The sequence below is a fragment of the Gorillibacterium sp. sgz306347 genome, assembly GCF_059735245.1.
In genome coordinates this window covers 1-98,627 of record NZ_JCAPET010000017.1, presented here as the reverse complement: position 1 = coordinate 98,627, position 98,627 = coordinate 1, and the positions used below count along the sequence as shown (strand labels likewise).

General features: G+C 57.0%; 71 protein-coding genes, 1 pseudogene and 1 riboswitch. Of the genes and pseudogenes, 12 read left to right on the top strand and 60 right to left on the bottom strand.

All coding sequences use genetic code 11. The features are described from left to right. Positions 1-263 precede the first annotated feature (263 nt). The 5 genes from AC6I6H_RS11230 to AC6I6H_RS11210 all read right to left on the bottom strand — a co-directional run bounded on the left by AC6I6H_RS11230 (position 264) and on the right by AC6I6H_RS11210 (position 8,745). Positions 264-2,645, bottom strand: coding sequence for a polyprenyl synthetase family protein (locus AC6I6H_RS11230; protein ID WP_497953858.1), 2,382 nt, complete (start codon positions 2,643-2,645; stop codon positions 264-266). 260 nt (positions 2,646-2,905) lie between these two features. Continuing rightward, positions 2,906-3,277 (bottom strand): PH domain-containing protein, encoded by a 372-nt coding sequence (locus tag AC6I6H_RS11225; RefSeq protein ID WP_497953857.1) that lies wholly within the window; start codon positions 3,275-3,277, stop codon positions 2,906-2,908. A 127-nt stretch (positions 3,278-3,404) separates the two neighbouring features. After that, entirely contained in the window at positions 3,405-3,941 is a 537-nt protein-coding gene (locus tag AC6I6H_RS11220; RefSeq protein WP_497953856.1) for a CDP-alcohol phosphatidyltransferase family protein, read from the bottom strand. Between the two features lie 85 nt (positions 3,942-4,026). Beyond that, positions 4,027-6,444 carry a WD40/YVTN/BNR-like repeat-containing protein gene (locus AC6I6H_RS11215; RefSeq protein ID WP_497953855.1) on the bottom strand — a complete coding sequence of 806 codons (2,418 nt, stop codon included), beginning with the start codon at positions 6,442-6,444 and terminating at the stop codon, positions 4,027-4,029. Positions 6,445-6,672: 228 nt separating this feature from the next. Beyond that, positions 6,673-8,745, bottom strand: coding sequence for a glycoside hydrolase family 31 protein (locus AC6I6H_RS11210; RefSeq protein ID WP_497953854.1), 2,073 nt, complete (start codon positions 8,743-8,745; stop codon positions 6,673-6,675). Between the two features lie 176 nt (positions 8,746-8,921). On the opposite strand from AC6I6H_RS11210, the gene AC6I6H_RS11205 reads away from it, so the two are divergent. Then, a complete protein-coding gene (locus tag AC6I6H_RS11205; protein ID WP_497953853.1) occupies positions 8,922-9,800 on the top strand; it encodes an AraC family transcriptional regulator in 879 nt (292 codons plus the stop codon). Here the strand turns inward: AC6I6H_RS11205 and AC6I6H_RS11200 are convergent. Then, on the bottom strand, positions 9,734-10,060 hold the full coding sequence (locus AC6I6H_RS11200) for a hypothetical protein (RefSeq protein WP_497953852.1): 327 nt from the start codon (positions 10,058-10,060) through the stop codon (positions 9,734-9,736). The genes AC6I6H_RS11205 and AC6I6H_RS11200 overlap by 67 nt on opposite strands. A gap of 202 nt (positions 10,061-10,262) precedes the next feature. On the opposite strand from AC6I6H_RS11200, the gene AC6I6H_RS11195 reads away from it, so the two are divergent. Next, positions 10,263-12,032: an ABC transporter ATP-binding protein gene (locus tag AC6I6H_RS11195; RefSeq protein ID WP_497953851.1), complete on the top strand. Its 1,770-nt coding sequence runs from the start codon at positions 10,263-10,265 to the stop codon at positions 12,030-12,032. After that, positions 12,025-13,803: an ABC transporter ATP-binding protein gene (locus AC6I6H_RS11190; RefSeq protein ID WP_497953850.1), complete on the top strand. Its 1,779-nt coding sequence runs from the start codon at positions 12,025-12,027 to the stop codon at positions 13,801-13,803. The genes AC6I6H_RS11195 and AC6I6H_RS11190 overlap by 8 nt, the downstream gene beginning before the upstream one ends. Before the next feature lie 1,136 nt (positions 13,804-14,939). Here the strand turns inward: AC6I6H_RS11190 and AC6I6H_RS11185 are convergent. The 8 genes from AC6I6H_RS11185 to AC6I6H_RS11150 all read right to left on the bottom strand — a co-directional run bounded on the left by AC6I6H_RS11185 (position 14,940) and on the right by AC6I6H_RS11150 (position 26,022). Then, positions 14,940-17,279: a histidine kinase gene (locus AC6I6H_RS11185; RefSeq protein WP_497953849.1), complete on the bottom strand. Its 2,340-nt coding sequence runs from the start codon at positions 17,277-17,279 to the stop codon at positions 14,940-14,942. An 86-nt stretch (positions 17,280-17,365) separates the two neighbouring features. Continuing rightward, complete coding sequence (gene kdpC / locus AC6I6H_RS11180; protein ID WP_497953848.1) at positions 17,366-17,986, bottom strand: potassium-transporting ATPase subunit KdpC; 621 nt, start codon at positions 17,984-17,986, stop codon at positions 17,366-17,368. A gap of 32 nt (positions 17,987-18,018) precedes the next feature. Then, positions 18,019-20,052: a potassium-transporting ATPase subunit KdpB gene (gene kdpB, locus AC6I6H_RS11175; RefSeq protein WP_497953847.1), complete on the bottom strand. Its 2,034-nt coding sequence runs from the start codon at positions 20,050-20,052 to the stop codon at positions 18,019-18,021. Between the two features lie 15 nt (positions 20,053-20,067). Beyond that, positions 20,068-21,744 carry a potassium-transporting ATPase subunit KdpA gene (kdpA, locus tag AC6I6H_RS11170; RefSeq protein WP_497953846.1) on the bottom strand — a complete coding sequence of 559 codons (1,677 nt, stop codon included), beginning with the start codon at positions 21,742-21,744 and terminating at the stop codon, positions 20,068-20,070. Between the two features lie 78 nt (positions 21,745-21,822). Beyond that, the gene (locus AC6I6H_RS11165) at positions 21,823-21,897 is read right to left on the bottom strand and encodes a potassium-transporting ATPase subunit F (protein ID WP_497953860.1); all 75 of its coding nucleotides are present in this window, start codon (positions 21,895-21,897) and stop codon (positions 21,823-21,825) included. A 222-nt stretch (positions 21,898-22,119) separates the two neighbouring features. Further along, positions 22,120-22,452 carry a hypothetical protein gene (locus AC6I6H_RS11160; RefSeq protein ID WP_497953845.1) on the bottom strand — a complete coding sequence of 111 codons (333 nt, stop codon included), beginning with the start codon at positions 22,450-22,452 and terminating at the stop codon, positions 22,120-22,122. A 170-nt stretch (positions 22,453-22,622) separates the two neighbouring features. Continuing rightward, positions 22,623-23,330: a response regulator gene (locus AC6I6H_RS11155; RefSeq protein WP_497953844.1), complete on the bottom strand. Its 708-nt coding sequence runs from the start codon at positions 23,328-23,330 to the stop codon at positions 22,623-22,625. Continuing rightward, a complete protein-coding gene (locus tag AC6I6H_RS11150; RefSeq protein WP_497953843.1) occupies positions 23,323-26,022 on the bottom strand; it encodes an ATP-binding protein in 2,700 nt (899 codons plus the stop codon). Before AC6I6H_RS11150 ends, AC6I6H_RS11155 begins: the two co-directional genes overlap by 8 nt. A gap of 368 nt (positions 26,023-26,390) precedes the next feature. On the opposite strand from AC6I6H_RS11150, the gene AC6I6H_RS11145 reads away from it, so the two are divergent. The 4 genes from AC6I6H_RS11145 to AC6I6H_RS11130 all read left to right on the top strand — a co-directional run bounded on the left by AC6I6H_RS11145 (position 26,391) and on the right by AC6I6H_RS11130 (position 30,739). Further along, positions 26,391-26,870: a hypothetical protein gene (locus tag AC6I6H_RS11145; protein WP_497953842.1), complete on the top strand. Its 480-nt coding sequence runs from the start codon at positions 26,391-26,393 to the stop codon at positions 26,868-26,870. A gap of 358 nt (positions 26,871-27,228) precedes the next feature. Further along, positions 27,229-27,927: a hypothetical protein gene (locus AC6I6H_RS11140; RefSeq protein WP_497953841.1), complete on the top strand. Its 699-nt coding sequence runs from the start codon at positions 27,229-27,231 to the stop codon at positions 27,925-27,927. 125 nt (positions 27,928-28,052) lie between these two features. After that, on the top strand, positions 28,053-28,535 hold the full coding sequence (locus tag AC6I6H_RS11135) for a hypothetical protein (protein WP_497953840.1): 483 nt from the start codon (positions 28,053-28,055) through the stop codon (positions 28,533-28,535). A 1,313-nt stretch (positions 28,536-29,848) separates the two neighbouring features. Then, positions 29,849-30,739 (top strand): MerR family transcriptional regulator, encoded by an 891-nt coding sequence (locus tag AC6I6H_RS11130; RefSeq protein ID WP_497953839.1) that lies wholly within the window; start codon positions 29,849-29,851, stop codon positions 30,737-30,739. Between the two features lie 387 nt (positions 30,740-31,126). On the opposite strand, the gene AC6I6H_RS11125 is transcribed toward AC6I6H_RS11130, so the two are convergent. The 18 genes from AC6I6H_RS11125 to AC6I6H_RS11040 all read right to left on the bottom strand — a co-directional run bounded on the left by AC6I6H_RS11125 (position 31,127) and on the right by AC6I6H_RS11040 (position 60,128). Beyond that, positions 31,127-31,672, bottom strand: a complete 546-nt coding sequence (locus tag AC6I6H_RS11125; RefSeq protein WP_497953838.1) for a CueP family metal-binding protein — start codon at positions 31,670-31,672, stop codon at positions 31,127-31,129. Positions 31,673-31,903: 231 nt separating this feature from the next. Beyond that, the gene (locus tag AC6I6H_RS11120) at positions 31,904-33,712 is read right to left on the bottom strand and encodes a flagellin N-terminal helical domain-containing protein (protein ID WP_497953837.1); all 1,809 of its coding nucleotides are present in this window, start codon (positions 33,710-33,712) and stop codon (positions 31,904-31,906) included. A gap of 346 nt (positions 33,713-34,058) precedes the next feature. Continuing rightward, complete coding sequence (locus AC6I6H_RS11115) at positions 34,059-35,180, bottom strand: NADH-dependent flavin oxidoreductase (protein ID WP_497953836.1); 1,122 nt, start codon at positions 35,178-35,180, stop codon at positions 34,059-34,061. 176 nt (positions 35,181-35,356) lie between these two features. Further along, positions 35,357-35,743 (bottom strand): YmaF family protein, encoded by a 387-nt coding sequence (locus AC6I6H_RS11110; RefSeq protein WP_497953835.1) that lies wholly within the window; start codon positions 35,741-35,743, stop codon positions 35,357-35,359. Between the two features lie 128 nt (positions 35,744-35,871). Then, positions 35,872-39,237 (bottom strand): HEAT repeat domain-containing protein, encoded by a 3,366-nt coding sequence (locus AC6I6H_RS11105; protein ID WP_497953834.1) that lies wholly within the window; start codon positions 39,235-39,237, stop codon positions 35,872-35,874. A gap of 58 nt (positions 39,238-39,295) precedes the next feature. After that, positions 39,296-40,078, bottom strand: a complete 783-nt coding sequence (gene yaaA / locus AC6I6H_RS11100; RefSeq protein WP_497953833.1) for a peroxide stress protein YaaA — start codon at positions 40,076-40,078, stop codon at positions 39,296-39,298. 195 nt (positions 40,079-40,273) lie between these two features. After that, positions 40,274-41,536 (bottom strand): mechanosensitive ion channel family protein, encoded by a 1,263-nt coding sequence (locus tag AC6I6H_RS11095; protein ID WP_497953832.1) that lies wholly within the window; start codon positions 41,534-41,536, stop codon positions 40,274-40,276. A gap of 280 nt (positions 41,537-41,816) precedes the next feature. After that, positions 41,817-48,053, bottom strand: a complete 6,237-nt coding sequence (locus AC6I6H_RS11090; protein WP_497953831.1) for an S-layer homology domain-containing protein — start codon at positions 48,051-48,053, stop codon at positions 41,817-41,819. A 326-nt stretch (positions 48,054-48,379) separates the two neighbouring features. Further along, positions 48,380-49,501 carry a response regulator gene (locus AC6I6H_RS11085; RefSeq protein WP_497953830.1) on the bottom strand — a complete coding sequence of 374 codons (1,122 nt, stop codon included), beginning with the start codon at positions 49,499-49,501 and terminating at the stop codon, positions 48,380-48,382. Between the two features lie 35 nt (positions 49,502-49,536). After that, positions 49,537-52,614 carry an ATP-binding protein gene (locus AC6I6H_RS11080; RefSeq protein ID WP_497953829.1) on the bottom strand — a complete coding sequence of 1,026 codons (3,078 nt, stop codon included), beginning with the start codon at positions 52,612-52,614 and terminating at the stop codon, positions 49,537-49,539. A gap of 269 nt (positions 52,615-52,883) precedes the next feature. Continuing rightward, positions 52,884-53,678, bottom strand: a complete 795-nt coding sequence (locus AC6I6H_RS11075) for a sugar phosphate isomerase/epimerase family protein (protein WP_497953828.1) — start codon at positions 53,676-53,678, stop codon at positions 52,884-52,886. Positions 53,679-53,876: 198 nt separating this feature from the next. Then, the gene (locus AC6I6H_RS11070) at positions 53,877-54,572 is read right to left on the bottom strand and encodes a metallophosphoesterase (RefSeq protein WP_497953827.1); all 696 of its coding nucleotides are present in this window, start codon (positions 54,570-54,572) and stop codon (positions 53,877-53,879) included. 39 nt (positions 54,573-54,611) lie between these two features. After that, positions 54,612-56,870 carry an ATP-dependent helicase gene (locus AC6I6H_RS11065; protein WP_497953826.1) on the bottom strand — a complete coding sequence of 753 codons (2,259 nt, stop codon included), beginning with the start codon at positions 56,868-56,870 and terminating at the stop codon, positions 54,612-54,614. Positions 56,871-56,979: 109 nt separating this feature from the next. Further along, positions 56,980-57,759: a Fic family protein gene (locus AC6I6H_RS11060; protein ID WP_497953825.1), complete on the bottom strand. Its 780-nt coding sequence runs from the start codon at positions 57,757-57,759 to the stop codon at positions 56,980-56,982. Between the two features lie 215 nt (positions 57,760-57,974). After that, positions 57,975-58,280: a type II toxin-antitoxin system RelE family toxin gene (locus AC6I6H_RS11055; protein ID WP_497953824.1), complete on the bottom strand. Its 306-nt coding sequence runs from the start codon at positions 58,278-58,280 to the stop codon at positions 57,975-57,977. Next, entirely contained in the window at positions 58,264-58,542 is a 279-nt protein-coding gene (locus AC6I6H_RS11050; RefSeq protein ID WP_497953823.1) for a hypothetical protein, read from the bottom strand. The genes AC6I6H_RS11055 and AC6I6H_RS11050 overlap by 17 nt, the downstream gene beginning before the upstream one ends. 87 nt (positions 58,543-58,629) lie before the next feature. Beyond that, positions 58,630-59,562: an HNH endonuclease gene (locus AC6I6H_RS11045; protein WP_497953822.1), complete on the bottom strand. Its 933-nt coding sequence runs from the start codon at positions 59,560-59,562 to the stop codon at positions 58,630-58,632. Positions 59,563-59,879: 317 nt separating this feature from the next. Further along, a complete protein-coding gene (locus AC6I6H_RS11040; RefSeq protein WP_497953821.1) occupies positions 59,880-60,128 on the bottom strand; it encodes a hypothetical protein in 249 nt (82 codons plus the stop codon). Between the two features lie 59 nt (positions 60,129-60,187). On the opposite strand from AC6I6H_RS11040, the pseudogene AC6I6H_RS11035 reads away from it, so the two are divergent. Continuing rightward, a pseudogene (locus AC6I6H_RS11035) lies at positions 60,188-60,943 on the top strand (IS4 family transposase); the annotation flags it as partial. A gap of 61 nt (positions 60,944-61,004) precedes the next feature. Here AC6I6H_RS11035 and AC6I6H_RS11030 read toward each other — a convergent pair. From AC6I6H_RS11030 to AC6I6H_RS11005, 6 genes are all read right to left on the bottom strand, one after another. Then, entirely contained in the window at positions 61,005-61,775 is a 771-nt protein-coding gene (locus tag AC6I6H_RS11030; RefSeq protein ID WP_497953820.1) for a hypothetical protein, read from the bottom strand. 42 nt (positions 61,776-61,817) lie between these two features. Continuing rightward, positions 61,818-62,726 (bottom strand): Fic family protein, encoded by a 909-nt coding sequence (locus tag AC6I6H_RS11025; protein WP_497953819.1) that lies wholly within the window; start codon positions 62,724-62,726, stop codon positions 61,818-61,820. Between the two features lie 120 nt (positions 62,727-62,846). Beyond that, a complete protein-coding gene (rlmD, locus tag AC6I6H_RS11020) occupies positions 62,847-64,481 on the bottom strand; it encodes a 23S rRNA (uracil(1939)-C(5))-methyltransferase RlmD (protein WP_497953818.1) in 1,635 nt (544 codons plus the stop codon). A gap of 270 nt (positions 64,482-64,751) precedes the next feature. Next, positions 64,752-65,690: a diacylglycerol kinase gene (locus AC6I6H_RS11015; protein ID WP_497953817.1), complete on the bottom strand. Its 939-nt coding sequence runs from the start codon at positions 65,688-65,690 to the stop codon at positions 64,752-64,754. Between the two features lie 24 nt (positions 65,691-65,714). Next, positions 65,715-66,488 (bottom strand): sirohydrochlorin chelatase, encoded by a 774-nt coding sequence (locus tag AC6I6H_RS11010; RefSeq protein WP_497953816.1) that lies wholly within the window; start codon positions 66,486-66,488, stop codon positions 65,715-65,717. 165 nt (positions 66,489-66,653) lie between these two features. Then, complete coding sequence (locus AC6I6H_RS11005; RefSeq protein ID WP_497953815.1) at positions 66,654-66,944, bottom strand: YerC/YecD family TrpR-related protein; 291 nt, start codon at positions 66,942-66,944, stop codon at positions 66,654-66,656. A 268-nt stretch (positions 66,945-67,212) separates the two neighbouring features. Between AC6I6H_RS11005 and AC6I6H_RS11000 the strand changes: the two genes are divergently transcribed. From AC6I6H_RS11000 to AC6I6H_RS10990, 3 genes are all read left to right on the top strand, one after another. After that, positions 67,213-67,989, top strand: coding sequence for a hypothetical protein (locus AC6I6H_RS11000; RefSeq protein ID WP_497953814.1), 777 nt, complete (start codon positions 67,213-67,215; stop codon positions 67,987-67,989). 132 nt (positions 67,990-68,121) lie between these two features. Continuing rightward, positions 68,122-68,826 (top strand): pirin family protein, encoded by a 705-nt coding sequence (locus AC6I6H_RS10995; protein WP_497953813.1) that lies wholly within the window; start codon positions 68,122-68,124, stop codon positions 68,824-68,826. Between the two features lie 26 nt (positions 68,827-68,852). Further along, complete coding sequence (locus AC6I6H_RS10990; protein ID WP_497953812.1) at positions 68,853-69,197, top strand: hypothetical protein; 345 nt, start codon at positions 68,853-68,855, stop codon at positions 69,195-69,197. Positions 69,198-69,202: 5 nt separating this feature from the next. Here the strand turns inward: AC6I6H_RS10990 and yxiS are convergent, their stop codons facing one another. Continuing rightward, positions 69,203-69,511 (bottom strand): protein YxiS, encoded by a 309-nt coding sequence (gene yxiS, locus AC6I6H_RS10985; protein WP_497953811.1) that lies wholly within the window; start codon positions 69,509-69,511, stop codon positions 69,203-69,205. A 35-nt stretch (positions 69,512-69,546) separates the two neighbouring features. Between yxiS and infC the strand changes: the two genes are divergently transcribed. Then, entirely contained in the window at positions 69,547-70,023 is a 477-nt protein-coding gene (infC, locus tag AC6I6H_RS10980) for a translation initiation factor IF-3 (protein WP_497953810.1), read from the top strand. Positions 70,024-70,421: 398 nt separating this feature from the next. Here the strand turns inward: infC and AC6I6H_RS10975 are convergent, their stop codons facing one another. The 21 genes from AC6I6H_RS10975 to AC6I6H_RS10875 form a co-directional block, all read right to left on the bottom strand. Beyond that, entirely contained in the window at positions 70,422-72,311 is a 1,890-nt protein-coding gene (locus tag AC6I6H_RS10975; RefSeq protein WP_497953809.1) for a hypothetical protein, read from the bottom strand. A 130-nt stretch (positions 72,312-72,441) separates the two neighbouring features. After that, positions 72,442-73,221, bottom strand: coding sequence for a M15 family metallopeptidase (locus AC6I6H_RS10970; RefSeq protein WP_497953808.1), 780 nt, complete (start codon positions 73,219-73,221; stop codon positions 72,442-72,444). Between the two features lie 196 nt (positions 73,222-73,417). Continuing rightward, on the bottom strand, positions 73,418-74,080 hold the full coding sequence (locus AC6I6H_RS10965; RefSeq protein ID WP_497953807.1) for a Bax inhibitor-1/YccA family protein: 663 nt from the start codon (positions 74,078-74,080) through the stop codon (positions 73,418-73,420). A gap of 574 nt (positions 74,081-74,654) precedes the next feature. After that, on the bottom strand, positions 74,655-75,989 hold the full coding sequence (gene purD, locus AC6I6H_RS10960) for a phosphoribosylamine--glycine ligase (RefSeq protein WP_497953806.1): 1,335 nt from the start codon (positions 75,987-75,989) through the stop codon (positions 74,655-74,657). An 812-nt stretch (positions 75,990-76,801) separates the two neighbouring features. Beyond that, positions 76,802-78,343 carry a bifunctional phosphoribosylaminoimidazolecarboxamide formyltransferase/IMP cyclohydrolase gene (purH, locus tag AC6I6H_RS10955; RefSeq protein WP_497953805.1) on the bottom strand — a complete coding sequence of 514 codons (1,542 nt, stop codon included), beginning with the start codon at positions 78,341-78,343 and terminating at the stop codon, positions 76,802-76,804. 32 nt (positions 78,344-78,375) lie between these two features. Beyond that, positions 78,376-78,996, bottom strand: coding sequence for a phosphoribosylglycinamide formyltransferase (gene purN / locus AC6I6H_RS10950; protein WP_497953804.1), 621 nt, complete (start codon positions 78,994-78,996; stop codon positions 78,376-78,378). Further along, positions 78,993-80,066 carry a phosphoribosylformylglycinamidine cyclo-ligase gene (gene purM / locus AC6I6H_RS10945; RefSeq protein ID WP_497953803.1) on the bottom strand — a complete coding sequence of 358 codons (1,074 nt, stop codon included), beginning with the start codon at positions 80,064-80,066 and terminating at the stop codon, positions 78,993-78,995. The genes purN and purM overlap by 4 nt, the downstream gene beginning before the upstream one ends. A gap of 979 nt (positions 80,067-81,045) precedes the next feature. Continuing rightward, on the bottom strand, positions 81,046-82,563 hold the full coding sequence (purF, locus tag AC6I6H_RS10940; protein WP_497953859.1) for an amidophosphoribosyltransferase: 1,518 nt from the start codon (positions 82,561-82,563) through the stop codon (positions 81,046-81,048). 8 nt (positions 82,564-82,571) lie between these two features. After that, the gene (purL, locus tag AC6I6H_RS10935) at positions 82,572-84,818 is read right to left on the bottom strand and encodes a phosphoribosylformylglycinamidine synthase subunit PurL (RefSeq protein WP_497953802.1); all 2,247 of its coding nucleotides are present in this window, start codon (positions 84,816-84,818) and stop codon (positions 82,572-82,574) included. Beyond that, positions 84,796-85,488: a phosphoribosylformylglycinamidine synthase subunit PurQ gene (purQ, locus tag AC6I6H_RS10930; RefSeq protein ID WP_497953801.1), complete on the bottom strand. Its 693-nt coding sequence runs from the start codon at positions 85,486-85,488 to the stop codon at positions 84,796-84,798. Before purQ ends, purL begins: the two co-directional genes overlap by 23 nt. An 84-nt stretch (positions 85,489-85,572) precedes the next feature. Beyond that, the gene (gene purS, locus AC6I6H_RS10925; RefSeq protein ID WP_497953800.1) at positions 85,573-85,815 is read right to left on the bottom strand and encodes a phosphoribosylformylglycinamidine synthase subunit PurS; all 243 of its coding nucleotides are present in this window, start codon (positions 85,813-85,815) and stop codon (positions 85,573-85,575) included. A gap of 289 nt (positions 85,816-86,104) precedes the next feature. Continuing rightward, positions 86,105-87,028, bottom strand: coding sequence for a phosphoribosylaminoimidazolesuccinocarboxamide synthase (locus AC6I6H_RS10920; protein WP_497953799.1), 924 nt, complete (start codon positions 87,026-87,028; stop codon positions 86,105-86,107). 78 nt (positions 87,029-87,106) lie between these two features. Continuing rightward, complete coding sequence (gene purB, locus AC6I6H_RS10915) at positions 87,107-88,402, bottom strand: adenylosuccinate lyase (RefSeq protein WP_497953798.1); 1,296 nt, start codon at positions 88,400-88,402, stop codon at positions 87,107-87,109. 65 nt (positions 88,403-88,467) lie between these two features. Then, positions 88,468-89,916 (bottom strand): 5-(carboxyamino)imidazole ribonucleotide synthase, encoded by a 1,449-nt coding sequence (gene purK / locus AC6I6H_RS10910; RefSeq protein WP_497953797.1) that lies wholly within the window; start codon positions 89,914-89,916, stop codon positions 88,468-88,470. Then, positions 89,913-90,398, bottom strand: a complete 486-nt coding sequence (gene purE / locus AC6I6H_RS10905; protein WP_497953796.1) for a 5-(carboxyamino)imidazole ribonucleotide mutase — start codon at positions 90,396-90,398, stop codon at positions 89,913-89,915. The genes purK and purE overlap by 4 nt, the downstream gene beginning before the upstream one ends. Positions 90,399-90,593: 195 nt before the next feature. Continuing rightward, positions 90,594-90,696, bottom strand: a riboswitch (purine riboswitch). Between the two features lie 219 nt (positions 90,697-90,915). Further along, positions 90,916-91,902: a Gfo/Idh/MocA family protein gene (locus AC6I6H_RS10900; RefSeq protein WP_497953795.1), complete on the bottom strand. Its 987-nt coding sequence runs from the start codon at positions 91,900-91,902 to the stop codon at positions 90,916-90,918. Between the two features lie 170 nt (positions 91,903-92,072). Then, complete coding sequence (gene gltA, locus AC6I6H_RS10895) at positions 92,073-93,464, bottom strand: NADPH-dependent glutamate synthase (RefSeq protein ID WP_497953794.1); 1,392 nt, start codon at positions 93,462-93,464, stop codon at positions 92,073-92,075. Further along, positions 93,461-94,294 (bottom strand): sulfide/dihydroorotate dehydrogenase-like FAD/NAD-binding protein, encoded by an 834-nt coding sequence (locus AC6I6H_RS10890; protein WP_497953793.1) that lies wholly within the window; start codon positions 94,292-94,294, stop codon positions 93,461-93,463. Before AC6I6H_RS10890 ends, gltA begins: the two co-directional genes overlap by 4 nt. A gap of 220 nt (positions 94,295-94,514) precedes the next feature. Further along, positions 94,515-95,879 carry an MFS transporter gene (locus AC6I6H_RS10885; RefSeq protein WP_497953792.1) on the bottom strand — a complete coding sequence of 455 codons (1,365 nt, stop codon included), beginning with the start codon at positions 95,877-95,879 and terminating at the stop codon, positions 94,515-94,517. Continuing rightward, positions 95,876-96,616 carry a glycerophosphodiester phosphodiesterase gene (locus AC6I6H_RS10880; RefSeq protein WP_497953791.1) on the bottom strand — a complete coding sequence of 247 codons (741 nt, stop codon included), beginning with the start codon at positions 96,614-96,616 and terminating at the stop codon, positions 95,876-95,878. Before AC6I6H_RS10880 ends, AC6I6H_RS10885 begins: the two co-directional genes overlap by 4 nt. Positions 96,617-97,615: 999 nt before the next feature. Then, positions 97,616-98,627: alkaline phosphatase family protein (locus AC6I6H_RS10875; RefSeq protein ID WP_497953790.1), on the bottom strand; the 1,012-nt coding region annotated here is incomplete at its 5' end.

The window sequence follows — 98,627 nt, the reverse complement described above, 5'->3', positions numbered from 1 at the left end:
CTGTGGTGCCCGCCAGGGCATGGGTGGCTAACGGTTGCCACAGCGGCTATTTGCCGTGTTTGAGGCCCTTTTCGGCTCTAACGGTTGTGACAGCGCCTATTTCCGGTTTTTTCAATAAAAAAACGTCATTTTGCTGAAATAAGCTCGGTGGCAACCGTTAGAGTTTAAAAAGGCCGCTCTTGGACCAACTCAGCCCGACGGCAACCGTCCTTTTCCTTCGTCGCCCAAAAAGCGCCAACGTTCCCGCCGGCGCCTCTGCTTGGTTAACGTTCGCGGTGCACCATATAGTCCAGCAGATGCCTTAAAAACACAGGCATCCCTGGCTGCTTCTCCAGAGCCTCCATGGCCTGGCAGTAGTGCCCCCACATTTCCTTGCGCGCCCCGTCGGAGCCGAGAACGGTCACAAAGGTCGCCCGCCGGTTCTCCGCGTCCTGGCCCGCCGGCTTTCCGAGCACCAGCCCGTCGCCCTCCAGGTCCAGCAGGTCGTCTTTGATCTGAAACGCGATGCCCGCGTGGTACGCGAAAGCTTTCAACGCCGCGACCTCCGCCTCTCCCGCCTTGGCGAGAAGGGCCGGCATTACAAGCGCCACCTCGAAGGCGATGCCCGTCTTGTAAAAACACAGCCGATTCAGCTCCGCCAGCGTCAGCGCTTTGCCCTTGGTCCGCAAATCCATTGCCTGCCCGAGGCACATATCCCCCGCTCTTTGCGCCGAATACCGCATCAAGCCAAGTACGCTTTGGGCGTCGAAGCCGTGAAGCGACGTCTGGTCCTCGATTGCTTTTTGGATCAAGTAGAGGCCGGTCAGCTCCGCCGTCGCGCTGTCGTGCACCTGATGCAGGGTCGGGCGTCCCCGGCGAACCGGCGCATTGTCCTGCGAAGGCAGGTCGTCGAAGATGAGAGACGCGGTATGCATGTACTCAAGCGACCGGAGGAGCGGCGCGATGGATGCTTCCGGAAGCCCGTATTTTTCCACGCCCATCATCCAGGTGAGAATCGGCCGGAGCCGCTTGCCGTCCCCTTCCAGGCTGTAATTGGCGGCCGATACGAGCGGTTCGTACATCTCCGCGTGATCGCCGGGAAAAACGACGGGCAGCAGCGCCTGAATCCGCTCGCGCACCGCCCGGGACGTCTCCAGAAAACGTTCCCGGTCCTCCCGGTCGCTCTTGAGCGAGGCCGCCACACGGTCACGGAGCAGCTTGTCGAAAAACTCGACGTCCTGCGCACGGAGAGCCGCCTTCTGTACCAGACGGTCGAATGCCGGGTCACCCGTGGCGAATAGCGCCATCAGCTCGTTGTATTTTTCCGCGCCGAGCCGCTGCCGGCAGCGCTTCAGCCCGTTGACGGCGCGGTCCAGAATGACTTCGCGGGTTTTGGCGTCGGAGCGGTACACCTGATGAATCAGGTGGGAAATCACCGTCCAGTAGAGGGCGAACGGATTCACCAAATCCGCGCGCGCTCCCCTGTATTTATAATAGTAGGTATAAGGGGTGACCGCGCCGTCTCGAAGGTCGTCGAACAGGTCGGCAAAATCGTCCGCCAGCTGGTTGTAGATTCCGTAGAAAAACGTCCGGCTCTCGAAGCCGTCGTCCACGGACGCGCTCAGGACGGAACGGGCGATCAGGCGGGACGAGGAGGATTTCAGAATAACCGGCAGGTAAAGCTCTTCATTCGAGTAATCTGCGTGGTCCAGCACCTTGGCCCGGTCCAATTCCTGCGCATGGAAAAAAACATAAGCCTGCTCGAAAAAAGCGCGTCTGGTTTCCGCCCGCTGCGAGCCGCGAATGTAATCGAACGCTTCCCGGAGCTCGCCGTGCACATACCGGATCAGCGCGCGGTTTTTCCCTTTCCATTCGCCCGCCGCCGGCACCACCCCGGTTAACAGAGACGTGCGGATCATGCCCGAATAACGCGCCTTCTCTTCGGCGCTCAGGATGGTGGAATCCAGCAGATCGTCGATGAACGGATAGGTCAGGCCGTAGGAATAGCCGAGCCGGATCGCCTCGTCCAGCCTTCGCGCCCGTTCGGCGGGCGGCGTTTCCTCGTCCATGTCCTCCATCACATGCAGAACGACGCCGAGAATAATTTTGATCAGCTTTCGCTGCGCATGCTCGGCGTTAAGCTCCTCCGGGACGTGAACGGCGACTTCTTTCAGCTTGGCGATCAGCCAGATGACGGCGGTTTCGACGCCCTCCTTTTGCCCCCAGCGGTACAAGCCTGCGAGGCTGAGCGCTCCGGGGTCCCCTGCCGGAGCCTTGGCCGCGGATTGAAGCAGGCGGCGTTTGAGGTCGGCCGTTGTTTTGGCCACCTGCTTCCGGGTAGCCGGGGAATCCAGCGCCTGCCCCAGGTCCCGCAAATAAAGATAGGAAACGCTCCGGTCCAGGTAGGCGTCCAGCTTGCCGCGATAATCGAGCCATTGGATGTAGCGGGTGTAATCGCCGGAATCGGGCTTCTTCGTCATGCGCGAGAAAAGCGTATGCCACCGGGACGGCATATGATTCCGCCCCCAGAGGCGGATATCTTCCGTCAGAACGGGGATATAGGTCTTTTTTGTCACTTGCTCGTAAAGGTCCGCAAAATAGCGGGCTGCCTTTCGCTCCGCCAGCAGGTACGAAGCATCGGCCTCATGGATCCATTCCGCTTTCATAAGCCGTTAACGCCCCCGTTTGCAGATTCGCGCCCGTTTTCTTACGGCGCTGCCGCCGCTTCGTACGAACGGCGACGTTTCCACTTACTACGGAAAAGTTCCCGGATGGTTACGCAAGATGCGCATCCGCCTATTGAGCAATGCTTCCCGGGACGCTTTTTGCGAAAGCACGCGGCGAGGCAGAAAAAAACGCCGCCCGGCTGCCGCTTGACGGCGCCGAATCGGCGTTTTCCCTGGTCTATTCGGTTGGCCGCAAGAATTTATTTCAGAACCGCCGAAGCGATCAGCCGGTCCAGCTTGCGGATGTCCACGCCTTTGTGCAGCTTGATTTTGATATGGCCCGCGCGCGTCCACAGTTCAACCTCGGACGTCATATCAAGCAGACGGCCGGCGTTTTCCGTCGACCACATGTTGATGACGCTGTAAGGCAGGGAATAAACCTCCACCTTCTTGCCGGTCAGCCCCTGCGCGTCCCGGACGATCAGCCGCTTGTTCGTAAAAATCGCGCTGTCGCGAAACGTTTTGTAAGCGGCGACCGCCACTTCTCCGTCGCACAGCACCTCGTTAACGTCGTTGGGAATCCCGCATTCCGATACAAAAACCCACTGCAAAGCCGTGCTTGCCTCCGCCATTTCCGTAAACCCCTCCAATGTGAATATCGGTACAAAATTCTATATTCGCCAAAAGGCGACATTCTCCTTTTTTGATCATGGGCAAAAATGGGATTGTCCTTCCGATGGCGGGAGAGGCGCACGATAGCTAAAATGGCCGCTTTCTCAGCACCCCCGGGACGTCCCGGTCCAAGGTTTTCGCCGTCAGATTCAGGTACAGCTCTTCCGCAGCCGCCACACTTGCCAGGCCGCAGACAACCCAGGCGGCGGCCATGCCGGTCAAAGGGAGCAGGAGCGGCACGCCAACGAGCGCCAGCCCGGCGGCTTTGTTGGCGCGGGTGTGGAGAGCGGCGAATGCGTGAAAACGGATGAAGCCGGCCAGGAGCGCCGCCCCTTTGGCCAGCGCGATGCCGGCCGTCCAAACCCAGATGGCGGCAGGCGGCCGAAGGAGCGGCACATACACAGCCAACATGACGCCAATGAAGATCATGTCCGCGAGGCTGTCGGCCGCGGCCCCCGCTTTGCTGGCGGTTCCCGTTTTACGCGCCACGATTCCATCCGCTGCATCGGTCAGCGCACAAAGCGCATATAGGACGTAGAAAAGAGCGGACAACGGGCGGATGAAAAGCAGTACCAGGGAAAGCAAAATCCGCAGGCCCGTTATCGCCGTCGCCGCATGCTTCATCTTCGCCGCCGCCCCTCTCCCAAAAGGCCCCTGCTCCACATCCGTGAGCAGGGACCCGCCGTTTTGCTTATTGCTTTTGGTTCACTTAGTTGCCTTTCGCTTCTTCAACCGGGTCTCCGTATACCAATCCGCGCGTGCCCGTCGCCACGTAAATCCGGCCGAACACCCGGGGATCGCCCGAAATGGAGCGAATGTCGCCGTACTGGTGCTTGTCGTCGTTGATCCGCAGCCAGCTTTCGCCGCCGTCATGGGACCGGTAAAACCCGTATTCGCCTGCGATGGTGCCGCTGGTGAACAGCGTTTTGATCTCGCTGCCGTCCGCCGGCTTGCCCAGCCCGATCCGCTTGATCGTGTCGCCGGGTTTGGAAACCCGTTTGCCGTCGAAAGCATTCCGCTCGCGGTTGAAAACAAGCCGCCAAAGGCCGCCTTCCTGCATCGCCAGCCAAACGACGCCTTCCCGGCCGGATTCGGCCCGGATTTCGTAATCCTGCTCGCTGTCGATGCCGGCGAGATCGACCGCCGGAAAGGCCTCGGGCGCTTCAATGGCCCGGAACGTTTCGCCCCGGTCCGTGCTGACGTAGAAGCCTTGCCCGTCCGCATGATCGCTGAACCCGTAGAATACTTCCGGGTTGACCCGGTCGGACATGACCTTGAAGGGAACGTCATGTCCCTCCAACCGATTCCCCTCCCGGTCGTACACCGCAGACCGGGCCCAGGTTCCGCCTTCATCATGCGTATAGACGAGGCGGGACGCATAAACCGGAAGGCCGAGCACCCACAGGATCGTGCGGCCGTCCGCGGAAATGGCGGTCCAGCCGGAGGTCACGTTCGGCCGCTGCAGCTCCCGGATCCATTCGTCCACCGCCTCGCTAAGCCCGGACGGATTGGAAAGCTGCGTCCACGTGCGCCCCTGATCCCGGGAAAGAATCAGCCCGCCTTTGGTTTTTCCCGTCCAGTTGCCGCGCGGCGTCGTGACAAGCAGATTTGGATCGTTGTCCGGAAAGTCCGCGTTCATCGCGGTGATCCAGCGGTCGCCTTTTTCATTGGCGAACGTATTCTCTGCGGGACGGTCCAGATCGGCGAACACAAACCCACCGTAATCTCCGATGATGTCAATTAATTGTACCTCGCCCGCCGGAGGAGAGTAAATGTTCAAATGCACGGTTTCCTCGACGCCTTCGTCGCAGCAGGCCCAGGTAACCGGCTCGTCCTGATCGGCCCGGGTCAGATCGCGGGTCATAAAGATGCCCGCCCCCGTGTTGAACAGCGCCATGTCCCGGTCGAACGGATTGATTTTCAGATCCGACATCCAGTGGATCAGGGAATCGTTCCCGTTGTACTCCGGCTTCTGGTAGGACACGTTAAAATCGAGCTTTCCGACGGCAAGCCCGGACATGATCGGCTTCCAGGTCACCCCGTAGTCGGTGGACCGGTAGATCGTATCCGGGGCCGCGGTGATCGTTGAGCAAATCAGCGTTCCCGGGGCCTGCCGGTCCGCGCCGATCCCGCTGATCCCGTAGCCGAGCCTGCGGTCCGGCGCGTCCGGGTCCCAAAACCCGGGGTCCACAATATTCGGCGGCGTCACGTCAAGCGCCTCCTTCACCGTTCCTTCCTCATCCAGCTCGAAGCGGTAAAGCGCGCCGTCGTAGCATTTTCCCGTGTCGCAGCCGTAGGTATGCCACTGGGACCAGCCGATGTTGTACGCCGCGTAGGAGACGAACAAATATTTGCCGACAAAAGCGGCGCGCTGTCCGACGTAGCCCGGGTAATCCGCGGGGCCGCCGAAGACCGGCGCCGGCTCGCCCGCGATGGGTGCGAAGGTGCGGCCCGCGTCGTTGCTGATGTAAACGCTGGGGCCGCGAACATTGCCGCCCGGCGATCCCTGCTGCCCGTTCGTGGCCGCGATGATGCGTGTCGCGGCACGGCCTTCGCCGCCGCTCGCCGGATCGATTTCCACAAACGCGATATTCGTTTCCGCCGGTTTGCCCGGGGCCGCTACGTTCAGCCGGGTCCAGGTGCGGCAGCGGTCGGCGGTTTTCCAGAGGCCGTCCTCCATCGTGCCCAAATAAAGGACGTTCGAGTCGTACGGATCGACAACCAGGCGCTCGCCGGTCGAACGGCCCGGGGCGTTGCCGTGAATCGTCGCCGTGTTTCCTTTGTCATCAATCACCGGCGGATCGAAGTAGGTCCAAGTCTCGCCGTAATCGGCGGAAAAAGCGATTTTATGCGTCGGATGCAAACCGACGATGGCATAGACGTAGCTGGGGTTTTGGCGGTCGAGCGCCAGCGCCAGCGGGTACGTTTCCCACATTCCCGGATCGGTGGCATGGTCCACCAACGATACCCAGCGGCGCTCCGCAAAATCGTACCGGTATGCGCCTCCGATGTCGGTGCGGCAGTACAAGATGTCCGGTACGGCGGGATGAAACACAAAGCCCGTCACAAAGCCGCCGCCCGGGACGGAAATCGATCGATAGCGGTAGGTTCCGCTTTCCTTGGCCAATTCGGCACCTCCGTATAAGTTCTGTTAGGCGAGCTGCACCAACCCTGCGGGAATTTGGGCTTTCGGTCGCTGTTGTTTTCGAATTTCTTCATCTAATACTTCATCGGAGTGGAAATCCGAAAACAAAGGCGAACGCTGCGCTCCTTCGGCTCCAAATCCCCTCCGGGCAGGCTCCGCTATTAATGAGGAAAGAACAGATCTATCCAAATCCGCCTATCCTATCCAAAGTCAAGCTTCGTAAATCGGAAGCTCCTTCTCCGCCCGGACAAAGAGAGGGATCTCGTGTACCGGAGCATCGACGGTGATTGTTTGGCCGCCCGGCAGGGATTCGCCGGTTTTGGCGTTTTTCCAGCTTTGGCCGGCCGGCAGGTAAACCTCCCGGCTCCGCTGGCCAAGCTCGAAGATCGGCGCGACCAGAATGTCGGGTCCGAACATGTACTGTGTGTCGGCCGACCAGCAGGCGGCGTCCTCCGGGAATTCATAGAACATGGCGCGCATGACCGGAGTTCCTTTTTCGTGCGCCTCTTTCATGCAGTCCCTCACGTAAGGACGGAGGCGCTCGCGCATCAGAATGAATTCCTTCATTACTTCGTAGTTCTCTTCGCCATAGCTCCAGATTTCGTTGTCGCTGCCGGTCATCATCTGCGCTACGCCGTCGATCACAGCCTGCTCCGGCTCAATGTGCGGCACGCGCTCCCCGTGCAGGCGGAGGACCGGCGTAAACACGCCGAACGCAAACCAGCGCAGCAGCAGCTCATGGAAATTCGGGTCTTTTACGTACCCGCCCAGGAAGCCGCCGATGTCGGTCGTCCACCACGGAATGCCCGCGATCCCCATGTTCACCCCGATTTGCAGCTGCTCCCGCATGGCGCGAAACGTCGAGGAGATATCGCCGGACCAGATCAAAGCGCCGTACCGCTGGCTGCCTGCCCATGCGGCCCGCACCAGGTTGCAGACGCCCTCCTGCCCTTCGGCCGTCATGCCGTCATAGTAACCGCGGGCATACTGGAGCGGGTAGATGTTCGTGCATTGCAGTGCCGGCCCCTGATGGTACCGGTACAAATCAAAATCGTACGGCCCGTATTCCGGCTCGGCTTCATCCAGCCAGAACAGGCGCACTCCTTTGTCATAGTAGTTCTTTTTGCAAACCTGCCAGACGTATTCGCGGGCACCCGGATGGGTGGCGTCGAAAAAGACGGTTTCCCCCATCCAGTTCATGTTGATGTTCATCCCGCGGTCGGCGGAAATGAGATAACCTTCCTCGTTCATCGGGCCGTAATTCTCGGAACGGCTGTCGATCGTCGGCCAAACGGATACCATCAGCTCGGTGCCCATTTCCTTCAGCTCCCGGATCATGGCTTCCGGGTCCGGCCAATCCCGCGGCTCAAACTTGAAATCGCCCTGCTTCGTCCAGTGGAAAAAGTCCACGACAATCACGTCGAGCGGGATGCCGCGCCGCTTGTACTCCCTCGCCACGGTCAGCAGCTCTTCCTGCGTGCGGTAGCGAAGCTTGCACTGCCAAAAGCCAAGCCCGTACTCCGGCATCATCGGCGCTTTGCCTACGGCGTTTGCATACTGCTCCTCGATTTGGGCGGGCGTTTTGCCTGCGGTGATAAAATAGTCCAGCTTCTTCGTGCTCGCCGCCGTCCATTCCGTCCGGTTCGTGCCGAACGTAACGGTCCCGATGGCCGGGTTGTTCCAGAGGAAGCCGTACCCCCGGCTGGACAGCATGAAGGGCACGCTCGTTTGCGAGTTGCGGTGGGCCAGCTCCAGGGTGGCGCCTTTTTTGTTCAGCAGCCCCTCCTGATATTGGCCGAGCCCAAAAATTTTCTCGTCTTCGTATGCTTCAAAACGGAGCGTCAGCTTGTAATCGCTCGATCCGGTAAGCGGTTTCAATTCTCGGCCTTCGACACGAAGCGGCGCGCAGTACCGGTCGATCCGGTTGCGGTCGCGCCAGTATTCCTCGGTGAGCAGCTGCCCGTCGCTGTTCGTGAACGAAAGCCAGCCCTCCGCGTTAAACGAAGCGGTGATCTCCCCGTTCCGGATTGTCGCCACCTGGGCGCGGAACGTCCGCTGCTCACGCTCCGCCTCGGGAATCCACGGCTCGACAAGCTCCGTTTCGCCGATGGTAATCTCGGCGGACGCGGCGGCGGGCTCGTCCAAAAGCGCCCAATCGTTTCCATCCATTTCGGCTTCCTTCGTCATGCGCACGCGCAGCGAATTAGCGCCCCACGGCTCAATCCAAATCGTCTCCGCCCCGGCTCTTCCGATCAGGCGGTTTCCTTCTCTTCTGAATTTCATGCGGCTCCTCCTTTTTGGCTGGCAACTTCGCTATAATGGAAGGGAAGGGCCGTTTGGCGTTACGCTTCCGGTTCCCTTCGCTTTACTTGAATTATATTTCTTGTTTTCGCACGATTCTTTAAGTAAATTGCCGAAGAGTAACACTATTTTCCCCTTTTGGAAGATGAGGCGAGCTTATGAAACCCCGACTGCTCCTGAAGGAAAAAGCGGTGCACGGGACCCCCCTTCTACCCGCGGCGGTACACCGGTTAAGCTACCCGGCGGGCGCCGACGCGTTTTTCTATCTGCATTGGCACTACGAATTCGAATTCGTGGCGGTTCTGGAAGGGGCCATGGTGTATACCATTGAGGAAGAAGACCATTGTGTAAAAGCGGGAGAAGGGCTGTTCGTTTCGTCCAACCAGCTGCATGCGGCCCGCTCGCTGGACGGCATGCCTTGCGAAGCCTGCGTCGTCGTTTTTCATCCCAATCTGTTCGGCGACAATCCGCAGAGCGGGGCCTATGCGCGGTTTGTGCATCCGCTGCTGAAAGGCGAGCGGACCTTTGCGAATCACCTGACGGGGCGCAAAAGCTGGGAACAGGAGGCGCTCGGCCGGTTGCGGGAGATCGACGCTTTGCGGGATTATCCGCTGGCGGACGTAGAACTGCTGCTCAAAAGCAAGCTGTTTGAAATCTGGCATCTCTGCTACCGGAACGCCATTCCCGCGCTTTCTCCCGGAAGGGACAACCCCGCTTACAAGGTTGAGCGGATGCAGCCGGTGATCGCCTACATTCAGGCGAATTACGGCGAGGAGATCACGCTGAAGGCGCTGGCCGATCTGCTGCCCATGAGCGTCGGCCAGTTTTGCAGCGCTTTTAAGGAAGTGATGCACCTGACGCCGATCGCCTACGTGATCCGTTACCGGATTCTGCAAAGCTGTTCCCTTCTTATGGAAACGGACTGGAAGATCGCGGATATCGCGCGGCACGTCGGGTTTAACAATGTCAGCTATTTCAACCGCGAGTTCGTCAAAGCCATCGGCTGCTCGCCGCGCCGGTACCGGAGCGAGGGGTGAGCTCCGCCGGGGACAGCGGGCAATACCTGCTCCGGCTGTCCGGCGGCGAAGCTTCCGGCAAGCCGCTTGCCGACGAGCCGGCCTTTTTCCGAAAGCACGGGGCGGGTTCCTGTCTCTGCTCCAAGCTCCGTCTCCTCCCGTTCTCCGGCCGTTCCGGCCGCCCGGCGTCCAGCGCCGGAATAAGAATTGCCCCGGGCCCGCCGCTTCGGCGAAACATAGCCCGGGGCTTTTTGCTGCTGCCTTTCCCCGTCCTTTCGCAATATCGCCTCCTATTGCCTGGCCTGGAAAAATCTTTTCGGCGAAGGCTTCGGAAAGTTTGATTAAAAGTTAATTTTCTGTAACGACAAGTTTAAATCCCGAAACTATTCCGCGCGTTTATCTGGTATAATCACGTTGTTTGTTAAAAAGTCATCCTCGTTCTCTTCAACAGGAGAAACAGAACAAGCAGAAACAGGTGATGAAATGTTTGAGTTAAAATGGCTGTGGCAGAACCTGAAGGGCGACCGGGCCCGCTACATTCTGGCGCTCTGCCTCTCGGTTGTCGGCTCCGCGCTGACCATCGTGAATCCCTACATCAGCCAACGCATCGTCGATACCTTCATTGCGGGGGACGACGCCGTGCAAAACCTGACGGATCAGCGGGGACTTCTGATCGCGCTCTGCCTGGGTATGATCGGCTTCTCTCTCCTTCGGACGGGTCTTGCGTACCTGACGACGATGCAGTACGAGCACTCCTCGCAAAACATGCTGTACCGGGTCCGTATCTTTTTGTACAACAAAATTCAAGGGCAGGACATGGAATACTACGACCATAACCGCACGGGCGACCTGATGACCAAAATGACGGGCGACCTCGACATGGTCCGGCACTCCATGGCCTGGATAATCAAGACGATCATCGAATCGGTGACCATCTTTGTTGCCGCGGTCGTCTATTTTTTTACGATTGACGCGGTTCTCACCTTGTGGCTGCTGGTCCTGGCTCCGCCCATTTTTATCGTGGCCTACCTGTTTGCCAAAAAAGTCCGTCCCATGTACATCGACCTGCGCGAGCGGCTGTCCCAGCTGAACTCGACCACGCAGGAGAACATCTCCGGCAACCGGGTCATCAAGGCCTTTGCCCGCGAGGACTACGAAATCGAGAAATTTTCGGAAAAGAACCTGAATTACTCCAAGGCCAACAAAAAAGCCGCGCTCGTCTGGCTCGATTTCTTTCCGTTCCTGGAAACCTTCGCGCAGGCCTTCAACGTCATCCTGATGTTCGTCGGCGGCCTGTACGTCATGAACGACCGGATTACGTTCGGGGAATTCACGGCTTTCTCCTCGCTGATCTGGGCCGTGTCCAACCCGATGCGCAACATCGGCATCATTATCAACGACATTCAGCGGTTTTTCGCCAGCTTGAGCAAGATTGTCGAAATCTACTACGCCAAGCCGTTTATCGTCAACGAGCACAATCCGGTGGACAAACGGCGGTATGCGGGCGGCATCGAGTTCGAGCATGTCACGTTCAAATATGACAGCGTTCCGGTGCTGCAGGACGTCAGCTTCAAGATCAAGCCGGGCGAAACCGTGGCGATCATGGGCTCGACGGGTTCGGGCAAGACGACGGTGATCAACCTGATCCCCCGTTTCTACGACGTGACCGAAGGCCGCGTGCTGGTGGACGGCGTCGACGTGCGCGAGCTGGAGCTTGACGAGCTGCGCGGCAACATCGGCGTGGCGACGCAGGATGTGCTGCTCTTCTCCGACACGATCGACGGCAATATCGCCTTCGGCGACCCCGATCTTCCGGAGGAAGACACGGTCAAATACGCGCGGCTTGCCGCCGCCCACGACTTCATCACCAAAATGCCCGAGGGGTACGACACCATTGTGGGCGAACGCGGGGTCGGCCTCTCCGGCGGACAAAAGCAGCGGATCGCGCTGGCGCGTGCCTTGGCTGTCGGCCGTCCGATCCTGATTCTGGACGACACGACGTCCGCCGTCGACCTGGAGACCGAGGAGCACATCCAGAAGAGTCTGAGCGAGCTGGACTTCCCCTGCACCAAGATCATCATTGCGCAGCGGGTATCCACGACGGCAAAAGCGGACCGCATTCTGATCCTCGATAACGGCCGTCTGATCGAAGAAGGCACCCATGCCGAGCTGCTGGCAAAACGAGGCTATTACTACGAAGTATTCATGCTGCAAAACGAAGGCATCGGAAGGCAGGTGACCGCGAATGGCTAGAAACCGCTTCGACGTCGACGAGAACCTTGAGTCCCCGTTTGACATCAAACACTTCCGCCGCGCGATGATTTATATCAAGCGTCAGAAAAACCAAATGATCCTGGCGTTCGTGCTGAGCGCCCTGTCGGCGGCGATCGCCTTGTCGGCTCCGCTGATCATTCAGCATGTCGTGGACGTCACCATCCCTGAAAAAGACGTTCCGGCGCTCGCCATCTGGTCGGTGGTGATGCTGCTGACCATCGTCGTCAGCGTTATTCTCGCCACCATCCGCTCGCGCATCATGACGCGGGTCGGGCAGGACATCATTTTTGAAATCCGGTCGGACCTGTTCAAGCATTTGCAGGCGCTGCCGTTCAAGTATTACGACGACCGTCCCCAGGGCAAAATCCTGATCCGCGTCGTCAACTACGTCAACTCGGTTTCGGATGTGCTCTCCAACGGCATCATCAACTTTATTCTGGAAATCGTGAACCTGCTGTTCATCGCCGCGTTCATGTTCGCCGTCGACGTCCGGCTTTCGTTCGTCACGCTGGCCGGACTGCCCGTGTTCCTGGGCATCATGATGCTGATCAAAACCCGGCAGCGCCGCGCCTGGCAGGCGGTGTCCAACAAAAGCTCCAACCTGAACGCTTACCTGCAGGAAAGCATCAGCGGCATCGGCGTTACGCAAATTTTCTCGCGCGAGCAGCGCAACGAAGGCATTTTCACCCGGCTGGCCGGCAACTTCCGCAAGGAATGGATGCGCGCCCTCCGGTACAATGCGCTGATCCCGTTCTCGGTCGACAACCTGGCGACCATCGTCACGACCCTGATCTACATGATCGGTCTGCTGGCGCTGAGTCCCGCGGATGTAACCTTCGGCGTTATTCTCGCCATGAGCAGCTACGCGGCCCGCTTCTGGCAGCCGATTCTGAACCTGTCCAACCTGTACAACAGCTTCATCAACGCCGTGGCCTACCTGGAACGGATTTTTGAAACGCTGGACGAACCGGTGACGGTCAGCGACGCCCCGAACGCCAAGGCGCTCCCGCCCGTTCAGGGCCGGGTAACGTTCGACAACGTGACGTTTGCTTACGATCCGGGCCATACGATTCTGGAGAACCTTTCGTTCGATGTGAAGCCGGGCGAAAGCATCGCCCTCGTCGGTCCGACGGGCGCGGGCAAAACGACGGTCGTCAACCTGATCTCGCGCTTCTACAACCTGACCGGCGGCCGCATTCTGATCGACGGCGAGGATATTTCCCAGGTGACGCTGAATTCCCTGCGCAGTCAAATGGGCATCATGCTGCAGGACAGCTTCATCTTCTCGGGCACCATCCTGGATAACATCCGGTACGGCCGCCTCGACGCCACCGAGCAAGAGATCGTCGCCGCCGCCAAAACGGTACGGGCCGACGACTTCATCCGCGAATTCGAGCAGGGCTACCTGACGGAAGTGAACGAGCGCGGCTCCAAACTTTCGCAGGGGCAGCGGCAGCTCATTTCGTTCGCGCGTACGCTGCTCGCCAACCCGCGCATCCTGATCCTGGACGAAGCGACGTCGTCGATCGACGCCAAGACGGAGCGCCTGCTTCAGCAGGGCTTGAACGAGCTGCTGAAGGGCCGGACGTCGTTCATCATCGCGCACCGGCTGTCCACGGTCAAAAACTGCGACCGCATCATGTACGTGTCGGACAAAGGCATCGCCGAATACGGCTCGCACGACGAGCTGATGGCGCGCAAAGGACTCTACTACCGGCTGTACACGGCTCAGAAAATGGAAGCCATTTAAAGCCGGCCAACCGCAAAACAGGCACAAGGCGGATTTCCCAGCAGGTTTTCTTGCGGGAAATCCGCCTTTTTTGTTTGGTCCGCCCTGTCATGTACGTTTGGTCCATGCATCGAACCGTGACGCCACTGTTCGCTTCAGCTCGCTTAACTTGCAGCCGTTGCCGATTGCGTCACATGTCCCTTGTTAGCATCACATGCGATCTGTCCTTCTTGCTTCTCTCACCGTCTGCCCTTTGGTCCTGTTTACTCAGGGCTCACCATCGGTTCCCACACGACCCGCTTACTCTGCGGCTCCATCGTCGGCGCCGTACTTCCTGCTTTCGCAAAATCCATTGCTTCCGCCGTTTGTGTCACGTTCCGCCAATTCCACTTCTTCCACCGCCCGCGTCACGCCATGCTAACTCCACTTCTTCCACCGTCTGCGTCACGCCATGCTAACTCCACTTCTTCCACCGTCTGCGTCAAGCAGCTCAACTATAATTGTGTTTGCGTCGGTTTTGGCTGTTGGCTCCAGTTTGCATTTGTCTGTCATTTCGGATCGTTTGTAGCTGCTTGGTTTTCTAACGGTTGCCACAGCGGCTATTTGCCTCTTTTTGCACCTTTTTCCGCTCTAACGGTTGTGAGCGAGCTTATTGTCCCGTTTTTATCAAAAAAAACGGCATTTTTGGCCCAATAAGCCCTGTGGCAACCGTTAGAATCCGAACAGCCCGTTTTTTCGCCAAATAAGCTCTGTGGCAACCGTTACACTTGGAAACGCCAAACTTGCCGGCCACGTCCAGGACTAGCCCCGCCCTGCATCTTGGACCAACCAGCGATTGGCGGAAAGGGAGGCTGAGCGGCTGCGAACTACCAGCGAAGAGAGACGCGAAGCAGCGAGCAGCACAGTGTTAGAGATGTGGCACCAGCGCAGCACTCGAAACACGGCGAGCTGCGATTAGCGCAGCCGCTAGAGAAGCCGCCGGCCGGCGCAAAAGGTGCAGCCGACTGCACCTTTTGCGCTCCGGCCGGGCAAGGCAGGGACCTTGCGCTCCGGCCGGGCAAGGCTGGGACCTTGCGCTCCAGCCGGGCAAGGCAGGGACCTTGCGCTCGGGCCGGGCGATGCTGGGGCCCGCGCTCTGGCGCTCCGGAGGCGTCCGTTCACGTCCGCCTGCCGGACGGGCCGGCCACAAACGGATCGTAGTCCGCCACGATCAGCATATCCAGATGACGGGCGTTCCGCAGCAGGTAATGCACGAAGCTCTCCTTGAAGAGCGTGCGCCATAACGGCTTTCCCGATTGACCGATGATCAGCTGCGTCGTGCCCACTTCGTTTATCCGGTCCAGCAAAACCTGATGGAGGTTCGCGCCGCTTCCCGCCTCGGCCACCTCCATGATCCCGCCGAGCCGTTCCGTCAGGTGGCGCACCGTCTCCAGCCGCTTCTGCTCCTCCGGCGTCCGTCCGGCTCCGCAGTGCACATAGTGCACGTGCCATTCGGCCTTCAGCCGGTGCGCGATGCGGAACCCCCGGCGGATCAGCCGTTCCGCCCGGGGGCCTAGATCCACGCAGACGAAAATCACTTCCCGCCGGCTCCACGTCCCCCGCAGAGCGGCGTCCCGGTCCCAGGCCTCCAGCCTCTCGTCCACGTCGTCCGCAATTTCGCGAAGCGCCAGCTCGCGCAGGGCGATCAGATTGCCGATCTTGAAAAACGATTCCAGCGCCTGGCCGACCTTCTCGGCCGCGTATATTTTCCCCGCCCGCATCCGGTCCTGAAGCGTTTGCGGCGTCACGTCGATGAGCTCGACCTCATCCGCCATTTTCAGGATGGCGTCGGGCACCGTTTCCCGGACGCGCACGCCGGTCAATTGGGCCACCGCATCATTCAGGCTTTCCAAATGCTGCACATTGACCGTGGTGATAACCGAAATGCCGTTCTCCAGCAAGCGGAGCACATCCTCGTAGCGCTTGCGGTTTTGGCTGCCGGGCACATTGGTATGCGCCAGCTCGTCGACCAGAACCACCTCCGGGCGCCGGGCCAGAATCGCATCCGTGTCCATCTCCTCCAGCACGGCGGACTGATACGATACCTTCGCCCGCGGAACCGCAGCCAGCCTCCCTACCTGCTCGACGGTTTCTTTTCGCCCGTGGGTTTCCAGCAGCCCAATGACTACATCGATGCCTTTGGACAGCAAAAGATTGCCTTCCTGCAGCATTTTATAGGTTTTGCCGACCCCGGGAGCGGCGCCAATGTACACTTTAAAGGTGCCCCGCCGGATCGTCTCGATTTTCTTTTGCAGCTCCTTTCCACTCAAGCGGTGAAAAAGCTCCTTTTTCTTCGGGGCCGCCTTCATCGGCAGAATCCGTTCCCCTTCCTGCTGGGTCCGGTCCGCCATCAGGAAAACATCGATATTGCGCGTCCGGCGCAGCACGCGGTTTGCGATGGAGCCCTGCCATTTTTCCTGCCAGCGGCTTTTTCGGGAATGCCCCATGACGATCCGGGTCACGTTGTGCTGTATGGCGTACCGCACCAGCAGCGAAGGAAGCTGGCGCAGCCGGGCCAAGGCGAGCTCCTCGAAGGTGGCGTCCACCCGTTCCGCCAGCTTGACAATGGCCCGCTTGAACGCCTGCTGCTCCTTGCTCAGCGGCCGCTTGGGCAGCACAAAGGTGACGACAATCAGGTCCCCGTTCAGACGTTTGGCGATTTGCTGGCCCCTTCGCACATAAAGCGAGCCGTTCCAATGGTACTGGGCGGAAACCAGAATCCGCTCGGTCGCGCCGGAAGGGCCGAGCAGCCCCAGCTCCTCGCGGTGCTTTTCCAGCGAATCGTTAACCCCCTCGGCCACCAGCCGCAGGGCTACCTCGCGCAGCACCCCGAGATTGCCCCGGCGCGACATCGCCGGATGGAGCTTGTCGCCCAGAATGCCCTCTTCGATCCGCTTCAAAATGGTTTCCGGCGACACGTCGATCAGACGCACCTCGTCCGCAAGCTCCAGCGTGTTCAAGGGCACCGTTTCCTCCGCCCGAATCCCCGTCATCTGGTAGATGAAATCTCCCGCACCGGCCAGTTCATAGACATTGATGGTCGTGATCACGCTGATGCCGTGGCTCATCAAATGACGGATATCCTCGAGGCGGGTGGGAAAACGCGCACCTTCCCGGTTCCGGTGAGCCAGTCCGTCCACAAGCAGCACCTCGGGGTTGCGCTCGAGGATGGCCTCAAGCGGAAGGTCCTTTAGCTCGTTCCCGTCCTTCCGCCAATGAATGCTCGGAATCCGCTCCAGCGCCTCCAGCTGCTGGACCGTTTCCGTCCGCTGCATAGTCGAAACGGCACAGCAAACCACATCGAGGCCCTGTTTTTTTAAAAAGTTGCCTTCCTGCAGCATATGATACGTCTTGCCCGAGCCGCTCACCGACCCGATGATGATCTTCAGCTTGCCCCGATGAAGGTTGTAAATGGAATGCAAAATCTCCTCCGGGGTTTTGCGCTTGTAAGGCGGCATGCGGCCGTACTCCTTTCCTTTAATCCTTGAACCTTGAACCGGGAACAGCCCCGCCCGCAAAGAAAGCGGACAGGGCGTCGGCCGGATTATTGCTCCGGCCGTTCCGTTAACGCGATGTTCAGCTTCAGCACATTCACCCGCTCTTCGCCAAACAGCCCGAGATCGCGGCCTTCGGTATGCTCCGCCACCAACCGCTCCAGCGTTTCCGCCGGAATTCCGGTAAGCTTGCTGATTCGCGGAATTTGCGCCCGTGCCGAAGCGGGACTGATATGCGGGTCCAGGCCGGAACCGGAGTTGGTGATCAGATCGACCGGCAGACGGCTGACCGGAACATCCGGATTGTTTGCCTGCCACTCCGCGATGGATGCCCTCGTCCGCTCCAGCATGTCGGGATTGGACGGACCGTAGTTGTTCGAGCCGGATGCCTCCGCCTTGTATTCAATACTGGACACGCGGCCGTGGAACAAGGCCGGATTGGTAAACTGCTGGCCAATCAGCTCCGAGCCGATGACCGTGCCCTGGTCATTTTTGATCAGACTGCCGTTTGCCTGATGCGGCATCAAAACCTGAGCGATCCCTGTCGAAGCCAGCGGGTATACGACGCCGCAGGCCACAATGAACACCAGACTGAGCCGTATCATGGTCAGCAGGCTGGAGCTTTTCGATCCTTGGCCGTTCCCGGCGGCTTCCGTTCTCGCGTTGTTCATTTTTTTCATCCTTTCCCGCACCTCGCGGTCTCTTAAATCCAGATGCTCACAAGCAGGTCGATCAGTTTGATGCCGACAAACGGTACAAGGACGCCGCCCAAGCCATAGACAAATAAATTCCGCCGGAGCAGCTTGACCGAGCTCATCGGTTTATAGGAAACCCCTCTCATGGCGAGCGGAATCAGCAGAGGAATGATGATGGCGTTAAAAATCAGCGCCGAAACGATCGCCGAGCTTGGGGAGCCGAGGCCCATTACATTCAAAAGCTCCATCTGCGGGATGGCGAGCGTAAACATGGCGGGAATAATGGCAAAATACTTGGCGATGTCGTTCGCGATGCTGAAGGTGGTCAAAGCGCCGCGCGTCATCAGCAGCTGCTTGCCGATGGCCACCACCTCGATGATTTTGGACGGGTCGGAGTCCAGGTCCACCATATTGGCCGCTTCTTTGGCGGCGGAGGTTCCGCTGTTCATCGCAAGTCCTACGTCGGCCTGTGCCAGAGCCGGCGCATCGTTCGTGCCGTCGCCGGTCATGGCGACCAGCTTGCCTTCCTTTTGCTCGCGGCGGATGACCTCGATTTTGTTTTCCGGGGTGCTTTCCGCAATGAAGCTGTCCACCCCGGCTTCGGCCGCAATGGTTGCCGCCGTCAGCGGGTTGTCGCCGGTGCACATAATGGTTTTGATGCCCATGCGGCGCAGCTCGTCAAACCGTTCCTTCATTCCCGGCTTGACGGTGTCCTTCAGGTAAATCAGCCCGTAAATGCGGTCGTTTACCGCCACGGCCAGCGGGGTTCCCCCTTTGCCGGCAATGGCACCCGAATGCTGGTCCAGGTCGCCGGGAACCTGGCCGCCTTGCGACGCCACCCAGCGCTTGATCGAATCCACGGCCCCTTTGCGGACCTGGCGGCCGTCCGGCAAATCCATTCCGCTCATGCGGGTTTCCGCCCGGAACTCGATAAATTCGGCGCCCGCTCCCAAGCCTTCCTCGTAAGGATGCCGGAGCTTTTTCACGAGCTCGATAACGGAACGGCCCTCCGGCGTTTCGTCCTGCAGCGAGCTGATGGCCGCCCAGGCCGCCAGGTCGCTTTCGGTCTCCTTGCCGACCGGGACAAATTCGCTCGCCATCCGGTTCCCGAAGGTAATGGTACCGGTTTTGTCCAGAATCATCGTGTTGATATCGCCGGCCGCTTCGACGGCCTTGCCGGACATCGCCAGCACATTGAACTGGGTCACCCGGTCCATCCCGGCAATCCCGATGGCGGACAGAAGCCCCCCGATGGTAGTGGGAATCAAACAAACCAGCAGCGCAATGAGAACCGGAATTTCCAGCTCGACTCCCAGGTAAGCCGCAATGGGCCGCAAGGTAACGACGACGATCAGGAAGATAATCGTGAGGCTGACGAGAAGCGTGTTCAGGGCGATTTCGTTTGGTGTCTTCTGCCGCGAGGCGCCTTCCACCAGGGAGATCATCCGGTCCAGAAAAGATTCGCCGGGCTCGCTCGTCATGCGGACCTTGATCCGGTCGCTGACGACCCGGGTTCCGCCGGTGACCGAGTTGAAGTCGCCGCCCGCTTCTTTGATAACGGGCGCCGATTCGCCCGTGATGGCCGATTCGTCTACCGAAGCCAGCCCCTCGATGACTTCCCCGTCGCCGGGGATCAGCTCTCCTTGGCTGACGAGAACAATGTCGCCTTTGCGCAGTTCGGAGGAAGCGACCGTTTTAAACGAATTCCCGACCAGCTTGTTGGCGGACACCTCTTTCTTCGTTTTTTTCAAAGTATCGGCCTGCGCCTTTCCCCGTCCCTCCGCCAGCGCTTCCGCAAAATTGGCGAACAGCACCGTCACCAGCAAAATGAGGAACACCGCAGTGTTAAACCCGACGGAATCCCCCGCCCCGAAATAGCCCGGAGCCAGCACCATCAGCAGAACCAGCAAAGCTCCGACCTCGACGACAAACATAACCGGATTCTTGAGCATGCGGGCCGGGTTCAGCTTGAGAAAGCTCTCCTTGACCGCCTGAAGAACGATCGGACCGGTGAGCAGCTTTTTGCGTTTGACAGAACTCATCTCTTTCCCTCTCCCCTACCGTAATGTCAGATGCTCCGCGATCGGACCGAGCGCCATGACCGGCAGAAAGGTCAGCGCCCCGATCAAAACCACGGTGCCGATCAGAATACCGGTAAACAGCCCGTTATCGGTCCGGAAGGTTCCGATCGTTTCCGGGACGGCCTGTTTCCGCCACAAGGAACCGGCCACCGCCAGCATGGCGATGATCGACACGTAACGGCCGAGCAGCATGACAACGCCTGTCGTGAGGTTCCAGAACGGCGTGTTGTCCGCCAGACCCTCAAAGCCGGAGCCGTTGTTGGCGGCGGAAGAGGTGTACTCATACAGCACTTGGCTCAAGCCGTGAAAACCGGAGTTGCTGATGCTTCCCTGGCCGAGATCGGTCAAGAAAGCGAGAGCCGTCGGGCCGAGAATGATGAGGGGATGAATGAGAATCGCCACGGCGATCAGCTTCATTTCCCGGGCTTCGATTTTCTTTCCGAGAAATTCCGGCGTCCGCCCGACCATCAAGCCGCAGAGGAACACGCCGAGCAGCGCATACATCAGCATGTTGATCAGACCGACGCCTTTGCCGCCGAACACGTTGTTCAGCATCATCAAGGCAAGCGGCGTCACGCTGCCCAGCGGTGTCTGCGTATCATGCATATTGTTGACGGAGCCCGTGGTGGCGGCTGTCGTCACCGTGGTAAAAAGCGACGATTGCGGAATCCCGAAACGGACCTCCTTGCCCTCCATATTGCCTGCCGAGGCGTCGATGTTCATGGTCTGAATCGCCGGATTGCCCCGGCTTTCCGCATAAACGTTCAAGGAAAGCAGCAGAACGAAGAGGATCATCATCGCCGCAAAGACTCCCCAGCCCTGCCGCCGGTTTTTGGCGAACCGGCCGTACATGTACGGAAGCGAAGCCGGCAGCGTCCACATGGCCAAAATCTCAATGACATTGGTAAGCGGGCTCGGGTTTTCAAACGGATGCGCCGAGTTTGCCCCGTGCGAGCCGCCCCCGTTCGTGCCAAGGTGCTTGATCGATTCGAGCGAAGCCACCGGGCCGGCCACCATCTGTTGCGTTTGTCCTTCGATGGTTGCAGCCTCGATGGTCGGCTGCAAGGTTTGCGGCACCTGCAGGGCGACCAGCACCAGGGTTAGCACGAAGGCAAACGGCAGGAAAACCCGGGTGTGTGCCTTGACAAAATCGACAAAAAAGTTGCCCAGCGACTTCTGGCCGGTAATTCCCCTGACAAACGCCGCGGCTACGGAAAACCCGCTCGCCGCGGAGGTGAACATCAGCATGGTGATGACGGCCATTTGCGCAAAAAACGAAAGGCCGGTTTCTCCGCTGTAATGCTGGAGGTTGGTGTTGGTGATAAAGCTGATCACGGTGTTAAAGGCCAGCGTCGGCTCCATATTGCCGATTCCGTTCGGATTGAACGGCAGCGCGCCCTGAACCCGGAGAAATACATACCCGAATGCGGTAAGCACAATATTGGTTCCCAAGAAACAGACGGCGTACCGCTTCCAGGACATGCCCTCCCGGTTTTTCAAACCGGCCAGCTTGTAAATCCCCCGCTCGGCCCCGCCAAAAATCCGGTCCGTCCGGTTCGGCTCATTGGAGAATACATGATACAGATAAGTCCCGACCGGCTTTACCAGCGCCAGCAGGATCAGAATAACCGCTGCAATTTGCAAAATGCCCACGTTGGCCCCTCCCTGGGTGAGGCGGAATTCCGCCCAATAATCTCACGATTCGAAACCGGCTTTTCATGCGGCCGGCCGTTAAAATTTCTCCGGATGGAGCAAGGCGTAAACCAGATAAAGAAACACCAGCAGGGTTGCCGCAAGAACCAGCATCATTGCTCTTCCCCTCCTTTACCGTTCGCCACGCGTCCGCACCATCCGGCGAACGCACAGAACAGTCCGAAGACCGCTGCCAATCCGGCTGCCATGTACAAGTCCATCATCCCGGTGTCCCTCCTCTGTCATGAATTCAGCCTATCAGGTCCGTCATTAATTCAGGATTAGAATCCCTTGCGAGAGATTAAGATGCCATTAAGATTGCACCGGCGTATCCGTTTACCGGTAGACGGCCTCTCCCAAAACCCGGTTGACCGCGTCAAGAAAAGCCCGGTACCCTCCGTCCGCATCCTTTCGGCAGGGAACCGCCAGGGCCAGTATCTCGTCAATCCTCCTTTGATCAAGTTGATAGCCGGCGGCCAGCAAAGCGGCAATCTCCTCGCTGGATGCTCCCCGGGCAAACCTCCCGGCCGCTTTGTACACCGCGTTGTCTTCATAGCCGCCCGTTCGCTTCGCCTCCCGGCGCTCCCGGCGAACGGCTCCTCTTTTTGCCGCGGCCAGAATCACCAGCACAAGGGAAAGCGTACCTGCGTTTTGCAGCAGTCCGTTCATCTCTCTCATCCCCTTCTTTTCTCGCCATAGAGCGTATCATTTTGGCCATTAGCGCGGGGTAAGAGTGCAACGCAAACCGGTTAAGATCGTCTTAAGACGGCAAAAAGCGCACAAAAAAACCATGCTCTCCCGAAGGAGAGCATGGCTGCCGATTTCGCGGGCCGCCGCTGTCAGGCTTCGTCGCCGACCTGAAGCATGCGGTACCCGACCCCGATATGCGTTTGGATGAACTTCTGCTGCGAAGGAGTCCTCTCGATTTTCTTGCGCAAGGTCGCCATAAAGACGCGCAGGGCGGGAACGTCATACGGATGAGCGCCCCATATTTCATGAAGAATGTAGTTGTGGGTCAACACCTTGCCCGCATTTTTGGCCAGCAGGCACAGCAGCTTGTATTCACTCGGCGTCAGATGGATTTCCTCGCCCTCCAGCCAGACGCAGCCCGCCGCATAGTCGATCTTCAAGCTCCCGTTGATGAAGGAGGACGCATCCTTCAGCAGCTTCTCCTTGTCGTGCCGGATGCGCCGCAGGCTGACCCGCAGCCGCGCCAGAAGCTCGTCGACGCTGAACGGCTTGGTCAAATAATCGTCCGCTCCCGCGTCCAGCGCCTCAATTTTGTCCCGGTCCTCGCTGCGGGCGCTGACGACGATGATCGGGGTGTTCGACCAGTCCCGCACCTTGCGGATAATCTCCACCCCGTCCATATCCGGCAAGCCCAGATCGAGAATGATCAAATCCGGCTGCCCGGATACCGCCTCCAGGATCGCCGCCTCGCCTGTTTCGGCCACATGGTATTTATAGCCCTGCGTCTCCAGCGTAGTCGTGATCAGCTTGCGGATCGGTTTGTCATCCTCCACGACCAGAATCACCGGTTTATTCATGAACCTCCACCTCTTCCGCCTGAAGCGTAAACGCAAACACGGTTCCTTGGGGATGGCGGTCTCTCACGCCAATGCTCCCTCCGTGGGCCGCGACTATCGATTTGCAGAGCGCAAGCCCCAGCCCCAAGCCGCGCCGTCCATCGCCCCGGACATTGTCTCCGGTATAGAACATCTCGAACAGACGGACTTTCGTTTCCTCCGGGATTCCCGGCCCGTCGTCGGCCACCTCCACAGTCACCCGGTCGCCGGAGCGCCGGGCCGATACCGTAATGCAGGAGCCCTCCTGGGTATACTTGACGGCGTTGTCCACCAGATTGATCAGGACCTGCACGATCAGCCGGGAGTCCATCCGGGCCATCAGCAAGTCGTCCTCCACGTCCGTCCGGATTGTATGCTTTTCGCTGTTGCGGTTAACGTGAAGCAGCGCTTCGGCGATCACTTCCTCCAGCAGCTCCGGCTGCATGTTCAGATTCAGCGTGCCGTTCTCCATCCGGCTGATGGAAAGCAGGTTTTCCACCAGGTGAATCAGCCACATGGAGTCGTCATAGATGTCCGTGTACAAGCTTTTTTTCTGCTCCTCGCTGAGCACCCGTCCGTTTCCGATGAGAATGCCCGCGCTGCCGGAAATGCTTGTCAGCGGCGTGCGCAGATCATGCGAAATGGCCCGCAGCAAGTCCGCCCGCAGCTGCTCCTGCCGGACCCGCAGTGAAATCTCCTTTTGCCGTTCGTTCAGGCGTTCCTTTTCCAGGGCAAGCGCACATTCGTCGAGCATGGCGACGGTAAGGCTTTTTTCAAACACCTCCAGAGGCTCCTCCCGATCCATCACAACAGCCGCGACGGCAAATACCGTCTCGCCTCCGCGAACCGCATGGTACAGGCAATGCGCGCCGAAAAAGGTATCCGTCGTCGCCCCCGCGCGCTTGTTGTTCTTGAACACCCATTCGGCAACGGCGCGTTCGTTCTCTCCGGTGTAGACCGGGGGCACGGCCTCCGCCGCCGCTTTGGGATAAACAAGCGGCGCAGCCAGCGTCCCCTCCACAGCCGGATAAAACACAACTGTCCGGTCCAGCAGCTTCACCAGCTGGCGGGCCGTCTCGTCCACAATCGCCGTCTCCCCTTGCGCTTGCTGCAAGTGGCGGCTTGTCTCCAGCAGCACCTCCGTCCGGTAGGCTTTTTGTGCCGATTGCCGGGCCTGCTCCCTCACGCGCATGGTCAGGGTGCTGGTCAAAAAGGCCGCCGTCAGCATGACCAAGAAGGTAACGGGATACCCCGAGTCATATGCATGCAGCGAATAATAAGGCTCGGTGAAAAAAAAGTTGAACACAAGAACGCTCATGACCGAGGAAAACACGCTGTACACGCGCCCCCGGGTGATCATGGCGTTAAACAAAACGCCCAGGATGTAGACTGTGATGATGTTCGCTTCGCGAAAGCCGAGATACCGGAACCATAGGCCGACGAACGTACAAATCGCCAGAATCGCGGCTGTCTTGAGCATATCCGTTCCCGAAATCGCGGACGGGCGGACGGAAAGCGAAAAGCGCTTGCGGAGCGACGGCTCCGCGTAGGGAATAATAAAGGTTTCCACCTCGGGGACGAGAGCCGCCAGTTGATCCGCCACATCGGACCGGGCCCATCCCCTCTTGCCGGGAGACCGGCCTACGACGATTTTGGTCACCCGTCCGGTGCGCACGTATTCAGCCAGCTGGACCGAAATTTCATCTCCGTATACCGTTGCGATCTGAGCGCCCAGCTGCTCCGCCAGCCTCATGTTTTCTCGCAGCGCGGCTTTGCTTTTTCCGGTTCGTGCACCGGGATTGGAGGTTTCCACGTAAAGCGCGGTGAACGGGCCGTGAAACGCGGCGGCCATCCGCGCGGCCGCCCGGATGACCTTCTGGTTGGAAGCCGCCGGGGACAAGCACACCAGAATATGCTCCGCACCGCCGGAATGCTCCGTCCGCTTCGCCCGGTCGCTGAGCTGAAGCGCAATCCGGTTCAACTGCTCCGCCGTTATGCGCAGTGCCAATTCGCGGAGGGCGGTCAGTTTTTCTTTGGTAAACAACGGCGCATGGGCCGCTCGCGTCTCTTCGGCGGGATAGATGCCGCCTTTGTGAAACCGGTCGATGAGATCATCGGGTTCGATGTCGATCAGTTCCACCTGGTCGGCGGCCTCCAGAACCCGGTCGGGGACGCGGTCGCGCACCGTGAGTCCCGTCGCGGAAGCGACGATATCCGCCAGGCTCTCCACCTGCTGGACATTGATGGTGGCGTAGACATGAATGCCGGCCCGAAGCAGCTCCTCCACATCCTGGTACCTTTTTTTGTGCCGGCAGCCCGGAGCGTTGGCATGCGCCAGATCGTCCAGCAGCACCAGCTCGGGCTTTCGTTTGAGCGCGCCGTCCAAATCAAACTCCTTGACGGCGCCTTCTTTTCCGGAGAAAACAAGCCGCGGCAAAAGCTCCAGCCCCTGAAGCAGAGCCGCCGTATCCGCCCGGGAATGATGCTCGATAAAGCCGGCGACGACCGCAACTCCCGCCTTCCGCTCCTCTTGGCCGGCGTTCAGCATGGCGCTCGTCTTGCCGACGCCCGGCGCATATCCGATAAACAGCTTCAGCCTTCCCCGTCTTTTCTCCTCCGCCGCGCCGTTCCTCCGTTCAGGCCGCGCGGCGGCGCCCGCTGCTTTTTCTGCCATTTTGCGCCCGCTTTCTGTCCATCGTTCTGTGATATTAGTATAGCACGGGAAAAATCAATACCGTATTTACAAGCGCGGCCCCGGCATTAAGATGGCATTAAGATTTTACGGAGGCGGCATAAAGAAAAGATACGGAAGCCCGCCCGGCGGTTAAGTTGTTCTAAAGAAGGCCGAGAATGGACGAGAGAAAGAAAACGAACGGGAAAAGACTTGCTGCGAAGCGGTTCTTTTCGGTTTTTCCGCCGTTTTCGCCCCGCTCGGGCCGAATAAAGCGTTCCGGTTTTTTTACAAGCGGTAAAACGCGGGGTATAGTCCTTCTATCGAAAACTGCCGTAACCATCTACCCGTCTCTCGGAGGAGGACGTTCCATGACCAGCAAGAAGCTGTCGCGAATCGAGTTGTTTGCCTTCCACGGTTGCCCATCTTTTGACTGCCGCTCCTTGCGTAGCGGGGAGTGGTACCTGTTCCTAAGGCTCACGCATGGAGAGGACATTCACGACGGAGCATGCACGGTCCGTTGGGGAGAAAAAGCGGCCGATCTGGTCCAGTGGGGCGCCTTTTTGCGGAGCATTCGCGGTTCTTCGCCGGAAGAAGCCGTTGCGGCCCTGCACTTGCAGGCGGACGAATGGACGCCCGAGCAAGCCGCCTTGCTGCGCTCCGCTTTGTCGGACTTTAGGCTGGGTGCGGAAACCTGCCTGAGAGCAGTCTCCGGCGGGGCCGATTCCGGCCATCGCATCCTTACGTTTCGCCGTACCGTGCCGCTCTCTACCCCCTCGCTTATCCGCAAGGGTCCCCCGGACTGGCGGCTTTTGGTCCGCGAGTCGGTTTGTTATTACTCGGTTCTGTAATGGAACGGGCCGCTCCTTGCGTAGACGGAGCGGCCCGTTCTTGCGTCTGTAAGCGGACTCGACTTTATCGCCGGAGGTTGCGTGCAGCAGCAATTTCCTCACGGACGGGTGAAGCAGCTTTGAATGGAGTTCGATGATCAAGACGATGCTCCTTTTTGGTCCATCAGCCGTTAATTCACTCCTAGCTAAAGGGAATCTTAAGGATATGCTATTTACTTATATTGGTGTTAAAACTATTTTTTATAATTATCATCAAGCAACAACATTCGACAACCAGAATAATGTAATATCTGTATGTAAATATAAAAAGAGAGCTTCTCTTTTCGTATTACAATAAATATTTGGAGGAGAATTCAATTTGAAGAAGAAAACATCTTTATTATTAGCAACGGTACTTTGCACAACGTTAGTTACACCAACATTTGCAAGGAGTGAAAATAACACTAAAATCGTTCCTTTGCCAGAAACAACTATTGAGAAAGAGGAAGCATATTTAAAGGATGCAGATTTACATAAGGTATATAATTTTCCAAATTACGCACCCATGTACGATTATGTAGAAAATGGAACAACTAGGATAGTTCCTTATACTATGCCTGGATCGGGACTGTTGCTTGGTGAGCAAAAAAGCGGCGTATTTGGACAAATTAAAGATACGGTATTGCTTGTTGGGAATTTATTTCCAGGAAAAGGTTGGACGATAGCAGGCATTTTGGATAGTGTTGCAGATTATTTGAATGATTATTTAGATGGAACAGATACCTATATTACAGCAAAGACAGGATATATGTACCGATATATTGGTAAAGAAGGGCAAGTGTGGGACTCTAGTGAAGAAAGATGGATTGTTAAGTTTGATTCGCGTTCAAGAGAAACTTATTTTGCAAAGATTGCTACTTGGACGGACAAACAAAACAGACCTCACGGTGGTATGGTTGTCTCAAGCTCTCCTGATAAAATAGAGTATTCTGCACATTATCATGATGAAGCATACATTCGACAACAAGCATTCTGGAATTGGTACTATAAAATGTATATTACTATTGAAACATGGTGAAAATTTTGCTCGATCACAAGCATGTAATTAATACCATAATGATTGGCTTCCTTTTTCTTCTCTTATTTTCCTCATGCAAAAATGAAACAGAAAACAATCCCTCGTTAAGTCCAGATTTTTCAAACATGAGCTACGAACAAGAATATCAACATTTACTCAAGAAATCCCGAGAAGCTCATATATCGAATAAGTCTGAACACTTTGTCCCTACTTTTGCGATTGAAAAATCTGAGGATAACCAAGAGGTTTACATCGTATATAAAGTAGCGGTAACCAAACCCAAAAGTGAGATGAGAAATGTTAGGATCAGCTTCCTTCTGGACGAACGGATGCTGTTTCATTTGGCAACTCCCACGATCATGTACTCTTCAACTACGGACGGCAGAAATATCATAATGGATCCGGTAAAAGTTGATGAATATGTAGTAAGTTTGGCCCTTCCACTTAAAGGAGCCGATATAGACGAAGAATTTATCGGCAACTACCGGACGATTTATATAAATGTTACTTGGGAATCGCCAGAAGGCTCTAAATATCAGGAATTTCTTGTTGGTAAAGGGACTCCCTCCGAGGACCTCTTGACTTACTTGGATTTGAATAAAAATTGAATAATGGGAAGGTTCGATGTATTTAGGCAAATCGAACCTTCCCGTTTTTGTTTTCTCATAAATACAGATGGTACGAACCCACAATGAAATGCTTGACTCCTTTCGCATAGCTTTACCCATAGACGATTGTAACGAGGGGGTTAATAAATATAACCAGCATTTTAACTATTCCTTGTCCCACACTAGGCGGTTTAAATTTCAAGTATAATGAAACCAATAGATTGCCAATCACGATAAAAAGGACCCTCGATTATGGATGGTGTCCGGCCCTCCGCCGTCTTAGCTCCCCATACCGCCGGTGCAAGGGGGCTGAATCACGGTTACCGTTAAAGCCGCTTTATTGCTCGTCTCACTTTCGATGCCCTGCCAACTTCTCACTCGAGAACCGTCTGGAAGCGGAAAGCCTCGAAGGGCCTAGCAATCTAGTTTTCCACAGTAGAAAATGATTGCCTTCGGGTATCTCCTCCGAGCGTAGGGGTGAAGTCGCATAGACTGGCAGTGAGCGAGGGTTTGACACTGAAAAGACTAGCGGTAGGTGGTGAATGTGAAGACTAGCGGCAAGCATGGGTTTGACGTCGACAAGACTAGCGGCAAGCATGGGTTTGACGTCGACAAGACTAGCAGCAGGCGTGGATTAAAGTCGAAATGACTGGCAGTGGGCGTGAATTTGATGTTCAAAAAAACGGCGGCTAGCGCGGACGTGACGGTGCAAAACTTCTAACGGTTGCCACAGGGCTTATTTTGCCAAAAGCGGGGCTTTTCAAATTGTAACGGTTGCCACAGGGCTTATTTGGCGATATATGGGGGCGTTTGCGTCATTTTGAAGCAAATAAGCTCGCTCACAACCGTTAGAAAACGAAGCGGGGGCTTTTGAGCCAAATAAGCCCTGCCGCAACCGTTAGAAAAAAAGCATGCTCGACTGAGGAGCCGATAAGGTTAGAAAAATAACAGGTTCGACTGTCAGGCCCTGCGATGGTGATGGTGCTAAACGTACGCGACACAGCCAACGAGCACGAGAGGAAGACAGGGCCAGTCGGCGTCTCTATATAAGCAAAAAGGCAACGATGAAATTCGTTGCCGGCTGCGATTTCCCGATGCAAGAGGGCCAGCCCCGGAGGGAGCAGCAGCAAGAAACCGCGAGACGGCAGCTTGGCGGACTGCAGGAATGGCAAACGTCCAGGCCGACAAAAAAGGCTTGCAATTGCCGCAGCGTCAACTGCTACGATAACCTCATCGCCTCTCCCGAACACTTTTTCATGCAAGCAACTTCATTCACACGCGGCGGGGCGCAAACCACCCCGAAAGGAGCACCGATGAACCAAACGATCGCCATTCATAGCTTGGCGGAACAAATGGGATTGACAAGCCGGACCCTGCGGCACTGGGAAGCAGAAGGCTTGTTCCGCAGCGAGCGCGACCCGAATTCCGGCTGGCGCGTGTTCGACGAGGAAGCGCTGTGGCGCATTCGTCTGACCGCCGCCCTCCGAGCGCTGGATATTCCGCTCAAGGACATCCGGCAGGTAGTAGAAGAAAAATCGGCCGTCCGGCTGCAAACGATCCTGGAAAACAAAATCTCTTCCCTGCAAACGCTGAGAAGAGAAACGCTGGATCAGGAAAAACAGCTTCTTCAAGCACTCGCCCTTCTGCAAAGGCACAAAAACCCGGTCATTATGGAATTCCACACGCTGCTTACCAAAGAGGAGGAAAACCCCATGAAACCTGAGATGCTCACAACCGAGCAGGAAGAATTAAAGCTGGTTACGCTGCCCCCCATGCGGGTGGCCTATCACATTGCCGTAAGCGCATCGCCCGAGGACGAAGCCATGCAGCCCGTCCTGGATTGGCTGAAAACGGCCAATCTGCTGGGAACCGCCCGCTTGTTCGGCGGAAATGTAAAGCCCTTCCCGTCCGGCGCCGGAAAACCGTACGGCTACGGCATGTTGGCCAGCATCCCGGAAGGCGTTGCCGTACCCGAGCCCCTGCGCGAAATGACGCTGCCCGGCGGACTATATGCGCTTAAGGACAGCACCGAGGACATCGGCGGCTCCTGGAAAACCCTGATGGCCTCGATTGCCAACCAAAGCAAGTATGTTTCGGACCGCTCCAGACTCTGCCTGGAGGAACACATCCGCAACGGGAGCCCGGCCGGCGCCGGAAACGAGTATTGGATTCGTCTGCTGGAGCCGGTGAAGGCCGCCAACTAACCCGATAGGCCCCTGCAAGAAACCGGCTGTAAAAAGCAGTTTTGATCAAAAGTCCGGCTGAACGAAAAACGGCGCGATGACAGAGACTTGCTTGGCCGCTGTCATCGCGCCGGCTGTTACCGGGCAAGCAGCAGGAGTGCAGGAACCGGCAGAACGACGCGGCCGCCCGAGACGGTCGGCGCTCGATTCGCAAAAAGCGCCATTCGCGCAGAGACGGAATCATTCAAAAGCAACGCCGTATAGCCTCTGCTGGAGGAGCGAAAAATGCTTTCATGGTCATATCCCTTTACGCGCTTTTCCGCAACAACAGGGCGCTTACCCCGCTCAGGTCATCGTCGATTCTTAACCGCTGCGCCGGGATAAACCCGGGCCTCCTGCTCTCCTCTTTTACAATTGCATCGTCGAAATGCACGTGTTGTCCTGATCAAACGTTGAGATCGTCGACTTCGCCGACCGCCCCTCGTGCTCGATGGTCACTTGAAACTCCTGCCCGCGGGGAAGCCACAAGTCCAAAAACCCGTTCGGGTGCGAGGTCATGGTCCGGTCCACAATCGTTTTGCCGTCGGCGTCCTCAACCTTGACCTGAAAAGGCGTATCCGGCATCTCGCCCTGGCAGCCCGTCAGGCTGTGCGTGGCGCAGGGATGCGTTTCTTTCCGGTAAGGCGCAATGGAAACAAAAAACTCCTTTTTCGGTAGCTTGTACACGGTTTCGCCTTCATCCGTCGTAACGGTAAGCTCGTGTGCCGTGATGGAGGCGGACTGCGCCGTTTTTTGGCGGCTGCTCAATTCCTCCGCGACTTGCTTCACCTTTTCCGCGTCCGCCTCGCCCCCCATGAGCGGAAGAGCGAATCCGAGTCCAATGCCGGCCACCGTCATAATTCCGGCAGCCAAAGCGATTCGTTTTCCCGTCACCGGTTTGCTCATCTCGTTCATTCCCCTTTTTTGCGGGAATCTCCCTGATTCTCCGGTCTTCTGCCGTACACAGGGCTTCCCTCTGTTCACAACTCTTTTTCCCGTGCCTGCTCAATCGGGTAATCCCATCGTAACACAGAGACGGACAAATTTGGCGTGGCTGTGACACTTAACCTGTAAAAACGAACCTCAATCTAGTTGAGGTTCGCCATAATCCGGAGAGGTATAGGTTTCCAGTAGAGCACCTCCTGGTTATCTTAACAGCTGCAACACAGCTTGAGGACTCTGGTTTGCTTGAGCCAGCATCGCTTGAGCGGTTTGAGTAATAAGGTTTGATTTCGTAAAATCCAGCATTTCCTTCGCCATATCCGCATCGCGAATACCTGATTCGGCCGCAGTCAAATTTTCCGTATAGTTTCCTACGTTGTTCACCGTATGTTCCATACGGTTTTGCAGCGCGCCATAAATCCCTCGATAGGTCAAAACTCTTGAAATGGCACCATCCACTTTGGCCAAAGCTTGCTGAGGTACGGAGGGCGGCCGCACCCCCATATTCGCAATCCCTAATCTCTGAGCATTTACATTGAACAAAGGGACGGTAATGACCTGGCCTTTGTTATCCCCGGACTGGATATCAATGGTTGGGGAGATGTAATCAATATCCTTTATGTCTGTGTTTACGGTTGTTTCAATATGCTCGGTTACCACCGTTTCCCGTGTTCGTTCAAACACATCAAGATTTAATGAAAAGGGACCATATTTGAAACCCAGGGTTACTTCCGAACCTTGTGGCAAGGACAGCTGCCAATCAAAATTAGCCTGCGGCTGGCCTGACGCGGGATTATTGATTGCCAGCGTTGTCGGTGCCAAAAACCCAAGCGCATCATCAAATATCAAACCGACATCGGCATCGGTTCCCGACAGGTTAAAATGACTTCCGGACGGCGGAGTTATTACGTTATTCCCAACGGCCAAAGGGTTTCCTCCGGCATCCGTGACAACGGAATTTACTGGTGGATTCACCCGATTGCTGAGTTTAATGTTCGTATCGATTGCATTTTCATTTTTAATTACATATCTGATTTCCATAGAATTATCAGCCAGTACCGTCCTGTATCTCCTAATAGATACCTCTGTACCGGGAAACCGCATGGAATCCCAAGCCGGGACCGTACCTGTGTTGCTCCGGGCCGTATATTCAACGGGTCTTGGAATTCCGTTAACCTCGATAGTTTCAAACATATTCCCGAATACCTGCCCAAGATCTTTCGGGCCAAAAAGGGTTTCATTTGTACCTACCCCGTGCCAATAGGCAGGTGTAGTGTATTGCGGGTCGCTGGAAGCAGTTAACGACTCATGTATGGTCGTATTTGTGTCTGTCTTTGTTTGGGTATGAATGTCAACCTCATATTCGTTATAGCCTGTCCTTCCGTCCGGAAAATCCATAGGCGTGATGGTATTCGTATTTGAATAAGAATCATTCGTCACAGATGTATCGGAGTTGCTTACCAAATGCCGCGGTTCTGAGGATGTTGTTCCTTTGGGTTTATATTCTATCGTTTTATAGATGGAGGTAGCGGGTGGTGGATCACTTACAGAAAAAGCTACATTGCTCGTTGAACGATCATTCAATATCTGATAGTCGCTGCGCGCCAGCAAGTTAATTGTATTAAACTCTGTTCTCCCCGAAATGCTGTTTATTTCCTCGGTAAGCTGATGTATTTCTTGGTCAATCGTACGCCGATCCTCATCGCTAAGCGTACCGGTCAAGCCCCGAACGATCAATTCCCTCTGTCTTTGCAAAATATCGGTTATTTCTTGAAAGCCGCTTTCCGCTGTTTGAAGTAATGAGATCCCGTCTTGTGTATTTCTTTCCGCTTGAGCCAATCCACGAATCTGCGCTCTCATTTTTTCCGATATGGACAATCCCGCCGCGTCATCAGCCGCTTTATTAATACGCAAGCCGGACGACAATTTTCCCATTGCGCTTCCCATGGATTTATTATTTTTGTTTAATTTATTCAATGAATTTATAGCCGCAAGGTTATGCGCTATTCTCATGGTTTCACCACCTATAATCATAAATCGGCATTCAATGTCATTTTATTTAGTAAAATGTACCTGCAGATAAAAAATTTTACACCAATCATAGTCTTTAAGGTAACGGGTAATAAGCCGCATGGAAAGTATAGGAAACCACAAACTGCTAAATCAGTCTTGCCATCAGGTTTATCTTCCAGGCTCCCAATATAGATTATCCTTGGATAAGGATATTTTTCAATTAACAGCATCACACTCTGTAAAAATACCAAAATCGTCAAAGTCTTCTCCCTTCCTTATCCCTTCATTAAAGGAAGCCGACCGCATAGATGCGGCCGGCTTCCTTTTGCCTATTCATTTTTAACCGCTACTCCACGACCGGGAACCAGCCCGGCGCGCCCACTATCCCGCGCCAAAGCGGATCGGGAATGACAAGGCGCTTCTGGTCTTTTTTGCTCAACGTGGTGACAATGTCGGCTTCCCGGCCTTCCGCCACCTTCTCCGCCCATTCCGGTTCCATGATCAGCTCGCGTCCCAACGCGACCAGGGCGGAGCCGGTTTGCAGCGCCTGCAACGCTTCATCCGGCGTATGAATCGAACCCACGCCGATCACCGGAGTCCGGCCGGCAGCCGTATCGACAATCCATTCCAGTCTGGACTTGCCGGCATCCGCCCCAACCCGGGGTTTGGACTGAAAGTCCATTAACGAGACATGGAGATAATCCAGCTGTTTGTCCGCAAGAACGTCCACCAGTTGAAGCGTATCGTCCATCGTGATGCCATTTTCCTCGGGCTCCTCCGGAGAGAACCGGTATCCGACCGCAAAAGGCTCCTTTGCATGGGCGGCCGCCCGCTTCACCTCATCCACGACGGCGAGCGGGAACGTCATGCGCTTTTTCAAATCCCCGCCCCAGCGATCCTGACGGAGGTTGGTATGCGGAGAGAAAAACTGCTGCAGCAGGTAGCCGTTCGCGCCGTGAATTTCCACGCCGTCATAGCCCGCCTCAATGGCCCGCCGCGTCGCTTCCCCGAAACCGCGGACAATCGATTCGATTTCCGCGTCCGACAAAGCCCTTGGCTTTACATTGCCGTTCTGCTCGGAGGAAACATCGCTTGCACTGACGATATCGCCCCCGGGCACAAGCTCCGGCGGACACATACGCCCGCCATGGAAAATTTGCAAAATCGCGGCCGCGCCCTGTTCATTAATCGTGGAGGCAAGACGGCGCAAACTGGGGATCAGGTCGTCGGTGTCGGCGCCAAATTCCCCGGCAAATCCTTTCCCGTTGCGGGTTACATACGTGCAAGCCGTTACCACCATGCCAACGCCGCCCGAACGGCGGGCGTAATACGCCAGCTCCTCGTTTGAAACAACACCGTCCTCGCGGGAGGACCAGTTGGTCATCGGAGCCATGACGATTCGATTTTTGACCCGAAGGCCGCTTCGGAGCCGGAGCTCTTCGAATAGCGGTTTAAAGTTCGCGTTCATGTGCAGCTTCCTCCAATCTTGGCTAGCTTCTCCTTAGCTTGCTCAACTGGAGGAAAATCATGCCTCCCGAACTGCCCCCTCGGCTCGTCGGGATTAGCAATTATGCGTGACTTCTACCTGAGGCCGGGCATCAGTCGTTCCGTAAGTGGCCCTCCCGAACAGGAGGCGACCGACCTTCACCTCGCGTTCCCCGTTGCTCCTCTGTACTGGTGAGTATGCGGCCTTCGGCCATTTACGGTCGTAACTCCTTCAAAGTAATGGATATGTCCGCCACCCGGAACAGGGATGGCCGGGCCGGTTACCCCTCTCATCTCATGCGTGTGCCCTTGATTCAGGGTCGTCACGGTATAGTACCGATGAACATGCGGAACGCCTGTGGGTGCCGGTTCCGTCACATTGCTGTATTGGTGTACATGACCATCGTCATAGGAGGTCGTGCCTGCAAAAGGGTGAACGTGATAGACGGGACGGCCGTCCCAAGAAGTGAGGTAGAATTGGTGCTGATGTTCCTCTCCGTTGTCCCCAGGGTGAAAAGTATAACCTGTAACACGAATTCTCCTCATAGCGGCAAGCTCCCTCTCCGTTGATCTTTGAAATCAACGTATGTCTAGCGACCGCTTGCTGTCCTGGGTGTTCGTTTAAATTGTTGTAAAAAAAAGCAACCGCAAGTGATCATGCGATTGCATTCCGTTTATTCCCCCGCTGTCCAAACGTCCAGCGCCAGCGAACGAACGGTTTCGTTCGGATGAATGCGATAAGCCCTAAGTCGGTTGGCGCATTCCGGCCGCCACTCCAAGGCTTCTCCCGCAACTTGAAGCAATGAAAGTCCGATGACCGCAGCCGCGTAACCATCCGCAGAGTCCAGCGCATCCACCAGGGCCAGCAAGCTCTCCGGCTGCCAGTATCCTTTGCTGACCGTAAGCGCCTGTACCATCTGGTTGCAGGCAGCGGGCAGAAGATGCGGCTTTTCAGCCAGGCCGCGGGCAACGCGGGCCAAATAACCGGCGGCTGCGTCCGTACGGTTCCAATCGATGGCGGCGATATAAAGGTTGATGACCAGATGCCGCAAGGTCCCGTGGGCGGCAAGAACATCAATCAGCCCGTGATACAATGGGGTAAGGGCGAGCCGCGTACCCAAAGGCAAGGAGGTCAGCCGCCCGATCAGTTCCGTCAACCGCTGCCGGTGCGGCACATCCCGTATTTGAGAGGCGTTCCATTCCTCCCGTATGGAAGCATTGGCTAAAAACCGGACCACCTCGAGGACCCGCCCGTTAACCTTGCCGTCCCGCGCCGCTTCCAGCAGCGCCTTCATGGCGGCGCGCCACCGGACGCTGTCTTCCAAATCGGCAATCGCTTTTGCAGCGGCTGCTGCAACGGTTTCTTCCTGTCCCTCCGTCCAGCGGGCCAGAGCCTGGAAAGCCATTTGTCCCACAGCCGCATCCGCATGGTTTGCGATTGCAAGGAGGAAGGCCAAATAACGGGCTCTGTATTCGGCCGGAAGCTCCTGCGGCCGCTGGGAAAGCAGGCTGTTTACCACATCGCGCTGCGGGGAATCGGCCATGGCGCCCAAGATCGTCCAGCTGCGTTCATCATGCAGCAGTTGTCTTGCCGCGTGACCGATCGCGATGAGGACATCTTTGTGCACCTGGGGTTTCCCGAACTCCTCAAGCAGCAGCGCCACGCTGTTGGGGCTTCGGTAAGCGCCCAGGAGCCGGATGGCTTCTTTTCGCACCGTGATTTTCAGCTTCTCCCGGCGGAGCAGCGTTTCCAGCAGCTCGGCCAGCAAAAGCGGACTCACCCTGCGGATGCAGCGGGGGATGGAGTACATGGCTACGCGGGCCCGGTCACCCTCCAGATGCTCCCAAAGAAGGGGCAGCGCCTTTTCCGGTTTTTCCGTTAATGACAAAGCGTGAAGCGCCGCTTCAACAAGAAAGACGTCCTCGTGGTTTAGTAGCTCCACCACTGGTTCGGGCCAAAGCTCGGGCATTTTCGCGATCCTGTGAATGGCCTGGGCCCGCTCCTGCAGGCTGCGCTTGGCGTCCAAAGCGACCTTCTCCAGCAAGGCGCCCAGCGCTTTCTGCTGGCGCGGCAGCCAGCGGTGAAACCCGTCCGCAGCCGGAAGCAGATAGATCGTTTTCCCCGACAAAAATTTCCCCTTGATGGCAGCGCCCGAAAGAAAAGGGTCCAGCCATTCCTGGCGTTTCCGGTGCAGATGCTCAAACACTTCCCCGACGGCAATAAACGACCTGTCCCGGGCCAGCAATTCACTCACTCTTTCGTCGCGCGTCCGGGGAGGAGCAAGCCAATACCGGGCGGCTTGCGCGGCGACGGAAGAGGATTTCGCCTTTGTCGCCTCCTGCAGCAAGCTTTGCAGCTTGGCCAGGCCGTGGCCCCGTTTGCCGAACCAGCCTGCCATACGCAGCACAAGGCTGTGGTCTTCTCTTTTGGCTGCTTCCGCCAGGCTGGAATAAAGCTCCTCGAACAACAGGTCTTCCATGCCCTGCGGGAGATACAAGCGGGAGAAAGACGGCAGCGCCAGTTGGCCGCTCTGTTTTACAAGTTTTGTGATCGTGCGCAGAGCGAAGGCAAAAAGCGCGTTATGCGGCTGCAAGCCATGGCGGCGCAGCAGGGCAAAAGCCAATTTTTCCGCCGCCGCCCTCGTCGCATAGGAGGAATCCCGGGCTTCGGCCACGCTGTCTACCAGCAGCTCCAGCTCCGGAATATGTTCCTCCCTGTAAAGAAACGCCGGGCTGCCCGCCAGTTCGGCTAATACCATGCAGCGGACCGGGTCCTGGTCGTTTTTGATGCGCCTCAGGAACAGCAGCGTCTCCTCCATCCCCTGCCTTGACAGCGCCGTGCACTTCACCAGCTGCGCCAATGCCGCGGCACGCTCGTCCGCATTGGACGCCGCGGCTGCTTGCACCAGCGGCTGCCGGGCATGCTGAATCTGCCGGCGGGCCGTGATCCGGATCGCCAGTTCCCGATTATCCTTGACCTCGCGAAGGCCCAGCATCCGGCTTGCTTCCTTGTCGCGCAAGGCGTGCGGCAGTTCATCCAGCAGCTGCTCCGGAAAAACGCGCGCCGTGCGCGTATCCTCCGCAAAGACCGTCTCAAAGATTTCGCCCCGCTTGGAGGGGGCCAAAAAATGAAGCAATTTGGCCAGCTGATAAGGCTGATCGGCGAACAGCGCCGCCATTTCCTTCCATTGCTCGATGGAGAAATACCGTCTCTTTTTGAGAAGGGCACCCGGCACGCCATGTGCGATCAAATCGTTCCGCGCCTCTTCCCGCGTCAGCAGCATAAACACCGCGTCCGCATCAAAGCGGATCAAGAAGCCCAGCTGCTTTCGCAGCACGGGGTGCAGCTTGTCCTTCGGGCCATGCTGCAGGGCGCAGGCCAGCACCGTCTCCGGCTTCAGCTGGCTCAGCATCTCCATGGCGGACGAGAAGCGCCACCAGACGTTGCCTTTTTCCCGCAGCGGCGCGTTCTCCAGGGTGGTTTGAAAATAGGCCGCCATCACCTCCGGATGGCGTTTGGCAATGTTGTGCCAATTCGAAATGGCGTAACCGCTTGTCTCCAACCATTGCCGGACCGTCTCTGCGCCGCAGGCGGGCAGTAAGACCAACGCCTCCTGCGCTCCCCACCGGGCGTACACCATAGGCAGCAGGCGCTCGGCTGCATCCTGACGGCCGCTAATGAACACGCGGAGCAGGAGGTGGCGCCGGCATTCCGGTGACAGATGCTCCAGCTCGCGTTCCATCGCTTCACCGGAAGCCGCCCCGGCGAGCAGCCCCGCCGCCCGCTTGCGGACACCCGCCGCCGGATGGCGCAGCGCTGCCAGCAGCAGGGAAGCGTCCTTGGCCGCCTCCGCGCCGGTTAAAGCAAGGTGCGCCTCATAAGCGCCGCCCTCAAGCAAGGAAGAGAGCAAAAGGGAAAACGCCGGGACGCCTTTATTATCACGGCCCAGCAAGGCGATTTTCTTCATCCGGCTGGAATACCCCAGCGAGTTTAACGCTTCCAGCAGATTATCTTTGTCTAGAGGATTCTTATGAAACATGGCAAGCTCCCTTCCGCCCGGCTTCGGTTCTCCGTACCTCGCAACCGTCCAAGTAAAATCAGGTCCATTCCTCCGTCAACGGGGAACGGCCTGGCGGATTTTCCTGGATAAACACATAGGTATCATCGGTGGAACGTTCCCCGGCAAACCGGTACCCCAGCCGGTTAAACGCTTTGATCTTTTCCACGGAGCCGATTTGCCGCTCCGCCATGAAGCGCACCATCTCGCCCCGCGCCATTTTGACCTGGGTTCCCTTTTCCGTCACCTTGCCGTCCGCAAGCTGCCCGAACACACAAGTGATCAAGCGGGTCTCTCCGCTTAGATAGGGAGAAATGCATTTGCTGTATTCCTTGGAGGCCAAATTCAGAATGCAGCCGCTCTCCGCTTCCAGCTGCTCCGCCAGCTTTCGGCCCCAGAATGCATAAAGGGTGCTGAAGCCGGGCCCGGCCAGCTTGGCCTGCATCTCCAGCCGGTACGGAACAACGCCGTCGAAGGGCCGCAGCAGCCCGTAAAAACCGGACAGGATTCGCAGATGCCGCTCGACATACGCCAGCTCCTGCGTTTCAAACACGCCCGGAGCCATGTGCTGGTATTGAAGCCCCTCATAGGCAAAAAGAGCCGGCGTCAACCGGCGGCTCAGGTCCATGGTGCGAAACCGCTCCACATTCAATGCGGCAATGGCGTCATTGCAGTTCCAAAGCGACTTGGCTTCCGCGTAGCTCAGCTTCTTTACAAGAGCCAGGAGAGCTTCCGCCTCGCCGATAAACTGCGGCAACTGGCGGCATTCCATAAAGTCCGTGTCAGTCTTCATCTTTTTGGCAGGTGAAATAATGATTCTCATATCGTCCTCTTCGCCGTCTATTCTATCTATCATCCGCTTCATTATCCCATACCGCTTTTTCGGATACAAACCTGATCGGAGCAAAAAAAACGGCCCCCTGCAGCAAGGGCTGCCGCCTCTTTCCTGCTCTACTTTCCGTCACGACTGCGGGAATGCTTGGACTTTCGTCCGCTGGTGCTTCTTTATTTTCTTGCCTTAAGCAGACTCCTGCTCTGCCCGCTTCCTCCTCTCCGCCTCAAGCCCGCTTTTCAAATCAAACCCGGTCGGGTTCTGGAAAATCCGCAGCCCGAACTCCGGCGCGACCGCAAACAGATGATCAAAAATATCCGATTGCGCCTCTTCGTAAACCACCCAATTTACATCATTGGTGAAGGCATAAAGCTCCAGCGGAATCCCGGTTTCCACCGGCTGCAGCTGCCGGACCATGCAGGTCATCTCCTGGTGAATCTTCGGATGGTGCTGAAGATAACACTGGATGTAGGTTCGAAAAACGCCGATGTTCGTCAGCGCCCGGCCGTTCACCTTGACGGACCGGTCCACGCCAAATTCGGTGTTGTACTGCTCGATTTCGAGCTCCCTTTCCGCAAGACACTCCCGAAGGTAATGAATCTTCTTGAATTTCGCGAGCATCTCCGGACTGCAAAAGGTCACGCTGCCCGCATCCACGTGAATGGACCGTTTGATCCGACGCCCTCCGGCGGTTTGCATCCCTCTCCAGTTTTTAAAAGAATCCGAGATCAGCGCATACGTGGGGATGGTGGTGATCGTTTTGTCCCAATTCTGCACCTTGACCGTATTCAGCGAAATGTCGATGATAAAGCCGTCCGCTCCGTACTTGGGCATCTCGATCCAGTCGCCCACGCGCACCATATCGTTGGAGGTCAGCTGGACGCCGGCCACCAGCCCCAGAATCGAATCTTTAAAAATCAGCATGATGACGGCCGACAAAGCGCCGAGTCCGCTAAGCAGAATCAAGGGGCTTTTCCCGACAAAATGGGAGACCAGCAGGATGCCGCCAATGAGATACACAAAGATTTTGACCATTTGCAGGTAGCCCCGGATCGGCCGCGCCTTCGAAACTTCAAAGGTCGTGTAAATGTCATGGGCCGCGTTCAAAAACGCGTTGAGGAACATCAGCCCCACGATAATGAGGTAGACATAAACGCCTTTCTCAATCCAGGATTGGAAAGAAAAAAGCGGAGCGGTGAAATAAACAATCGCGACAGGCACCACATGCGCCAGCTTGTGGAACACCTTCCGTTCCAGCATATAATGGTCCCACTGAAACCGTTTGTGGCGAACGTAATAAGCCGTCGTTTTCAGGAAAATCCGTTTCGTTAACAGATAAGCCGCAATGCTGATCATAGCGATCAACGCGATCATTATCGCATTGGCTATGGAATCTGCCATCCTGTCTTGAGCGCCCAGGTCATCGAGTATGTTCTTGATGAATTCCATATCCCTCTCCTTTTCACGAGTAAAAATAGATATGGGGTAGATTATAGCACAGTTTGTTCTCCCGGTTGGCCTGTTCGGCCGCCTTTGCTACGCCAGCATCCTATTCCGAGAACGACAAGCCATGCGGAGAAAACCAGTTGGGTAAGGAACAGCTCCTTTTTTATCCTCCTGCTTGAAAACGGATAAAGAAAAAGATCCGCGGGAAGGCATCTCGCCTCCCGCGGATCATTTTATGAAACTGTCTTTTGGTCAAGCTTCGTTCTTTTGCTTCGTTTTAGCGTCAGATCAAGCCGGACAGCTTCAGCAGCTTCTGGATCATGACGGCCACCTCTGCCCGGGTAATATCAGCCTTGGGCGCCATGACATCCGCGCTTCTTCCGCGAACAACGCCGCTTTCCACGCAAGCCGCCGCCGCTTCCGCCGCCCATTTCGCAACAGCGTCCTTGTCTTGATACGAATCGAGAACGCCGGCCGCTCCGGTCAGCTTTGCGTTCAGTTCGGTCAGCCGCATCGCTTTGGTGATAAGGACCATCGCTTCTTCACGGGTAATTTTCTCTTCCGGACGGAAGGTCCCGTCTTGGTAGCCTGCGATCAATTGATAATCGTAAGCGGTTTGGATGGCGTTTGCGTACCACTTGCCGTTGCTCACATCGGAAAAGGGAGCGGTTTGGTACGGATTCAGCCGCAGCCCCAACCCTTTGACCAAAACAGAAGCGAATTCCGCGCGGGTAATCGCGCGATTCGGTTCAAACCGGCTTTGGCCTACCCCTTGAATAACCATCCGGGAGCCCATGTCGTTTACGGCATCCTTGCTCCAGTGAGCCGCCACGTCGGCAAACTCGATCGGGTGCCAGACAACGGAGTACGTGCTGTTGGTCAAGCTGTTGATTTTGGCAAAATACTTGCCGTCTACTGCCACAACTTGAGTCGGCACATGCCGTACGGTACCATCCGCCTCTACGACAACGCCGGTCGTGATTTTGTTCGGATCGACACCGTCGGGGATGGCAATCGCCCGCTCCACATAAACCGCGTAATCGGTAATCTCAACCGACTTGCCTTCATAAACCGCTTTGACGGTAAAGTCTACGGACGGCGCCATGACATTGAAGCTGCCTGCCGCCGCTGCATTCCGGACGATTTTCAGCATGTCCGGCTGGGTTTCAGCGATTTCGATTTGCAATTTTACATCCTGAACCCGCGCTGCTCCAAGCGCCGAAGCCAGGCTATGAATACCAAGCTCTTGGGCCGGGATCGTATAAGTTGCCGCAGGGGTCTTTAATTCGAAGGAGGCTTGCTGCTCCTCCATTTTCCGGATCATATCCCCGTTCAATTGGCCCGCAACCACATCCGATTGCTTGGCCAGAATCACGGTTACCACTGCATTTCGGCCTTCAGCGGCCAGCTTGGCTTCCAGCTTTTTCTGATCGACGTCAATGGTCGTAACGGTCCGGTCGTCTACTTTCGTTACCGTAGCCGTGCCTGCACTTTCCGCCTTGCCGTTAACATAGACATCAATGCCGCTTCCGGTTGTTGTCCCGGGGGAAGTCGTGCCGCCCGTCCATCCCGTTGAGCCGGCATCCCGCGCTACATGGATCACGTAATACTTCGCGGTAACCCCGTCCTGGGCCGTCACTTTCACATACACCGGGGTGCTGCCGCCGGCCGTCAAGGAAACGGTCCCTGCGCCGGTAATCTCGTGCGTATAGCCGCTGTCCGTGTACAACTTGTAGGTCGCGCCCGGCACCGCAGTGATATTGTCCAGTCCGATAACCGCCGTACTGTACGGTACATGGACCGCCCAGGTGATCGCTTTGTCCGCAGCTGAGCCGTCTCCGCCTCCGGCAGCAGGTGCCGTTTGGCCGGCAACGCCGGTCAAACCGGCGTCCGTGCTAGGCGCAGTTACCGTGAAGCGGACGGTGAAGCTTTTTGGTGTGAGGCTGCTGTCGGGTGCGACCCCTCTGGCCTCAAAGCCGCCTCGGGAAACGGTCACCGTTGCCGAGTAGCTGCCTTCCGGCAGGCCGGCCTTCGGCGCAACGGTGAAGCTGTCGCTCTCGCCAGGGGCAATGCTGTCGATGGACGTCTTCGACAGGGTGAACGCTTCGGCATCCGTGCCGCTCAACTCCACCAGCAAATCGCCGCTCGCCGCATTCCCGGTACTGTCCACCGTGACACTGTACGGCGCCGGTGCTGCATAGCCCTCGAGTACCGACCCAAAGTCATGCTCGTCTGTCTCACTCAGTTCAATGATGTGCGTTGGCGCTGCCAAGCGGTTTACCGTCACCGCGTAGAACTTCGCCGCAATGCCATCCTCGGCGGTGACCTTCACATACACCGAAGTGCTGCCGCCGGCGGTCAGGGAAATGGTCCCGCTGCCGGTAATCTCGTTCGTATAGCCGTTGTCGGTGTACAACTGGGCGGTGGCTCCCCTTGCCGCATCAATATGCTTCAGTCCGATGTCCACCATGCCGTACGGTACACTAATTGTCCAGGTAATGGCCTTGTCCGCTGTTGAGCCGTCTCCGCCTCCAGCCGTGGAGGCCGTTTGATCGGCAATGCTGACCAAGCCTGCGTCGTTGCTCAGCGGCTCCGTCACCGTGAATCGGACGGTGAAGCTTTGCGATGTAACGCCGCCGCCGGATACCGTCACTGTCGCCGAGTAGCTGCCTTCCGGCAGGTTGGTTTTCGGTGCAACGGTGAAGCTGTCGCTTCCGCCTGCAGTAATGCTATCGATGGACGTCTTCGACAGGGTGAAAGCCTCTGCGTTCGTACCGCTCAATGCCACCGTCAGGTCGCCGACCCCGCCGGTGCCGGTGTTGTTCACCGAGACGCTGTACGGCGTCTGCGCTCCATACCCTTCTTCCAGCGAGCCAAAGTCATGCTCGCCCGTCTTGCTCAGCGCGATGCTGTGGGTCAATGGCACAGTGCGGGTAGGGAAAAAGATAGCCGATATAGAGCTGAAAGGAACAGAATAAAAGGAATCTTTTGCCGAACCGTCCAGGTTCGCCTTCCAGATCGTGCGGTTATACAGGTCGAACCAGTACATTTTGTTGTTTTCGGGGTCCAGTGCAAAATTGCCTAATCCACCAGTGAATTTGCTGGACGCAGGATCAATCAGGGTTTCAATGTTGGAACCGTTTAAATCGGACCGTTTAATTCGGTTATTCGAAGCTTCGTACCAATATAGCTTGTTATGAATCTCGTCGACAGCTACAGTTGTAGGGAATGCAAGTCCCGTGACCAAGGTCTTCACATCTTTACCGTCCAAATTGGATGATTTTATCACGGAATTTGCCATTTCAAACCAATACAATCTTCCGTTGGCAGCATCAACCGACAAACTGGTTGCTCCAATGCCTGCATTGGCTATATCGACCACGACTTGCGCATTGGAACCGTCCAGATCCATTCGATAAATCTTCCCGGAATCCGCCAGGTAAAGCTTGTCGCGACTAGTGTCGAGGGCTAAGGCGCCCAAGTCGGATGACAAGTTTCGGTGGATAGTTTCCACCTCATCCCCGTTATAGTTGGCTCTGCGGACGGTTTTGCCCCCATTCTCCATCCAATACACCATGCCTGTTTCTCCATCCAATGCGCCTGAAAAAAGGCCGGTCCCTGTATTGGCCACATTGTCAAAAAGCGTAACAGTCACAAGATTCGTTACATCCGTACTTTTAATTGCGTTTTGGATATTGTCGGTCCAATAAATCTTGTTAGAGAAGTCCGGCAGAACGACGGTGCCCGTCGTCACCGTGAAAGTGACGGTGAAGCTTTGCGATGTAAGCCCGCCGCCGGATACCGTCACTGTCGCCGAGTAGCTGCCTTCCGGCAGGCTGTTCTTCGGCGCAACAGTGAAGCTATCGCTCCCGCCGGGGGCAATGCTGCTGTTTATGGACGTCTTCGATAGCGTGAAGGCATCTTCGTTAGCGCCGCTCAGTCTCACCTTCAGGTCGCCTACCCATCCGGTACCGGTATTGTTCACTGTGACGCTGTACGGCGTTAGCGCCCCATACCCTTCTTCCAGCGAGCCAAAGTCATGTTCGCCCGTCTTGCTCAGCGCGATGCTGTACGTCAGTTCCGGCGTCACCGTGAACCGGACGGTGAAGCTTTGCGATGTAACGCCGCTGCCGGATACCGTCACTGTCGCCGAGTAACTGCCTTCCGGCAGGTTGGTCTTCGGCGCAACGGTGAAGCTGTCGCTGCCGCCTGCCGTAATGCTGTCGATGGACGTCTTCGACAGCGTGAAAGCCTCCGCCTCCGCTCCGCTCAATGCCACCGTCAGGTCACCGACCCCGCCGGTACCGGTATTGTTCACCGTAACGCTGTACGGCGTCTGCGCCCCATACCCTTCTTCCAGCGAGCCAAAGTCATGCTCGCCCGTCTTGCTCAAAGCGATGCTGTGAGATAATGTCGGCGATTTCAAAGGCATGAAAATTTGAGGGATAAACGCATAGTCCACTGAAAAAACAGTTTCAATGGCGGAACCGTTAAGGTTAGCCCGCTTCATATCGGAATCGTTGCTTTCAAACCAGTACATTTTCCCGTTTGCAGGGTCAAGAGCGAAGCTGACTCCATCATAGATGACAGCACGGGCCACAGGGCTAATCAAGGTCGTCCTGTTTTGTCCGTCCAAATCGGACCGCTCAATTTTGTTATTTCCGTAATCGAACCAATACAGCTTGCCATGAAGCTGATCGACGGTCACAACCGTGGGACTGGCGAGACCCGTGATCAGGGTCTGGATATTTGTGCCATCCAGATTGGACGATCGTATGGTGCGATTGCTATTTTCATACCAATACAATTTTCCGTTTACAGCATCAACCGTCAGGCTCTCTACTCCCTTATAGGGAGTGGCATCGGTTGCATTGACCACGTCTTCCAAATTGGTTCCGTCCAAATTGATCCGTTGGATCATTGGGGAGGTTTGGTTGGCCAAATAAAGCTTGTTATGGACGGTATCGAGTGCCAAAAGGGTAGCATTGGTTCCGCTCAGGAAAATTTCCCGTTCGGTTCCGTCATAATTGGCTCTGCGGATCGTGTTGTTCCCATTTTCGTACCAGTATACCTTGCCCGTATCCGCATCCAAAGCGGCTGATAAAGGCCCCGTTTGATATTGACCGGCAGCTTGATCTATTATGGTGTTCGTTTGAAAATCCGTTACATCCGTGCTCTTAATCGCATCTTCACCGAAGTCGAGCCAATAAATTTTGTTCGAGAAATCCGGCAGAACGACAGCGCCCGCCGTCACCGTAAAGCGAACAAGAAAGCTTTGCGGCGCGACGCTGAGGCCCGATACCGTCACCGTCGCCGGATAGCTGCCTTCCGGCAGGCCGGTCTTCGGCACAACCGTAAAGCTATCGCTTCCGCCGGCGGCGATGCTGCCGATGGTTGTCTTCGACAGGGTAAAGGCATCTTGGCCCATGCCGCTCAATGCCACCGTCAGATCGCCGCTCTCGCCGGTCCCGGTGCTGTTAACCGTGACACTGTACGGCGTTAGCGCTCCGTAACCTTCTTCCTGGGAGCCGAAGTCATGTTCCCCCGTCTTGCTCAGCGCAATTCCGTAAGACTTGGGCAGGGATCGGGAGGGAACAAAGATCCCCGCGATTAAAGCCTCACTACCTCCAGGTACGTCGTAAAAAATTTCTATCGAGCTCCCGTTAAGGTTCGCCCGCATGATCTTCTGGCTCATTTCGTCATACCAGTACATTTTGTGGTTTCCGGGGTCCAGAGCAAAACTGACTGCCGGCGAACCAAAATAATCACCGGTTGACACAGAATCAATTAACGTCTCGCGGTTGGAGCCGTTCAAGTCGGACCTTTCAATGGCATTATTTCCGCCATCAAACCAATACAGCTTTCCATAAAGCTGGTCGACGGCTACAGTCGTGGGAAAGGAAAGACCCGTGACCAAGGTTCTAACATCCGTACCATTCAAATTAGCCGATTGGATCGTGCTATTATCATCTTCGTACCAATACAATCTGCCGTTGACAGCATCAACCGACAAGCTGGTTGCCCCAAACTCGCCGCCTGTATCGGCTGCATCGACCACGACTTGCACATTGCTTCCGTCCAGATCCATTTGATAAATCAATCCGGAATCCGCTACATACAGCTTGTCGCGAGTAGTGTCGAGGGCTAAAGAAGCTTGGTCGGATACGTCCGTAAAGATGCTTTCCATTTCTGTCCCGTCATAATTGGCTCTGCGGACAGCATAATTGCTTTCATCTTCCGCATCCGCTATCCAGTACACCTTGCCTGTGTCCCCATCCAAGGCGCCAGAAAAAGGACCATAATCCTCATCGACAGAAGCATTGCCAAACAGCGTATCCATCTCAAAATCAAGCAAATCCATACTTTGAATCGAATTTTCGTCATAGTTTGCCCAGTAGATCTTGTCAAACATATTCGGCAAACCGCCGTTGGCGGATGCCACAACCGGGCACAGCTGAACAAAAAGCAAAACGGTCAAAAAAGCTACTATTTGCGTGACTCTACTCTTTTTCCGCTTCATGATGGGAAATCACCGCAATCCTTCTTTATTTTTGGAAAAAGCTGCTGTGTGCGCACAAAATCGCTGAACGAACCGGGCGCACGCCAAAATCATCCGGCCTTCCTGTCTTCCTTTTTTGCAGGTTTACTCGTTTCTGGTCCCCTCTCGTAGGTGATCGCATTCGACATAAGACTCTGGCCCTAATTTTAAACAGGTCCGCTTACAAAACACTTACAAGCCCCTTGCGGACCAGTCTGGATGACTCATCCATTTTGCAAAAAAACTCCGGGCCGTCCCTTTCCATAAGGGAACAGCTCGGAGCTTTGACGTTATCCCGTGCCCGTCGATTAATCTTCCTTCCCGATCTCCCGAAGCAGCGGCTCCAGAAAAGCAGGCGGATCAACGCCGATTTCCCGCCGCAGGGCTTCTTTCATTTTCTTGCAATGCGTATAAAAGGCGGTTCTGTCCTTCCAGTGCAAATAGATACGGAGAAGCATTTCGTGAGCCCCTTCATCATAAGGCGCGACGGACAAAAAAAACTGCAGGAGGTCGTGAGCCAGCCTAAGCTCACCCGATTCCATATACGAGCGGGCCAATGTTTTGGACAGGTCCCGAAAGCCTTGTTCCGTCTGCTCCCTTGAGGCACCGCACCAGAAATAATCCTTGCTTCCGAATAACGGCCCTTGGTACAGCCGAAGAATGCGCTCCGCTTCGGAGAGCGAATGCATCATCCGCGCCGCGCCTTCCTTCCTCAATTCCTCAAAATGAACATAATCGCAGGCTTCCAGCAGCTGAAAACGATAAAAACCCTTTTTGGAGCTCAGCTGGAATAAGATTCCGTTCTCCAGCAGCGTTTTCTTCATGCGGAACACGGTGGTGTGCAGGTTTTGCTCCGCTTTGTGGGGATCGTGCTCCGGCCACAGGCTTTCGCAGATCAGCCATTTGGACACGCTGGTATCGCGGTGAACCAGAAAAAAAGCCAGCAGCTCCTCCGCCTTCGCTGTCGGAAAATGGATCGGGCCCGCATCACCGGAACGATGAACGTAAAAATGCCCGAAGCATTGAATCCGGGAACGGCCTTCAGTTTTTTGGGGGACAAACGGGGTTCGGCCTCTTCGCCGGAGGATTCGTTGGATGCTGGCAGCGAGAGAACCTTCATCAATCGGCTTCAGCAAGTAATCGGAGGCGTTCACCCGGAACGCCTCCAGCGCATATTGATCATGCGCCGTTATAAAAACGACTTCCAGGCTCTCCTCCATTCCGATTAAAGCGGAAGCCAGCTCCAGGCCGTTCATGCCGGGCATGTCGATGTCCACAAAAGCCGCATCCGCCCTCAGCCGGGGAAACTCGTTCAGCAGCTCGGAAGGCTTGGTAAACGCCCCGACAACTTCGACATCCTCCCGAGAATTCAAGATACGCTGAAGGCGCGTGACAGCCAATCGCTCATCGTCTACAATGACAACTTTCATGAAGATCCATCCTTTTCCGCTGCTGTCTTGCAGGGTTAGCTTTTGAAATGAAACCGGACCCTTGTCCATTTTCCTTCTTCACTGGCTACCTCCAAAGCTTCTCCGTAAAAATGCCCCAGTCTCCGATGGATATTGGCAAGTCCCACTCCCTGTCTTTCAGAAGACGCGCTCTCGCTGCTCCACAAGGCTTTTATCCGATTCTCGCTCATTCCGTACCCGTCATCCCATACTTCCACTTGAACCCCGGTGCCTGTCGATCGGATGGAGAGCCGGACCGTTCCGCCTTCTTCTTTTTTCATCACCCCGTGGCGAATGGCGTTTTCCACCAACGGCTGGATCGTGAGGGGCAGAATTTTTTTCATCAAAACGGCCGGATCGACATCGTACACAACGGCAAGCCGCTCTTCAAACCGTGCCCGCTCAATCTCCACATAGGCTTCAACCAGCTGCAGCTCATCCTGCAGCAGCACGAAGCTGTCCGGTCTCGGATCAAAGCTTCTTCTCAAATAATAGCTCAGGTGCGTGATCAGTTCCTCTGCACGGGCGCCGTCCGTCTGACATAAAGCGATAATGGAATTCAAGGAATTGAACAAAAAGTGCGGCTTGATCTGCGACTGGAGAAAATCCACCTCCGCCTTCAATGCGGCTTCGACGGACCGCTTCAGCCGGAGAAGCGTTTCGGTTCTGGCCCGAACCTCCGAGGTGCTGAACGGCTTGATGATAAAATCGTTCGCTCCGGCCTTAAAACCGGAAGCCATATCCTGGGCGGAGTAACGCGCCGTCAAAAAAACAACCGGAAGCTCAAACAGGGAATGCTGCTTGCGAATCTGCCGGCACACTTCAAAGCCCGACATTTTCGGCATCATGATATCCAAAAGGACCAGGTCGATATCGGTGCGCGTTTTCAGCAGCTCCAAAGCTTCCATTCCGTTCGTCGCCCAAATTACCCGGTACGACTCATTGGCGAACACTCCGGAAAGCACCTGGAGATTGGCGGGCTCGTCATCGACGGCCAGCAGCGTGAAGAGGGCTTTTTTGCGATGGGAGGCTTCCGCCCGGCTCCATTCCGCTTGCATCGTCTCATATCCTTCCGCTCCCGCGGCGGCCTCCGGAAGCGAAGCCGAAAGCGAGGCTTCCTCCGCCATCGGGAGCGTAAAAGCCATACAGGTTCCCCGGTCCGGCTCGGACCATTCGACCGCAATGTCCCCGTTCATCAGGTGCAGCAATTTTCGGCAAATAAACAGGCCCAAGCCGGTTCCTCCGTACTCCTGCGGAGAGTGGGCCTGCTCGAAGGGCTCAAACACGGTTGCCCAAACGGAGGGAGCCATCCCCGCTCCGGTGTCCTCGACCCGGATGATCACCCGCCCCTCCGCTGCCTGCGCGGAAATCGCAATCGTTCCTTCCTGCGTAAACTTGGCCGCGTTTCCTACCAGGTTATGGAGGATCTGCTTTAACCGGTTTTCATCGGCATAAACGAGGGGCAGCCCGTCGGGAACGGCATTGACGAGCTTAATTCTTTTGCCTGTGAGTACATGTCGAAATAAATCAAACACAAGGGAGACGGTGACCCGGACATCAACCCCGGTGAGGTGAACGGTCAGCTCGTCCCGCTTGATTTTATCCAGATCGAGAATGTCGTGAACCAGTGCAGACAGCCTTCTGGACGTATCCCGGATCAGGGAGAGGTTCTGGACGTGGTCAGGGGGCAGTTCATTCCCCGGCGACTCCAGCATGGATTGGGACAGATTGAGGATGCCATGCAGCGGGGTTTGAAACTCATGCGACGTATGAAGCAGGAACTCGTCCTTCTGTTTGTCCGCTTGCCGCAGCTTGACCGACATGCTCTCGATGGTCTTGTATGCTTCCGAATAGCGGTACGACAGAATCATCGAGACCAGAAAACAAAAGCCGAGGATGGCGTAATACCCCAAGGTGTAATGAAGCGTGATGCTGCTTAAATAGAGCGCGTAATCGGTAAGTCCGACAATGTAACCGGTTAAAGCCAAGATGAAGAGACCGAGGGTTCTTTTGCTGAAGTCCCCGTACCGCCCCTTCCGGAAGGAATGAACCAGCAGGCTCAAAATCATGACGTAAACCGCCATCTGCACGCAGCTGAAAAACAGATTGAACCGCGAATACCATTGAAACGAAGTGAGAAAAACAAAGCCGATATAGAACCCCGTGCCATAGACCACCGACCGGACCAGCCATCGGGGGATCAAGCCTTTGCACATCGTTTTGATAAACATGACCATCGTGATCAGGGAGAGGTATAAAGAGACCGCCTGAATCTTGTAGTACATTTCTCGTGGCAAGGTCACATGCTCCATCAGCATCCGATCGCCGTTGCTCGCAAAAGACCACGCGATGATCATGCAGCTTAAACCGAAATAGAGCAGGCCTTTTTCCTCTCTACGGATCATAAAGACGCCGAGCTGATAACAGCCGAGCATGAGAAGAGAAACGATCAGAATCAGATTGAGGACGGCCGTATGGACATTCGCCGAATAGATCCCCTGGGCGCTCCCGAAATAAAGGCTGTACGGAATCCCGCCCTGGGAATTTTCATAATTGGCCGCATGAATCAAAATGTCCGCCGTATCCCCCTGCACGGAAAAAAAGGCGTTGTACGGTTTGTTTTCATACGTATAGGCGCTTGAGGCCAGGGCAGGCTCCCCGCTTCCGCCGACTTTGCTGCCGTTCACGTAGATCTCGCTGGCCATCCGGATGTTGGAGATCCGCAGCCCATAGGTCATGGACGAAGGCTTCAGCTTGACCTTCAGGCGGTAGGTCGCCGCCCCCTTGGTATGGGGGGTACCGTCTTCCCCGGTATGCTTCCAGAAGCCCGGAACCGTCATATATTGCGGGGATGTTGGGCTCGATGAAGTCCCCGGTTCCGCACCCGGCTCCAGCAGACGGTTCCAGTAAAACTCCCATTGCCCGTCCAGCGAAACCACCTGATTGCTTTGAAAGTCCCATGCGGACAGGTCCAAAAAGCCATCCGTCGCCGGAGCCGGACTGGCCGTCTTGTTATCGGTCGCTTTCACCAGGCCAAACAACAACAGGAAGCATCCAAGCCCCACGGCCATCAGGGCCATTAGCGTTCTTTTCATCCAAAGGTCTACTCCATTTCTCAGCCTTGAGGAAAGACGCAGGAGCGCCTTTTCTCACATTATACCAACATATTCGACAAAAATAGACAAGGAACCTGTATAAGTTCGAGAAATAAAAAAACGCCTTTCGGCGCTGAAATCGTTTTTCGTTCCTCCTGCCTCCTTCTCTGTTACAATGAACCAATCGCGGCCGCCAGCCCTTGCGGATTTTCCCGCACCAGGGATGAAAGCCGCGCATCCGCGCCTAATGGGCCGCGCGATTCACGTGCTCAACCTCCGGCTGCGGCAAGCAAACGGGTATAATACGCGGCGCTCTCCACCATGGGAGTGCAATTCGTATGATCGCCCGAAAGCCCGATCTCAAAAACAAACGCATGGTTTCGAGTATAGGGGAGAACCATCGCCCAGTCGATGGCACCTTGTCCAAGCGGCAAAGAATCATGGGTCTTGCCAAGCGAGTCAACCAGATGAAAATACCGGACAAAGGGCGCCGTGCTCTCCAGAACGCGCTTCAGCTCTCGATTATCGCCGCGAAGGGAAATAAAAGCATGGGAAACATCCATGTTCAGGGGCAGGTTCAAAGGCGCGATCAACTCTTCGATCAGATAAGGATTGCGATAGGAAAAAAGGCCCTCAATCGTATTTTCCCAAAGGAAGAGATCGGGACCAAAGCTCAAAACTTCTTCGATGTTGTCTTTCATCCTTCTCGTTTCCGGAACGCTGATTTGTGCCGAGCTCTCGGTTCCCGCGTAATGGGCATGGATGACACATTGGATGTTTTGCGCCCGGCAGATCGCCGCCAGTTGTTTGGAGGATTGCCAATAGTAGCTTCGAACCTCCGGATCGGAGGACAAAATATCCAGATAGGCACCGTTGATTTTGGTCGGATGGTGAAGAAACACGTTCACGCCCCGTTCCTGGAATAATTCAATGACTTCCATCAATCGCGAAGGATCGGTAAGATCCGCCGCCTCCAGGTAAAGCTCTATGATTTCCGGATGATACTGCAGCCTGTTCTCAATCGCTTTGGCGGACAGGCTGGTTTTTAACCGGATGTAGTTCATCGGTCGGTCACCTCGATTCTGCGGCTTTGCCTAGAGTTGTAATGACTTTTAGCTTCTTGACATCAACTTCAATTAACGAAAAAGAACAGCACGATTTGCCAGGCTGTTCTCTATATCCAGTAATTTCCGCTCAACCCATTTGGTTATTATAACACACACGCGCCTCTCTCCGTTGCGCAACAGGGTTCGCAGCCGCATTCAAAAAAGGGCAACATTCCGGATCTGAATCGTGCCTGAATATTGTTTATAAACAAGGTATGTCATGTGAGTTAGATTGACCAGCCCTAACCCTCTCTCCTCTTCAATCCCATAAGTATTGGAGCCTAAGTCACCGTTTAGTCTTGCTCCGTCAAAATAGATCCGTTCCACCGGGGTATGACCATGAACGACAGGCTTGGATTGAGTTAAGGCAAACAGGCTCTCTTTCGGGACACTGTAAAAATCCGATTCCGACATCCACAGAATGTTCCTGCTCTGGTTGATCAGCGGTTCCCATGGATTTAGCCCTGCATGCGTATAAACATATTCTTCATCCTCATATACCAGCGGCCGATTGCTTAGCCATTCGATGTACTCCTCCATTTCGGGTTTAGCAAATGACCGCTCGAAGTTTTTTAAGGTTTCACGCCCGCCATGACGAAGCCAAAGTTTATCTCCAGTCAAGTGATAGTCTCTGACCATCTCTTCATGGTTTCCCATCAATACATGAACGTTATTCGGATATGCATCCGCCAGTTCCTTCAACACCCGAATGACTCTGGCACTATCCTTTCCCCGATTGATCAGATCTCCGCCAATAACGAGCTGATCTTTGGAAAAATCAATTCGGGTTTGCTGGAGCAATCGTTCCATCCCCACGTAGTCCCCATGAATATCTGTCATAAAAAACTTCAAGCTGCCTTCCCCCTATTGGCAATTCAGGATCATTTCATTTCACACGAGCTCCAACAACCCCATTTCGAGACAAGTCGCTATAGATAATACTTTCTCGCTTGAAGCAAACCGTATTTGCATCGTTTCATCCGTAACCGTAGTAATGGTACCCGTCCCAAACACCCTATGTTTAACAATATTCCCCCGCGTCAACTCTTCTTTATCTCGAATGGCGTTTGGATTATGGGGAATCCCGACACTCCTCTTCATCGTTCCACTTTTACTTTCTCCTTCACTTCTGATGATTCGGGCAGCTGCCGTTGATTTCATCCCTTCATTTTTGATCTGATTGTTAGTCCTTTGCTCTTGCTTCGGCGGATTCATTATGGTCCGAACAGCTGTTACAAACCTCGACTCCCTTACCTTCTCCCCATCTCTCTCACGATAAACCAGGAGTTCCAAATCCTTTTTTGCCCTTGTCATACCAACATAAAAGAGACGTGTCGCTTCCTCCATTAAATCAACACTTCCGAAATCATCCGTCGAGGGGATAATCCCTTCAACCAGGTCAATCATGTACACCCTTTCAAACTCTAATCCCTTGGAGCTGTGCATGGTAGAGAAGGTTACTGCATTTTGTCCTTTTCTGGATTTGGCTGTCTTCAGCACGGCCTCCAAGTGCTTCAAGCGACTCGCAAAAGACTCCATCGTGTCAAGACCCGCTGCGATCTCTTCCAAAGTGTTCAAAATACCGAGCAGGTATTCCTTACGAAAACCGAGCCGATCACACATTTTCTCAAGTGCTTTCTCATAACCAAGCCGATCTCGTATGACACGTATAGCAGGAAGCGGCGGCATCCCTTTCATTTGCTGAAATGTCTCTTTGCAATCCTTTAGCTGCTTCTGTTGATAATCCTGTAGTGGTACCCGATTCAGCAAATTATCAAAAACGGACTCGTTGTTGTCTATTTCAAGCAATGCCGCCATCTGTTGTTTGCTTATGTATCCCTTGAATTTCAAATGGATCTTCTCCAATAGTTCCGGACGCTTGTCTGTAAACGTCATTCGCATGAAATTGAGAATGTCTTCCACAACCCAATGCGAAAAGAAGCGATTGTCGGCATCTTTCATGTAAAATGGAATTCCCGCCCGATCGAATTCATTCATTAATGAAATGGATGAGGAGTTATTGCGATAGAGCACGGCAACTTCCGCAAGATTCCCGATCTTCTGGATTTCCTGAACCAAGAATTTCGCTTGATGGACATAATCAGCAAAACTTTTCATTTTGATCGGCTTGAACGAGGGGTTCTTTGTAAACATGTTCTTGTTGTAGCGATTTTTATTCCGCTTAATGAACTGGTTAGCAACCTCTACAATGTCTTTTGTAGAACGGTAATTTTGCTCCATAAACAAAGTGACCGCATTCGGATATGTCTTCTTAAAATGGAGCAAATAAGTTGGTTCCGCACCTCTCCAGCTATACAAGCTTTGATCGTCATCCGCAACCACACAAAGGTTTTGATGTTTTTGCACCAGCATTTCAATGATCGCATGTTGAACCATAGAGGTATCCTGACTCTCGTCTGTCAGGACGTAATCATATTTTTGTTGATAGTTTTGAAGGAGTCCGATATCTCGCTCTAGGACCTTTACGCAAATGGTCAGCATGTCATCGAAATCGATAAGCAGCTTGCTGTATCCCGATTGTTTGTATGTCTCGTATTCGCGCAGGATCTGTTCGGCTTCTGGCACATCAACTTTCACCATGCACCACTTTTCGGGCGGGATCATTTTGTTTTTGATGAAACTGATGTAGGTCGTAAGTTCATCCAATTGTTCATCCGTAATGTTCTCGCCGACAATTTCTTTAAAGAGCCTTCGCAATATGAACTTCTTGTGTAGCGGCGGAGTCCTTGAATCAGCGGATTCCTGTACCTCCAAGTCGACTTCACCCTCGATAAGTTGGAAAGGGGTTTTGGTGGCACGCAAATGTTCTCGAACAACCTCAAACGCAAAGCTATGGATGGTGGAAAAATCGACAGGAGGAAGCTGAGGAAAAAATCGTTTGAACCGTTCCGACATATCGCTGGCCGAGGCGCGACTAAAGGTAACAGCCTTTATACGATCGGGACGAATCCCCTTTTCCTCAATAAGATAACCAATTCGCATGATGATCGTCGTTGTCTTGCCCGAACCAGGAGAAGCCAGCAAAAGCAGCGGTCCCTCTGTCTGGAGAACCGCTTTCTTCTGAACACGATTTAATTCAACGCCCAATTCTTTTTTCTGTCGAGTGAAGAAATCTTCAGTATTGCTCATACCCTATTTACCCTTTCAAGCGGCTCCACGTGCCCTGATAGTCTATCACGGATGATGATTCTATTGAAACTTGGTAGAGTTATCGTGAATCGAATGAACAGCCTGCAGTTTACAACGATTGGTTCGGTCCTGGATTTGAACATGGTTCCTGCCCGGAGTTTCTCAATTCAGGGAAGAAATAATCTACTAACGCTTCGTACCGATCCTGCGCCGACCTGCAGGTTTCCAGCAAGTATCCCTTCTCCGAACGGTACTCCTTCAGGCCGCGGTAATAAAACAACTTATGCTCATGGTCAATGATGAACGGCGTAATGTTATGCTGTAGGCATTCCTTAAACATGATAATCCTGCCAACCCGGCCATTGCCGTCCTGGAACGGATGAATACTCTCAAATTCGTGATGAAAATCCATAATGTCCTCCAGCGATATATGGGACCTTTGATGATACGCGGCTAATAGCTTACCCATCACGGCTGCCACTTTTCCTGGGGCGGTTGTTTTCATATCCCCAACCACATTGGGCCTTGCTTTATAATCGCCTACCCGAAACCATTCTTTTCTCTCATCGGAAGTGTTCCTCTTTAGAATGCGGTGAAATTCCTTGACCATATCTTCAGACAGACTCTCCTGTGCATGTGCTAGCATATGGTCAAAGCAGACAAAATGGTTTACCGTCTCCATAATGTCATCAACATTTGCCGTTTCTTCCGGGTCCACATGCAGCGTATTCGTCTCAAAAATATAACGAGTCTGATCCTCTGACAGCTTGCTGCCCTCAATCCGGTTGGAATTATACGCAAGCTTAATTTGGGTCTGATGATACAGCCCCCCTTTAAGCCCCATTCTCATTTCTTCCTGCAAAAGCTTTAACAACGTTTGGTTGGCCATTAGCTTTCTCCTAATCGTTCGCAAGAGATTCTTAATTTGAGAATCAGAACTGATCCAGCCTATTACTATCATTATAGCATTCTGGCATGCAAAATATGCAGCTGCGCCACTTCATTCTTCATCTATTCGGAGCCGTAATCGTAGCCCCGATTGTTGTCTCTCGCCACAATACAAAAAAACTCCGCCGCGGAGGGGAGTCTATAAAATCATCATAATCAATTGCTTCTTCCGCTGCGTTTCCAGTAAACATTCTCGCGCTTGTGCTTAATGCCATAGATCCATACTTTTGCCGAATCTTCATCAACCTCAAACACCAGAATGACCTGATAAAGTCCAAGCCTCGCCCAAAGTCCACGAAGTTTACCGTTTTTGATCTGCTTGGCAGTAAGCGTAGGGGTATACTGTAACCGATCAAACGAATCCAGGTAAATGCGCTCCTTCACTTCTGGTGGATAGGCAAGTATCCCGCTTAATTCATCAATAGCGGATTGCGTCCAATATACGCTATATATTCTGTCCATGTTCGAATTCCCTTATCTTTTCCTGCAAATATTCGAGCCCGGTTTCCTTTCCATAAATATGCCCTTGTTCACGGTCCTCGCGGCTACGCTGTACCTGGTGGATCAAATCCGAATCGTTTTCTAGAAACGAAAAATCCGGTTGATCCTGATCTGATTTTTCGCGTTTCATGTTCAAATATCCAATGAAATCATACACCTGGAGCGCATCTTGCTCCGGTATTTGATCAATCAGCCTTTTCAATTCTTCCCGGTTTATCCCCATCCTCTTCAACTCCTTAATTTGTAATCCCGTAGGGGAACTTTTAGTTCATTATATCATAAACGGGCATCGACAATGCATTCATGGGAATTAGGCCAAATACACATGTTCATTATGCCATAAAAGAAACTGAGCGGATGGTCGTTCCTGTTGCTCTTGCGGCATTTCGGCCAACTTCTTACCATGATACGCATAATACTCTTTTCCGTTACCATAGTCCTTTTTAATCCGTTTGCTTACTTCAATTTGAAGATCCTCATTGATCGTGAGATAGCCCCGGTCAAACAAGGTGTGCATATCCTTCCTCAACAAAAGACCGTTGCTCGTCACATTCGGTCCGTTTTGAGAAAACGGCTTAATATGTGCTGCTTCCAAAACCGGGAGTGTTTTCTCGCCAGTAATGGCGCACCGGCGATGATAAGCTTCCGTGACCAAGACTTTAAATGCTCCTTGCCCTAATCTCGGAAAAACCGTTTGAGCCGATCCATATCGCCTTGCTTCACTTTCATCTGCCACAAGCTCAGACATACTCAATAACTGATACTGAAGCACAGACTGAACCCGCATATAGAGTTGCTGCCCTAATTCAGTCTCCGTATCGTATGTCTTTCCCTGTACAATATTCGGCTTCCAATCCTCGGGAACTGGAATCCAGTCCTTTTTCTCGAAGAAAAACGGCGTGGTGAGAATGATACAACCGATAGTTGGATCAGGTTCAGTGCGATGATCCGTTTTTCTGTATTTGTAAATGGCATTTCTGAAGCTCAGATAATCCCTTGTGCCATTTTTATTGCCAAAGGCCTCCCAGGCTAACGATATAGGCAAAAAAGAATGGCGGACATAAACACCGCCGCCAACAATATAATTTAGCGGACTATGCAATTTGAACAGAAAAAGTGCATTGGGTGGTATAGCTTTAAAAGCTTGCTTCCCACCTGGTTGCCAAAAGTTCAGTTCATCTGGTTTCTCAGCAGCCAAATATTGAAACCAATTATGGTCAGTTACTCCAATATAGATTTTCACATCGCATTCACTCCTAGCAAACAGGCTCGACTAACAAAATGTAGTAGTTCTGTCTAAAATGATTCGCGAGCAGATCTTGACTAATAAGTTCCAGCATCAATAAAAAGGAATGTTTTTCCTATTATTATTAGAACACTATATTTCAGATTTTGCTTTAATGGACTCAATTTAGTTCGAGCGCTACATAATCAAAAGACTTTTATAAGACTCCAGCTACTAACATTGTAAAATAAAACCCACAACTAAGAAACAGAGATTCAAAGAAAAATGTATCCATAAGATACCATTTTTCTTTAAATCTCTGTTAACCAAAGACATTATACATAATTTTCATCATTTCCAATTCTATTATTAATTAAAGTTTCCAACTTTTCTAACTCAGCCTCGATAAAATTTAGGTGATGCTGAGAAGTTAAATGCAGTATCTCAAACTGCTTAACTGCTATTTTTTGTAATAATAATTCTTTTCCTTTTAAACTGCCTAAACCGACATTTAACTCAAATTCTTTTAATTTTATATCAAAGTTTTGAACACGCTGTTGAGCCTCACTTTTTAATTTGATCAAATCTTCTCTCCACAAGTTTAATAATCCCCTTACCGTTCTCAGTTTGATTAGATTCTACAACCATTTCTGCCGGTCACAATCGGCTGCCTTGGGCACCATCAGTCAAAGGAGAGAAGAGCGACATTAAGCTTCACGTGTCTTTGTTGACCGAGACTGGCGAGCTCCACCGGGTAACGGAATCGACGGGAAAGCAGCACGACTCGACCCTGTGCAGTGTGGTAACAGACGCGCGCTTCATTTTGGTTGCGGATCGTGCCTACGGGAAGCATAACCAGTTTGATGCCTACATGGAGCAGGAGCAACGCCAGTATTTTGTCATCCGGTTGCGAAACAACACGGTCCTGCATCAGCCTGTTTATCGTGAACGAAAACGTCTCTATGCCCATACGATTGAGCAAGATTTGACCTGCCAACTCGGAACAAAAGCGTCCTTGACCCGATATCGATTTCGGGTCGTAAAGCTGAAGGATCCCCAAGGCAACCCCGTTGTTCTGGCGACCAACTTACACCGACCCTCGGCGGAGAAAATTGCAGAAATCTACCGACAACGCTGGCAAATCGAAGTGTTTTTTCGATGGATTAAACAGCATTTAAATGTGCCGAAACTTTTTGGAACAACACCGAATGCCGTTTTCGGACAATTATACACCGCATTAATTGTGTACGTGCTGCTTCAGTACGTGTACATGCAGGGAAATTGTCAGGTTCACCCAAGTGCTCGATTATCTTTTGCAGAGTTTGACCGACTGATTAGCTTGGCAGCCTTGCCTCCCGAATGGGTGGTTTATTTGGCTCTTCATTTAGCATTGCCATAATCCAGTTTCCGGTAAATCAACAGGCGTATGTAAATCTACTTTTTGAACGGTCTCATTTCGTCTAAATAGCTTTATGAACTATGTCTATAAGAGAGTCGATTGTTCTCTCCATTTCTTTTCTGGTCTCATCCAAGTCTACAACTCTATAATGCCCTATTTCATTCCGCAGCTTAGTGTAAATTGTTTCTTTAATATGAGTTGTTTTATCTTTTTTCAGCCGTGGACCATCAAGATACTGTGAAGCGATTTCACCTATAGCTTCAATTATAAACTTATCCACATATTCCTGCTTTTCAATTCCATTATCATCCTTAGTGCAGTATAAAAGAATTAAACAAAGTAACATAAACTTCGCAGTAACATCCCTATTTGACAACGCAACTCTAAATAAGTTTTTAGCAATATTTTCGGACGACGTAGGAGGTGCTTTTACAATATTGCTCAATGATTGAATCAATTCTTGTTTCTCATCTAATTTTAAAATGTCATCCATAGGTCTTCTAACTGTTAAACTCGAAACTAGAATAGCCTCACCTTTATTAAAAATTTTATACTCTACTAAGTATACATTACCAGCATATAACTTATATTTAGTCGAGAGTTCAATAATGATGTTATTCAAGCTCGTTTGTACAGCCTTCTCCGCTTCTTCCAGACTATTTACATCTGACAGAGAAAACTCAATAAACAAAGCGTAAAGGGGATTGCTTTCTTTACAAATTTTAAGTTTAACCTCTTTTAGCTTTTTACCACCAATCTGGATTATTGTTTCATCTTCAAAAAGGTATTTATCAATTTCAACATAGTAGCGTAATGTACTCAAGTCAGACATCAAAATCACGCCCTTCTCCATGTCTAATATTCGAGTTTCGCTTCACTCCAATTGCAGCCCGCCTTGTTTCTGCCGCTCGATCATCCCCAGGTAGCGGTCAAGCCGCCTTTCCTCCAGGGTGGCGATCATGTCGGCAAAGGGCTTCAAGTCCCGATGCACAGCGTAGGCTTCCAGCGCGTTGAAATAATCCAGCCGGGCCTCCTTGGCAATGGAGACGGGCAGAAAACCATGGGCCATCAATTGGTAGTTCATGATGAGCCGCGAGGTTCTGCCGTTGCCGTCGGCAAACGGGTGAATGCGGACAAACTCCGCGTGGGTCCATGCTGCAAGCTCAATGGCGTTGGTGGCATCTTTCTCTGGCAGATCAGCATAGAAGTTCTTTACCTGACGGTACATCTCATTCGGTGCAGGCGGCGTATGAGCGGCGCCTGAAATATATACTTCCACATTTCGGTAGATGCCGCCCACCATAATGTTCTCCATCAGGATGGCGTGAATATCTTTAATGATGATTTCATCCAGCGGCAAGCCCTGGGCAATGCAAGCTTTCACATGCTGGTAAGCCTTATTGTGGTTAATGACCTCATAAATCTCCCGCAGCTTCTTGCCGCCTACGGACAACCCTTCCTCCAAAACCACCTTGGTTTCCAGAAGCGTCAGGGTGTTTCCTTCAATGGCTGTGGAGTTATGCGTATACTCCAGTTCGAACGCTTGCACATAGCTTTTGACGGTAATCTCCGGGAGTGTATCTTTAGCCTGCTCGTATAAGGCTCTTTTGCGCAGCAATTCTGGGTAATCCACACTGCTCACTCCTTCCTCTTGTTTCATTACCGCATGTTCTGTTCTGGATGTCAATTGAAATGTAGACAAGAAAACCGCCATTAGAAGCCCGCGGATTTCCGCCCTAATAACCCTGTAAATATCTTGAATAAACACCCTGTTTTGTGTCATTAAAGAAGTCCATCCATGGAAAGGGCACTTTTGGGCCCAAAATCCGCCAACCAAATAATGTAAACAAAAATCAACATGCAGTGTGGTATACTCTTTGAAAACCACTACATATTGTGGTTTTTACCCTTTTCCGATAAAGTCCATCCGAGTTACGCACTCCACGTGAACCGTATGCGGAAACATATCCACCGGCTGAACCTCCACCGTCCGATACCCGCCATCCTCCAGCACACGCAGGTCGCGGGCGAGGGTGGCCGGGTTGCACGAGACGTACACGATGCGCTCGGGGCGCATGGCGAGCATCGTGTCGAGCAGGGCCGGATCGCAGCCTTTGCGCGGCGGGTCGACGACGATGACGTCGGGGGCGATGCCGTCGGCGCGCCAGGCGGGGATGACTTCTTCGGCTTTGCCGACGGCGAAGTCGACGTTGGTCAGGCCGTTTAGCTCGGCGTTGCGGCGGGCGTCGGCGATGGCTTCCGGCACGATTTCGACGCCGTAGACGCGGCCGGCGTGCCGGGCCAGGAAAAGCGAGATCGTGCCGATGCCGCAGTAGGCGTCGATCACGGTTTCGCCTCCGGTCAGGGCGGCGTACTCGAGCGCTTTTTGGTACAGAACTTCGGTTTGCACCGGGTTGACTTGATAGAACGAACGCGCCGAGATCGCGAACTTTACGTCTCCGATGGAGTCGTAAATGACTTCATCGCCCCACACGGTTTCCGTCCGGTCCCCGAAGATGACATTGGTTTGCCGGGCGTTGTAGTTGACGCCGATGCTTTTAATGGCCGGCACCGCCGCACGAATGGCTTCCACCAGCTTGTCCTGCTGCGGAAGCCGGTCGCCGTTGATGACCAAAACGGCCATCATGTCGCCGGTGCGGAAGCCCATTTTGACAACGACATGGCGGAGCAGTCCGCGTCCCGTTTCTTCATTATAGGCGGTGATGCCGAGACCGGATGCGGCCGCCTTTATCTTTCGCACCACATCGTCGTTTGCTTCGTGCTGGATCAGGCAGGCGTCCATGTCGATGATGCGGTGCGTGCCCTGCGCGTAGAAGCCGCCGACCAGGCCGCCTTCATTCTCCCCGATCGGAACTTGTGCTTTGTTGCGGTACTGCCAGGGCTTGTCCATGCCGATGACCGGATGGACAGGGATGGCCGGGCGGCTTTCGCTCCCTAAGGCGGCGCGTCCGCTGGCCGGTTGAACCGGCAAAGTGGCCTTCCCTGCCTCGCTGGCCTGCTCCGTCCCTTTTTCCTCTGCCTCTCTGGCCTGCTCCGTCCCTTTTTCCCCTGCCTTTCCGGCATGCTCCGTCCCCTTGTCGCCTGCCAAGCCGCTCTCTACTTCCGCCTCCGCCAGCCGCGTCGGCAGCTTGCCGATCCGCTCCAGCGCGTCGATCACCATCTGCCGCTTGTGCCGAAGCTGTGCCTCGTAACTCAAATGCTGGAGCTGGCAGCCGCCGCATTGATCGTAAATCGGGCAGGGGGCGGCGATCCGGTCGCCGCTCGTTTCCAGTACCTCCAGCAGCTTTCCGTAGCCGTACTGCTTTTTGACCTTGAGGACCTTCGCTTTTACCCGCTCGCCGGGAAGCGTGCCCGGGATGAACAGCGTGTAGCCGCTCACCCGGCCGACGCCTTCGCCTTCATGGCCGAGCCCCACGATGTCTGCAACGACCTGGTCGTTTTTGGCGACGGGCAGGTCCTTTTCCCACGCGGCGCTTTCTTTTGGTTGATGTTTGCTGGTTTGCCTCGTTTTTTTCATTCGCGGACCCACCTGGCCTTTCGTTTGCATTCCCGGGAAAAACGAAACGGGAGCCGCTTTCGCCCCCGACAGTCTCTCCTTTTTTCACCCGACTCTATCGCTTGAACCCCTTGCAAGGCATCTCTTTTATCAGTTTTATGGCTTGAGGGCCGATCGGACACCTTTTCGATTCTGCTATTATGCCGGCACCGGTTGACGCGGTGTATTTTTTCATCCTGAACCGTTTTCTATATAAGTTGAGTTCCTCAAACGTCCCTCACCCCCCGTCCCTCACTGCAAAACCGAATTCGGCTTCGCCTTTGACTTGTACGAGTATTCCCCGTTTTCGCTGGCGAAAACCTCCAGGTGCGAGGGGAGCAGGGAAATTTCGCAGGGCAGCGTGCCACCGTATTCGCCGTCCAGGTTCAGCTGGACGTAGTCGTTTGAGGTTACCTTCACGTAGGAGGTCGTCACGTAGCGGATGTGCGGGTCGCTCATGTGCTCGCCGCGCATGGCGGCGGTGGCGAGGCGGATGAACTCCGGCAGGTTGCATTTGCGCACGATCACCAGATCGAGCTTGCCGTCGTGCAGGTTGGCGTCCGGCGCGAGCTTTTCGAAGCCGCCGACCGAGTTGCTGTTGGCCGCGAGGAAGAGCATAATGTCTTCGTCAAACGTCTCTTCGTCCGTCTCGATCGTCACCTGGATCGGGCGCAGCCAGGCGAGCTTTTCCAAGCCTTTGACGTAATAGGCCAGCTGGCCGATCAGCGTCTTGAGACGGCTCGGCACCTCATAGGTCAGCTCCGTGAGCGAACCCCCGCCCGCAATGTTGATAAAATACTTCTGGTTGATCTTCCCGATATCGATCGGCACCGTCTGCTGCTGCAAAATCAGATCGCAGGCCGCCTCGTGGTTGCGGGGAATGCCCATCGCCCGGGCAAAATCGTTCGTCGTCCCGAGCGGCAAAATGCCCAGCTTCGGGCGCACCGGATGCTCCGCCAGCCCGTTGATCACCTCGTTTAATGTGCCGTCTCCGCCGGCTGCGATGACGATGTCAAAGTCCCGGTGAACGGCTTCGCGCGCCGCCAGCACCGCGTCCCCTTCTCCGATCGTCGCGTGCGTGGACGTCTCCAGTCCGCCCCGCTCCAGCCGCTGCAGAATGTCCGGCAGCTTCCGGCGCATTTCCTCCCGGCCCGAGGTCGGGTTATAAATCAATCGTGCTCGCTTTGCCATCTATGACCACCCTATAATCAGGTTTCATTCCATTTTATTCGCATCGGCGTCCGCCTTATTCCGCAGCCGCAGCGCTTCCTGTTTGATCCACTCCGGCAAAAGAGGGTGCGGCAGCAGCGCTTTTCCGCTGTACCGGCAGGAAATGCCCTTCAGGCGGGAGGGAATGACCGTCTCCGTAAAAAAGCCCTCGCTCAGAAAAAGCGGCACCACCAGCGGCTCCCGGTCCGGGCGGCGCAAAGCGGCTTCCCGCACCTTGCGGGCAAGCTCTTCCTTGTCAGGGTTGAGGAGCGCCGTTACCGCCTCGGGGTAAGCGGTCCGCTCCAAAATCCGGCGCGCCAGCGAGTCCAGCGTGCGCCGATAGCAGGCTTCGAGCGCCGGGTCCGAGCTTCCATGGCCGACAAATACCGGGAGCTCCCGTTCCGCATCGTTCGACAGCTCCAGAAGCTTGTCACCGAGCATGCAGGCGACGAGCGGGTCGTCGTCCAGCGGCCTTCCATAGTACACGTTCGCCGTTCGCGGGATGGCTTCTTCTCCGGCTCCAAGCATGGCGGCAATTTCGCCGACATGCCCGCTTCCTTCCGAGATGAACAGCGGGATTGCCAAAATATCCGTTACGCCCCGGCCCTCCAGCTCCCGAATGCCGTCCAGGATCAACCGCCCGGGAACATTCTCCAGAAAGCAGGAAAAAACCGGGATTCCATCGGGAAGAAGGACCCCGGCCGCCGCATCGTCCACCAGCCGCACCCAGTCCGGGTTTTGCGAGCCGTGGCTGATCACCAGTACGCCGTATTTATGCATCGCTCAGAAGCTCCCCCAAAGGAATCAGATACCTTACATGCTACTGATTCCCCGGGAAATTGTCAATTCGTCCCTGGCTCCAAAAAAGGCGTTTCCTTCCGGTGCCAAAGAGCTATCGCTCGCTGGACCAGCCGGGAATCCCCCGGTGGAAGCTGCCCTCCGGAATTACCGGTCGAGCCGCTCCAGCGCCAGCTTGTAGCCGTCGTTGCCATAGTTCAGGCAGCGCTTCACGCGGGAGATCGTCGCCGTGCTCGCGCCCGTCTCCGCTTCAATCTGGTTGTACGTGTTGCCCTTGCGCAGCATTCGCGCCACTTCCAGGCGCTGGGCGAGCGACTGGATTTCGTTCACCGTGCACAAATCATCAAAAAACGTGTAGCATTCCTCGCTATCCTTTAAGGTCAGGATCGCCTCAAATAATTGATCGATCGACTTGTCGTTTAGTTTTTTAAGCTGCATCGTCTGCGGTCTCCTTCGGATTCGGTTCCTGGAATCGAAAAACGGGATGATGAAAAGGTAGGCGTGCGGCCTTTTGTTCCGAATACCGATATCATTCGCTGCGGGAAGGGCGAATTCCTGCCCGGCCGTTTCAAACGGTGAAATTTTTCAGCGTTAGCGCACTAAATCCGCAAAAGCGAACAAAAGCGGGACATTCGTCCATACCAAACGTTTGCCTACTTCATAGATTATAACCAAAACACCCACAAAAGGAAAAGGGCGTGAGCCAGTGACAACGGATCAAAACAGACCGGCAGCTTACTCGGTCGTTCCATATCAGCCGCATTCCGCCGGAGCTGTACAGCAAGCCGCCATCTCCTCCCACCGCGTTCCCCGAGGAACCCGCGCCGCGGCGGATCGAAGCCTGGCGCCGGGAGGAGGCTTCGGCAGCGGCTTCCCGGGGGGCGGCGCAGGCGGCGGGTTTCCTCCCGGCGGCGGCAGCTTTTTGCCGGGCGCGTTTGGCCCCGGCGCAGGAGCGCCCCTTCCGCCCGGAGCGGGCGGGGGCTTTGGCGCGGGCGGAGGCTTCGGCCCGCCCGGCGGGCTGGCCGGGCCTCCGGCGCTGCCCGGCGGCGGAGCGGGCGGAGGCGGAGGAGGCGGCTTGCTCGGCGGCCTCTTGGGCGGCGGCGGTCGTCCGCCATTCGGAGCCGGCGGCGCGGGCGGCCGGCCCGGCGGGCTGCTCGGCGGCCTCCTTGGCGGTGGCGGGTCGGGCGGCGCAGGCGGCGGCTTCAACCTCAACCAGATCAAATCGGTGGTGGATCAGCTTGGCGGCATTCAGGGCGTCATCGGCACGATCAGCAAGGTGCAAAAATTCATGTCCCAAATGCAGCAGGTCGCCCCGATGCTGAAGCTTCTCGTCGGCTCTCTCGGCAAGTCGAAGGATGCGGACGAGGAGGCGCCCATAAAGGCCAAACGCCGGCGCTCCGGCAAAGGCAAGCGGAAGACGGCACGCCGCGGCACCCGGCGCGGGAAGACCGGACGCAGCACGGCAGGCAAACGGCGGAGGTAACCCCTACCTCTGCCGTCTTCCAAAGCAACTCTTGCCGACGTAGGCAGGCCCGCCGATTGGCGGGCTTTTTTTGATTTTGCTACAATGGGCTTGAGAAATCGGGAAATCAACCGAGCGGAAAGGGTGACGCAGATGATCCGAGTTTATCCCGCAGACGAGCGTTACCGGGTCGACCGGGGCTGGCTCGTGAGCCGGCCGAGCTTTTCCTTTGGCGATTATTTCGACGCGGACAACACCGCCTTTGGCGTCATGCGCGTCTGCAATGACGATACCGTTGCGCCTGGACGCGGCTTTGGCCCGCATCCGCACAGCGACATGGAGGTGGTGTCCGTGCTGCTGCGCGGCGCCATCCGGCACGAGGACAGCCTCGGCCACACGGTGACGACCGGAAGCAGCGGCGTGCAGCGGATGACCGCCGGCAGCGGTATGATCCACGCCGAATACAACGCCTCCGATTCCGAAGAAATGGAGCTGCTCCAGCTCTGGTTTATGCCGAACGAACGCGGGCTGGAGCCTTCTTTCGAAACCTTCGATTACGATTCGTCCGCGATGATCGACCGCCTGCTGCCGGTTGTTTCCGGTTCGGAGCTCGAGGGGGTCCGCACGGCGTTTATTCACCAGGACATGACCCTCTACCTCAGCCGCCCGGGCAAGGACGCTTCGCTCGTATTCCGGCAGCAGCCGGGACGCCGCGTTTTTTTGTTCGTGATGGAAGGACGGGTGGCGGCCAACGGCATCCCGCTTGCCGCGAGGGATTCCGCCCGGATCACGGAGACGCCGGAGCTGACCCTGCGGGCCGAGGAGCCTTCCTATTTTATGCTGATCGACTTGCCCTAGCGCCTCATCCGAAAGGAGGGATTGACATGAAAGAAACGTTCATCGTCCGGCACGCCGTGGGCGGGCGCACTTTTCTCGACTCGGACAAGCAGCTTCTGGACTACCGGCTGGACGAAAAAGACGGCCGCTGGACCTTTACGGTGCACACGCCGTTTACGCCCCAGGTGGAGGAACTGCTCAAATGGAAGGACGAGTTGAATGTGTTTCTTTTTCGGGAAACGCCGGGCGAGCCGACGGTCAAGCTTTGGTTTTATGTAAAAGAAGGCCCGGTCAGCTACCAGCCCGAACGGCAAAGGCTGACGATTGTCGCCCAGGACCGCATCGAATACGTGCCGGAGCACTTCGAGGGGGAGCAAAAACAGAGCCGCTGACCGGTTTACCGCCGTTTGCGCGGAATGCGGGCGTCGATCTCGCTGACCACAAACGCAAGGTCGTCATGGCCGTACACCGACATGGCGTCCAATAACGCCTCGGTGTCCCGCTCTCCCGCCTCATCCTTCGGGACCGTTAACTCGACCGCCGCGAGAAGCGCGGCGTTGTCGGGCTGGTCGGGGTAAGCCAGCCGATAGATTTCCTGCGGGTCGAGACCCAGATTCACGCACCACTGCGCGAACGCCAGGATCACCGTTTCCTCGTCGCGCCGGTAGCGGCGGATCATTTCCTCTTCCCGTTCTTTTGCATTCATGCGTAAAAACTCCTTTCCGGTGGTGACTTGTAGCGATGGTAATCATGAACGAAAAAATAAAAGCCGCCGAGGTGGCGTTAACCGGCCTGAACGGCGAAGACCTTGGCATTGTCCCGACACGCGAAGCGCTCAAGCTGGCGAAGGAGCTGAAGGTCGATCTGGTCTGCGATTCACTGTTCAGCAGTCCGCCGCCGTGCCGTCTGGTCGGTGCGGGAAAAGCCAAGCAGGAGGCGCAGCAGGCGCGCAAGGCCGCCCGCGAGCCCAAGGTGAAGGAGCTTCGCCTGAGCGTAAACATTGAACAGCATGACTACGACACGAAAAAAAGGCAAGCCGAGCGCATCCTCGAAGCCGGGGATTCCGCGCTGCTGGTCGTCCGCATCCAGGGCAAAGAAGGAGCGAAGGCCAAGGAGCTGCTGGAAGAGCTGCTCCGCGACCTCGGTCCGCTCGGCCGAAAAAAGACCGGCATCCAGCTAAGCGGCAAGCAAGCGGCCGTGCAGGTCGACCCGCTGTAGGCGGGAGAGGCTGTTGCCGCAGGGCAAAGGCGGGCTGCCGCAGGCAGGCAGCCGCCGATGGCGAAGGCGAGTTGCCGCTGGCAGGCAGCCGCCGATGGCGCAGGCGAGTGGCTGCTGACGCCGGTAAGCTGCCCCCNCAGCTCCCTTCCGCCGCCCATCCGGGCTGCCGACATCCCCGGCCGGTTAGCCGTCTCTCGAATTGCCGGCTCCTTTCGGCCCATCGACGTCCCTGTCCGGTCAACCCGGTTTACCAGCTCCCTTCCGCCGCCCATCCGGGCTGCTGACATCCCCGGCCGGTTAGCCGTCTCTCGAATTTCCAGCTCCTTTCGGCCCGTCGACGTCCCTGTCCGGTTATTCCCGCTTCCTGGCTCCTCTCAGGCTGCCGCGTCCCCGGCCCCTTATTCCGGCTTCCGGTAATACCGGTCCTGCTTCGCCCAGCTGGCCGGGAAGTGGCTGCCGGCCGGCGCGTGAATGGTTTTCCAGCTCCAGGACGTTTTGTTGAAGACCAATGGAGCCGGAGCGCCCGCCGCTCCGCCGTCCGCCGCCTGCGCAAGCAAAAGCGAACCGAACGGCTTTACGCTGCCTGCTTTTCCGCCAAAAGGATCGGGGATCGCCTTCGGCTGTCCGCCTGCCTTCCAGTAGAAATAGCGGGCGGCTTCTTTTTTGTCCGCCGCAGCCGGTACAGTCAGGTAAACGCCCTCGTCGTCGTAGGCTATCCATTGCCCCGGTTGAACCGCCCGCGCTCCGCCCTCTCCCTGGTAACGCACGACCGGTTTGCCTCTCTCTGCTTCCCGCCAAAACAACCCCGTACATGCCACGGCAGGCAGCGCAGCGGAAACGTTGTACCATTGGGGTACGTAGGCTTGCGCGGCTGCCCTCCGCTCCTCCAGCAGAACCGTCCCTTTTTCACCGTAAACTTCTCTGTCGATCGAAACGGTTTCGTCCGCGTTCCACCTCTGCCAGGACACGTACAGCCGGTCTTTTTCGGCATCGTACGCGAAGCCGTTCAGGCTGGCCTGCCGCTCCGTTTCGCCGGGATATGAGGTCAGGAGCAGCTTCCGCCCGGTATTTGTGTCGTAGCGGTACACATCCTTCCAGTCCGACGAGAGGAACATCCGGCTATCGATCCAGGCAACCGGCGGCCAGTTGTTCGGCACCTGATGGCTTTGCTTGGCAATGACGAGCGGCGCTTTTCCTTTTTGCTCCAGCACCAGAGCGAAGTAGTCGCCCGGCGCGTCCCCCTCCTTGCCGCCGACCCGGATCATGCCGATGTAGCGGCTGCCGTCCGGAGCGAAGGAAACCTGCTCGTAGAACCGGTCCAGCTTGCTCCAGCCAACCTTTTTCCCGCTGACGGAGTGATACCATGAGGCCGGTTTCGGGTTCAGCAGTACAAGAAAATGAGCCGGACCATCGCCCAGGTAATTGCCCTTTTTGCTGTAAAGGCCGCTGAGGTCGATTTGGGTTTCGGTCTGTCCTTTTATCGGCGTAATCCGGTAGCGCCGGTCGTCCAGCCATTTGCCGAGTCCCGCCGGGTCGCGGTAGTCCGTCCGCATCGGCTCGCTGAAGACCAGCGTTGTCTGCCGTGAATCGATCACCGGGATAACGGTTCGATAGTCGGAACCGGCCAGCACCGGACCTTCCTCCGCCTTCATCGTGAGCGGCGGCATTTTTTCAAACGTAATCGAGGGCAGGTCCCCAAACGTCAGCACGGCCCGCTCCCCGCCGACATCCATCTGCCATTTGTAGCGAAGCGGGTCCTCCGGGTGTTCCTGCGCGATGCTGAACGAGCCGCCTTCGGCACGGATCAGCTTCAAAAGCCGCTCCCGGTCCGCCGCCTTCGTCTCCTTGCGGAAGGAAAAGAAGCCGTAAAGCCGGTCGGCCTGCAGGGCATACGTTACAATTTGCTTGGGGTAAGCGCCCTCCGAAAAAGAAACGATCTCCCGCGACGAGCGTGCGTCCATCTGGCCGAACCAAAGCTCGGTAATGGCTGCAGCAAAGGTTCCGCTCCGTACGCCGCTTGCCAATGTAATATCAGAGGCTGTAAGGCCAAAGATATCGGAAATGCCGGGTTCCACGGGGGCAGCAGCCGCTGTGCCGGTCCCAGCCGAGCTGGACGCTGCTATACCAATTCCCTCTACGCCCGTCTCTGTGTTAAGCGAATCCCCTGCGTCGGCCTTTTGGTTCAAAGCCGGTATTGTGCCGGCTGCGTGCTGCCCCGGCCCGCAAGCGGTCAGCAGAAGCAAAACGCCGCAAAGCAGAACGGTTGTTGATCGATTCCATCGGATCATTTTCCCAGCTCCCATCATTAAACGAATCGGCAAGGTGCCGCGTACGGCATCTTTACTTACATCTATGACGGGGATTGGATATAAATGGTTGCAGGTATGGCAGCCCTAACCGCAAGGGATAAATTCTGCGTTAATTCGAGACCGGCACGGCGCCGTAATATTCCTCCAGCGTTTGGCCGGTGCGGGCCAGCTCCTGCGCCAGCTCGACGCCAACGTAGCGGATGTGCCACGGCTCATAGGTGTAGCCGGTGACGGCTTCCTTGCCCTCCGGGTAACGGATGATGTAGCCGTATTCCGGCGCGTGAGCCGCCAGCCATTCCGCCTCCGGCGTTCCGGCAAAGCAGGCGTCGGCGGCGCAGTAGCCGGTGCTGCCGGACACGTCGATGGCGAGGCCGGTCTGGTGCTCGCTGTAGCCGGGGACCGCGCTGTACGTTTTCGCTTTTTCCTCCCCGTCCTTCGCAACGTAGTTGTTAAACAGCGTCGTCTGCGTCGCTTTGGAGCGATAGCCCGAAACGCCGCCCAAGTGAATGCCGTCCTGTTCGGCTCCGGCAAACAGCTTCTCCAGCGCGTCGGCCGCTTCCTGGCGCAGCATCCGCTTTTCAATCTTCTCGTCGAAAATAAAATGCACCTCCGGGTAAACCAAATCCGTCGGCTCGTAGCCATCCGGCAGGCCAAACTCTTTATTTACGAGCACGGCGATGCTCTCCGGGGCGGTCTCGCCTTTCGGCACTTCCGGCGCAGGTGCTGTCGCTCCGGGCTCCGCGCTTGCTGCCGCGGATGTCGCCGCGGTCGGCGCAGCCTCCTCCGCCTCATCCTTGCCGCAAGCGGCCAAGCCGAGCGTCAGCGCCGCGATCAACGTCAAGGCCGCCGCCTTCCGGACGGTTCTGGCCTTTACCGATAACTTTTTCATTCAGGGTTCCTCCTCAAAAATGTGGGCCGTACAACGGGGCCCTTACCCGCTCTGCTGCGATTAAGACATAGATAGGACGCACGACAGCAAAAAGAGGTTGCCGGGAACCGGTCCCGGACAACGAAAAACCGCCCGGAGCAGCCCGGACGGTTTCGGGATTACGGCAGCGGTACGCCGCTGCAAGGCCGCGCTTTTGTTAGTCGCGGGAATAGCCCAAAATGCGGAGAACGTACAGGAACAGGTTGATGAAGTCCAGGTAAAGGTTGAGAACGGCCAGCGGAATCATTTCTTCCGTGAGCCCGTGTTTGTAGTTCGAGATGTCGTACAGGATGTAGCCCGAGAAAATCAGCGTTCCGCCGATGGCGATGCCGAGGCCCAGCGTGCCGCCGAAGCCGCCGAGGAACAGGCCGACCAGGCTGAAGCCGATGAGCGTGATAAGGCCCATGACCAGGAAGCCGCCGAGGAAGCTGAAGTCGCGTTTGGAATAGTAGGCGTAGAACGTCAGCCCGGCAAAGATGGCCGCCGTGATCAGGAACGCGGTGTTGACCATCGAGAAGCCGCCCGCATTGGACGCGCCCGCTACCGCCGGGTACATCGTCATGCCGGTGATAAAAGCGAACGAAAAGACAAACGGGAAGCCGATGGCGCGTTTTCTTTTCCGTACGAAGAACGCGGAGATGATCATCACGAACTGGACGACGACCAGCGGAATGAAGAGCACCGGCGGAATGAACATCCCGGCCAGCGTTCCGATAAACGAAATCAGGATCGAGATCGTGAACATGCGAAGCAATTTGTGAAACGAGTGGTTATATGTTTTCTCTACATGCAATGTTTCTTGGCTTTGCTGAAATTCCAATCGGATTCCCACCTTTGCGCAATTTTGGAGCGGATGCTTTGTACTATTATACCATAGCCGAAGACAAAATCATGCTCCTTTTGACCGAAAAAATGCGGAAAACCCGCCGCAGAGCGCCTGTCACGGCCTCTGGGCGGGTTTTTCGGCGGTTGCGGGAATCCGGGCGCGGCGGTTCATCGAGCTTCCGCTTGGTTGACCCAATCGGGCTGCGGTTCTAGCGTTGACCCGCGCGCCTCCCGGACCGCTGAGCCGAGGGTCGGCAGCTAGAGACAGCGCACCGGGCCGCTGAGGTAATGATCAGCCGCTTGCTCTGGCCGCATCGCGACGCGGTTCTAGCGATCAACCGCAACGCCCCCCTGGATCGCAGAGGTATTGATCCAACGCCTGGCAGCCCCATCGGATCGCTGAGCTAATAGTCAAACGCTTGCTCAGCCGCATCCCGCCGCTGTGCTTTTGATCAGGCGCTTGCTCGGCCGCATCGGGATCGATAGGCTAATCTGCCGCGAGCCCGGCTGTATTGCGACGCTGAGCTAATCTCTCACCGCTTGTCCAGCCACATCGCGCCGCCGAGCTATTATTCCGGCGCTTGGTCGGCCGCATCGACTTCGGCTTCCGCACGGTCTTCCTCCTCGGCCAGCCGCTCCAGCGCGGCAAGCGCCTTGCCTGCGATATCGCTTCGGTTGTGCTTGCCCTGGAAGCGGATGCGCTCCGCCGCCGCGTAAGCTCGGTCGCGGGCATCGGCGATATCGGCGCCCCGGCCGACCACCCCCAGCACCCGCCCTCCGGCGGTGACGAGCTGCCCGTTCTCCAAGGCTGTCCCGGCATGGAACACAAGCGCATCCCATTCGGCGTCCTCGACGCCTTCGATGGACAGCCCTTTCGGGTACGAGCCGGGATAGCCTTCGGAGGCGAGGATAACGCAAACCGCCGCGTCGGCCTCCCACTGGATATCCGCTTCCTCCAGCCGGCCTTCGGCGGTGGCAAGCAGGATTTCCAGCAGGTCGGACTCCAGCCGGGGCAGAATCACCTGCGTTTCGGGATCGCCAAAGCGGGCGTTGAACTCAATCGTCTTGGGCCCGTCCGCCGTGATCATCAACCCGGCGTAAAGCACGCCCCGGAACGGGCGGCCTTCCGCCACCATCGCATCGGCCGCCGCCTGGACGATCCGGTGCGCCGCCTCTTCCACGACGGCGTCGGGAATGTGCGGCACTGGCGAATACGTGCCCATTCCGCCCGTGTTTGGCCCCTGGTCGTTGTCATATACCGGCTTGTGATCCTGCGAGGATACCATCGGGCGGACCGTCGAACCGTCGACGAACGCGAGCAGCGACATTTCTTCGCCCTGCAGGAATTCTTCGATCACGACGCGGTTGCCGGAATCGCCGAAGGCTTTGCTGATCATGATGTCCGCAAGGGCTTTTTCCGCCTCTTCCATCGTCCGCGCGACGACGACGCCTTTTCCCGCCGCAAGCCCGTCCGCCTTGATCACGATCGGGAGCGTTTGCACGCGCAGGTAATCCAGCGCCGTCTCGTACGTATCAAACGTCTCATATGCAGCCGTCGGTATTTTGTACTTGCGCAGCAGGTCCTTCATGAACGATTTGCTGCCTTCAATAATGGCGGCGTTTTTGCGCGGCCCGAACACTTTGAAGCCCGCCGCCTCCAGGTAATCGACGATGCCCGCCGCAAGCGGATCGTCCGGACCCACCACGATAAAATCCACATTCCGTTCTTTTGCCGCTTGCGCGATGCCGGGAAAATCCATCTCCGTCACCGGCACGCATTCCGCCAGCGCCGCAATGCCGCCATTGCCGGGCGCGCAGTACAGGCTGCCGATGCGCGGGCTTTTGGCCAGCGCCCACACGATCGCATGCTCCCGGCCGCCCCGGCCGATCACCAACACGTTCATTTTTCGTGTTCCTCCCTGTAAAAAGGGACGCGCTTTCCCGGCTATCCGGCTGCTCCTGCTGCCTGTGACCGCGGCGCCCCTTTGCATTAGTTCTTGCCGTTCCGGCACCAATTGAGCCGCCCCGAGCAGAAGAATTTGCGATTGAAGGAGAAAGGTTGAGGGAAATTGCTGCATTTCTACACTTATTTCCTTGAAAATCGATGGTCTGGGCTGAAATTACTGCAATTGTGCATCAATTCCGGACAAAACGGCGATTTTTCGCTATTTCCAAGGGGAATTAGTGCACTAATGCAACTATTCCTCCATTTCCGCCCCTTCTCGAACAAAATAACTGCATTTTTGCAACAATCCACCATTACTCCTCCTGACGAACGGCCTGGGCTGCTTGACCGACCTTACCCGCCAATGCTCAGCCCGCCCAACATGTCCGGATGCATTCGCCAAACTCGTCCATACTGCCCAGATTCCGTTCAGCAGGCCATACCCGTCCGCACAGGTCCGGCTTCGCTTGGATAGCCTCGCCCCGCTCTGCCCAGCCCGTCCGCACAGCCCCGGCTTTGTTCGGCAGACCATGCCCCGCTCTGCCCAGCCCGTCCGCACAGGTCCGGCTTCGCTTGGATGGCCTCGCCCCGCTCTGCTCAGCCTGTCCGCACAGGTCCGGCTTCGCTTGGATGGCCCCCCTCGCTCTGCCCAGCCCGTCCGCACAGCCCCGGCTTCATTCGGCAGGCCATGCCCCGTTCTGCTCAGCCCGTCCGCACAGGTCCGGCTCCGCTTGGTGCAACCGCCCCCGGCAACCGCTCGCTGTCCGCAGCCTAGTGCTTGAAGTGCCGCACGCCCGTGGTCACCATGGCGATGCCGTGCTCGTTCGCGACGCGGATCGAGTCCTCGTCCTTGACGGAGCCGCCCGGGTGGATGACGGCGGTAATGCCCGCCTTGGCGGCCAGCTCCAGCGTGTCCGGCATCGGGAAAAACGCATCCGACGCCAGCACCGAGCCCGCCGCTTTTTCCGCCGCCTGCTCGACGGCGATCTTGGCCGCGCCCACGCGGTTCATCTGGCCCGCGCCCACGCCTACGGTCATGTCGCCCGCCGCCAGCACGATGGCGTTCGATTTCACATGCTTGACCACCTTCCAGGCGAACAGCAGCTGCTTCATTTCTTCCTCGGTCGGCTTGCGTTCCGTCACGACCTTCACGTCGTCCGGACCGATGCGGTGCTTGTCCGTTTCCTGCACGAGCGCGCCGCCGTTCACCGAGGTGACGGCCAGCTGCGGCCCGGCAGCCGCTTGGGCGATGTCCAGCTTCAGCAGGCGGATGTTTTTCTTCCCCTGAAGCACGGTTAATGCTTCTTCTTCAAAGTCCGGCGCAATGACAATCTCGAGAAAAATGCCGTGCATTTTCTCTGCCGTCGCCTTCGTGACCGGCCGGTTGGCCGCGACGATGCCGCCGAAGATGGAAACCGGGTCGGCGTCGTAGGCTTTTTGATATGCCTGGTCGATGTCCGCGCCGATGCCGACGCCGCACGGATTCATGTGCTTGACCGCGACGACGGCCGGCTCCGCGAATTCGGCCAGCATTTGCAGCGCCGCGTTGGCGTCGTTGATGTTGTTGTAGGACAGCTCCTTGCCGTGCAGCTGCTCCGCAGCTGCAATCGTGCCTTCATAGCCGAGCGGCTTGCGGTAAAACGCCGCTTTTTGATGCGGATTTTCGCCGTAGCGGAGGTCCTGGGCTTTTTCGTAGGTTACGGTGTAGCTTTCGGGGAATTCCTCGCCCGCCTGCTTGGTCAGGTACTCGCCGATCAGGGAATCGTAAGCGGCCGTGTGGCGGAACACCTTTGCGGCCAGCCGTTTGCGGGTTTCGAGCGTCGTGTCCTGTCCGGCTTTGAGCTCCTCCAGCACCTGCGGGTAATCCGCCGCATCCACAATTACCGTCACGTCCGCGTGGTTTTTCGCCGCCGAGCGCAGCATCGTCGGGCCGCCGATGTCGATATTTTCGACCGCGTCCTCATACGTGGCGTCCGGCTTGGCGATGGTGGCGGCAAACGGGTACAGGTTCACCGCGACGAGATCGATGTAGCCGATGCCGTTTTTCTCCATTTGCTCGCGGTGCTTTTCGCTGGCACGCACGGCCAGAAGGCCTCCGTGAACGGCCGGATGGAGCGTTTTGACCCGCCCGTCCATAATTTCCGGGAACCCGGTCACTTCCGATATGCCGGTGACGGGGATGCCTTTTTCCTTCAGCAGGTTGTACGTTCCGCCGGTCGAAATAATTTCGACGCCCAGGGCGGTCAATTCTTTGGCGAACGGCACGATGCCGGTTTTATCGGAAACGCTGATCAAAGCGCGCTTGATGGCCACAAAAAAACCTCCTCATGGGTATGTAACTCCGCTTAGCCGACGGTTACTTTCCGCCCGTTCAGCCGGATTTTGTCTTCGCGGATCAGCCGGATGGCTTCCGCGTACAGCTCGTGTTCGACGGCGTGAATCCGTTCCGCCAGCGTGTCCTCGGTATCGTCGTCCCGCACCTCCACCGCGCGCTGCGCGATGACCGGTCCGCTGTCGAGGCCCGCATCCACAAAATGCACCGTCACCCCGGTCAGCTTCACGCCATAATCAAGCGCTTGGCCGATCCCGTTCACGCCGGGGAAGGACGGCAGCAGCGAAGGGTGAATGTTGACGATCCGGCCGGCAAAAGGCGTCAGCAGCGCCGGCGTCACCAGCCGCATGTAACCTGCCAGCGCCACCAGATCGACGTCCAGCTCCGTCAGCCGCTCTACAATTTCGGCTTCATAGGCCTCGCGCGAAGGGTATTCCTTCGGACGAAAAGCAAAGACGGGAACGCCCAGCTTCTCCGCCCGCTCCACCGCCCGCGCCTGCGGCCGGTCGCAGACAAGCAGGACCACTTCCGTGTCCCGCCCCAGTCTGCCGTCCGCCGCCGCGTCGGCGATGGCCTGAAAATTGCTGCCGCTTCCCGAAGCGAAAACGGCAATGCGAAACGGCTTCGACTTCATAGCGTCACACCTGTTAGCGTTACTTCTTTCGCGCCCGCCACCGTCCGTCCGATGCGGTGCACCTGCTCGCCCTGCTCCCGCAAAATCCGCTCGGCTTCTTCCGCTTCTTCGGGGGCAACGACCAGCACCATGCCGATGCCCATGTTAAAGGTACGGAACATGTCGGCATAAGCAACATCGCCCAACTGCTGCATCAGCTTGAACACCGGGTGAATCGGCCAGGAGCCGAATTCGATCTCCACGCCGACGCCGTCCGGCAGAACACGCGGAATGTTTTCCAGAAAGCCGCCGCCGGTAATGTGGGCCATGCCTTTTACGTTGACCTTCTCCAGCAAGGCCAAAATGGATTTCACATAAATCCGCGTCGGCTCCAGCAAAACGTCCCCGAGGGTGGGTACGCCGCCGTTCCCCGCCAGCTCCTCCAGCCCGGGGATTTCCGTCACTGGGCGGTCGAGCGGAAGGCCCGCTTCCTCCAGCAAAAGCCGACGCACAAGCGAAAAGCCGTTGCTGTGCACACCGCTCGACGAAAGGCCGAGGACCACATCGCCCGGACGGATCGACGAACCGTCGATGATTTTCTTCCGGTCGACGATGCCGACGGCAAACCCGGCGATGTCGTAATCGTCGGCGCCGTACATGCCCGGCATCTCGGCGGTTTCGCCGCCGATCAGGGCGCAGCCGGAACGGGCGCAGCCTTCGGCGATGCCCGCCACAACGGCTTCAATCTTCTCGGGGACGACCTTTCCGGTCGCCAGATAATCGAGAAAGAACAGCGGCTCCGCGCCCGAAACCGCGATGTCGTTCACGCACATCGCCACCGCGTCGATGCCGATGGTGTCGTGCTTGTCCATGGCGAACGCCAGCATCAGCTTCGTGCCCACGCCGTCCGTGCCGGACACAAGCACCGGCTCCTCATACTTGTCTTTGTTCAGGCCGAACAAAGCGCCGAAGCCGCCGAGCCCGGTCAGCACCTCGGGGCGGAACGTGCGGCTGACATGCTTTTTCATGCGCTCCACGGCTTCGTTGCCTGCCGCGATGTCGACACCCGCTTTTTTGTACGCGTCGGACACAGGTTTCACTCCTTAAAAAATCAATGGGATCTGATGAGAAAAAATTTCGGACCAGTCGGCGGCCCATTAGCCGTTACGCTGCATACGCTCAATAACCGCAGCTGCCGCAGCTTGCAAGCCCTTCGCCAAGCCCCGGCTTGCGAGGGCGCGAAGTGCTGCGACAGGCCCCGGGTTGCCAGGGCGCGAAGTGCTGCGACAGGCCCCGGGTTGAAAAAGGGCAAGTTTCAGCAAATGCCTGCGTTCTGAAGATAATGCCAGCAGCTCGAAGTCAAATGCTGCAAAAATGCAGGAATGTCATGACAAAAGAGCCGCTTTTCCGAAATTGCTGCGATTATGCAGGATTTTCTTCATTTAGCGTAGGGATTGCGAATAAAAGCCATATAATGCTGCAAAATCGCAGCATTCTTGCCTATCTCTCCTTTTTTATGGCCGAAAATGATGCACTTTTACATCTTTCATCTTTTTAGCCAAGCATGCTGCGTCACAATACCCGCCGATTGCAAAATAAGGAAAGGGAATTCGGCTCCGCTTGTTGCCGACAGTTGACCACAGTCTGCCTTTTCTTGCTTGCGATGGGAGGCATTCGTCGGGCGCGTTCGGCAGTGCCTTAACCTTTCGCCCGGCACACTTGGCTGCCCCACCGGCCCATTTGTCCGGCTCGCCCGCCAATCGTGCTGGCCCCTTTCGCCCGATCGCCCGCCAATCGTGCTGGCCCCTTTCGCCTGGCTCGCCCGCCAATCGTTCTGGTTCCCTTCGCCCGGCTCGCCCGCCAATCGTTCTGGTTCCATTCGCCCGGCTCGTCCGCCAATCGTTCTGGTCCCCTTCGCATGGCTCGTCCGCCAATCGTACTGGTCCCCTTCGCCCGGCTCGTCCGCCAATCGTACTGGTTCCATTCGCATGGCTCGCCCGCCAATCGTGCTGGCTCCCTTCGCCCGGCTCGCTCGGCCGCGTTGCCGGCCCTACGCCCGCCCGGTGCGCCTTAGCAGCCGCAGCTGTCCGCGTCCTGCGGAACCGCGGTCGGGTAGTCGTTGTCGAAGCAGCCGGTGCACATGCCCCGGTTGTACTCCGCCGCCGTCCGCCCGATGGCGGCTAGCAGGCCCTCCTTCGACAGAAAATGCAGCGAGTCCGCGTCAATCGCCCGGCGGATTTCCTCGACCGTGTGGCTGGACGCGATCAGATCGTTCCGGCTCGGCGTGTCGATGCCGTAAAAGCAGGGGTTCATGTAGGGCGGCGAGCTGATGCGCACATGCACCTCGCGCGCGCCGGCATCCCGCAGCATTTTGACAATGCGCAGGCTTGTGGTGCCGCGGACGATGGAATCGTCGATCATAACGACGCGCTTGCCCTCGACCACCTTGCGGACGGCGCTCAGCTTCATTTTGACTCCGCGCTCGCGCAGCTCCTGGCTTGGCTGGATGAACGTGCGGCCGGTGTAGCGGTTTTTTATCATCCCGAGCTCGTAGGGAATGCCCGTCTGCTCGGCAAAGCCGATGGCGGCGGAAATGCTGGAATCCGGTACCCCGGTCACCACGTCCGCGTCGACAAAAGACTCCATCGCGAGCCGCATCCCCATCCGTTTGCGGGCGGAGTGCAGGTTGATGCCGTCCAGATCGCTGTCCGGGCGGGAAAAATAGATGTATTCCATCGCGCAAATCGCCCGGCGCTCCACCCGTTCAATCTGCTTCGTCCGCATGCCGTCCGCGTCAAACACCAAAAGCTCGCCCGGCTCGATGTCCCGGACGTACTCCGCGCCGACGGTTTCCAGCGCGCAGGTTTCCGAGGCGAACAGCACGGCGTTTCCCAGCCTGCCCATTACCAAAGGCCGAAGGCCGTGCGGGTCGCGGGCGACGAACAGCTTTTCGTCGGCCATGATCAGGAACGCATAGCCGCCGGATACCCGGCGCAGCGCCTTGGTCACCGCTTCCTCCAGCCCGAGATCCCGCGAGCGGGCGATCAGGTGAACGAGCACCTCCGTATCGCTTGTCGTCTGGAAAATCGAGCCCGCCAGCTCCAGCTCGTCCCGGATTTCATCCGCGTTGACGATGTTGCCGTTGGTGGCGACGGAAATGTTGCCGTGGCGGAACTTGAAGTGCAGCGGCTGGGCGTTCTCCAGCCGGCTTGCGCCGGAGGTGGAGTAGCGCACGTGGCCGATGGCGGTCGAGCCTTTGAGCGTCGAAATGATGTCGTTCGTGAAAATTTCTTTGACCAGGCCCATGCCCTTGTGCATAAAAAACTCGCCGCCGTCCTCCGTCGTGCAGATGCCCGCGCTTTCTTCGCCGCGGTGCTGGAGGGCGTGCAGCCCGAAGAAGGAGAGGGCCGACGCCTCCGGATGCCCGTAGACCCCGAAAACGCCGCATTCCTCCTTCAGTTTGTCGAAAACTTCCGTATCTACGCCTTCGTTGTAGTAAGCTCCGGTCCAGATGCGGCCCGCCCCCACATCGCGTGCCGCTTCCAGCCCGCGTTGTTTCGCAATAGGACGGCGGTCGGTCGACCCCATGCGGCGCATCAGGCGTTCATCCGGCATGGGATCGCATCCTTCCAGTGTTTCTCCAGAGCCGCAACTTCCCGTGCGATTGCGGGTTTTGCGTTCACGGAGACGCCCAGGTTGGAGCCGCCCACGGTGCCGATCCGCTGCACCGGCACGCCGCGGCCGGCGACGAACGCTTCCAGGGCGTCGGCCTGCTCCGGCGCCGCGCTGAGCAGAATGCGGGACTGCGACTCGCTGAAAAGCGCGATGTCCGGCCGCAGCCCGGTCGTCGCGCTGACCTGCGCGCCGATGCCGCCCGAGATGCAGCATTCCGCCAGCGCCACGGCCAGACCGCCTTCGGCCAAGTCATGCGCCGAGGCGACAAGCCCTTCGCGGATGGCGGCAAGCACCGTTTCCTGCAGGCGTTTTTCCACCGCAAGGTCAAGCTGCGGCGGGCGGCCTTCCGTTTTGCCGTGCAGCACGTACTGCAATTCGCTTCCGCCCAGCTCCGCGAACGTTTCGCCGAGCAGCAGAATTTCGTCTCCCTCCGAACGGAAGCCCTGGGTCGTGATATGGTCCAGGTCCGTGATCAGCCCCACCATGCCGACGACCGGCGTCGGGTAGATCGCGCCTTTGGCGTTTTCGTTGTACAAGCTGACATTGCCGCCGATAACCGGCGCGCCGAGCTCGCGGCACGCTTCCGCCATGCCGTCGACCGCTTTTTCCAGCTGCCAGAAAATATCCGGCTTCTCCGGGCTGCCAAAGTTCAGGTTGTCCGTGATCGCCAGCGGCTCGCCGCCCGAGCAGACGATGTTCCGTGCCGCTTCGCTGACGGCGATGCGTCCGCCGACCTCCGGGTCCAGGTACACGTACCGGCTGTTGCAGTCCGTGGTCATCGCAAGCGCCTTTCGGGTTCCGGGCACGCCGACTACCGCCGCATCGGAGCCGGGACGGACATACGTCGAGGTGCGCACCATGTAATCGTACTGGCTGTACACCCACTCCTTGCTGGCGACGGTCGGGGAAGCAAGCACCTGCTCAAGCGCAACGGTCAGATCCGTGACTTCGGGAAGAGCAGCCGAGTCGAAGGACGCTCCAAGCTCGTAGTAAGCCGGTACGCTGGACGGCTTGTGGTACACCGGGCATTCGTCGACAAGCGCGCGCACCGGCATGTCGCCGACCACTTCGCCTTTATGGATAAGCCGCAAACGGCCGTCGTCGGTCACTTTGCCGACCTTGTGGCAATCCAGTCCCCAGCGGGCGAAGATCGCCCGAGCCTGCTCCTCGTGCTCCGGCTTCACCACGAACAGCATCCGCTCCTGGGATTCGGACAGCATCATTTCGTAGGCCGTCATGCCGTCCTCGCGCTGGGGAACCTGATCCAGGTTCAGCTCCATGCCGTTGCCCGCCTTGCTCGCCATTTCCGAGCTGGAGCAGGTAAGGCCTGCGGCGCCCATGTCCTGAATGCCCACGACGATGCCGGAATTGATCAGGTCCAGACACGCTTCCATGACCAGCTTTTCCATAAATGGATCGCCGACCTGAACCGCCGAGCGCTTCGCTTCCGTTTCCGCCGTGATTTCCTCCGACGCGAAGGTCGCGCCGTGAATGCCGTCCCGGCCGGTGGCCGGTCCGACGTAAAACACCGGGTTGCCGATGCCGCTCGCCACGCCGCGCTGGATTTTGTCGTGGTCGATCAGGCCGACGCACATCGCATTGACGAGCGGGTTGCCCTCGTAGCTCTCGTCAAACATGACCTCGCCGCCGACCGTAGGGATGCCGATGCAGTTGCCGTAGCCGGCGATACCGGACACGACATGCTCAAACAGGTATTTGACCCGGCTCGACTCCAGCTTCCCGAAGCGCAGGGAATTCAGCAAAGCGACGGGACGCGCGCCCATTGAAAAAATATCGCGGATGATGCCGCCCACGCCGGTCGCCGCGCCCTGATACGGTTCGACGGCGGACGGGTGGTTGTGGCTTTCGATTTTGAACACCACCGCCTGATTGTCGCCGATGTCGACGATGCCCGCGCCTTCGCCCGGGCCCATCAGGACCCGTTCGCCCGTGACCGGAAAACGCCGCAGAAGCGGCTTGGAATTTTTGTACGCGCAGTGCTCCGACCACATGACGCTGAACACGCCGATCTCGACGTAGTTCGGTTTGCGGCCCATGAACCCGCAGATTAACTCGTATTCCTTGTCCGATACGCCGAACTGCCGGTAAATTTGCTGCTCCGCGATCTGCTCCGCCGTCGGTTCGTTAGCTGCCAACTGCTGTGCCATGCTTTTCCCTCCAAGCGTTCAGAATCGAAGTGAACATCCGTTTGCCGTCCTCCGAGCCGAGCAGGCCGCTCACGGCCCGTTCCGGGTGCGGCATCATGCCGAGCACGTTGCCTTCGGCGTTTACGATCCCCGCGATATCGGCGACCGAGCCGTTCGGGTTATGGCCGGCGTAGCGGAATACGATGCGGTTGCCGGCCGTAAGCTCCGCAAGCGTCGCTTCGTCGCAGAAATAGTTGCCTTCGCCGTGGGCGATCGGGATGTCGATGACTTCGTTTTCTGCGTAATCCCGCGTGAACGCCGTCCGGTTGTTCTCGACGCGGAGCGCCGCCGGATGGCAGCGGAATTGCAGCGTCCGGTTGCGCAGAAGCGCGCCCGGCAGCAAACCGGCTTCGGTCAGAATCTGAAACCCGTTGCAGATGCCCAGCACGTAGCCGCCTGCGGCCGCGTAGCTTTTCAAAGCTTCCATGACGGGCGCAAACCGGGCGATGGCCCCGCAGCGAAGGTAGTCGCCATAGGAAAAGCCGCCCGGCACCAGCACGCAGTCAAACCGGGACAAATCCGTCTCCGTGTGCCATACGTACTCCACCGGCTGTCCGATCGTCTCCTCCACGGCCTTGTAGCAGTCCAGATCGCAGTTGGAACCCGGAAACACGAGCACTCCAAAGTTCATGCCGTTTAAACCCTCCCCTAAGTTCTGTGTTGCTTGGTCCGCGTCCTGCCGGATGCCGGCCGCTGCCGGCATCCGGCAGGCGGGTCAGGCGATTTCGTAACGGAAGTCCTCGACGACCGTGTTGGCCAGCAGCTTTTCGCACATGGCTTTGAGGCGGGCTTCCGCCTCGCTCCGGTCGTCGGTTCCGAGTTCAAGCTCCATGTATTTGCCGATGCGCACCTTTTGCACCTCGTCAAACCCCATCGTGTGCAGCGCTCCTTGCACGGCGTTGCCCTGGGGGTCCAGCACGCTTTCCTTGATCGTCACGTAAACCGTCGCTTTCAACATGCTTTTTGTCCTCCTTCAAATTTCGTCGCCGGGAACCTAAGCGCCGTCTTTAACCGTGAACGGAACGTCCGCGCTGCGAGAAAAGTTTGGGCTTTCGGTCGCTGTTGTCTGCGGATTTCCTTAATCAGATGATTTCAGGGTACAAATCCGCAGACAAAGGCGAACGCTAACGCTCCTTCAGCTCCAAACTTCCTCTCCGCTGCTTTCGTTCGCACAGCAACCAGGCTTTGCCGGCTCGGTACACCCGCCCGGTCCGGAGCGGGCAAGCGCGCAAAGGGCGGCCGGAGCGTCAGACGCCCCGGTTGCCGCCCTTGTATTGCTCCTTCGCCGGTCCGGTCAGCCTTTGCAGAATGTCCCGGTAGCGGGCTGCCGTCGCCTCAACCACTTCGGCCGGCAGCGGGTCCGGCTCGCTGTTTTTGTCCCAGCCGCTGTCCGCCAGATACGTGCGGACCGGCTCCTTGTCCATGCTGTCGATTTCGATGTCGAGCGCGTAGTTCTCCACCGCCCAGTAGCGGGAGGAATCCGGCGTGAAGATTTCGTCGATCAGGATCACTTCGCCGTCGATGATGCCGAACTCGAACTTCGTGTCCGCCAAAATAATGCCGCGGCCCGCGCAGTAGTCATGCGCGAACTGGTACAGCCGGACGCTTTTTTCCTCCAGCTCGGCCGCCAGCTCCGCGCCTACCAGGTCCGTCAGCCGGTCGATGGTGATGTCCTCGTCGTGGCCGACGTCGTTTTTGGCGGCCGGGGTGAACAGCGGGTGATCCAGCCGGCCGTTCTTGCGGACGCCTTCCGGCAGCTCGTGGCCGTTGACCATTCCATCGTGCTGGTACTGCCGCCAGCCTCCGCCGGTCAGGTAGCCGCGCACGACACATTCGATGTCGATCCGCTCGGCCTTGCGGACGACCATGATCCGGCCGCGCAGCGGCTCGGGATCGGCTACCCATTCCGCCAGCCGGTCCGCATCGGCGTGAACCATGTGGTTCGGCATCAGCACGGAGGTCTGGTCAAACCAATAGGCGGACAGCGTGTTGAGGACGCGGCCTTTGTCTGGCACGGACGGCTTCAGGACATAATCGAAAGCGGAAATCCGGTCGGTCACCACCACCAGGTAGTGCTCCCCGAGATCGTAAAGCTCGCGGACCTTTCCTTTGTACACCAGCGGGGCCTTGATCAGACCTTCGGCCGTGGAAAGCGGGCTTGCTGCGGACATGCGGTTTTCCTCCCTCATGCGGGTTCATGTGTTGGAGCTTGGTGGCCTCACGTTAGCGGTGCTGCGGCAAAAGCCGCCTTACTCCAGTCCGAGACGGGCAAATATCGTATCCACGTGCTTCAGATGCCAGGAAGGATCGAAGCAGGCGGCGATTTCTTCCGGGGTCAGCTTCTCCGTAATGGCCGGGTCGCTCTCCAGAATTTCGCGGAACGAGCGCTGCTCCTCCCAGGCGCGCATCGCCCGGGGCTGCACGGTGTCATACGCCTCCTCGCGGCTGAGCCCTTTGTCGATCAGGGTGGTCAGGACGCGGCCGGAAAACGGAAGGCCGAAGGTCCGGTCCATGTTGCGCTTCATGTTTTCCGGGAAAACGGTCAGGTTTTTGATGATGTTCCCGAGACGCGACAGCATGTAATCAAGCAGAATCGTCGAGTCCGGCAAAATGATCCGTTCCACCGACGAATGCGAAATGTCGCGCTCATGCCACAAAGGGACGTTCTCGTACGCCGACAGCATGTGGCCGCGGATGACGCGGGCCAGGCCGGAAATGCTCTCGCAGCCGATCGGGTTGCGCTTGTGGGGCATAGCGGAGGAGCCTTTTTGCCCTTTGGAAAACGGCTCTTCGACCTCGCGGAATTCGCTCTTCTGGAGCGCGCGGATTTCCGTGGCGAACTTGTCCAGCGACGTGGCGATCAGCGCCAGGGTGGCCAAATAATCCGCATGGCGGTCGCGCTGGAGGGTTTGGGTGGAAATCGGAGCGGCTTTCGTGCCGAGCTTGCTGCAGACGTACTGCTCGATGAACGGGTCGATGTTGGCGTAGGTGCCGACGGCGCCGGACATTTTGCCGTACTGGACGCCGTCCGCCGCCTGGCGGAACCGCTCCAGGTTGCGCTTCATTTCCTCATGCCACAAAGCGACCTTCAGCCCGAAGGTGGTCGGCTCGGCATGAACGCCGTGCGTACGGCCCATCATCGGAGTTGTTTTGTAGGCGATCGCCTTTTCCTTCAAAATGCCGATAAACCGGGTCAGGCCGCTTTCCAGAATGCGGTTGGCCTGAAGCAGCAGGTAGCCGAGCGCCGTGTCGACGACGTCCGTCGAGGTCAGCCCGTAATGCACCCATTTGCGCTCCGGTCCAAGCGTCTCCGAAACGGCACGGGTGAACGCGATGACGTCGTGCTTCGTCTCCTGCTCGATTTCGTAAATCCGGTCGATGTTGAAGGAAGCATTAGCCCGGAGCGCGGCGGCGTCCTCGTGGGGAATGACCCCGAGCTCGGCCCAGGCTTCGCAGGAAAGCAGCTCGACTTCGAGCCAGGCCTTGAATTTGTTTTCCTCCGTCCATATCGCGCCCATTTCAGGCCTTGTGTAGCGTCCGATCATGCGGTCGATCTCTCCCTTGGGTTCTATTGTGTCGCGCGGTTCCGTCAAAAAAAAGGCGGCGCGCGTTACGCGTTCGGTTTCGGCTGTGATGCGGCTTCGCGAAGATTGGCGGAGGCCGCGGAGGCCTCCGCGCCTTCCGGCGGAAGACCCGTTCCCGCGGCGGCATCGGCAGGATTGGACAAAAGCGCCGGCTCGGCGCGTTCGCCCCGCCAGATGCCGGATTTCGCGATCCAGGCCAAAGCGCGCTCCGTGCTGTCGCAGAGGAGCGTGATGTGCCCCATTTTGCGCTGCCGTTTGGCTTCCTTCTTGCCGTACAGGTGCAGCTTCACGGCGAGGCCCTCCTCCTCCGCTTCCTGCGCCGCCAGCCAGGCGAGTGCGGGCTCGACATGCTGGCCGAGCAGATTGACCATGACCGCCGGCGTTGTCAGCTCGGTCGAACCGAGCGGCAGGCCGCAGACGGCGCGGATGTGCTGCTCGAACTGCGAGGTACGGCAGGCTTCGATGGTGTGATGGCCGGAGTTGTGCGGCCGGGGGGCGAGTTCGTTGACGAACAGCTCGCCCGACCAGGTCAGGAACAGCTCGACGGCCAGGAGCCCGACGACGCCAAGCGACTCCGCCAGCCGCATCGCGAGCCCTTCGGCCCGGCGGCGGATGCTTTCCGGCACCCGCGCGGGCGCGATGGACACGTGGAGGATGTTGTCCACGTGGATGTTCTCCGCGGCGGGAAACGCGCGGACCTCGCCGCGCGAGCTGCGCGCCGCGATGACGGACAGCTCGCGCTCGAAGCGGATGAACTTTTCGAGCACGAGCTCCACCGCCCCGCCGCCCAGCTCGGCGAACGCGGCGTTGGCCTCTTCGGCCGCGCGGATGACGCGCTGGCCCTTGCCGTCGTAGCCGCCGGTCGCCGTCTTCAGCACGCAGGGCGTGCCGAAGCGGGCGATGGCGTCCCGCAGGTCCGCTGCGCTTGCAATCTCCGCGTACGGCGCGACCGGCACGCCGGCCGCCTCGATCGCCCGCTTCTCGCGCAGCCGGTGCTGGGTGGTGTGCAGCAGCTCGTGGCCTTGCGGCACGTAGGTTTCCTTCGCCAGCATGGCGGCGATGCCCGCGTCCACGTTTTCGAATTCGTACGTGATGACGTCGGATACGCGCGCCAGTTCCTTCGCCGCCTCGGCGTCGTCGTATGCGGCGACGATCTGCCGGTCGGCCGTCTGGCCCATCGGCGAATCCTCCGCCGGCTCCAGTGCGACGAACCGGTAGCCCATGTGCCGGCCGGCCAGCGCCAGCATGCGGCCGAGCTGGCCGCCGCCGAGCACGCCGATGGTCGCGCCGGGCAGAATCGTTTTCGCGCCCGGGATGGGCGAGCCGACCGATCGCGAGCCGCTGCGGCCGGTCCATTCGATTTCCGTTCCGCCGGCCGGGCGCCGCAAGGCGGACCGTTCCGCGGCCTGCCCGTAAGCGGACCGCCCGTTCCCCCTGCGCTCCCGCCCGCCGGAGCGCTTTTTCTTATCGCTCATGAAAGACCGCCCGTTTCCATGACGTTTTGCCGGATCGCTTCGCGCCGGGCCGCCAGCCGGGCGCGAAGCGCCGGGTCGGAGGAGCCGAGGATTTGCGCGGCCAAGAGCCCTGCGTTTGTTGCGCCGGCTTGTCCGATCGCAACCGTCGCCACCGGCACGCCGCCCGGCATCTGCACGATCGAAAGCAGCGAATCCAGGCCGTTCAGCGCCCGGCTCTGCACCGGCACCCCGATGACCGGCAGCACGGTCTTGGCCGCCACCATGCCGGGCAGATGGGCTGCGCCGCCCGCTCCGGCGATGATAACGCGCAGGCCGCGCTCCTCCGCCGTCCCGGCATACTCGAACATCAGGTCCGGCGTCCGGTGCGCGGATACGACTTTTTTCTCATAGGGAATGTTCAGTTCCTCCAGAATATCGCAGGCATGGCGCATCGTTTCCCAATCCGACGTGCTGCCCATGATCACGCCCACTTGTGCGGTCATTCGCGTCAAACTCCCTTCCCGCTTAGCCTTTCCCGCGGTGGCAATATTTACATCGTATGCCTCCAGGCGGCCGGTCACAAAAAAAGTCCGCGCTAGAGGTCTTCCAACCTTTAACCGGACGAGTAAGAGCCCCCCGCTTTTTGCGGACGCCGAAAAAATCCGCTGCGAAGCGGGCTTCCTCCGGACGGCCAAAAGCCGGACGGCATTCCTACTCGTAGTCCAAAGATTTCCGGTCTTTGGGTAGATACTCTCGGGCCATATCCCCGACCATTATACGAGCAAAAACGTTCCTATGATTATGAAACAAAACTTCCTGCTTTCATCTTACCAGCGGGGCGGAACATGTGTCAACAAAAGACGAACATTGGTTAGAAATATGAAAACAAAGTTCGTATCTGTGCGGTTTTCTGCCACCATATGTGAAGGTTCGACCGGTTTCACACGCCGATTTTGCCGCCGCGAAAAAAAACAACCGTCCCGGACCCTGTCCGAAACGGTTGCGTTTTCACGATTTGATTTATTCAAACGGATACCGCAGGTTCCACTGCTCGCGAATGACGTCGAGGGTGCTCAAGATCGCCACCGTTTCCGACAGAGGAATAACATCGCTTTGCTTCTTGCCCTGGCGGAGCATCTCCATCGCTTCGTTTGCTTCAAACGCGTACCCTTCCGCTTTCCGGTCGTCGGTGAACGTCACGGGCTCCTCGCCTTCCACGCGAAGCGTCGCGGATTCGGCAACCAGGAAATTGGGCACGTGAATGTGGCCTTTGGTGCCATAGATGTAAGCATCGTTCACGAGCGGCAGCCGTACGGCGCCGTTCAGAATGGCGGTTTTGCCTCCCGCGTATTCGAACAGCAGCGTGAACTGCTCGTCCACGCCGGTTTCGCCGATGCGGACCGTGCTTTCAATCCGTTCCGGCTGCGCTCCGTAAACCATCGACGCAAACGAAACGGGATAAATGCCCGCGTCCATCAAAGCGCCGCCGCCCTGGTTCGGGTCCAGCAGCCGGCCTTCCGGGCTCCAGCCCACGTCAAAGCCGAAATCGGCCTTGACCAGCCGCACTTCGCCAATCCGGCCTTCCGCCAGCCATTCCCGCGTCTTGCGGACGGGGGCGAGAAACCGGGTCCACATCGCTTCCATCAGGAAAACGCCGTTTTCCTCGGCAGCCCGCACTGCCTCGACCGCCTCATCCGCGCTCATCGCGAACGGTTTTTCGCACAGCACCGCTTTTCCGGCCCGCAGGCAGGTCAGCATGTTTTCCTTGTGCGCGGGATGAATCGTTCCTATGTATACAATGTCAATCTCCGGGTCGTTGGCAAGCTCCTCGTAGCTTCCGTAAGCCTTCGCCACCCCGAACTTGTCCGCGAATTGCTGCGCCTTGTCCAACGAACGCGCCGCCACGGCCGCCGCTTCGGCTCCGTTCGCATGCGCCAGATCCTGCACAAATTTGCCGGAAATCCAGCCCGCCCCCAGAATGCCCCATCGAATCGTCTTTTCCGCCATTATCCTGGTCTCCCTTCGGTGGTAACCTCATTCGCACTGCTTCCTCCCTACCATATTAGCGTTTTCATGGAAGAAAGAGCAACTTTTCGAAGCATGTTTAACGAAAAAAGGGTCTTGGGACATAGAAAAAGAGAAGGGCCGGCCGGTCCTCCTCTTATGCTGCTGTCCGGTCAGACCCGCGCGCAGAGCGAGCCGTGAATCGCCTGCGCCGCCTTCTTCCCGGCGCCCATGGCCAAAATGACGGTGGCCGCTCCGGTTACGGCGTCGCCTCCCGCATATACGCCTTCCTTGCTGGTCCGCATCGTGTCTTCTTCGACGATGATGCCGCCCCACCGGTGCGTATCGAGTCCTTCCGTCGTCTGGCGGATCAGCGGGTTCGGGTTTTGCCCGATCGCGATGATCACCGTTTCGAGGTCCAGCGCAAAGCGGCTGTCCGCTTTCTCGCGGGGGCTGCGGCGGCCCGAAGCGTCCGGCTCGCCGAGCTCCATCTCGACGCATTCCATTCCCTTCACCCAGCCGTCTTCCCCCAGGATCCGCACCGGATTGGCCAACAGCCGGAACCGGATGCCTTCTTCCGCCGCATGGTGGATCTCCTCGGCGCGCGCCGGCAGTTCGTCCATGCCCCTCCGGTACACGATGCTGACTTCCTCCGCGCCCAGGCGAAGCGCCGTCCGCGCGGCGTCCATCGCCACATTGCCGCCGCCGACAACGGCCACGCGCCGTCCGGTTTTGACCGGCGTGGGCGACCGGGGAAAGTCATACGCGCGCATCAGATTCACGCGGGTCAGGTATTCGTTGGCGGAATAAACGCCGTTCAGGTTCTCGCCTTCAATGCCCATAAACCGCGGCAGCCCCGCTCCGCTGCCGACAAAAACGGCCTTGTAGCCTTCCTCAAAAAGCTCGTCGATCGTCATCGAGCGGCCGACCACGACATTGCGGTGGATCGTTACGCCAAGCTCTGCGATTTTGTCGATCTCCTCCTGCACCAGCTCCTTGGGCAGCCGGAATTCGGGAATGCCGTAGGTCAACACGCCGCCAAGCGCATGCAGCGCTTCAAAAATGGTCACGTCGTACCCGAGCCGGGCCAGGTCCCCGGCGCAGCTCAGCCCTGCCGGGCCGCCGCCGACTACCGCCACCTTGACGCCGTTCGGCTGGATATCGTCGTGCGCCCGGAAGCCCGAGCGAAGCGCGTAATCGGCTGCAAAACGCTCCAGCCGCCCGATGCCGACCGGCTCGGCTTTTTTGCCGCGGACGCAGACGCCTTCGCATTGGTTTTCCTGCGGACAGACCCGGCCGCACACGGCGGGCAGGCTGTTCTCGGCGACGATCGTCCGGTAGGCGGCTTCAAAATCGCCGTCCGCGATCGCCTGGATGAATTCCGGGATCGGAACCCCGACCGGACAACCGCCGACGCAAGGCTTGTGCTTGCACTGGAGGCACCGTTCCGCTTCCTCCATCGCCTGGCGCGGCGTATACCCCAGCGCCACCTCGTCGAAATTGCGGTTCCGTACAAGCGGCGGCTGCTCCGGCATCGCGACTTTCGTTTTGCTCATGTTCCTCATCGTGCGCCGGCCTCCCATCCGATGGTGCACACATGCTCCTCCATGTCCTTGTACATGCCCTGGCGGCGGATGCATTCGTCAAAATCAACCGCAAGCCCGTCGAAATCGGGGCCGTCGACGCAGGCGAATTTCGTTTCGCCGCCGACCGTGACCCGGCAGCCGCCGCACATGCCGGTGCCGTCGATCATAATCGGGTTCAGGGAAACGCCGGTCGGGATGGCGCGCGGCTTCGTGATGTCGACGACGGCTTTCATCATCGGCAGCGGGCCGATGCAGATGACTTCGTCATACGGCTCTCCTTCCTCCAGAAGCCGGTTCAGCACATCGGTGACAAAGCCTTTCGTTCCTTCGCTGCCGTCGTTCGTCGCTACGTGCACCTTTTCACAAAACTGCCCGAACTCTTCCCGTAAAATCACATAGTTCGCCGTCCGCCCGCCGAGAATGACGTCGACCGAAGCGCCCGCCTCCTTCAGCATCCGAAGCTGCGGATACAGGGGCGCGGCCCCGACGCCTCCTCCGATGCCGAGCACCCGGCGCGGACGGCGCTTGTGCACCGGCTGTCCGAGCGGTCCGGCGAAATCGGCGAGGGCGTCGCCCGCTTCCTTGGCGGCCATCAGGCGGGTGGAATAGCCCACGGTCTGGTATATGATCGTCACCGTTTCCGCGGTGCGGTCGTAGTCGGCAATGGTGAGGGGGATGCGCTCGCCGCGCTCCTCCACCCGGACCATTACGAACTGGCCGGGCTCGCATTTTCGTGCCACAAAAGGCGCGTGGACTACCATTCGCTCGACGGAGCCGTTCAATCTGTCCTTCTGTACGATCCGATACATGGTCAAGTCTCCCCACACGTTAAACTTGACTCCATTATATCGGGTTCGCCCCGTAATTTTCGGACAGGACCGTGGACGTTTTATGAACGATTCCCAATTGCCGGAAACGGCCGGAAAGCCGCATGCCAAAAGGAGCGGTCATAAGGCCGCTCCTTCGATTGCGCATCTTTGACACAGGATTGGTTCCGTTGCTTCAGCGGGTGCGGTCCGCGCACGGCCGTCACACGGCCGCTTGAACCGATCCGGCGCGTACGGCCGCTTTCCGGGCGCGCGCAAGGAACAGGAACGAGGCCGCCATCGAAAGCGCCGCGCCCGCAAACAGCCAGTTGCCGCCAAGCGTATCCATCCAGGCGCCGAGAAAAGCCGGCCCGACCGTCGAGGCGAGCGAGGAAAACAGATAGTACAGCCCGGTGTACAGCCCGATCCGGCCGGGCCCGGCGAAGCTGACGACCAGCGGATACGAATGGATGTTGACCAGCGCCCACGAGATGCCGCCGACCGCGAGGATCGCCCGGACCGCCATCAGGCTGTCGACGAAAAAGAGCACCGCGAACAAAACCGTCAGCCCGAAAATCCCCGTCATGATCGTTCGCACCCGTCCGATTTTTTTGGCCAAAAAGCCGCTTGGCACCGCAAACAGAATGAAGGCCAGGCTGTAAAACCCGATGGTCATCGTCGCCGTTCCGCTTGTGAGGCCCATGTACTCGACCCCGTAGGTCGTAAACTGGGCTTCGACGCCGCTGTAGCCGACGAACCAGAAAAAAATCGCCAGCAAAACGAACAGCGCCGAGCGGTCCCGGTCGGTCAGAACATGCCGCAGCCCGGCCAGCACGCCGCTTTTTTTCAATTCGGCGGAGCCGTCGTCCTCATCCGGGATACCGTTCCGCTGGGCCGCACCCGGCTTCGCAGGCGCGGAGCCGCTCGCCGAAGCGGAGGCCGCCTTCCCTGGAGTAACCGGACCTGCATCCGCGGGCTTTGCGGATTCGGCTTCGGGGCCGGGCGTTTGGCGGAAATCGGTCGTTTTTTTCAAATACAGAACCAGCGTGACCAGGACCGCCGCCAGAATCACGCCGCCGATGGAAAAGGGAAGCGCCTTGCTCGAATCGTACAAAGGCGCCAGCGCGAACAGCGCCAGCAGAGAGCCGATTCCGCCCATAAAGTTGATGATGCCGTTCGCTTCGCTCCGCTTGTCCGCCGGCGTCAGATCGGGCATAAGCGCAATGGTCGGCGCGCGGAAAAGCGTCATGGCGAGCAAAAACGCCACGTCGATAGCGATCAGCGTCCACAGGCTCACGTAATGCGGCATGACAAAAAGCAGCGCCGCCGCGATCGGCATGCCGAGCATGAGAAACGGCAGCCGCTTGCCGTACGGCGTGCTCAGCCGGTCGCTCCAGGCGGCGATGATCGGGATCAGAAAGATGTTCGCCAGGTTGTCCAGCCCCATAATCGTGCCGCGCAGCGCCTTGGACTCAATAAAGTCCCCGAGCATGAGCGGCATAAAGGAATTGTACAGCTGCCAGACGACGCTGATCGCAAAAAAGCCCAGCCCGACAAGCGCAATGCGCGGATAGGAAAAAGGCTTCATAGGCGGTCTTCCTGAAGGATCGCCTTCATCCGGGCGGGATAGTTCGTGATGACGGCGTCCACGCCGAGCGCGATCATTTTGCGGAGATCGGCTTCCGCGTCGACGGTGAACGGGCGGATTTTCACGCCGGCCGCATGCGCGCCTTCGACGATTTCCGGATAAACGCCGTAGTAAAGCGGGTGCAGCGCGGCGGCTCCGACCGTTTTGGCATAGTTCCACGGCTCGTACAACCCTGCCATATAGAGGATGGCGCGCTCAATCTCCGGTGCGACCGCCGTCAGCTTCGCAATGCTGTAATGGTTGAACGAGGAAAAGACGACGCGGTCCTCCATGCCGTATTCCCGGACGAGGGCGACTGCTTTTTCTTCCATCTGCTCGTACAGAATGACTCCGTTTTTCAGCTCGATGTTCAGCTCCAGCCCGGTCGGCGCGAGAAATTCCAGCACTTCGCGGAGAAGCGGAATCGGTTCGCCCGCGTAGGCCGGGAAAGCTTTCCCGGCGTCCAGCTGCCGCAGCTGCGCCCAAGTCTGGGCGACGACCGGCCCCTTGCCGTTCGTGGTACGGTCCAGCGTCTCGTCGTGAATGACGACCAGCTCGCCGTCCGCGCTCATTTGAATGTCCAGCTCGATGCCGTCCGCACCCTGCTCCACCGCCAGCCGGAAAGCGGCCATCGTGTTTTCCGGCGCTTCCCCCGAGGCCCCGCGATGGGCGTAAATCAACGTTTGCTCCGTCTTCATCCCAGTCCAACTCCTTCAATCGGTGTATGCGTTTGCTTTTCGCTTCTATCTTACACCCCGATTGTTAAGAGAACATTTCTGCAACGGCTCGCCGGGGCAGTTTTATTCCATCATCCCGGAGAGTGCTATTCCATTAAAACCGGTCAGAGGAAGAGAGGCTCTTTCGAAAAGGAGAGAGGGAAAAGCCCTTCTACCGGGCAGAAACCTTGGGCTGATAAGGCGTGGAGGGATTTGTAAAAGGCGGTTACTCGAGCAAAAAGGTGCTTGGTGCCAACCGGCTGCCAGGTTACACGAGCAAAAAAAGGTCTCAGTGCCAACCGGCTGCCAGAACACTCGGTAAGAGGCCTTGATGCCGACGGGCTACCAAAATACTCGAATAAAAGGCGCTCGGTAACAACAAGACTGCAAGGATGAATTAGAGATGGGTTTGCGTTGTTTAGGGTGCAAGGGTGGGGATAAATAAGGGGGACGGCATACAAAACAATAGGCACAAAAGAGGCGGGAAAGCAATCGTTTCCCTCCCTGACGGAATCGGCACACGGCAAATACCGGCCAAAGGGCGAAAGTTGCAAAAATGCATCATTCAGTTAGACAAAAAGAGGAATCACACGGAAATGCTGCATTTATACATCATTCGTGGCCTTATACCGGCGTTTTGGCTTACAAGCAGCGGAACATCCTGCATAATCGCATCATTTTCGGAAAAAAAGCTCTTCGGCTCGTGGGATTCCTGCACTTCTGCAGGAATCACGACTCGTAGGGAAGCGTTAAAAGGTTCCTTTCCTTTTGCATAGCTGGTCGCGAATCCAGCGGGTCTATCACGAATCTCCGGTGGGTCCAGTGAGGATCTCGCGGGACTATGGCGGACCAAGCTTCCGCTTGGTCGAATCGGCCAGGCGAGGACAGAAAATCCAAAACCGATCTCCCTATATAATGAAGCCAGGCCGTCTCATGTTTCGGGACGGCCCGGCTTCCTATGCAGAACAAAACGGACTCCGTTCATTTCACAAACATCCCGTCCAACAATTGGGCATCCCCTACGTTCGGATCGATACCAAGGGCATAGAGGACAATCGCCGCCACATCGCGGGTATGGCCGCCGGTCAGCAGCTTTCCGGGCCGGAGCACAGGTTTCCCGTCCGCTGCGCCTGTGCCGGCGGCGTCAGGCTCCACGGGTGCCGAGGCCACGGTCCGGCCATAGGCGGCGATGAAGGTGGTCCTGGCCAGCGTCCCATCCTGCCCGTGCCGGCGGGCATGCGTCAGCGCCCCTTCCGGGGAAAGCGTTCCGCCCCCATGGTCGGACGCAAGCAGGATCAGCGTATCGTCCAGCAGACCGTTCCGCTCCAGCGCCTGATAGATGGTTCCGATTTTCCGGTCGACTTTTTGCATGGCCCGGTAATAGCTTCGGCTGTACCAGCCGCGTGTATGCCCCGCAATATCCGCTTCATCCAGCACAATGAACATCAGCGAGGCGTTCCGCGCTTGCCCGGAATCCGTGTACTCCTCAAACTGGCGCACCAGCTTTGAATCGCCGCCGAAATGGAGCGACACGCCGGCGGCGGGCTCGATGTGTCCGTTCGCAATGTTTTTCCAATGGGCGAAGCAGGCCAGCCCGCGCCCGGGATACGCCTCCCGCAGCCGTCGAAAAAGAGTCGGGTAAGCTGAATGCTCGGGATAATAGCGTTCTCCGCTGATCGCATTGGTTATGCCGTGCCGCTCGTAATCCACCCCGGTCAGCATGGCTCCCCAGTTCGGCGAGGAGTAGGTGGGGAGACAGGACTGCGCCGTAAAGGTGGCGGCTCCTTTTTCGAGCAGCCGGGCGAGGTTCGGGAGCGGGTACCGGCCGCCAACTTCCGTTTTGGACGAGCTGAATGCCCGGAAATAAGGCGCCTGCGGCTGAATGGCGACTCCCCCGCCGTCGATGCCAATCAGCAGCACTCGCTTGTAGGGGGCGTCCGTTTGCGCGGGCCCGGCAGCCCCTTCGTTCAGGTTTGGCTTTTGCTTGGACCCG

What these genes read in the sequence shown, in the direction of transcription:
- AC6I6H_RS11230 (WP_497953858.1), bottom strand. Translation starts at nt 2,645, where the DNA reads ATGAAAGCGGAATGGATCCATGAGGCCGATGCTTCGTACCTGCTGGCG.
- AC6I6H_RS11225 (WP_497953857.1), bottom strand. Translation starts at nt 3,277, where the DNA reads ATGGCGGAGGCAAGCACGGCTTTGCAGTGGGTTTTTGTATCGGAATGC.
- AC6I6H_RS11220 (WP_497953856.1), bottom strand. Translation starts at nt 3,941, where the DNA reads ATGAAGCATGCGGCGACGGCGATAACGGGCCTGCGGATTTTGCTTTCC.
- AC6I6H_RS11210 (WP_497953854.1), bottom strand. Translation starts at nt 8,745, where the DNA reads ATGAAATTCAGAAGAGAAGGAAACCGCCTGATCGGAAGAGCCGGGGCG.
- AC6I6H_RS11205 (WP_497953853.1), top strand. Translation starts at nt 8,922, where the DNA reads ATGAAACCCCGACTGCTCCTGAAGGAAAAAGCGGTGCACGGGACCCCC.
- AC6I6H_RS11195 (WP_497953851.1), top strand. Translation starts at nt 10,263, where the DNA reads ATGTTTGAGTTAAAATGGCTGTGGCAGAACCTGAAGGGCGACCGGGCC.
- AC6I6H_RS11190 (WP_497953850.1), top strand. Translation starts at nt 12,025, where the DNA reads ATGGCTAGAAACCGCTTCGACGTCGACGAGAACCTTGAGTCCCCGTTT.
- AC6I6H_RS11185 (WP_497953849.1), bottom strand. Translation starts at nt 17,279, where the DNA reads ATGCCGCCTTACAAGCGCAAAACCCCGGAGGAGATTTTGCATTCCATT.
- kdpC (WP_497953848.1), bottom strand. Translation starts at nt 17,986, where the DNA reads ATGAACAACGCGAGAACGGAAGCCGCCGGGAACGGCCAAGGATCGAAA.
- kdpB (WP_497953847.1), bottom strand. Translation starts at nt 20,052, where the DNA reads ATGAGTTCTGTCAAACGCAAAAAGCTGCTCACCGGTCCGATCGTTCTT.
- AC6I6H_RS11160 (WP_497953845.1), bottom strand. Translation starts at nt 22,452, where the DNA reads ATGAACGGACTGCTGCAAAACGCAGGTACGCTTTCCCTTGTGCTGGTG.
- AC6I6H_RS11155 (WP_497953844.1), bottom strand. Translation starts at nt 23,330, where the DNA reads ATGAATAAACCGGTGATTCTGGTCGTGGAGGATGACAAACCGATCCGC.
- AC6I6H_RS11150 (WP_497953843.1), bottom strand. Translation starts at nt 26,022, where the DNA reads ATGGCAGAAAAAGCAGCGGGCGCCGCCGCGCGGCCTGAACGGAGGAAC.
- AC6I6H_RS11145 (WP_497953842.1), top strand. Translation starts at nt 26,391, where the DNA reads ATGACCAGCAAGAAGCTGTCGCGAATCGAGTTGTTTGCCTTCCACGGT.
- AC6I6H_RS11135 (WP_497953840.1), top strand. Translation starts at nt 28,053, where the DNA reads ATGAGCTACGAACAAGAATATCAACATTTACTCAAGAAATCCCGAGAA.
- AC6I6H_RS11130 (WP_497953839.1), top strand. Translation starts at nt 29,849, where the DNA reads ATGAACCAAACGATCGCCATTCATAGCTTGGCGGAACAAATGGGATTG.
- AC6I6H_RS11125 (WP_497953838.1), bottom strand. Translation starts at nt 31,672, where the DNA reads ATGAACGAGATGAGCAAACCGGTGACGGGAAAACGAATCGCTTTGGCT.
- AC6I6H_RS11120 (WP_497953837.1), bottom strand. Translation starts at nt 33,712, where the DNA reads ATGAGAATAGCGCATAACCTTGCGGCTATAAATTCATTGAATAAATTA.
- AC6I6H_RS11115 (WP_497953836.1), bottom strand. Translation starts at nt 35,180, where the DNA reads ATGAACGCGAACTTTAAACCGCTATTCGAAGAGCTCCGGCTCCGAAGC.
- AC6I6H_RS11110 (WP_497953835.1), bottom strand. Translation starts at nt 35,743, where the DNA reads ATGAGGAGAATTCGTGTTACAGGTTATACTTTTCACCCTGGGGACAAC.
- AC6I6H_RS11105 (WP_497953834.1), bottom strand. Translation starts at nt 39,237, where the DNA reads ATGTTTCATAAGAATCCTCTAGACAAAGATAATCTGCTGGAAGCGTTA.
- yaaA (WP_497953833.1), bottom strand. Translation starts at nt 40,078, where the DNA reads ATGAGAATCATTATTTCACCTGCCAAAAAGATGAAGACTGACACGGAC.
- AC6I6H_RS11095 (WP_497953832.1), bottom strand. Translation starts at nt 41,536, where the DNA reads ATGGAATTCATCAAGAACATACTCGATGACCTGGGCGCTCAAGACAGG.
- AC6I6H_RS11090 (WP_497953831.1), bottom strand. Translation starts at nt 48,053, where the DNA reads ATGAAGCGGAAAAAGAGTAGAGTCACGCAAATAGTAGCTTTTTTGACC.
- AC6I6H_RS11085 (WP_497953830.1), bottom strand. Translation starts at nt 49,501, where the DNA reads ATGAAAGTTGTCATTGTAGACGATGAGCGATTGGCTGTCACGCGCCTT.
- AC6I6H_RS11080 (WP_497953829.1), bottom strand. Translation starts at nt 52,614, where the DNA reads ATGAAAAGAACGCTAATGGCCCTGATGGCCGTGGGGCTTGGATGCTTC.
- AC6I6H_RS11075 (WP_497953828.1), bottom strand. Translation starts at nt 53,678, where the DNA reads ATGAACTACATCCGGTTAAAAACCAGCCTGTCCGCCAAAGCGATTGAG.
- AC6I6H_RS11065 (WP_497953826.1), bottom strand. Translation starts at nt 56,870, where the DNA reads ATGAGCAATACTGAAGATTTCTTCACTCGACAGAAAAAAGAATTGGGC.
- AC6I6H_RS11060 (WP_497953825.1), bottom strand. Translation starts at nt 57,759, where the DNA reads ATGGCCAACCAAACGTTGTTAAAGCTTTTGCAGGAAGAAATGAGAATG.
- AC6I6H_RS11055 (WP_497953824.1), bottom strand. Translation starts at nt 58,280, where the DNA reads ATGGACAGAATATATAGCGTATATTGGACGCAATCCGCTATTGATGAA.
- AC6I6H_RS11050 (WP_497953823.1), bottom strand. Translation starts at nt 58,542, where the DNA reads ATGGGGATAAACCGGGAAGAATTGAAAAGGCTGATTGATCAAATACCG.
- AC6I6H_RS11030 (WP_497953820.1), bottom strand. Translation starts at nt 61,775, where the DNA reads ATGTCTGACTTGAGTACATTACGCTACTATGTTGAAATTGATAAATAC.
- AC6I6H_RS11025 (WP_497953819.1), bottom strand. Translation starts at nt 62,726, where the DNA reads ATGACACAAAACAGGGTGTTTATTCAAGATATTTACAGGGTTATTAGG.
- rlmD (WP_497953818.1), bottom strand. Translation starts at nt 64,481, where the DNA reads ATGAAAAAAACGAGGCAAACCAGCAAACATCAACCAAAAGAAAGCGCC.
- AC6I6H_RS11015 (WP_497953817.1), bottom strand. Translation starts at nt 65,690, where the DNA reads ATGGCAAAGCGAGCACGATTGATTTATAACCCGACCTCGGGCCGGGAG.
- AC6I6H_RS11010 (WP_497953816.1), bottom strand. Translation starts at nt 66,488, where the DNA reads ATGCATAAATACGGCGTACTGGTGATCAGCCACGGCTCGCAAAACCCG.
- AC6I6H_RS11005 (WP_497953815.1), bottom strand. Translation starts at nt 66,944, where the DNA reads ATGCAGCTTAAAAAACTAAACGACAAGTCGATCGATCAATTATTTGAG.
- AC6I6H_RS10995 (WP_497953813.1), top strand. Translation starts at nt 68,122, where the DNA reads ATGATCCGAGTTTATCCCGCAGACGAGCGTTACCGGGTCGACCGGGGC.
- AC6I6H_RS10990 (WP_497953812.1), top strand. Translation starts at nt 68,853, where the DNA reads ATGAAAGAAACGTTCATCGTCCGGCACGCCGTGGGCGGGCGCACTTTT.
- yxiS (WP_497953811.1), bottom strand. Translation starts at nt 69,511, where the DNA reads ATGAATGCAAAAGAACGGGAAGAGGAAATGATCCGCCGCTACCGGCGC.
- infC (WP_497953810.1), top strand. Translation starts at nt 69,547, where the DNA reads ATGGTAATCATGAACGAAAAAATAAAAGCCGCCGAGGTGGCGTTAACC.
- AC6I6H_RS10975 (WP_497953809.1), bottom strand. Translation starts at nt 72,311, where the DNA reads ATGATCCGATGGAATCGATCAACAACCGTTCTGCTTTGCGGCGTTTTG.
- AC6I6H_RS10970 (WP_497953808.1), bottom strand. Translation starts at nt 73,221, where the DNA reads ATGAAAAAGTTATCGGTAAAGGCCAGAACCGTCCGGAAGGCGGCGGCC.
- purD (WP_497953806.1), bottom strand. Translation starts at nt 75,989, where the DNA reads ATGAACGTGTTGGTGATCGGCCGGGGCGGCCGGGAGCATGCGATCGTG.
- purN (WP_497953804.1), bottom strand. Translation starts at nt 78,996, where the DNA reads ATGAAGTCGAAGCCGTTTCGCATTGCCGTTTTCGCTTCGGGAAGCGGC.
- purF (WP_497953859.1), bottom strand. Translation starts at nt 82,563, where the DNA reads ATGGGGTCGACCGACCGCCGTCCTATTGCGAAACAACGCGGGCTGGAA.
- purL (WP_497953802.1), bottom strand. Translation starts at nt 84,818, where the DNA reads ATGGCACAGCAGTTGGCAGCTAACGAACCGACGGCGGAGCAGATCGCG.
- purQ (WP_497953801.1), bottom strand. Translation starts at nt 85,488, where the DNA reads ATGAACTTTGGAGTGCTCGTGTTTCCGGGTTCCAACTGCGATCTGGAC.
- purS (WP_497953800.1), bottom strand. Translation starts at nt 85,815, where the DNA reads ATGTTGAAAGCGACGGTTTACGTGACGATCAAGGAAAGCGTGCTGGAC.
- AC6I6H_RS10920 (WP_497953799.1), bottom strand. Translation starts at nt 87,028, where the DNA reads ATGTCCGCAGCAAGCCCGCTTTCCACGGCCGAAGGTCTGATCAAGGCC.
- purB (WP_497953798.1), bottom strand. Translation starts at nt 88,402, where the DNA reads ATGATCGGACGCTACACAAGGCCTGAAATGGGCGCGATATGGACGGAG.
- purK (WP_497953797.1), bottom strand. Translation starts at nt 89,916, where the DNA reads ATGAGCGATAAGAAAAAGCGCTCCGGCGGGCGGGAGCGCAGGGGGAAC.
- purE (WP_497953796.1), bottom strand. Translation starts at nt 90,398, where the DNA reads ATGACCGCACAAGTGGGCGTGATCATGGGCAGCACGTCGGATTGGGAA.
- AC6I6H_RS10900 (WP_497953795.1), bottom strand. Translation starts at nt 91,902, where the DNA reads ATGGCGGAAAAGACGATTCGATGGGGCATTCTGGGGGCGGGCTGGATT.
- gltA (WP_497953794.1), bottom strand. Translation starts at nt 93,464, where the DNA reads ATGAGGAACATGAGCAAAACGAAAGTCGCGATGCCGGAGCAGCCGCCG.
- AC6I6H_RS10890 (WP_497953793.1), bottom strand. Translation starts at nt 94,294, where the DNA reads ATGTATCGGATCGTACAGAAGGACAGATTGAACGGCTCCGTCGAGCGA.
- AC6I6H_RS10885 (WP_497953792.1), bottom strand. Translation starts at nt 95,879, where the DNA reads ATGAAGCCTTTTTCCTATCCGCGCATTGCGCTTGTCGGGCTGGGCTTT.
- AC6I6H_RS10880 (WP_497953791.1), bottom strand. Translation starts at nt 96,616, where the DNA reads ATGAAGACGGAGCAAACGTTGATTTACGCCCATCGCGGGGCCTCGGGG.